Annotated in this window: 97 protein-coding genes, 4 tRNA genes and 1 pseudogene (1 of these 102 only partly in view); 36 read left to right on the top strand and 66 right to left on the bottom strand. The window is 57.0% G+C overall.

The window, feature by feature from the left end; genetic code table 11:
* Positions 1-1,089 carry the 3' portion of an LTA synthase family protein gene (locus HMPREF9452_RS01805; protein WP_009140380.1) on the top strand. The gene continues 1,017 nt to the left of window position 1, outside the view, so only the last 1,089 of its 2,106 coding nucleotides appear in the window; its start codon lies off the left edge, out of view; it ends in the stop codon at positions 1,087-1,089.
* A 64-nt stretch (positions 1,090-1,153) separates the two neighbouring features.
* Here HMPREF9452_RS01805 and HMPREF9452_RS01800 read toward each other — a convergent pair whose 3' ends face one another.
* The gene (locus tag HMPREF9452_RS01800; protein WP_009140379.1) at positions 1,154-2,104 is read right to left on the bottom strand and encodes a glycosyltransferase family 2 protein; all 951 of its coding nucleotides are present in this window, start codon (positions 2,102-2,104) and stop codon (positions 1,154-1,156) included.
* A gap of 107 nt (positions 2,105-2,211) precedes the next feature.
* Between HMPREF9452_RS01800 and HMPREF9452_RS01795 the strand changes: the two genes are divergently transcribed.
* From HMPREF9452_RS01795 to HMPREF9452_RS01730, 14 genes are all read left to right on the top strand, one after another.
* Positions 2,212-2,285 (top strand) — tRNA-Arg (locus tag HMPREF9452_RS01795).
* Between the two features lie 251 nt (positions 2,286-2,536).
* A complete protein-coding gene (locus HMPREF9452_RS01790) occupies positions 2,537-2,800 on the top strand; it encodes an HPr family phosphocarrier protein (protein ID WP_009140378.1) in 264 nt (87 codons plus the stop codon).
* Positions 2,801-2,921: 121 nt separating this feature from the next.
* Positions 2,922-4,625, top strand: a complete 1,704-nt coding sequence (gene ptsP, locus HMPREF9452_RS01785; RefSeq protein ID WP_040362103.1) for a phosphoenolpyruvate--protein phosphotransferase — start codon at positions 2,922-2,924, stop codon at positions 4,623-4,625.
* 84 nt (positions 4,626-4,709) lie between these two features.
* On the top strand, positions 4,710-5,639 hold the full coding sequence (locus HMPREF9452_RS01780) for a 1-phosphofructokinase family hexose kinase (RefSeq protein WP_009140376.1): 930 nt from the start codon (positions 4,710-4,712) through the stop codon (positions 5,637-5,639).
* Positions 5,640-5,868: 229 nt separating this feature from the next.
* Positions 5,869-7,329, top strand: coding sequence for a CCA tRNA nucleotidyltransferase (locus tag HMPREF9452_RS01775; protein ID WP_009140375.1), 1,461 nt, complete (start codon positions 5,869-5,871; stop codon positions 7,327-7,329).
* A gap of 165 nt (positions 7,330-7,494) precedes the next feature.
* Entirely contained in the window at positions 7,495-9,156 is a 1,662-nt protein-coding gene (locus HMPREF9452_RS01770) for an ABC transporter substrate-binding protein (RefSeq protein ID WP_050797604.1), read from the top strand.
* 75 nt (positions 9,157-9,231) lie between these two features.
* Positions 9,232-10,269, top strand: a complete 1,038-nt coding sequence (locus HMPREF9452_RS01765; protein ID WP_009140373.1) for an ABC transporter permease — start codon at positions 9,232-9,234, stop codon at positions 10,267-10,269.
* Positions 10,253-11,140, top strand: a complete 888-nt coding sequence (locus tag HMPREF9452_RS01760; RefSeq protein ID WP_009140372.1) for an ABC transporter permease — start codon at positions 10,253-10,255, stop codon at positions 11,138-11,140. The genes HMPREF9452_RS01765 and HMPREF9452_RS01760 overlap by 17 nt, the downstream gene beginning before the upstream one ends.
* Positions 11,137-12,075, top strand: coding sequence for an ATP-binding cassette domain-containing protein (locus HMPREF9452_RS01755; RefSeq protein ID WP_009140371.1), 939 nt, complete (start codon positions 11,137-11,139; stop codon positions 12,073-12,075). The genes HMPREF9452_RS01760 and HMPREF9452_RS01755 overlap by 4 nt, the downstream gene beginning before the upstream one ends.
* Positions 12,075-12,704, top strand: a complete 630-nt coding sequence (locus HMPREF9452_RS01750) for an ABC transporter ATP-binding protein (protein WP_147568195.1) — start codon at positions 12,075-12,077, stop codon at positions 12,702-12,704. The genes HMPREF9452_RS01755 and HMPREF9452_RS01750 overlap by 1 nt, the downstream gene beginning before the upstream one ends.
* A gap of 117 nt (positions 12,705-12,821) precedes the next feature.
* Positions 12,822-12,895: transfer RNA gene (locus tag HMPREF9452_RS01745), tRNA-Gln, on the top strand.
* A 21-nt stretch (positions 12,896-12,916) separates the two neighbouring features.
* Positions 12,917-12,993 (top strand) — tRNA-Glu (locus HMPREF9452_RS01740).
* A 39-nt stretch (positions 12,994-13,032) separates the two neighbouring features.
* A tRNA-Glu gene (locus HMPREF9452_RS01735) sits at positions 13,033-13,109 on the top strand.
* Between the two features lie 193 nt (positions 13,110-13,302).
* Complete coding sequence (locus HMPREF9452_RS01730) at positions 13,303-14,694, top strand: lysylphosphatidylglycerol synthase transmembrane domain-containing protein (RefSeq protein ID WP_009140369.1); 1,392 nt, start codon at positions 13,303-13,305, stop codon at positions 14,692-14,694.
* Between the two features lie 178 nt (positions 14,695-14,872).
* Here the strand turns inward: HMPREF9452_RS01730 and HMPREF9452_RS01725 are convergent, their stop codons facing one another.
* The 6 genes from HMPREF9452_RS01725 to HMPREF9452_RS01700 form a co-directional block, all read right to left on the bottom strand.
* Positions 14,873-16,090 carry an ABC transporter permease gene (locus tag HMPREF9452_RS01725; RefSeq protein ID WP_009140368.1) on the bottom strand — a complete coding sequence of 406 codons (1,218 nt, stop codon included), beginning with the start codon at positions 16,088-16,090 and terminating at the stop codon, positions 14,873-14,875.
* Positions 16,087-16,806 (bottom strand): ABC transporter ATP-binding protein, encoded by a 720-nt coding sequence (locus HMPREF9452_RS01720; RefSeq protein ID WP_009140367.1) that lies wholly within the window; start codon positions 16,804-16,806, stop codon positions 16,087-16,089. The genes HMPREF9452_RS01725 and HMPREF9452_RS01720 overlap by 4 nt, the downstream gene beginning before the upstream one ends.
* Positions 16,806-18,233: an efflux RND transporter periplasmic adaptor subunit gene (locus HMPREF9452_RS11175; RefSeq protein WP_009140366.1), complete on the bottom strand. Its 1,428-nt coding sequence runs from the start codon at positions 18,231-18,233 to the stop codon at positions 16,806-16,808. The genes HMPREF9452_RS01720 and HMPREF9452_RS11175 overlap by 1 nt, the downstream gene beginning before the upstream one ends.
* 135 nt (positions 18,234-18,368) lie before the next feature.
* Positions 18,369-21,407, bottom strand: a complete 3,039-nt coding sequence (locus HMPREF9452_RS01710; protein ID WP_009140365.1) for an ABC transporter permease — start codon at positions 21,405-21,407, stop codon at positions 18,369-18,371.
* A gap of 4 nt (positions 21,408-21,411) precedes the next feature.
* Positions 21,412-22,092, bottom strand: coding sequence for an ABC transporter ATP-binding protein (locus HMPREF9452_RS01705; RefSeq protein WP_009140364.1), 681 nt, complete (start codon positions 22,090-22,092; stop codon positions 21,412-21,414).
* Between the two features lie 142 nt (positions 22,093-22,234).
* Positions 22,235-23,638 carry a radical SAM protein gene (locus HMPREF9452_RS01700; protein WP_009140363.1) on the bottom strand — a complete coding sequence of 468 codons (1,404 nt, stop codon included), beginning with the start codon at positions 23,636-23,638 and terminating at the stop codon, positions 22,235-22,237.
* A gap of 144 nt (positions 23,639-23,782) precedes the next feature.
* Here HMPREF9452_RS01700 and HMPREF9452_RS01695 point away from each other — a divergent pair, with 144 nt between their 5' ends.
* Genes HMPREF9452_RS01695 through HMPREF9452_RS01685 form a run of 3 tightly spaced genes read left to right on the top strand, consistent with a single transcriptional unit; the run spans position 23,783 to position 26,257 of the window.
* Entirely contained in the window at positions 23,783-24,433 is a 651-nt protein-coding gene (locus HMPREF9452_RS01695; protein WP_009140362.1) for a TetR/AcrR family transcriptional regulator, read from the top strand.
* Between the two features lie 54 nt (positions 24,434-24,487).
* Positions 24,488-25,189 carry a response regulator transcription factor gene (locus HMPREF9452_RS01690; protein ID WP_009140361.1) on the top strand — a complete coding sequence of 234 codons (702 nt, stop codon included), beginning with the start codon at positions 24,488-24,490 and terminating at the stop codon, positions 25,187-25,189.
* A gap of 6 nt (positions 25,190-25,195) precedes the next feature.
* Positions 25,196-26,257: a sensor histidine kinase gene (locus HMPREF9452_RS01685; RefSeq protein WP_009140360.1), complete on the top strand. Its 1,062-nt coding sequence runs from the start codon at positions 25,196-25,198 to the stop codon at positions 26,255-26,257.
* A gap of 60 nt (positions 26,258-26,317) precedes the next feature.
* Here HMPREF9452_RS01685 and HMPREF9452_RS12365 read toward each other — a convergent pair.
* From HMPREF9452_RS12365 to gltX, 3 genes and pseudogenes are all read right to left on the bottom strand, one after another.
* Positions 26,318-27,052, bottom strand: a pseudogene (locus HMPREF9452_RS12365) (L,D-transpeptidase family protein).
* A gap of 1,011 nt (positions 27,053-28,063) precedes the next feature.
* Complete coding sequence (gene sdaAA, locus HMPREF9452_RS01675; protein ID WP_009140357.1) at positions 28,064-29,671, bottom strand: L-serine ammonia-lyase, iron-sulfur-dependent, subunit alpha; 1,608 nt, start codon at positions 29,669-29,671, stop codon at positions 28,064-28,066.
* Between the two features lie 132 nt (positions 29,672-29,803).
* Complete coding sequence (gene gltX, locus HMPREF9452_RS01670) at positions 29,804-31,285, bottom strand: glutamate--tRNA ligase (RefSeq protein ID WP_009140356.1); 1,482 nt, start codon at positions 31,283-31,285, stop codon at positions 29,804-29,806.
* 229 nt (positions 31,286-31,514) lie between these two features.
* On the opposite strand from gltX, the gene metK reads away from it, so the two are divergent.
* From metK to HMPREF9452_RS01645, 5 genes are read left to right on the top strand one after another with little or no spacing between them, the layout of a single operon-like run.
* Positions 31,515-32,804, top strand: a complete 1,290-nt coding sequence (gene metK / locus HMPREF9452_RS01665) for a methionine adenosyltransferase (RefSeq protein ID WP_009140355.1) — start codon at positions 31,515-31,517, stop codon at positions 32,802-32,804.
* Between the two features lie 33 nt (positions 32,805-32,837).
* On the top strand, positions 32,838-35,303 hold the full coding sequence (gene priA, locus HMPREF9452_RS01660) for a replication restart helicase PriA (RefSeq protein ID WP_147568194.1): 2,466 nt from the start codon (positions 32,838-32,840) through the stop codon (positions 35,301-35,303).
* Positions 35,304-35,318: 15 nt separating this feature from the next.
* On the top strand, positions 35,319-35,855 hold the full coding sequence (gene def, locus HMPREF9452_RS01655; protein ID WP_009140353.1) for a peptide deformylase: 537 nt from the start codon (positions 35,319-35,321) through the stop codon (positions 35,853-35,855).
* A gap of 45 nt (positions 35,856-35,900) precedes the next feature.
* Complete coding sequence (fmt, locus tag HMPREF9452_RS01650) at positions 35,901-36,836, top strand: methionyl-tRNA formyltransferase (RefSeq protein ID WP_009140352.1); 936 nt, start codon at positions 35,901-35,903, stop codon at positions 36,834-36,836.
* Complete coding sequence (locus tag HMPREF9452_RS01645) at positions 36,836-38,242, top strand: transcription antitermination factor NusB (RefSeq protein ID WP_009140351.1); 1,407 nt, start codon at positions 36,836-36,838, stop codon at positions 38,240-38,242. Before fmt ends, HMPREF9452_RS01645 begins: the two co-directional genes overlap by 1 nt.
* Positions 38,243-38,402: 160 nt before the next feature.
* Here HMPREF9452_RS01645 and HMPREF9452_RS01640 read toward each other — a convergent pair whose 3' ends face one another.
* From HMPREF9452_RS01640 to glgB, 7 genes are all read right to left on the bottom strand, one after another.
* On the bottom strand, positions 38,403-38,645 hold the full coding sequence (locus HMPREF9452_RS01640) for an FmdB family zinc ribbon protein (protein ID WP_009140350.1): 243 nt from the start codon (positions 38,643-38,645) through the stop codon (positions 38,403-38,405).
* A 108-nt stretch (positions 38,646-38,753) separates the two neighbouring features.
* Positions 38,754-42,059, bottom strand: coding sequence for a 4-alpha-glucanotransferase (locus HMPREF9452_RS01635; protein ID WP_009140349.1), 3,306 nt, complete (start codon positions 42,057-42,059; stop codon positions 38,754-38,756).
* Positions 42,060-42,242: 183 nt separating this feature from the next.
* Entirely contained in the window at positions 42,243-44,432 is a 2,190-nt protein-coding gene (glgA, locus tag HMPREF9452_RS01630) for a glycogen synthase GlgA (protein WP_009140348.1), read from the bottom strand.
* A 122-nt stretch (positions 44,433-44,554) separates the two neighbouring features.
* Positions 44,555-45,658, bottom strand: a complete 1,104-nt coding sequence (glgD, locus tag HMPREF9452_RS01625; protein WP_009140347.1) for a glucose-1-phosphate adenylyltransferase subunit GlgD — start codon at positions 45,656-45,658, stop codon at positions 44,555-44,557.
* A 4-nt stretch (positions 45,659-45,662) separates the two neighbouring features.
* Positions 45,663-46,811 (bottom strand): glucose-1-phosphate adenylyltransferase, encoded by a 1,149-nt coding sequence (locus HMPREF9452_RS01620; protein WP_009140346.1) that lies wholly within the window; start codon positions 46,809-46,811, stop codon positions 45,663-45,665.
* Between the two features lie 61 nt (positions 46,812-46,872).
* Entirely contained in the window at positions 46,873-49,299 is a 2,427-nt protein-coding gene (locus HMPREF9452_RS01615) for a glycogen/starch/alpha-glucan phosphorylase (RefSeq protein WP_009140345.1), read from the bottom strand.
* Positions 49,300-49,401: 102 nt separating this feature from the next.
* Entirely contained in the window at positions 49,402-51,696 is a 2,295-nt protein-coding gene (glgB, locus tag HMPREF9452_RS01610; RefSeq protein ID WP_009140344.1) for a 1,4-alpha-glucan branching protein GlgB, read from the bottom strand.
* 316 nt (positions 51,697-52,012) lie between these two features.
* Between glgB and HMPREF9452_RS01605 the strand changes: the two genes are divergently transcribed.
* Positions 52,013-52,753 carry an HAD family hydrolase gene (locus tag HMPREF9452_RS01605; protein ID WP_009140343.1) on the top strand — a complete coding sequence of 247 codons (741 nt, stop codon included), beginning with the start codon at positions 52,013-52,015 and terminating at the stop codon, positions 52,751-52,753.
* A gap of 5 nt (positions 52,754-52,758) precedes the next feature.
* Entirely contained in the window at positions 52,759-53,418 is a 660-nt protein-coding gene (locus tag HMPREF9452_RS01600; protein ID WP_040362101.1) for a thiamine diphosphokinase, read from the top strand.
* A gap of 101 nt (positions 53,419-53,519) precedes the next feature.
* On the opposite strand, the gene HMPREF9452_RS01595 is transcribed toward HMPREF9452_RS01600, so the two are convergent.
* Both HMPREF9452_RS01595 and adhE read right to left on the bottom strand, forming a co-directional pair.
* A complete protein-coding gene (locus HMPREF9452_RS01595; RefSeq protein ID WP_009140341.1) occupies positions 53,520-54,284 on the bottom strand; it encodes a phosphotransferase family protein in 765 nt (254 codons plus the stop codon).
* A gap of 82 nt (positions 54,285-54,366) precedes the next feature.
* Complete coding sequence (adhE, locus tag HMPREF9452_RS01590) at positions 54,367-57,012, bottom strand: bifunctional acetaldehyde-CoA/alcohol dehydrogenase (RefSeq protein ID WP_009140340.1); 2,646 nt, start codon at positions 57,010-57,012, stop codon at positions 54,367-54,369.
* 475 nt (positions 57,013-57,487) lie between these two features.
* On the opposite strand from adhE, the gene HMPREF9452_RS01585 reads away from it, so the two are divergent.
* Genes HMPREF9452_RS01585 through HMPREF9452_RS01570 form a run of 4 tightly spaced genes read left to right on the top strand, consistent with a single transcriptional unit; the run spans position 57,488 to position 60,160 of the window.
* The gene (locus tag HMPREF9452_RS01585; protein WP_009140339.1) at positions 57,488-58,219 is read left to right on the top strand and encodes a CDP-alcohol phosphatidyltransferase family protein; all 732 of its coding nucleotides are present in this window, start codon (positions 57,488-57,490) and stop codon (positions 58,217-58,219) included.
* A gap of 59 nt (positions 58,220-58,278) precedes the next feature.
* Positions 58,279-58,713: an FHA domain-containing protein gene (locus HMPREF9452_RS01580; protein ID WP_009140338.1), complete on the top strand. Its 435-nt coding sequence runs from the start codon at positions 58,279-58,281 to the stop codon at positions 58,711-58,713.
* Between the two features lies 1 nt (position 58,714).
* Complete coding sequence (gene ftsR / locus HMPREF9452_RS01575; RefSeq protein WP_050797602.1) at positions 58,715-59,587, top strand: transcriptional regulator FtsR; 873 nt, start codon at positions 58,715-58,717, stop codon at positions 59,585-59,587.
* A 39-nt stretch (positions 59,588-59,626) separates the two neighbouring features.
* The gene (locus HMPREF9452_RS01570; RefSeq protein ID WP_009140336.1) at positions 59,627-60,160 is read left to right on the top strand and encodes an adenine phosphoribosyltransferase; all 534 of its coding nucleotides are present in this window, start codon (positions 59,627-59,629) and stop codon (positions 60,158-60,160) included.
* A gap of 93 nt (positions 60,161-60,253) precedes the next feature.
* Here the strand turns inward: HMPREF9452_RS01570 and HMPREF9452_RS01565 are convergent, their stop codons facing one another.
* Positions 60,254-60,874, bottom strand: a complete 621-nt coding sequence (locus HMPREF9452_RS01565) for a DUF1836 domain-containing protein (RefSeq protein ID WP_009140335.1) — start codon at positions 60,872-60,874, stop codon at positions 60,254-60,256.
* A gap of 140 nt (positions 60,875-61,014) precedes the next feature.
* Here HMPREF9452_RS01565 and HMPREF9452_RS01560 point away from each other — a divergent pair, with 140 nt between their 5' ends.
* The gene (locus HMPREF9452_RS01560; protein WP_009140334.1) at positions 61,015-61,884 is read left to right on the top strand and encodes a DegV family protein; all 870 of its coding nucleotides are present in this window, start codon (positions 61,015-61,017) and stop codon (positions 61,882-61,884) included.
* 179 nt (positions 61,885-62,063) lie between these two features.
* On the opposite strand, the gene HMPREF9452_RS01555 is transcribed toward HMPREF9452_RS01560, so the two are convergent.
* Positions 62,064-63,005: an NAD(P)/FAD-dependent oxidoreductase gene (locus tag HMPREF9452_RS01555; RefSeq protein WP_009140333.1), complete on the bottom strand. Its 942-nt coding sequence runs from the start codon at positions 63,003-63,005 to the stop codon at positions 62,064-62,066.
* A gap of 104 nt (positions 63,006-63,109) precedes the next feature.
* Between HMPREF9452_RS01555 and HMPREF9452_RS01550 the strand changes: the two genes are divergently transcribed.
* Entirely contained in the window at positions 63,110-64,375 is a 1,266-nt protein-coding gene (locus tag HMPREF9452_RS01550; RefSeq protein WP_009140332.1) for an MGDG synthase family glycosyltransferase, read from the top strand.
* Positions 64,376-64,419: 44 nt separating this feature from the next.
* Here HMPREF9452_RS01550 and dut read toward each other — a convergent pair whose 3' ends face one another.
* The 3 genes from dut to HMPREF9452_RS01535 form a co-directional block, all read right to left on the bottom strand.
* Positions 64,420-64,863 carry a dUTP diphosphatase gene (gene dut / locus HMPREF9452_RS01545; protein ID WP_009140331.1) on the bottom strand — a complete coding sequence of 148 codons (444 nt, stop codon included), beginning with the start codon at positions 64,861-64,863 and terminating at the stop codon, positions 64,420-64,422.
* A gap of 4 nt (positions 64,864-64,867) precedes the next feature.
* Entirely contained in the window at positions 64,868-65,311 is a 444-nt protein-coding gene (nrdR, locus tag HMPREF9452_RS01540) for a transcriptional regulator NrdR (protein WP_009140330.1), read from the bottom strand.
* 72 nt (positions 65,312-65,383) lie between these two features.
* Positions 65,384-65,824: a LysM peptidoglycan-binding domain-containing protein gene (locus tag HMPREF9452_RS01535; RefSeq protein ID WP_009140329.1), complete on the bottom strand. Its 441-nt coding sequence runs from the start codon at positions 65,822-65,824 to the stop codon at positions 65,384-65,386.
* Positions 65,825-65,982: 158 nt separating this feature from the next.
* Here HMPREF9452_RS01535 and lexA point away from each other — a divergent pair, with 158 nt between their 5' ends.
* Both lexA and HMPREF9452_RS01525 read left to right on the top strand, forming a co-directional pair.
* Entirely contained in the window at positions 65,983-66,621 is a 639-nt protein-coding gene (gene lexA, locus HMPREF9452_RS01530) for a transcriptional repressor LexA (RefSeq protein ID WP_009140328.1), read from the top strand.
* Entirely contained in the window at positions 66,622-67,362 is a 741-nt protein-coding gene (locus HMPREF9452_RS01525) for a heparan-alpha-glucosaminide N-acetyltransferase (protein ID WP_009140327.1), read from the top strand.
* 14 nt (positions 67,363-67,376) lie between these two features.
* On the opposite strand, the gene hflX is transcribed toward HMPREF9452_RS01525, so the two are convergent.
* The 28 genes from hflX to lepA form a co-directional block, all read right to left on the bottom strand.
* Positions 67,377-68,666 carry a GTPase HflX gene (hflX, locus tag HMPREF9452_RS01520; RefSeq protein WP_040362097.1) on the bottom strand — a complete coding sequence of 430 codons (1,290 nt, stop codon included), beginning with the start codon at positions 68,664-68,666 and terminating at the stop codon, positions 67,377-67,379.
* Positions 68,667-69,587, bottom strand: a complete 921-nt coding sequence (gene miaA / locus HMPREF9452_RS01515) for a tRNA (adenosine(37)-N6)-dimethylallyltransferase MiaA (RefSeq protein WP_009140325.1) — start codon at positions 69,585-69,587, stop codon at positions 68,667-68,669.
* Positions 69,584-70,942 carry a tRNA (N6-isopentenyl adenosine(37)-C2)-methylthiotransferase MiaB gene (gene miaB, locus HMPREF9452_RS01510; RefSeq protein WP_009140324.1) on the bottom strand — a complete coding sequence of 453 codons (1,359 nt, stop codon included), beginning with the start codon at positions 70,940-70,942 and terminating at the stop codon, positions 69,584-69,586. Before miaB ends, miaA begins: the two co-directional genes overlap by 4 nt.
* Positions 70,943-70,944: 2 nt before the next feature.
* A complete protein-coding gene (locus tag HMPREF9452_RS01505; RefSeq protein WP_009140323.1) occupies positions 70,945-71,265 on the bottom strand; it encodes a stage V sporulation protein S in 321 nt (106 codons plus the stop codon).
* Positions 71,266-71,343: 78 nt separating this feature from the next.
* Positions 71,344-72,432, bottom strand: a complete 1,089-nt coding sequence (locus tag HMPREF9452_RS01500; protein ID WP_009140322.1) for an ATP-binding protein — start codon at positions 72,430-72,432, stop codon at positions 71,344-71,346.
* A gap of 1 nt (position 72,433) precedes the next feature.
* Positions 72,434-73,984: a ribonuclease Y gene (gene rny, locus HMPREF9452_RS01495; protein ID WP_009140321.1), complete on the bottom strand. Its 1,551-nt coding sequence runs from the start codon at positions 73,982-73,984 to the stop codon at positions 72,434-72,436.
* 294 nt (positions 73,985-74,278) lie between these two features.
* Entirely contained in the window at positions 74,279-74,947 is a 669-nt protein-coding gene (locus HMPREF9452_RS01490) for a regulatory protein RecX (protein ID WP_009140320.1), read from the bottom strand.
* A gap of 43 nt (positions 74,948-74,990) precedes the next feature.
* Positions 74,991-76,073, bottom strand: a complete 1,083-nt coding sequence (gene recA, locus HMPREF9452_RS01485; RefSeq protein ID WP_009140319.1) for a recombinase RecA — start codon at positions 76,071-76,073, stop codon at positions 74,991-74,993.
* A 206-nt stretch (positions 76,074-76,279) separates the two neighbouring features.
* Positions 76,280-76,777, bottom strand: coding sequence for a CinA family protein (locus HMPREF9452_RS01480; RefSeq protein ID WP_009140318.1), 498 nt, complete (start codon positions 76,775-76,777; stop codon positions 76,280-76,282).
* A 3-nt stretch (positions 76,778-76,780) separates the two neighbouring features.
* Entirely contained in the window at positions 76,781-77,392 is a 612-nt protein-coding gene (gene pgsA / locus HMPREF9452_RS01475; protein ID WP_009140317.1) for a CDP-diacylglycerol--glycerol-3-phosphate 3-phosphatidyltransferase, read from the bottom strand.
* A gap of 2 nt (positions 77,393-77,394) precedes the next feature.
* Positions 77,395-78,735 carry a 30S ribosomal protein S12 methylthiotransferase RimO gene (gene rimO, locus HMPREF9452_RS01470; protein WP_009140316.1) on the bottom strand — a complete coding sequence of 447 codons (1,341 nt, stop codon included), beginning with the start codon at positions 78,733-78,735 and terminating at the stop codon, positions 77,395-77,397.
* Positions 78,736-78,744: 9 nt separating this feature from the next.
* The gene (locus HMPREF9452_RS01465; RefSeq protein ID WP_009140315.1) at positions 78,745-79,242 is read right to left on the bottom strand and encodes a YajQ family cyclic di-GMP-binding protein; all 498 of its coding nucleotides are present in this window, start codon (positions 79,240-79,242) and stop codon (positions 78,745-78,747) included.
* A gap of 38 nt (positions 79,243-79,280) precedes the next feature.
* The gene (locus HMPREF9452_RS01460) at positions 79,281-80,681 is read right to left on the bottom strand and encodes a helix-turn-helix domain-containing protein (RefSeq protein WP_009140314.1); all 1,401 of its coding nucleotides are present in this window, start codon (positions 80,679-80,681) and stop codon (positions 79,281-79,283) included.
* On the bottom strand, positions 80,681-83,467 hold the full coding sequence (locus HMPREF9452_RS01455) for an FtsK/SpoIIIE family DNA translocase (protein ID WP_009140313.1): 2,787 nt from the start codon (positions 83,465-83,467) through the stop codon (positions 80,681-80,683). Before HMPREF9452_RS01455 ends, HMPREF9452_RS01460 begins: the two co-directional genes overlap by 1 nt.
* A 1-nt stretch (position 83,468) precedes the next feature.
* Positions 83,469-85,145 carry a ribonuclease J gene (locus HMPREF9452_RS01450; protein WP_009140312.1) on the bottom strand — a complete coding sequence of 559 codons (1,677 nt, stop codon included), beginning with the start codon at positions 85,143-85,145 and terminating at the stop codon, positions 83,469-83,471.
* Positions 85,146-85,413: 268 nt separating this feature from the next.
* On the bottom strand, positions 85,414-87,657 hold the full coding sequence (locus tag HMPREF9452_RS01445) for a polyribonucleotide nucleotidyltransferase (protein ID WP_009140311.1): 2,244 nt from the start codon (positions 87,655-87,657) through the stop codon (positions 85,414-85,416).
* Between the two features lie 137 nt (positions 87,658-87,794).
* Positions 87,795-88,073, bottom strand: a complete 279-nt coding sequence (rpsO, locus tag HMPREF9452_RS01440; protein WP_009140310.1) for a 30S ribosomal protein S15 — start codon at positions 88,071-88,073, stop codon at positions 87,795-87,797.
* Between the two features lie 149 nt (positions 88,074-88,222).
* Positions 88,223-88,975 carry a DNA repair protein RecO gene (recO, locus tag HMPREF9452_RS01435; protein WP_040362095.1) on the bottom strand — a complete coding sequence of 251 codons (753 nt, stop codon included), beginning with the start codon at positions 88,973-88,975 and terminating at the stop codon, positions 88,223-88,225.
* A gap of 18 nt (positions 88,976-88,993) precedes the next feature.
* Entirely contained in the window at positions 88,994-90,079 is a 1,086-nt protein-coding gene (gene era / locus HMPREF9452_RS01430) for a GTPase Era (RefSeq protein WP_009140308.1), read from the bottom strand.
* Positions 90,080-90,091: 12 nt separating this feature from the next.
* Positions 90,092-90,469 (bottom strand): diacylglycerol kinase family protein, encoded by a 378-nt coding sequence (locus tag HMPREF9452_RS01425; protein ID WP_009140307.1) that lies wholly within the window; start codon positions 90,467-90,469, stop codon positions 90,092-90,094.
* Between the two features lie 8 nt (positions 90,470-90,477).
* Positions 90,478-90,987 carry an rRNA maturation RNase YbeY gene (gene ybeY, locus HMPREF9452_RS01420; RefSeq protein ID WP_009140306.1) on the bottom strand — a complete coding sequence of 170 codons (510 nt, stop codon included), beginning with the start codon at positions 90,985-90,987 and terminating at the stop codon, positions 90,478-90,480.
* Positions 90,971-91,972 carry a PhoH family protein gene (locus HMPREF9452_RS01415; RefSeq protein ID WP_009140305.1) on the bottom strand — a complete coding sequence of 334 codons (1,002 nt, stop codon included), beginning with the start codon at positions 91,970-91,972 and terminating at the stop codon, positions 90,971-90,973. The genes ybeY and HMPREF9452_RS01415 overlap by 17 nt, the downstream gene beginning before the upstream one ends.
* Before the next feature lie 10 nt (positions 91,973-91,982).
* On the bottom strand, positions 91,983-93,332 hold the full coding sequence (locus tag HMPREF9452_RS01410; RefSeq protein ID WP_009140304.1) for a MiaB/RimO family radical SAM methylthiotransferase: 1,350 nt from the start codon (positions 93,330-93,332) through the stop codon (positions 91,983-91,985).
* A 9-nt stretch (positions 93,333-93,341) separates the two neighbouring features.
* Complete coding sequence (gene dnaJ / locus HMPREF9452_RS01405; RefSeq protein WP_009140303.1) at positions 93,342-94,493, bottom strand: molecular chaperone DnaJ; 1,152 nt, start codon at positions 94,491-94,493, stop codon at positions 93,342-93,344.
* An 85-nt stretch (positions 94,494-94,578) separates the two neighbouring features.
* Positions 94,579-95,679, bottom strand: coding sequence for a DnaJ domain-containing protein (locus HMPREF9452_RS01400; protein WP_009140302.1), 1,101 nt, complete (start codon positions 95,677-95,679; stop codon positions 94,579-94,581).
* A 114-nt stretch (positions 95,680-95,793) separates the two neighbouring features.
* Complete coding sequence (hemW, locus tag HMPREF9452_RS01395) at positions 95,794-97,032, bottom strand: radical SAM family heme chaperone HemW (RefSeq protein ID WP_009140301.1); 1,239 nt, start codon at positions 97,030-97,032, stop codon at positions 95,794-95,796.
* 2 nt (positions 97,033-97,034) lie between these two features.
* Entirely contained in the window at positions 97,035-98,063 is a 1,029-nt protein-coding gene (gene dusB, locus HMPREF9452_RS01390; RefSeq protein ID WP_009140300.1) for a tRNA dihydrouridine synthase DusB, read from the bottom strand.
* A gap of 12 nt (positions 98,064-98,075) precedes the next feature.
* Complete coding sequence (lepA, locus tag HMPREF9452_RS01385; RefSeq protein WP_009140299.1) at positions 98,076-99,884, bottom strand: translation elongation factor 4; 1,809 nt, start codon at positions 99,882-99,884, stop codon at positions 98,076-98,078.
* Positions 99,885-100,086: 202 nt separating this feature from the next.
* Between lepA and rpsT the strand changes: the two genes are divergently transcribed.
* Positions 100,087-100,350, top strand: a complete 264-nt coding sequence (gene rpsT / locus HMPREF9452_RS01380; RefSeq protein ID WP_009140298.1) for a 30S ribosomal protein S20 — start codon at positions 100,087-100,089, stop codon at positions 100,348-100,350.
* Between the two features lie 76 nt (positions 100,351-100,426).
* On the opposite strand, the gene HMPREF9452_RS01375 is transcribed toward rpsT, so the two are convergent.
* The 14 genes from HMPREF9452_RS01375 to pyrR all read right to left on the bottom strand — a co-directional run bounded on the left by HMPREF9452_RS01375 (position 100,427) and on the right by pyrR (position 114,038).
* A complete protein-coding gene (locus HMPREF9452_RS01375) occupies positions 100,427-101,566 on the bottom strand; it encodes a hypothetical protein (protein WP_009140297.1) in 1,140 nt (379 codons plus the stop codon).
* A 218-nt stretch (positions 101,567-101,784) separates the two neighbouring features.
* Positions 101,785-102,741 carry a DNA polymerase III subunit delta gene (gene holA / locus HMPREF9452_RS01370; RefSeq protein ID WP_009140296.1) on the bottom strand — a complete coding sequence of 319 codons (957 nt, stop codon included), beginning with the start codon at positions 102,739-102,741 and terminating at the stop codon, positions 101,785-101,787.
* A gap of 44 nt (positions 102,742-102,785) precedes the next feature.
* Positions 102,786-104,777: a DNA internalization-related competence protein ComEC/Rec2 gene (locus tag HMPREF9452_RS01365; RefSeq protein WP_187116484.1), complete on the bottom strand. Its 1,992-nt coding sequence runs from the start codon at positions 104,775-104,777 to the stop codon at positions 102,786-102,788.
* A 347-nt stretch (positions 104,778-105,124) separates the two neighbouring features.
* Positions 105,125-105,814, bottom strand: a complete 690-nt coding sequence (locus tag HMPREF9452_RS01360) for a helix-hairpin-helix domain-containing protein (protein ID WP_009140294.1) — start codon at positions 105,812-105,814, stop codon at positions 105,125-105,127.
* 219 nt (positions 105,815-106,033) lie between these two features.
* Positions 106,034-107,302 (bottom strand): tRNA uracil 4-sulfurtransferase ThiI, encoded by a 1,269-nt coding sequence (gene thiI / locus HMPREF9452_RS01355; protein ID WP_009140293.1) that lies wholly within the window; start codon positions 107,300-107,302, stop codon positions 106,034-106,036.
* 5 nt (positions 107,303-107,307) lie between these two features.
* Entirely contained in the window at positions 107,308-107,589 is a 282-nt protein-coding gene (locus HMPREF9452_RS01350; RefSeq protein WP_009140292.1) for a DNA-directed RNA polymerase subunit omega, read from the bottom strand.
* A gap of 5 nt (positions 107,590-107,594) precedes the next feature.
* Entirely contained in the window at positions 107,595-108,164 is a 570-nt protein-coding gene (gmk, locus tag HMPREF9452_RS01345) for a guanylate kinase (RefSeq protein WP_040362091.1), read from the bottom strand.
* Positions 108,165-108,473: an integration host factor, actinobacterial type gene (mihF, locus tag HMPREF9452_RS01340; RefSeq protein WP_009140290.1), complete on the bottom strand. Its 309-nt coding sequence runs from the start codon at positions 108,471-108,473 to the stop codon at positions 108,165-108,167. It lies immediately after the preceding gene.
* 193 nt (positions 108,474-108,666) lie between these two features.
* On the bottom strand, positions 108,667-109,392 hold the full coding sequence (pyrF, locus tag HMPREF9452_RS01335) for an orotidine-5'-phosphate decarboxylase (RefSeq protein WP_009140289.1): 726 nt from the start codon (positions 109,390-109,392) through the stop codon (positions 108,667-108,669).
* Positions 109,386-110,312, bottom strand: coding sequence for a dihydroorotate dehydrogenase (locus HMPREF9452_RS01330; RefSeq protein WP_009140288.1), 927 nt, complete (start codon positions 110,310-110,312; stop codon positions 109,386-109,388). The genes pyrF and HMPREF9452_RS01330 overlap by 7 nt, the downstream gene beginning before the upstream one ends.
* Positions 110,306-111,100, bottom strand: a complete 795-nt coding sequence (locus tag HMPREF9452_RS01325) for a dihydroorotate dehydrogenase electron transfer subunit (protein ID WP_009140287.1) — start codon at positions 111,098-111,100, stop codon at positions 110,306-110,308. The genes HMPREF9452_RS01330 and HMPREF9452_RS01325 overlap by 7 nt, the downstream gene beginning before the upstream one ends.
* A gap of 131 nt (positions 111,101-111,231) precedes the next feature.
* The gene (locus HMPREF9452_RS01320; protein ID WP_009140286.1) at positions 111,232-112,521 is read right to left on the bottom strand and encodes a dihydroorotase; all 1,290 of its coding nucleotides are present in this window, start codon (positions 112,519-112,521) and stop codon (positions 111,232-111,234) included.
* A complete protein-coding gene (locus HMPREF9452_RS01315; RefSeq protein ID WP_009140285.1) occupies positions 112,505-113,449 on the bottom strand; it encodes an aspartate carbamoyltransferase catalytic subunit in 945 nt (314 codons plus the stop codon). The genes HMPREF9452_RS01320 and HMPREF9452_RS01315 overlap by 17 nt, the downstream gene beginning before the upstream one ends.
* 4 nt (positions 113,450-113,453) lie before the next feature.
* Complete coding sequence (gene pyrR, locus HMPREF9452_RS01310; RefSeq protein WP_009140284.1) at positions 113,454-114,038, bottom strand: bifunctional pyr operon transcriptional regulator/uracil phosphoribosyltransferase PyrR; 585 nt, start codon at positions 114,036-114,038, stop codon at positions 113,454-113,456.
* Positions 114,039-114,565: 527 nt separating this feature from the next.
* Between pyrR and rpmB the strand changes: the two genes are divergently transcribed.
* Positions 114,566-114,754 (top strand): 50S ribosomal protein L28, encoded by a 189-nt coding sequence (gene rpmB, locus HMPREF9452_RS01305; protein WP_009140283.1) that lies wholly within the window; start codon positions 114,566-114,568, stop codon positions 114,752-114,754.
* 391 nt (positions 114,755-115,145) lie between these two features.
* Positions 115,146-115,343 (top strand): hypothetical protein (locus HMPREF9452_RS12100; RefSeq protein WP_009140282.1); only part of this gene is annotated, 198 nt, incomplete at its 3' end.

Genomic DNA, 115,343 nt, shown 5'->3' with positions numbered 1-115,343 from the left:
TTTGCAGGGCAAAAGCCCGCCATCGTTGCGATCATGAACGAGTCGTATGCCGACCTGTCCGTATTCAACGGTCTTGATGGCGGCTATGAGGGCGCTGCGTATCCCAGAACGCTGCAGGACGGCATCGTCGGGGGTAAAGTTCTCTCCTCTGTGTTTGGCGGCGGAACGTGCAACTCTGAATTCGAGTTCCTTACCGGCGTGTCGATGGCGCACGTGGGATTTGGCACCTACCCCTTCACGTCCTATAACCTTTCCAATATCGCTAGCCTACCCAAGCAATTGAGCTCTTACGGCTATAGTTCCACGGCAATCCATCCCTATATTGCGACCAATTGGAATCGCGACGTTATCTACGGGCAGATCGGTTTCGATGAGTTTATCGCCAGGGATGATTTCGATGGGGGAGAGTGGTACCACGCCGGCCTGTCCGATGCGTGCAGCTACGCTAAGATCCTCGACATCCTTCGGGATGATTCCTCGCCCCAGTTCATCTTCGATGTGACCATTCAAAACCATGGCGGATACGACTGGGGCAATATCCCGGCAGACCAGCTTCCTTCCTATTCTCCCCAAGGTGTCTCGGATACCGTGAGGAACGCGTTGAACGAATATGTGGCCTGCATCAATAAGTCGGACGCCGACCTCGCATGGTTTTTAAACGAGCTAAGGGTGATTGGCAGGCCGGTTGTCGTTGTCTTCTTCGGCGATCATCAGCCGGCTTTCACCAACGAGCTCAACGATGCCGCATTTGGAGATACCGATAGCATCGCGGGGCAGGCAAGGATTTACGAAACCCCTTATTTCATGTGGGCCAACTACGACCTTCCCAGCAGCGACCAGGTTTCTCAGTACATGGATACCAACATCTGCAATCTTGCAGGGCTCCTTTTGGAGTACGTTGGCGTTCCGCTCACGGAGTATCAAAAGTCTTCTCTTGCGCTGCAAGAAACGCTTTCGTATCTCAATGCGTTTGGATATCGATCGCCTGACGGTCAGTGGTATTCCCTCGATGACGATGGATCCCCCTATATCGACCTGGTGAACGATAGGGCCGCTATCCAATATCGAAACTTTGCAGAGTTGATCTAGAAAAGAGCGGAACCCTTATATGAGGGCCCCGCTCTTTTGCAACGTGATCGCGAATCTTTATGCGCTATTTATCGTTCTCTGAGATCTTGTAGACTTCCAGCTCCCATTGCTTGCGCTCCGTCTTCGCAAGATTGTCCAGCACAAGGCCGGTTGCGAAGGACAGGCCGCATAAAAACATGAACGCTGTTGCCAGCAGAGCGGTTGGAAGCCTGGGCACCAAGCCTGTCTCAAAGAACTCGACAATGACGGGAATGCCTAAAAGCAGTCCGATGACTGCAAGTACGAGGGCTGCTAGCGAGAAAAATTTTAGGGGACGATAATTTTTGAACAGGGATGCGATGGCGATCATCACCTTCATGCCATCACCAATGGTGTTCAGCTTGGAAACACTGCCTTCAGGGCGATCGCGATAGATAATGGGTACGTCCTTTATGCGCCAACGCCTATCCACAGCGTGTATGGATATCTCTGTTTCGATCTGGAAGCCCTCAGACATTACGGGGAACGTCTTTACAAAAGGACGGGAGAACGCGCGGTACCCGGTCATGACGTCATCAAAACTGTATCCATAGATCCATTTGATCATGGCGCGAACCAGGTCGTTTCCAAAACCGTGGAAAGCGCGCTTGTTTTCCTCGGCGTACGTTCCGTTTGAAAGTCGGTCGCCAACCGTCATATCGGCCTCGCCGTTCAGAATGGGCTCGCAAAGCTCTCTAGCGGATTCTGCGGGATACGTGTCGTCTCCATCTACCATGAGGTAGCAGTCGGCATCGATATCTCGGAACATCTGGCGAACCACATTGCCCTTGCCCTGACGAGGCTCGAACCTAACGATGGCGCCAGCGTCTTTTGCGAGCTTGGAGGTATCGTCGGACGAATTGTTGTCATAAACGTAGATATCAGCTTCGGGAAGCTCGCGCTTAAAATCGCTCACAACCTTATGAATGGTGGCCTCTTCGTTGTAGCAGGGAATTAGAACTGCGATCTTATTGTTCCGGTGTTCTAGTGAGCTCATGTGTCTCCTCAACGACTTGATTCTTCCGCATGAAATCATAGTTCATCACAAGGGCCATGGTATACCTATTGGCCAGAACGGTCGGCTCGTTTATAATTTGTCTACATGCGCCATTAGCTCAGTTGGATAGAGCAGGGGACTTCTAATCCCAAGGTCGTAGGTTCGAATCCTATATGGCGCACCCTAGAGGTGTTTTGGCCGTGCTCCGCGCGGCCATTTTTTGTGCGAATTACTATCCTATTCCATAATTGGGTTAACGATTAGCATCCACGATATTCCACATTTAGAATCATATGTCTCCGTAATCATGTATTTACATCTACCAATTCATCTTTGTTGTGAATGGAATTTATTACATGATGCGTTAAACTAGATGCGTCTTATATCGTGCTTCTTGGCTTTTCGCCATGGCATGTTGAAAAGGAGTCAGTTATGGTTTCTGAGAAGGCTACCCTCGTTAATCCCCAGGGTCTCCACATGCGTCCTGCAGGCCTCTTCGCCTCCACCATGGGCAAGTTTGCATGCGACGTCACCGTCGTTACCCCCGACAAGGAAGTTAACGGCAAGAGCCCCATGGCTCTGATGGCCGCTGGCATCCCTTGCGGCACCGAGGTCGAGGTCAAGTGCGACGGCGCTGACGAGGCCGAGGCTCTCGCTGCAGCCATCGAGCTCATCAAGAGCGGTCTTGGCGAGTAGCTCGCCCGCGGGCTTAGCCTTGAACAATTGAGTTCATAGCAATGTCGCAGGCGTCTACACTTGTGTGGGCGCCTGCATTTTGTATGCTTGCAACTTGCAAGCTACGGAGAGAGGAATGGGAATGTACCAGGGAGTCAATGCGTCTGAGGGCATCGGTATCGGTACCGTCATGATCGCTGTGGATCCGGACCTTACGTTCGAGCCGCATGAGGTCGCCGACGCCGCTGCTGAAAAGGAGCGTTACCAGTCCGCGCTTGCGGTTTTCTGCGAGAAGACCCAGGCACAGGCTGATCATATGAAGACCGCCGTGGGCGAGGCAGAGGCCGAGATCATGCTGGGGCACATCGTTCTTGCCCAGGATCCCGGCATGACTGATGCCATCAACGGCGCCATCGATGGCGGCACCTGCGCTGAGCAGGCGCTTGTCGACGCTAGCACCATGTTCGAGAACATGTTCCTGTCTATGGACGACGAGATGTTCCGTCTTCGTGCCGCCGACATCGCAGATATCCGCACCGGTATTCTCGCCGAGCTTCTGGGCGTCGAGGTCGTCGACCTTTCCGTCCTGCCCGAGAACACCGTCGTCGTCGTTCATGACCTTACCCCGTCCATGACGGCGACTATCGATAAGAAGAACGTTGCCGGTATCGTTACCGAAACCGGTGGCCGTACATCTCACTCCGCGATCATCGCTCGCGCACTCGAGATTCCCGCGGTTCTTTCCGTTGCCAACAGCTGCTCTGCGCTTCGCAACGGCATGACTGCAATCGTTGATGGCTCTGACGGCGTCGTTATTTCCGAGCCCGACGCAGACGTTCTTGCCAAGTACACCGCTATGGCTGAGGAGTTCGCTGCGGAGAAGGCCGCGCTCGAGGCTTTCCGCGGCAAAGAGACTGTTACCGCTGACGGCATCAAGAAGATTCTTGCTTGCAACATCGGCAGCCCGGACGATGTTGCCAACGCGCTCGACCACGATGCAGAGGCGATCGGTCTGTTCCGCTCCGAGTTCCTGTTTATGGATGCTACTGAGCTTCCGTCTGAGGAGGAGCAGTTCCAGGCATATCGTAAGGTTGCCACCGCTCTCAAGGGCGCTCCCGTCATTATCCGCACGCTTGATGTGGGCGGCGACAAAGAAATCCCCTATCTCCATATGGAGAAGGAGGAGAATCCCTTTATGGGCTATCGCGCCGTTCGCTACTGCCTTGATAACGCCGACCAGTACAAGGTGCAGCTTCGCGCTTTGTTGCGCGCCAGCGCCTTTGGTGACATCAAGATTATGATCCCGCTGGTAACTTGCGTCGAGGAGGTTCGCGCCGTCAAGGAGCTCGTCGAGGTCTGCAAGGCGGAGCTCGATCAGGAGGGATTCAAGTTCAATCCTGATACCGAGGTCGGCGTCATGATGGAGACCCCGGCCGCCTCCCTTATCGCTGATAAGCTCGCCGAGGAGGCTGACTTCTTCTCCATCGGCACCAACGACCTTATCGGTTACACCATGTGCGCCGATCGTGGCAACGATCGCATCTCCAACCTGTACAACGTGTACTATCCTGCGGTCCTGCGCTCGATTAAGAACATCATCGAATGCGGTGTCAAGGCGGGCATCATGGTCGGCATGTGCGGCGAGGCAGCTGCCGATCCGCTGCTCGAGCCGCTTCTGATCTCCTTCGGCTTGGAGGAGTTCTCCATGTCCGCGCCCAGCATCCTTCGCGCTCGCAAGACCATTTCCCAGTGGTCTAAGCAGGAGTGCGACGAGCTCGCCGAGCGCGCGCTTTCGCTTTCCACCTCCGCTGAGGTTAAGGCTCTTCTGGAGGAGGCCGCCCGCTAGGGCTTGCGACCGACTACGGTTTTGTAATCGAGGGGCCGCTTCGCAACGCGGCGAGGCGACCCCTCATTGAATAAAGGGGGCAATATGTTCTATACACTCACGGCTAATCCAGCTGTCGATATGACTGTTTCCTGCAACGGTCTTGTTCCTAACGAGAACGTCCGCTCTGGCTCCGCTAGCTATACGCCCAACGGTAAGGGCCTGGATGTTTCCTACGCCTTCAAGAAGTTCGGCGTCGATTCCGTAGCTCTTGGCTTTTTTGCCGGTTTTACCGGTAAGTTCATCGTCGAGGAGACCATGAACATGGGCTGCCTTTGCCGCCCCGTTTGGGTTGACGGCATCACCCGTATCTGCGCATACATCAACGATGGCGAGAACGAGTACGGCGTCCTTAATCCCGGCGCTCCTATCACCCCTCAGAACGAGCAAGAGCTCTACAAGATTCTGGACACCGCCGGCAACCTCGATTGTCTGGTCGTTTCCGGTTCCGTTCCTCCTCGCGCCTCCAAGGATTTTCTGGATAAGGTCGTTGACCATGCCCAGGCCCGCGGTGCCGATGTCGTCCTCGACCTCTCCAGCTCTAAGCTGAAGGATCTTGCAGCCAAGAAACCGCTGCTCATCAAGCCCAACCATCATGAGATGCGCGAGATCTTCGGCGTCCAGATCGATACCGATGATGATGCCCGTCGTGCCCTCGCCATGGCTCATGAGATCGGTATTCAGAACGTTCTCCTTACCATGGGTAGCCGTGGCTCCGCCTACTTCTCCAACGGCGAGGACATCTGGTACGCCCAACGTCAGTTCAACATCAAGCTCGTTTCCTCCGTTTGTGCCGGCGATTCCACGCTCGCTGCTTTCCTGCATAAGTGGTATGACGACCGCGACAACGTCGAGGACGCCCTCAAGCTCGCCCTCGCAACGGGCGCCAACGTTGCCGAGAGCGTTGGCCTTGGTGACTTCGGTCACGTCGAGGAGTACAGCAAGCGCATCGCCGTTCGCAAGTTGCCTCGCTAACAATCGATTGTTACCGCTGTCTTTCGATGGCGACCAAGTTAATCGATTTGAGCCCCTCTTCAAGAGGGGCTTTTCGTTTTGGTTTGGTTGGACATGTCTGTGGGGGGGTTTCAAGCTGGACCCGCTCGCCCGAGCCTTCGAAGAAACCTCGCTGTGCCATTTCGGATCTTTAGGTACGGCCGCTTTATCAATCGCGAGTATACTATCCACACTATGAAAGGTGGAAGCTATGCCTCAGCTTGAAAACGCTAGCATCGATTCATATTTGGACGATTCGTATAAGGGTGCTTCGTTGTGCGGTGCGGTCCCATCGGACGCGTCCGTTCGCGTTGTTCGCGCACTGGAGGATGCCGGTCTTGAAGCGTGGTTTGTTGGCGGATGGGTTCGCGACGCCTTGCTGGAAGCGCCTTCCCATGATGTAGATCTTTGTTGTTCCGGTACGTGGCGGCAAAGTGAAGATGCCTTGCTGTCCGCTGGAGTGGACGTTGTCCGTAGCGGCATTCGCTTCGGTGGCATCACCGCCATCGCGGACGGTGAGCGCATAGAGGTCACGGCGTATCGAAAAGACGGCTTTTATACCGATGGCAGGCATCCGGAAGATGTCGTTATGGCGTCTTCAATCCTGGATGACCTTGCTCGCAGGGATTTCACTATCAATGCCATGGCGTGGCATCCAGCGCGCGGTCTTCTTGATATGTACAACGGCGTCTCTGACCTTTCTCAGGGCCTTGTTCGCGCGGTTGGCGTAGCCCGCACTCGCTTCGAGGAAGACGCCCTTCGAATGCTGAGGGCCGTTCGTTTCGCTTGCCGTCTCGATTTTGCCATGGAGGCTCAGACCGCGTCGGCTCTTTCCGAGTGCGCTCATCTTCTTGTTTCGGTTGCCCGGGAGCGCGTGGGGATCGAGCTTTCGGGCATTTTGGCTACAAGAAGGGGAGGGGACGCGATGGTCCGCTACCCCGATCTTATGTGCGCCGCCATTCCAGAGCTTCAGACATGCCGCGGTTTTGACCAATGTACGCGTTACCATGCCTTTGATGTGTACGACCATATTGCTCGCGTCCTCACCGTTGCCGGCGAGCTGTCGGCATTTCGCATCGATGGCGGGGATCCATCTTGCGAGGTTTCCCCGACACTTATGTGGTCGGCGTTGCTTCACGATATCGCCAAACCCGATTGCTTCACTGTTGATGAGGCGGGCCGTGGTCATTTCTATGGTCATCCCGAAGCCGGAGCAAAAAAGGCACGCGTAATCATGAAGCGGCTCGGACTATGCGACAACCTGGTCCGCGACGTCTGCCTCCTTATCTCCTATCACGATCTTCCCCTCTACCCTGAGCGGTCTAGCCTTCTTAAGGGCATGTCGCTTTTTGCAGGCGAGGGCAGGGACGTTCCCCGCCTTATCGGCGAGCTGTTCGACCTTAAGCGCGCGGATACATTGGGTAAGGCGACATGCTGTTTTAGCTACGTGGAAGAGATAGAGCGGATGCGCGAGATGGTTCGTGAGCTTGTGGCCAATGGCGATGCCTACAGCATAGCCACGCTCAATCTAACTGGTCGGGACCTTATTCAAGCCGGGGTCGAGCCCGGCCCCAGAATAGGGCAGTTGCTTGACAGGGCACTCGACGCCACTATCGCTGGGACGGCTCCCAATTCAAAGAATGACTTGCTCGCGTATCTTCGTCTTGCCTAGGCGGGCGTCTCGCTGCTATTGGTCCGGCGCTTCGCAACGTGGGGCACTACCAATCACTGCGTGTGTGTACAAATGTAATTGTCCCATCGTGTTATCTAGAGTAGGATTATTCACACTACTGGTAACACGATGTGACAACATCGTAACACTCATTGGGGTCAGCTCATGAATCACGCCGTTTCATCTCGTCCAATCAATAGAAGGACATTGGTTGGAGGGTCGCTTGCGTCTGCAATTTCACTTGCAGCATCTACTGGTCTTGCGGGCTGCTCCGGCTCTGGTAGCGTTGATCCCGCCGGGTCTTCCCCTGTCGATCGCGATCACACCGTCACCATTGCGATGAACGCCGGCAGCGAGCCTGCCGCGGGCTTCGACCCCTTGGTCGCGTGGGGGTGCGGCGAGCACGTGCATGAGCCCCTCATCCAATCCACGTTGGTCACAACCAACGACCAGATGGAGATCGTCGGCGACCTCGCGACGAATTATTATTGCTCGGAAGACGGGTTGGTGTGGACGTTTGAGCTGCGCGACGACGTCAAGTTTACGGACGGCGAGCCTCTGACGGCTCAAGATGTCGCCTTCACTATCAACTCGGTCGCCCAGGGCGATACGTCCGAAGCGGATTTGTCCATGGTCGATACCGCCGTCGCCACCGACGACCATGTCCTTGAGGTCCGCCTCAACAAACCCTACAACGCCCTTCTGTTCACCCTTGCGGTGCTAGGTATCGTCCCGGAGCACGCCTACGGGGAGGATTACGGGTCCGCCCCCATTGGATCGGGCCGCTACATGCTCGAGCAGTGGGATAAGGGCCAGCAGGTCATCTTTACCGCCAACCCGGATTACTACGGCGACAAGCCAAATATGGAGCGCGTGGTGGTTGTGTTCATGGCCGAGGACGCCGCTTTTGCTGCCGCCAAATCCGGTCAGGTCGATATCGCGTTCACCTATCCCACGTATTCGGAGCAAACCATCGATGGCTTTGAGCTCGCGAACTACAAGACGGTGGACTCGCGCGGCATCTCGCTGCCAACCCTCGCCGCCGGCGCCACCAAGGTTCTCGAGGGCGACATCGCCTACAATGCAGGCAACGATGTCACCTGCGATATCGCGATCAGACGCGCCATCAACTGCGGAATCGACCGCTCCAGCATGGTTGAGCACGTGTTGAACGGATATGGGCACGTCGCATATAGCGTGGGGGACGGGATGCCTTGGTCCAGCGATGATATGGTTGTTGATTACAACCTTGATCGCGCCAAGCAGCTTTTGGACGAGGCGGGGTGGAGCGCGGGCTCTGACGGAATCCGCGAGCGCGATGGCGTTCGCGCCGCATTCGACGTCTGGTACTCTTCTGACGACTCGGCTCGCCAGGCCCTTGCAAACGAGTTTTGCAATCAAGTACTCGAGCTGGGTATCGAGGCCACGCCGCGAGGCGCTAGCTGGGATGAGATCTACCTGCATCAGTTTGAATCACCCGTGCTGTGGGGCTGGGGCTCCAATGCGCCGGTTGAGGTGTACGAGCTGCACTATTCCACGGGCTGGGGCAACTATCCCTGCTACGAGAGCGAGATGGTCGACGCTTATCTTGACCAGGCGCTGGCTCAAACCACCCTTGAGGAATCCTATTCGTTTTGGAAGAAGGCCATGTGGGATGGTGAAGAGGGTGTGGCCCCGCAGGGCGCCTCGACCTGGTGCTGGATCGCCAACGTGGACCATCTGTATTGGAAACGCAGCGGCCTGGATGTGGCGAAGCAAAAGCCGCACCCCCACGGCCACGGTTGGTCTTTGGTGAACAACGTCGACACCTGGTCTTGGTCCCGGTAGTCATTTCTCGTCCGCTTTGTCCATACGGCCCGCGCCCGTTCGTGGCGACGGGCCTTGTCCTTGTTGGGAAGTCTTTTGAGACCTCGTTCATCTTCGTTATCCCCGCGCGTCGACGGCTCAAAACTCCGTTGGCTGTTGGCAACGGGGGCCCGCTTCGCGCTGCTGCTTATCGCCGTGAGCTTCATTACATTTCTACTTGTTGGCATGTCGCCCATCGATCCCGTGCAGGCAAATGTCGGGCAAGCGGCATACCTTACCATGAGTGCTGAAAAGAGGGCTGCGCTCGCGGAGCGCTGGGGCGTTGGCCAAAGCGTTCTCGCGCGCTATGCTGCATGGGTTTCCGACGCGCTGGCCGGAGACTTGGGGTACAGCCTTAGGTACAACGCTCCCGTTATACAGGTTGTTGCCGAAAAGCTTTCCTGTTCCATCGTTTTGCTCGCCGTCGCGTGGTGCATATCGGGCATTGCGGGCTTTTGCCTTGGGGTCGCCGCCGGTGCAAAGCGCGGGACCGCGGTCGATACCGTTATCAAGGGATACTGCTACGTGCTGTCGACGTCCCCTACATTTTGGCTGGGCCTTATCGCCCTCATGGTGTTTTCCGTCCAGTTGGGCTGGTTTCCGCTGGGCTTCTCCATACCTATAGGTGAATCGTCCGCATCCGTGTCGCTTGCGACCAAGTTCTATCACGCGGCGCTGCCCGCGCTGGTCTTGTCGCTGACCGGCGTCGCCAGTATCGCCTTGCATACGCGCGAGAAGACCATCGACTTCCTTGCGTCTGATTACGCGCGGTTCGCTTCTTCGCGCGGCGAGTCGTCTTGGTCCGTCCTCGTCCACCACGGGTTGAGGAATTTGGCCATGCCGGCCATTACGCTGCAGTTCGCGTCGATTGGCGAGATCATCGGTGGGTCGGTCTTGGTGGAGCAGGTCTTTTCCTACCCCGGGCTTGGGCAGGCGGCTGTCACCGCCGGTCTTGGTGGGGACGCACCCTTACTCGTTGGCATCGCGCTTGCCACGTCATGCATAGTCTTTGCGGGAAACCTCATCTCCAACCTCATTCAAGAGGTGCTCGACCCCCGCGTGAAGGGGGGATTGTTCCATGCAGGACAACTGTAGCGCCTGGCCCGAGCGCTCGGGCCACCTTTTGCATGACGGCCGTCACGCAAGTGCGCTGACAGGGCGGCGCGCATTGCTCGTCTCCATCATCTTATGTTGTGCCGCGCTCGTCATCATTGTGGCTCTAGGGCCCATGCTGCACGATACCGCGGTCCGCGCCGACTTCACGCTCAAAGGCCTGGGGCCAAGCCTCGTCCATCTTTTTGGCACAGACTGGATGGGACGAGATATGCTTGCGCGAACCGTGTGCGGTCTTTCCACCTCTATATACATCGGCCTCATCGCCGCGCTCGCTTCCTCTGTTATTGCCTTTCTTCTGGCTTCGATCGCGTCATTTGGTGGGCGCTTCGCGGACGCCGTGGTGTGCTGGCTTATCGACCTGGTTATGGGCATCCCCCATATCGTGCTTTTGGTCCTCATAAGCTACGCCCTGGGTCGCGGTGCGTTGGGCGTCTTCGTTGGCGTCTCCGTCACGCACTGGCCCAGCCTTGCCCGCGTCCTACGTGCGGAAATGCTGCAGGTCCGCAGCGAACCCCATATCCAGTGCGCGCGTTCCCTTGGTTCAAGCTGGCCCGCTATCGCGTTTCGCCATATCTTGCCCGCGGTGCTTCCGCAGTTTGTCGTTGGATTGGTGCTGCTGTTTCCCCACGCCATCTTGCACGAGGCGTCCATCACGTTTCTGGGTTTCGGGCTTTCTCCGGAGGAGCCGGCGATCGGTGTGATCCTATCCGAAGCCATGGGTTACCTGTCGTCCGGCTCTTGGTGGTTGGCGGTCTTTCCCGGGCTCGCGCTGCTGTTCACCGTGCTGTTGTTCGAGAAGGTGGGCTCGTCGCTTCGAACGTTGATTTCTAAGGAGGGGGTGCAGCTATGAACAAGGAACCATTGAGGCATGGACCGCATCATGATAGCGAGTTCCACCATCACCATTCCCACGCTGCGACGTCAGCGCATCCCGGCGAACACCACCTGCTGGCTATCGAAGACCTTTCGGTTGGCTTTGAGATGTACGAACCTGATGCGTCGTATTTCTCCGCTGGCAAAATTATCGCTCCGGTGGTTCATGACCTGAACCTGTCCGTGCATAAGGGCGAAGTTCTGGCGCTTGTAGGCGCGAGCGGGTCGGGCAAAACCGTGCTGGCCGACGCTATCATGGGTTTTTGGCAGCCAAATGAAATCGTGTCTGGAACTATCTGGTTCGATGGCGAGCGGCTTGATGCGGGCCGTATCCAAGCGCTTCGCGGCAACGGGCTCTCCATGGTTCCGCAAAGCGTCTCCAACCTCGACCCTCTCATGCCCATCGGCCGACAGGTGATCGGTGCACCACGGGGGGCGACGCGCCGTGAGCGTCGCGCTTCGCTTGAAGAGCGACGGCCCCGTATGAGGTCGCTATTCGCCCAATACGGGCTTGGAGCCGACGTGGAGTGCATGTATCCGCACGAGCTGTCTGGAGGCATGCTCAGGCGCGTTCTGTTGCTTTGTGCGCTGATGGACGATCCTCGCCTCATTATTGCCGATGAGCCCACGCCGGGATTGGATTTGGATTTGGCCCTGCGCGCCATCGGTGACTTGCGCCGTTTTGCCGATGCTGGCGGGGGAGTGCTGCTGATCACGCATGATATCGAGCTTGCGCTGCGATGTGCGGACAGGGTCGCTATCTTCCACGCTGGAACCGTTGTCGAGGAAACCTCGACCGCCTCGTTTGCCTCTCCCGATCGTCTCGACCATTCATTTTCGAAAGCGCTGTGGCATGCGCTTCCCGAGCACGACTTTTTCAACTCGCCTGATATCAGTAGCAAAAGGCGGTGATGCCTGTGACACTCATAGCATCTGGAGTAGCATATCGGCACCCTTGCGGTGACATACTGTTCTCTAACATTGACCTTACCGTGAGACCGGGCGAGCGGGTTGCCATTTCAGCCCCTTCTGGTACGGGCAAGACCACGCTCTGCCGCATTTTGGCCGGATATCTTAGGCTATCGCAGGGAACAGTTGAGATTGACGGTGCCAACATAGAAAGCTTCGCTGGGCGTCCCATGCCTGTGCAGCTGCTGTGGCAGCAACCAGAGCTCGCCTTCGATCCTCGTGCCAGGGTGTCCAGGTCGCTTGAGGATGCCGGGGCGGTGTCCAAGCAGTCCCTAGAGCGACTCCTTGACAGATTCGACGCGAAGGCATCCTGGCTCAATCGATATCCGCATGAGCTATCGGGCGGTGAGCTCATGCGCCTTAGCATGGTGCGGGCCCTTTTGGTCGATCCCGCCTACCTTATCGCCGATGAGGCTACGGCCATGCTCGATGCTGTGACTCAGGCGCAGCTGATGGGGGAGATGGTGCGGCTGACGGAGGAGGGCCTGGGTCTCATCTTCGTCTCGCACTCGCCTTCCTTGGTACGTCGTGTCTCCACCCGCGTGTTCAGCCTTATCGATACACCTCTCTGACCTGCGTACTCCATAAGGTGAACACAAATACAAACTTTTTTGAGGTTCACGCTTGCGTCTGGGGGAGACCTCCCGTATTATGTTTTCTCGCGCTGAGGGGCGCAGACAACAACCGATTGGGATGTCGTCTAATGGCAGGACAGCGGATTCTGGTTCCGTCAATGGGGGTTCGACTCCCTCCATCCCAGCCAAGTTGTTTGCTCCTTCTAGTTGGCCCGTTCGTCTAGCGGTTCAGGACGCCGCCCTCTCAAGGCGGAGATCACCGGTTCGAATCCGGTACGGGCTACCATGAGTTTTCGGGACACTCAGATAGTCCCATTACATATTTGGCCCGTTCGTCTAGCGGTTCAGGACGCCGCCCTCTCAAGGCGGAGATCACCGGTTCGAATCCGGTACGGGCTACCAACAGTTTACAGGCCGGGTATCCGGCCTGTTTATTTATCTAAACTCGCAATCTCCGCTTCTATAAGTATGTCGACAATTCTTTGATGGTTGCGGGGATGCTTTGAATTCGTCTTTGCGGTACAACCACGCGCCCGTTGCGCATCATCAAACGTACAATAGGGATGTAACTCTCTAGGGACCTTGTAGGAGCACTATGGTTGACTCGACCAACACAGCCGCCCCCAAGCCTCGCGTTGACGCGCAGCCCGCAGGCGGCGACGACCATAAGAGCGCGCGCCGTGGAGCAATCTTCATCGGCTTTGCGCTTCTCTGCTTTGTCGTGTATCTGGTTGCAACCGGCCAGGTTGCTCAGTTCATGGATGCCATGAAGAACGTTCAGGCTCCTTGGCTTGTTGCCGCCTGCGTCTGCATGCTTCTCTATCTCATCTTCGGTATCGCCGCGTATGCGATCGCCGTCTGGCTCGATCCCAACTCTCCCGTGGGAATTCGCGACCTTATCTCGGTCGAGGCGAGCGGCATCTTCTTTGGTAACCTGACGCCCATGATGATGGGCTCCACGCCCGCGCAGATCTACCGCCTCACCAAAGCCGGCCAGAACGTGGGTGAGGCTGGAGCCACTCAGTTCACGCGCTTCATCGTCTACCAGTTCGGTTTGGTTGTTTGGGGAGCGATACTGCTCGCCGCCCGCATGCCGTTCTTTTTGGAGCGCTATTCGGACGTCCAGGCGCTAACCATCCTGTGCTTCTTCAGCTTTGGCGGGCACGTCATGATCCTGCTCATGATTTTCGCCATCGCCCTTATGCCCAAGACGGTTATACGCGTGGCCCATTGGGGCCTTACCATCCTTGCACGCGTTGGCGTCTCCACGGCCAAGGTAGAGCGCTGGCGCGCCTTTGTTGACGGCGAGGTGTATTCCTTCTCCGAGAAGTTCAAGCTCTCGGCCGGCCACTTCAGCTCCATGGCGCTCACCGTGGTCATCACCTTGCTGCAGCTTGCTTTCTTCTACTTGGTCCCGTATTTCATCATGCTGGCGTTTGGCAAGCACGATGTCGATTTCCTCTCCGTCATGGCGGCCTCGGCGTTTGTTCAACTCTTGAGCTCCGCTGTCCCGCTTCCCGGCGGCACAGGTGGAGCCGAAGGCGGATTTGCGCTGTTCTTGGGACACTTCTATGGCGAGGCGGCCACGGCCGGCTATCTGCTATGGCGTCTGATCACCTTTATCGCGCCCACCATCCTGGCGGCGCCCCTTTTGGGTCTTAAGAGCGCGCACAATGAAAGCATCCACGCGCGTTGGGATCGGCTTGTCGGTAAGCCCAAGCAGAAGCGTTCGGGCAAAAGGGGTGCGTCCCACGGCGCCACACCGCATCATCATGCAAACACTGTTTCCGTCGCGCTGCATGAGGTCGAAGGCGCCAGAGCGGCCCAAAGCGCCGCGGAATCTCCCGCTGCCGCTCCTGAGTCCAGTGCGACCACGGTAAGGCCTTCTAGGGCCTCTCACGCACGCGTCCTTGTTCGCAGGACGTCTGAGGGCATCACCGTATCTCCGACGATGATGAAGAAAAAGCGCACCGCCAGCAAGCGCTAGGATTAGTCAGAACATAGATAGGGAAGAGCCCCGTCCACCTGAGCGCCCGTTATGAGGGCTGGATGGACGGGGCGTTTATTCGTTTCGCAATAAACGAGTTCGGTAAAAAACGGGAGCGCCCTAAACGCGCGTATGCGCGCAAGGGTGCTCCCGCCTCATGGTTGCTCTAATGCAAGGCTTACTGGTAACGGAGACATTCCACCGGATCGAGCTTTGCCGCACGGCGCGCGGGATAGTAGCCAAAGACAAGGCCGATTCCAATGGAGAGGCCAACGGCGAGCAGGATTGTCTGCGGGGAGATGAGGGGCGTGATGACTCCCGAGGTACCCATGCTCGACGTAAGGTCCATCGAGCTTGCCACCGTGGCCAGCCCCCATGCGATGGCGAAGCCCGCGATGGTTCCAATGATGCCGCCGGTCACGCACAGCGCTGCCGACTCGGTAAGGAACTGGGCGGTGATGTCTCGCCTGGTGGCTCCAAGCGCGCGCCTGATGCCGATCTCGCGGATGCGCTCGGTCACGTTGGTGAGCATCATGTTCATGATGCCTATGCCGCCCACCAAAAGGGAGATGCCGGCGACGGCGCCCATGATGAGCTGGAAGGACATCATGAAGCTGTTGAGCGAATCGATGGAGGACTTCATCGAGTAGCAGTAGATCATATCCTGCGCCTCGTCCTCTGAATAGCCCATGATGGTCGCGAGCTTGGTGATGGTCTCGCTCATCACGGCGTCTACGTCCTCGCCCTCGCGAACAAGGCCGATGACTTGCGATAGATACTCGTCCCCCTGGTTGAAGTCATTTAGGACCGTGCCCATGGGAAAGTACGCTTGCATGTAGTCCTCGCTGGGGTATTGCGATTCAGAGACGCCCACAATGAGGTAATCGCGGCCGTCGAGCTCGACGGTTCTACCCACAACAGAAGCTTGCGGGTCTCCAAAGAGCATCTTGATGCCATTGCGCTCGATAATGCATACGCGAGCATCGGCAGACTCCTCTTGTTGGGAGAACAGACGACCTTCAACTAGCTTGAGCTGGCCCGTCATCTCATAGTATTGGTTAGAGGCGCCGGTGATGCTTATGCTGATGTCCTTGTCGTTCACCTTTTTTTGGGTATAGGACATGGCCGTGCCCTCGATGGCCTCGTATGACGGCATGACGGCTTTGAGGTCGTCGACGGTGTCTTGATTCATGGTGCTCGCAGCGGAGATGTAAACAAGGCGCGCGGCGTTGAGGCCAAGGCCGCTTACCAGGTTGTTTCTCACGCCACCGATGAGCGAAGTCATAGCGATCACCGAAGCGATGCCTATGACTATGCCCAAGATGGTGAGCAGGCTGCGTCCCTTGTTGGCTTCGAGGGCTCGAACCGCTTCGCGGAGCAAGTCGCGCGCGTTCATCGTCCACCTCCCGTTGTACTGATGATGCCGCTGGTGTCTTCGTGGTAGAGCCTGCCGTCACGTATGGATACGATGCGGTCCGCCTCGGCTGCCACGTGTGAGTCATGGGTGATGAGGACGATTGTCTTGCCGGTGTCCTTCAGCTTATGGAAGGTCTCAAGCACCATGCGGCCGGTGTGCGAATCCAAGTTGCCGGTGGGCTCGTCTGCCAGGATGATGGCTGGGTCGTTGACCAGGGCGCGGGCGATAGCGACGCGTTGCATCTGACCGCCCGAGAGCTCGTTGGTGCGGTGGTCGTAGTGGTCGACCGGCAGGCCAACCGCCTGCAGGGCGTGAACGGCCATCATCTCGCGTTGGAAGCGCGGGGCTTGCGTGTAAGCCAGGGGCAACATGACATTGTCGAGCACGCTCATGCGGGGCAGGAGGTTGAAGCTTTGGAATACGAAGCCAATACGGGTGGCGCGCACCTCTGCAAGCTCGTCATCGACCAGCTCCGCGACGTTGAGCCCTTCCAGAAGGTATGTTCCCGATGTGGGCGTATCGAGGCATCCCAAGATGTTCATGAGCGTTGACTTACCGGATCCGGACGGGCCGGTAATGGCGACGAACTCACCGGGCCGCACGCTAAACGTGATGTTGTGCAGCACGTGGGCAAAGCCGGCGTCAGACTCGAAGATGCGATGGATGCCCCGTATATCGATGACGGGTCTGGCCATTAGAGCATCACTCCGGAGGAGTCAGCGGACATGCCGCCGTCGATGCCCGTATCGCCGGTGGCGCCAATCAGCAGGATCTCGCCGTCGGTGACAGCGGACTCGGGCAGCGATGCGTTGGGATCGGTCTGGTTAGGGTCGCCCTGCGGTTCCTCGCCATCGGGCGCCGGTTTGCCTATGACGGCGAAGTCATCGTTTTTTGTCACAACGGTCACGTCGCGGCGCTCGGATGCCTGCGTCTCGGCATCGGTTTGCACCATTACGTAGTAGTTCTGCCCGTCGTCGGTCATAAGCGCCATCGAGGGCACCATGATGACGTCATCGAGCTGCTCGGTGACAAGGGATACCTTTGCGGTCATGCCGGGCTTGAGGCGGTAATCGGGCTTCGCGATCAAGATGTCGACGTCGAAGCCCACGGAGCTGGAACCGTCATAGCTCATCGTACCGCCGTCCGCGGATGCGATCGAGGCGATGCCGGTCACGCTGCCCTGCAGGGTGAGGTCGGGAAACGCCGGGAAGGTGACGTTTGCGGTTTGCCCCACGGCGACCTTCGCGATGTCCTCCTCGCTCACCTGGACGGTGACCTTCATCTGGGACAGGTCCGCGATCTGCATAAGGGACTTTCCGGATTCAACGCCGGTTGCAGAGGCGCCCACCTGAGCGTTCATCTCCACGATGTTGCCGTTGCACGGCGCGGTTACTGTGCGCTCCGCCGCCTTGGCGACGGCCTGGTCGTATCCCTCTTGCGCGGCGGCGAGGGCGCGCTTCGCCGCATCGACGTTGTCCTGGGAAACCTCGTAGGTGGTGTTGCCCCCTTCATCGACTACGTCGGTGCCGCGCTTTGCGGTCGCGAGATCCGCCTTGGCGGCCTCGACGGAGCGCGCGGCCTCGGCGATCGCGCGGTCGAGCTCGTCGTTCTTGATGGTCATCAGCACATCGCCTTTGGCGACCGCCTGCCCGGCGCTCACGTTGACCGTGGCGATGGTACCGTCGATGGTGGGGGAGACCACGGTGGAGGAGAGCGGCTCCAGGGTGCCCTTGGCGTCCACCTCGTTTGAGTAGGTGCCGCGGAACGCGGCGTCTGTAATGGGCACGTATGCATTTTCAGCGGGAGGCTGGTTGAGTGCGCTATAAGCTACGCCGCCGATAGCGACGATGCCGATGGTGATGCCGGCGATGATGGCGCGGTGCACAAGCTTCTTCTTGCGGCGCTCGGCGCGGCGGGCCTTCAGCTTCGCATACGCCTCGGCATCCGAAGCGTCCATGCCCATCTCGCCCTGCGTTGTCTTGTCGCTTTCCGCCGTCATAACCGGCATGGTTACGGTTGCGCTGGCGTCGGGATCGTCAGCGGGCTTGCCCGGTTTGATAACAGGAATAAGATTGGCCAGTTTCGAGGGTTTCTCGGAATCTGGAATCGGCTTGTCGCCCATGGTGGATCCTATCTAAAAGGTCGATTGCGTCGCAAAATCGATAGAGTCTATACCAGTATGTTCGATGATACCTATAGACGTGCTGGGTGCGTTCACGATTTAGGTGACAGTACCATCATAAAGGCTGAGGCGCTCTTAGGCTAGGTCCTCGCGCAGCGATTCCACCACGTTTCCAGCACTGCTTTTGCGCAGCGCGTAGACGGTGCTGATTGCGAGCACAAAAAGGACCTCCAGCGCCGCCAGGGCGATCCATGCCGGCGGCAGGGCAAACGCGGCATCCACAAGAACGCCCCCTGCGATAAACAGCAGCCCGCCTATAGCTGCAAAGGCAAGTATGAGACCCAGCGCCAAACCGCGAACTGCGTAGCTGGCACATTCGCGGACGATCATCTTGCGAAACATCTTGTTGTCCATGCCTATCGAGCGCAGCACCGCGAAATCGCGCCTGCGTAGCACAAACGAGGTCGAGATGGTGTTGAACACATTCGCGACGGCGATAAGCGTGGTAATGCCTGCAAAGCACCCCGTGAAGATCTTGACGGACAGAATGATGGCGCGTTGTGTCCGCGTGGATTCGGTGGCATCGTTGGCGGAGCCATACGGATAGACGGCGCGGTTGTTGAGCATGGTGTTGAGCTCGCGCGACAGTTGCTCGGTTGTCTGGCGGGGGTTTGCGGAGGCAAACGAATACGTGATGGAAAGGGGGAACATGTGATAAGCGCCGTTGCCTTCTCCACTGGGATAGAAGGAGAAGGGGTTGTTCTCGCTCCATCTCGATTCAAGCGAGATGCCCGCCGCCTGCTCTTGAGCGCGAACGCTGTCCACCGTGGGTGTCGCGGCGTTAGAAATGGTTGCAAGCGCGCTTATCGGCAGGATGATCATGGGGGAATATACGCCCGTGTCCTCGGCGCATGCGGGGGCGGTGTCGGCGATGGTGCCTATGGGCACCTTGTAAGTTCCTTGCACAGCGTCTTCTATGGGGCGGCGTATCACCGTCGCGTCTTCGTCGTAGAGATAGTATTCCATTTCCGGTTGGCCGTCTTTTGCAGCTTTGATGGCATTGGGCGATGACTGGTCGATAGCCTGGATACACGTGTAGAGCGTCGCCGTGCCGGTGTTGGAAAAGCTTTTCACCACGTAGCGCTTGCCATCCCATTGTTGATATGCCCCGTTAAATCCCACGGCAACGGGATTGCCTGCGTCGCAATACTGGTCCGCATCTAGCCCTAGCGATTCTATGTACGCACGCCAGGATTCATCGTCCACAAACTGTATGTGGATGATGCCGTAATATGAATCATCGATAACGGTGGGAGCGTCATCAGAAAGGATGTCTGTCTCTTTTTGGATGGTGTCGAGCGCCTGCGGATTATAGGTCCCGCTTGAAAGGCTGCCGTAGCTGGATATAAAGGATGAGTAGCCAACCAGGGTCGCGTCGCTTGCGTTCACAAGTTTATCTCCGACCGTGTGGACGTCTGCGAGTAGGTCCGCAACCGTTTCATCCTGTTGGATCTCGCGGTCGAGATACGCCGTTATGTCCACGCCCTGGGTTCCCACAATGTCGACAACCTGTTCCAGGTATTGGATCAGAGCGCCGCTAAGGACTAGCAATGCGACCGAGATAGCAAGTGAGAGCACCGCGATGCGGCCCTTGGGGTTGGGTCGGTTGAGGTTTCTGCGCGCCAGGAGGTGCGCCACGCCGCCGAGAGCCAGATAGGCCCTATCGATTCGCTGCGCAACGGCCTGCCTGATTCCTTTGGCCCATATTGGCAGGATCCGGGCGGTGCGCTTGCGGAGCCCCGCCTGCGTACTCCGCGAATCCCGAGGCTGGCGCAGAGCATCGATGGCAGAGGCCTTGCTGGCACGTATGGCGGGCACTGCGGTTGACGCCAGCAGCGTCACGGCCTCGACGGCGACGATGCCAAGGAGGATGGGGGCTGTCACCACGATGTTGACGCTTGCATTGGTGGTTTCGATGGCGCCGTTGCCGTAGAGCAAGGCGAGCAGGCCGTCTTGAGAGAGCGCGAACGCGGCGCGCGTGCTGGCTATGCCAAGCAGGATGCCCGCAGGGATTCCCACCAGGCCCAGCACCGCCGCTTCGGTGAAGATGGCGACCCGTAGCTGTTTCTTGGATGCGCCTATGGACGAGAGCAGGCCAAGCTGCCGGGTACGCTCCGCGATAGATATGGCGAACGAGTTGTAGACCAGCGTCACCGACGCCGCGAGCACGATGCCCGAGAGTAGGCATCCTATAGCCCAAAAAGCGGCCGACGCGGGCGTGTCTTCGGTGAGGCCCTGATAGGTGAGCAAGCTGTTGTGCAGCGTTGCCGAAACCGTTCCGTTGTCCGCATCGAACCTATGCGCCAAACCCTCTATCTCCTGATAGGTCTTGAGGCCGTCCGCGCGCACGTAGAGCGTTGAATATATAGGCTCTATGCCGCCATCGTCATACGTGATGAATGAATATCCAGCCGGACTGTTCCAAAACTCATTCTGGGTGCCCTCCATGGAGTACATGCCCACAATGGTGAAGGTGCGCATAGGGGCGATGTCGACCAGCTCTTCGGTTACGTTGCCCTGTTCATCGATCTGCACCGAGTAGTTCTCGTCCAAATATATAAGCTGGCCATCTGACGTCATCTGTCGCTTTCCCAGGGCCATACCAACGGTAGCGCCAACCATAAAGCTGTTTGATTGCTCGAAGCCGTCCGTATCGAAGCCCTCATCATAGGTGTAGCCGCGAAGGGACTCCGGGATGATGATCTCATGGGAGTTTTGGGGCAGGCGCCCCTCTGCCAAAGCGATGCTTGGAAGCACCTGGTCATCCTGGTTTTTCTTGGAAAGCGACGAGAGCGAGAAGTACGTGAAGTAGCCGTCATCCTCTTCTGCGGAATCGGCGAGCGCGTAACCGTAGCGCTCGACCTGGGCCGAGGCGGTAACGCGGGTGTCTGCGAGGGTGTCTTGCACATCGTTTTGCGAAGCGTCGGTATACGCGACCTGCCAGGAACCAGAAGCGGCAATGGTGGAGGTGATCAGTAGGTTGCTAAGCGTTTCCACCGAGGTGAAGATGGCCGTGAGCAGCAAACTTGAAAGCACTATGCCGCATAGCGACACCAGCGTGCGCACGTAGTTGACCTTTAGGGTGCGGGCGGCAAGGCGGTAGAAGATGTTCATAGCATCAGCCCTGATGGCTATCGCTGACAAGGCGGCCGTCTTCAATCGCGATCACGCGGTCTGCCATAAGGGCGATGTCCTCGTCATGGGTGATGACGATCAGCGTTTGCTTGAGGCGCTTGTTGGAGTCGCGCAGCAGGTGCATGACCTCGGCGGAGTTTTTGCCATCGAGGTTGCCCGTGGGCTCGTCAGCAAGCACGATGGCGGGGGAGTTCATAAGCGCACGACCCACCGCGACGCGCTGCTGCTGGCCGCCGGATAGCTGCGAGGGCATATAGTGCTCGCGGCCCGAAAGCCCAAGCGCGCGTATCAATTGTTCCAGGTGATCCTGGTTGACCTGCCGGCCATCCATAAGGACGGGCAGTGTCATGTTCTCGACGACGTCGAGAATGGGGATGAGGTTGTAGAACTGGTAGATAAGGCCGACTTCCCTGCGTCGAAAGACGGCGATCTGCTCGTCGCTGCGCTGGTAGATGTCCTGCCCCTGGACGTAGACGGATCCAGAGGTTGGACGGTCGACGCCGCCGATGATGTGGAGCAGCGTGGACTTTCCGGAGCCGGACGACCCTACGATGGCGATGAATTCGCCCGCTTCAACCGTAAACGATACATCGTCCAGCGCGCGCACAGCGGTGTCGCCGTCGCCGTAGATCTTGGTGAGATGTTCGACCGAAAGTATGCTCATTCTCGTCCTTAGTATGGTGTGGGGCCGTGCCGAGTCTTGCTTAGGCTCCCCCGTTATATGACACCTACCATACTGTATGGACGGGCTTTCGGCCATATGACCGCCACATGACTATTCTGTCACGCTTGGTCCTGACACATTGCTAGTTGATCTGCTTCGAGAGGTCGGTCGCGGCCATTCCCTGCGTGGGGTCTTGGCGCTTTTCAAGCAGCGGGCTTTCGGGATCGCTCCACAGGTCCTCGGCAACGCTCTTCCAAGCTTGGGCGTACTCGCGCGTTTTATCGCGCAGCTGTTCGGGAGACTCCTTTTCGACTAGGTCGGTCGATACGGCGCCGGACTCTTCCACCATCTTGGGCAGCATGTCGGGGTTTTCCAGCATGGGGCAGGGCATAAGGTGGTTCGCGTTGAACGGCTGCTGGCGGTAGTACTCCATAAAGAGGGGAGAGCGCAGCGCATCGAGCAAGGATACGTTATGGATGTTGACGTTGGAGTAATGGATGAACACGCAGGGCTCCACGTCGCCCGCGGCGTTGATGTGCAGGTACCTGCGTCCGCCGGCGATGCATCCGCCAACGTACTCGCCATCGTTTTGGAAGTCGAGGGTGAACAGCGGCTTGACCTCGCGCATCTTGCGGACAAACTGGTACATGTGGGTGCGCTGCTCCATGGTGGGCATAAGCTCTTTGGGCGCGCCGGCGCCAACGGGCATGTAGTGGAACAGCCAGCAGAACAGGGCTCCCTTGTCGATCATCCAATCAAAGTATTCCTCGCTGGCGATGGCGTCTGCGTTCTGGCTGGTCCAACATGCGGAGATGCCAAACGGAATGCCGCGGCTGTGCAGCAGGTCCATGGCGTGGTCTATCTTGTCATACGTGCCCTCGCCGCGGCGCGCGTCGGTGGTCTCACGGGTTCCCTCGGCGGAAATCGCCGGTACAAAGTTGGCGACGCGGATGATGTCGTCGCAGAACGCCTCGTCGATGAGCGTGGCGTTGGTGAAGCGCAAAAACACGCAGTCCTGATGCTTCTCGCACAGACGGATGACGTCTGCCTTGCGCACCAGCGGCTCGCCACCGGTGTAGATATAGATGTGGCAACCAAGCTCCTTGCCCTGCTGGATAATCGAATCGATATCATCAAACGTCAAATTAAGCGCATGACCGTACTCGGCGGCCCAGCATCCGGTGCACCTAAGGTTGCACGCGCTGGTGGGATCGAGAAGGATGGCCCACGGGATATTGCAACGATATTTCTCGCGCATCTTTTCCTGTTTTGGCCAGGCAAGGATGTTGGCGTCCGCGATGAGGGTTTTAAGAAGGCGCGAGCGCATCTGCGGATTGAGGTTGAAGACCTTCATCATCAGCTCGTACCAGTTGGTCTTGGCGTCGATCGCATGGGAGAACGCAGCACGCTGCGTGGGGAACACGTCGTCTGGCGTGAACTTGTTGACCAGCCCCATGATCTTTTCAATATGGTTCGCCGGGTCCTCGTCCAAATACTCGATGACCTTGTACAGTGCAAGACGTTCCGCAGCTTCGGTAATAGCCATAAGTACTCCTTCCAAGTGCGCAACAACTGTGGAAATAGTACTCACAAGTTGACTAAACCACAACTGAGGAATAGTCTAATATGTGTAAGCAACGAAAGTGAATGCGCTGTGGTGTATTCCACATCGCCCGTCTTGAGGTGGACCATGGGTAGAAACGCAAAGCATATCGATCGTCGCGTCCTGCGCAGCCGCAAGGCCATCATCGAGGCCTTTGATAGGCTCCTTGAGGAGAAGGAGCTCGACCAAATCACCGTCTCCGCGATTGCTCGCGAGGCCAATATCGATCGCAAAACGTTCTACGTGCATTTTGGCACCATCGACGGCCTTTTGGACGCGTTGGCAGAAGAGCGTGTGGACGAGATCTTGGACGTTATGGAGAACGCGCTTTCCACGGCGTCGCCCGACATGGAGATCGACGTTGCCATCGCCAAGTTCTTCGACATCGCCAACCAGGTGGTGTGCACCAAACTTGTCGATTCGGTGTGCCGTCGCAAGTCCTTCCCGGCGGACGAGCTGCTTACGCGCGTGCTCAAATCGTTTAAGGTCAAGCTGGTTGAGCGCGACATGCTGTTTGCGCAGATTCCGGACGCCCTGCTGGAGTTCCACCTTTCCTACATTATGGGCGGCATCATATCCATTTATAAGAGCTGGGTGAATTCCGATAGGTCGGTCTCTGTGGAGCAGGTTTCCCAGATAGCGCACGAGTTGATCATGCATGGATTGGACTCGCTCAAAATCAGCCTGGCTGATATGAAAGAGCGCAGGGATCATGGAGCGCCCGCGGCTTCGTGGTAGCATTGATGCGACCTGATCTATAAGCATTGCCCGCACGGTGCGGTAGGGGGCATCATGGCTGACAAGATTCTTCTGGTTGAGGATGATCCGCTTATCATCTCCTCGCTTACGGAGCTTCTGCATGCGGAAGGGTATGCGGTCGATACCGCGGATTCCCAGCAAGAGGCGATTTCCAAAGCCCTGGCTTCTTCTGCCGGCGTTGCGGGGGCATCCATCTACGCGCTGGTGTTGTTGGACGTCACGCTGTCATCCGGCAACGGGTTTGCCGTCTGCAGCGCAATCAAGCAGGCGGTTCCCAGCTTACCGGTCATCTTTCTCACCGCTTCCGACGACGAGTTCAACACGGTGACGGGCATCCAGATGGGTGCGGATGATTATATCGCCAAGCCCTTTAGGCCGCGCGAGCTCCTTGCTCGTATCGCGTCGGTCATTCGGCGCGCGCAGCCACAGCGCCGCGCGATCGCGCTGGGCCCCTTGGTTATCGATGCCGATAGGGCACATGTTGAGCGCGATGGCAAAGAGGTGCCGCTTTCCGCGCTGGAATACCGTCTTTTGCTGCTGTTCGCGCTCAACGCGGGCAAGCTGGTTTCACGCGACATGATCCGCGACGCCCTTTGGGACGATGCAGGCACCTATATCGAGGAAAATACGCTTTCAGTCTACATCAAGCGCCTGCGCGACAAGATCGAGGACGACCCCACGCATCCGCGGCTTATCGTCACCGTGCGCGGCCTTGGCTACAAGGCGCAAGGGTAGCGTGCGATGCTGCGGAACAGGGAAATCGCCCGCTTTGTGGCGTGCGTGCTTTTGGTCGCCATCTTCGCCGTTGCCGCAACCTACTGGTATGCAGGTGGCCTTGCGGCCGGGTGCGTGGCGGCGACCGCGTTGTTGCTCATGGGCGTGTTCGCGGTGTTCACCCGTGCGCGCTATCGCGAACTCTCGTCGCTCTCATCCAAAATCGATGCGATCCTCAACGGCAACCGCGATCTGTTCTTTGAGGGCATGCAAGAAGGCGAGCTGTCCATTTTGGCCAGCGAGCTCGATAAGATGGTGTCGCGCCTTCACGTAACGGCCGACCGGCTTGAGCGCGAGAGCAGCTCGCTTGCGGATTCGCTTGCGGATATCTCCCATCAGCTTAAGACACCCATGACATCGATGTCGATTATGTGCGAGCTCATGAAGACGCGCGTTCGAGAATCGTCCAATATCGGTGAGGACGATGTTCGCTACCTGCTCGACAAGCTTCGTTCCGTGCAGCTTCTGCAAGAGCGGGTGCGCTGGCTGGTATCGGTCCTTCTCAAGCTCGCGCGCATCGATGCGGGCGTGGTCAAGCTGGCGAGTCAGCGGGTCGACGCCGCCGCGGTTGTGAGGGAGGCCGCCGATTCGCTTGCCATTCCATTCGATTTGGCCAACGTTGAGCTGGTCTTGCATCTTGAAGATGGGTGCAGCTATACCGGCGACGCCGCTTGGAGCCGCGAGGCGGTCCTGAACGTGATGAAAAACTGCATGGAGCATGCGGGCGAGGGCGGCCGCGTGGAAGTGAGCGTGTCGTATGATGCGCTAGCATGCAGGATCTGCATCCAGGATACGGGTCCCGGGATCGCTCCAGAAGATCTTCCCCATGTGTTCGAGCGCTTCTATCGCGGCGAGGATTCTTCCGAGGCGACCGCGACCGACCCCTCTGGCGTGGGCATAGGGCTGTCGCTTGCCCAAAGCCTTGTCTCCGCGCAGGGCGGCGCTATCAAGGCGTCCAATGCGCGTGGGCGCGACGGAGCGGTTTTGGGAGCGCGCTTCGATATCGTCTTCTTTTCGGTAACCGTGTAGGCGCTCGCCGCATCGAAAAGCGCCGGAACCTCTGTAGCTAGAAGTTCCGGCGCCTTTGCATTACCAATGGACGATGACGCAGATGCCCTGTTTGACCAGATTGTAGAGCTCGCCCGCTTTATCGGGGGGCAGGTTTACGCAACCATGGCTTCCCACATACGTGTAGGCGTTGGGGTTGGAGAAACTAGCCGAAGACTGCCAGTCGGCATCGTGCAAGCCCACCGCACCGCCAATAAAGGGCATCCAATACTACACCGGGGTCTCGTACTCGCGCTCGCCGGTTTCCGGGTCGATCGCGCCGCGCAGCGTGATGTTGGTGCCGCACTGGTTCATACGGTACACGCCGGTGGGCGTGGCGTTGCCCTTGTTGGGGTTGCCCGTAATGCAGCCGGATTCCCATTGTAGGGTACCCGAGGCATCGTAATAGCGAGCGTGCTGCTCGGCGAGGTCGATGTCGACGTACTCCGCCCAGTCCTTCTCGCCCTGCTTGGTAAACACGGCGCCGGTGCTGGTGCAAGGGATCTCAAGGTCGCCGGTGGTCTTGTTGGCAACCGCGTCTTGAATCGCGCTGATCAGCTGGTCCTCGTCCACTTCCCAGCCGTACGTGCCGCCGTCGATCTGCACGGCCTTGCCGTCGGGGCGGGTGTAGGTGCGCGCCGTGCCCACGGTATCAAGGGTAGATGCCAGGGTGCGGGTCCACTCCTCAAGCTTCACGCTGTCAAGCGTTGGGGTAAGGGTGTCGTCAAAGGTGATGTACTGGGCAAGCGTCGAGCCGTCCAGCGTGCCCACGTCCATCCCGCCAAGCTTGAGGGAAAGGTCGGTCCCAATGAGCTCGTTGGCCTGCGCGCACGCCTGCGAAAGCTGCTCGTCGGTGGCGCCGGTGGCGAACTGCTCAAAATCATCCTGAGTAAGCTCAAGGTCGGTGTCAAGCATCGCGATAGCGCGAAGCGCATCCTGGTAGATACCATCGTCTTTAATCTTGACGTTCTTCTTTGCCTGCTCAAGCGTGAACGTTCCGGTCGAGGCGTCATAGGCGCTCGCCGCATCAAAGACGCCGCTGCGTCCCTGGTTGTAGGAGTCCACCGCCTCTTGCAGCTGGGCTTTGAACTGGGCCTGGTCAAACGTATCCGGCAAATCCGGGGCGTAGCCGTCGGTTTGGGATAATGTGGACGATGACGCGCTTGAGGAACTCAAGGATTCAAAGAGCTTTACCGGCCACATAAAGCTTTCGGCATGCTCCAGCATGTCTCGCGTCCGCTGGTCCGCATCGATGAGCGTTGTGGCGTCCGCCGGCTTATAGGTCCACGCGAAATCATTGCCCGTAACCGTAAGCGAATAGGAGCTCGCGGCTTTCTGCAGGCGCGTCGCGGCGTCTGCCTGCGGCAACCAGGAAACGTCGATGCCGGCGATCTGCGTGCCCGGGTAATAGCGGTTGGCGAAGATGTAGGCGCCCGCGCCATAACCGGCGACCAGCAAGGTGAGCCCTATGGCAAGGGTCACCTTGGGTGCGCGGTGCTTGCGGTGCGGCTTCTCGTCCGCATTCTTAGGTCCATTATCTTTGGGGGCAAAGTGGTTGCCGCCCTTATTCTCGTTGTTTTGGACAATGTCCGGCAGGCGGTCCCTGCGGGCGGGGTCCAGCGGGTTTGGTCCGGTTAGGGTCTCGAAAGGTGATGTGTTGTTCTGATAAGAGTTCATTTGATCACTTTTGAGGTTGGGCGCCCCTTTTGATGGATTGGCGCTAACGAATGTTGTCGCAAGTACAGCATTATAGTCGCCGTCAAGCACTCGACCGCTTGTTACCAAAAATTACGCGCAAGTCCCGCATCGCGCGCAGGCGGCAAGCGCCGAGGGCGCGGTGGCGATGCCGCCTTTCGCGGTTTCCCGCAAGCTCGAGGGCATGGCGTGGCCAACGGCAAGCATGACCTTGGCCATCTCGTCAAACGGAACCAGGCTCTCGATGCCGGATAGCGCGAGCTGCGCGGACGAGAACGCGCAGGCGACGCCGATGGCGTTGCGGTTTTGGCAGGGCACCTCAACCAGGCCGCCCACGGGGTCGCACACCAGGCCAAGCAGGTTCGACAGCGCGATCGCCGCGGCGTCAAGCGCCTGCTTGGGCGTGCCTTTTAGCATCTGCACCAACGCGGCGGCGGCCATGGCGGCGGCGCTGCCCACCTCTGCCTGGCAGCCGCCCTCTGCCCCGGCGACGCACGCGGATGTGGTGAGGCTTAAGCCAACGGCTGCGGAGCAGTACAGGGCCTCCATAATCTGTTGGTCCCCAAGCCCCAGGTTCTCGGCCAACGCCAAAACGCAGCCGGGGACCACGCCCGCAGATCCCGCCGTGGGCGCCGCCACTATAACGCCCATGGCGGCGCTTCGCTCCAGCACCGCCATGGCGCGCGCGACCGCCTGCGTCTGGACGCTGCCCATAAGGGGCGCGGCGTAACGGGCGACGCCCTCTTCTGCAACCAGCTTAGCCTCGCCGCCAATGAACCCTCCAAGAGAGCGCTGCGGGGTGGCTATGGGCGAGGTGGTCTCGCTTTTCATGACTTCGAGCACGCGGGTCATGGAGGCTAAGGATTGCTCGGCTCCCAGCAGGCGGCGCTCGCGCTCCGCCATCACGCCGCCAATGGTGAGCCCCATGTTCTCGCATGCCTGCAAAAGCTGCTGGCCGTCATCAAAGAGTTCCCTGGTCGACACGCCGGGGGACAGCGTGGAGGCCGACCCCGGCAGCTTGATGTAGGTGGCGTGGTCGACCACGTCGAGCTCTTGCACAAGGGGCAGGACGGACTCCGCCGGTGCGCCGTCCGTTTCGAACACGGTGTAGGCGCGGCCGCCTTGCTCGGTTCTATAGGTGCGGCAAAAGGCGATGTTGGCGTTGGCGTTGGCCAGCAGGGCCGTAAGCGAGGCGAGCGCTCCGGGGGCGTCCCGGTGAGAGACAAACAACGTTGAATACATGCCCGAGATGTCGACGCCCACGCCGTTGATACGCGTGATGCGCATCTTGCCGCCGCCCAGGCTCTCGCCGCGTACCTGCGCCTTGGATCCAAACTCATCGACCATGTCGATGTCGACTGTGTTGGGGTGGATCGATCCGTCGTCGCCGGCGATGGTGAAGCTGTACGCCAGGCAACGGCTGTCTGCCAGCTCGAAGGCGTCCTTGATGCGCTCGTCATCGGTGTCGAGCCCTAGTATGCCGGCGACCAGTGCGCGGTCGGTGCCGTGTCCGCGATACGTGTGGGCAAAGCTATTCCACAGCGTAAAGCGCACCTGGACCACGCGCCCTTCAAGTAGCGAGGCCGCTACCTGCGCACATCTAAGCGCCCCGGCGGTATGAGAGGAGGAAGGACCCACCATAACGGGGCCCAAGATCTCAAAGGCGGATGTGGTGGCAAGGGTTTGCGGCGTGGAAGCCATGGGCGTTCTCCTATCGGGGCGCGCGGACGTTTGATGTAAGGCGTGGACGAGGATTAGGGTTGGACGAGAATAATCGAAAGGCCCGAACAACCTTATGTGTCGTTCGGGCCTATTGTAACGTGAGCTATGCGTCTACAGCGCGAGCGCGCGGGCGCGGTCGATCCTTGCCAGGCAATCGTCCTTGCCCACCAGGGCCATGGTCTCGCCAAGCGGGGGAGACACCATGTTGCCGCACACGGCTACGCGAACGGCCTGGAATACGATGCGCTTCTTTGCATCGAGCGCATCGGGAAGGGGCTCCAGCGCGCCGTCGATCGCCTCGGGAGTCCACGCGTCGCCCGCGACGGCATCGAGCGCTTCGCGCGCGGCGTCGAGAACGGCACCCATGCCATCCTTGGCAAGGCCCTTGGCAACGGACTTCTCGTCATACTCAAGCGTTTGAGCGGTTGCGAACACCGGAGCCGCGACAACCGCGGCGTCCGCAGGCATCTTGGTGCGCGGCTTGACGATGGCTGCCAGGGCGTCGACCCATGCCTCGTCCGCCTCGAAGCCGTCATCGATCAGGCCGGCCTCATGCAGCTGGGGCAGCATGATCTGGTCGGCGAAATTGGCGTCGCTCATCGCGTTGATGTACTCCGCGTTCATCCAGTCGAGTTTCTTGGGGTCGAAGGTCGCGGGGTTCTTGGAGATGCGATCGAGCGAGAACTGGGACGCCAGGACGTCGCGGGGGATGACGGTGGTCTCGCCGTCGAGCGACCAGCCCAGAAGCGCGAGGTAGTTCACAAAGGCATCGGACAGGTAGCCGGCGTCGCGATACTCTTCTACGGACGTGGCGCCGTGGCGCTTTGAGAGCTTCTTGCCGTCTGCGCCCAAGATCATGGATATGTGGGCAAAGGTGGGAACGGGCGCCTCTAGCGCTTCGTACACCATGACCTGACGGGGGGTGTTGGAAAGATGGTCGTCACCGCGGATGACGTGGGTGATGCCCATCATGGCATCGTCTACAACGGTCGCGAAGTTATACGTTGGCGTACCGTCGGAGCGGAAGATGACAAAGTCATCGAGCTCCTTGGCATCGAAGACCACGTCGCCGTGGACCGCGTCATGGATCACCACGTCGCCGCGGTCGGCGGGAACCTTGATGCGCAGGACGTAGGGCTCGCCGGTGTCGATGCGGGCCTGGGCCTCCTCGCGGGAAAGGTCGCGGCAGCGGCGCTGGTAGCCCTGGAACGGGTCCTTGCGGGCCTGTGCTGCGGCGCGATCCGCTGCCAGCTGCTCGGTGGTGCAGAAGCAGGGGTAGGCACGGCCGGCGTCCCACAGCTTCTGAGCGGCCTCTTTATACATATCGAGTCGCTCGGTTTGGGCGTACGGTCCAAAGTCGCCGCCCACCTCGGGGCCCTCGTCCCAATCAAGGCCCAGCCAACGCATGGCGCGCAGGATGATCTGGGTGTTTTCGTCCGTGGAGCGGGTGGGGTCCGTGTCATCGATGCGTAGGATGAAGGTGCCGCCGTTCGCGCGGGCGAATGCCCAGTTGTAAATAGCCGTGCGGGCGCCGCCGATATGCAGCTTGCCCGTAGGGGAGGGCGCGAAGCGGACTCGAACGCTAGAAGTCATGTAAGCTCCCAATATTTGTTGGTGTTTGTTGCCACACGCATTATAGAGCAGTCAAGGGTTAAACGACTGCGTTGGTACGGCTCGAGTGCCAACTGCGCACAAGATGTGAGTCGATATTGGACAGTTGTGGAAGATACATTCTACATCCCATCCTAGTTGTATAATGTGCGGGCATTGACCGGGGGAATGGTAACGGCCCCCGGCTGTTTTTTCGAAAGGGGCAGGTTATATGCCAGATTTCAATCGTTCCACCCAGGAACACGCTACCGTTAGTCGATCCTTTGTATTCACCTCTGAATCGGTGACCGAGGGGCATCCGGACAAGATCGCCGACCAAATCTCCGACGCCATCCTCGATGCGATCCTCGAAAAGGAGGCGACCCTGCAGTCGCAGGGCTACATTTCCCCCAGCGGCGTGCCTGCTAACGTCGATAACGTGCGCTGCGCGTGCGAGACGTTGGTCACCACCGGCTCCATCATCGTCTCCGGCGAGATCCGCACCCAGGCCTACGTCGACGTGCAGCAGATCGCCCGCGACGTTGTTCGCCGCATTGGTTACGACCGAGCTAAGTTTGGTTTTGACTGCGAGACCTGCGGCGTCATCAATATGATCCACGAGCAGAGCCCCGATATCGCGCAGGGCGTGGACGAGAGCTACGATGCGCAGGCTGGACGCACCACCGACCCCCTCGACCTGATCGGCGCCGGCGACCAGGGCATGATGTTTGGCTACGCCTCCAATGAGACGCCCACCTTGATGCCCATGCCCCACTATCTCGCCAGCAGGCTTGCGGAGCGTTTGGCCTCTGTTCGCCACGACGGCACGCTGCCCTATCTTCGTCCAGACGGAAAGACGCAGGTCACCGTGCGCTATGAGGACGGCAAGCCCGTCGCGGTCGAGACCATCGTTATCTCTACACAGCACGCGCCCGAGATCGAGTCCATGGACTTTATCAAGGGAGACCTCAAGACGCATGTCATCGCGCCCGTTATGCATGCGGCTGGCATCGATTGGGATAACGCCGAGCTCTACGTCAACCCCACGGGTCGATTTGTAGTTGGCGGCCCCATGGGAGACACCGGCCTCACCGGCCGCAAGATCATCGTCGACACCTACGGCGGCTATGGTCGCCACGGCGGCGGCGCGTTCTCCGGCAAGGACTGCACCAAGGTCGACCGCTCTGCGGCGTACGCGGCGCGCTGGGTTGCCAAAAACGTGGTAGCAGCCGGGTTGGCGGACCGATGCGAGGTCGAGCTGGCGTATGCCATTGGCGTCGCTCATCCGCTGTCGATCATGGTCGATACGTTCGGCACCGCGCATGTGGACGAATCCGTCATCGAGCGCGCCGTGACCACCGTCTTCGACCTGCGCCCGGGCGCCATCATTCGCGATCTCGACCTGCGTCGCCCCATCTATGAGAAGACGGCAGCCTACGGCCACTTTGGTCGCGAGGACGCCGACTTCACGTGGGAGTGCACCGACCGCGTTGCCCAGCTTCGCGCGGCCTGCGGCATGTAAAATAGCCGTATGGTGCACCGTGATGTAGAACAGATGAGTTTATTTGGAGCGCCCGCCACCGCGGGCGTTTCCTCATCTGCGGGCAAAACCCCTCTTACGGAAATCCAGGCGCCCACGGGTCCCGCCGGTACGTCGTATCCGCTCTACGCCTCCGTGGTCATCGACATTCCTTCCAGGGCGCTTTCCGACCCCTTTGCTTACGGTGTCGAGGCGGCTTATGCGGACGATATCGATGAGGGGTCTGTTGTCCTCGTCTCCTTTGGACGCCGCATGGTTATGGGCTACGTCGTCGCCTTGTCGCCCATCCTCAGCGAGCTTCCCGCCGCCGCCGATCTTGACCCATCCAAGGTAAAACCCATTCGAGATCTTCTCGCCCCCTCCTCATGCAGCGAGCTGTTTGCTTCAGTTTCTTTTTGGATGAGCCGCGAGTACGTCGCTGCGCTCTCCGAGTGCCTACGGCTCTTTCTTCCTCCAGGCGGCACGCCGCGCCTTGACAAAGCGGACGATGGCACCTATCGCCTCAAAGAGCCCGCCGTGCACGCCGTCAGCGAACGCGTGGTGTCCATCACGCCGGAGGGCGCGGATTACGCCCCGCCCGCGAATGCGCACCGCCAGCGCCAACTGATCGAGGCGCTCTCCTGCGGCCCCGTCAGCACAAGGGAGCTCAATCTCCTGTATACGGATATGTCCTCTACCATTCGCACGCTCTCAAAAAAGGGCGTGGTAAGGGTGGACGAGCGACGCGCGTGGCGTGGCCTGGGCGATGAGACCACGCTCTCCTCCGCCCGCGTCGCTGCACCAAAAACGCTTACCGACGGGCAGCAGCGCGCGCTTCAGGAAATCTATTCTTGTCTGCAAGCGGGGCGCGGTGACGTCATCTTGATCGACGGCGTTACCGGATCCGGTAAGACGGAGGTCTATCTTTCAGCCATCGAGCGCGTCCTCAAACAGGGGAAGACGGCGTGCGTCCTGGTTCCGGAGATCTCGCTTACCGCTCAGACCGTCGGCAGGTTTCGCTCTCGTTTTGGTGGTCTGGTCGCGGTGTTCCACTCGCGCTTGTCCGCCGGCGAGCGCCTGGACCAATGGGATATGGTGAAAAGCGGCGCGGCCCGCGTGGTCGTTGGGGCTCGCTCCGCGCTGTTTTGCCCCTTAAGGGATTTGGGCCTCATCGTTATCGACGAGGAGCACGAACAATCATACAAGCAGGGCTCGTCCCCTCGCTATCACGCCAGGGACGTCGCCGCGTTCATGGCTAAGCTCGGAGGCTTTCCGCTGGTGCTCGGCTCGGCGACTCCTTCCGCAGAGGCGCTTGCCCGCGTTGCGGCGGGCGAGCATCTGGGGCAGAGGTGGACCCGTGTCGAGATGCCGGAACGTCCCGGCTCGTCCGTGCTTCCAAGAGTAGTTATATCCGACCTGCGCCGCGAATTCGCGGCGGGCAGCCGCTCCATTTTCTCCAAACCGCTCTACGATGGCCTTATAAGGGTCGCCGAGCGCCGCGAGAAAGCCGTGCTGCTTCATAATAGGCGAGGGTTCGCGCCGTTTTTGCTGTGCCGCGAGTGCGGATGCGTGCCCACCTGCAAGCACTGTTCCACGTCTCTAACCTATCATGAGCGCACGCACGCGCTTGAGTGCCATACGTGCGGCGCCGTCTACCACATCAACCCGTATCCCGCGCCCGGCTCGGCCTGTCCCCAATGCGGCAGCAGATATCTCGCGAAGATGGGGCTGGGCACGCAGCAGGTTGAAGACGCCTTACGCCAGATCATGCCCGCACATGTGGACATCATTCGCATGGACGCGGACTCCACCAAGGGCAAGGACGCGCACAAAGAGCTGCTCGAGGCGTTCGACGCATCGGAGTGCGCCGTGTTGGTGGGTACCCAGATGATCGCCAAGGGTCTGGACTTTCCCGAAGTCACGCTGGTTGGCGTTATCAATGCGGACTACGCCCTCAAGATGCCGGACTTCCGCGCCCAGGAGCGCGCCTATGACTTGCTCGAGCAGGTTGCGGGACGAGCTGGCAGGGGAGCGTCTGCGGGCGAGGTGGTTATCCAAACCTATTTGCCGCACGATCCCGTAATCCGCGCGGTCGCCACCCATGATCGCTCGATCTTCACCGCGCATGACCTCGCCCAGCGCCAAGAGGCCTTCTATCCTCCGTACGTTCGCCTAACCAACGTGTTGGTGTGGGGGACAAATCAGGCTGCGACAAAGCGGTATATTGACAAGCTCGCCGCGGCGGTGCGCCAGTGCTTCGATTCCCTGCGAGGGACGGACCAGGCGTGGTCGCTTGCCGGCGACCCAACGGCAGCCCCTATCGTTCTAGGGCCTACTCCTTGTGTGCTTGAGCGGGCGAAAGACCGCTATAGGTTCCACTTTGTTGTAAAGTCCCCTGTGGGGTACCATGTTTCAGAGGCCATCGACGGCGCGTTGTCGCAGATTGGGCCCCAGCCAGGTATTAACGTCAGCGTCGACGTCGACGCCTACGATTTGATGTAGCAAAAGGAGAGCGTGATGAAGCTTAACGGCATCGTCCTTTCACCCGACCCCCGTCTTCGCCAGGAGTGCGCGCCCATCGAGGAGATTACGCCCGAGATCGAGCACCTTGTTGAGAAGATGAAAGACGACATGTTCGAGAACGGCGGCTGTGGCCTTGCGGCGCCCCAGGTGGGTGAGCTCATTCAGCTCGCCATCGTCGATACCGATTATTCGGACGAGTCAGATTACGACCCCTACATCCTCATCAACCCCGTTATCGTCGAACAGTCCGACAACCTGGTGCCCTATAACGAGGGCTGTCTGTCTATTCCCGGTATCAACTGCGAGATCAAGCGCCCAGATCATGTTGTTGTAGAGGCGTACAACCTTGATGGCGACCTTATGCGCTACGAGGCCTCCGGCGACTTGATGTGCGTATGCCTGCAGCATGAGATCGACCACCTCCATGGCATGACTATGTTCGAGCGCCTCTCTCCCATGCAGCGGGTGCATGCGCTAAGGGCCTATCAAGAAGCGCTGGACCGCGGCGCCAAGCCCGGCGACACCGAGTAGCTCCCTCATCGTCCAAAGATTGGAACCAAAAGATTGGAACCACCTATGCGCGTAGTTTTCATGGGTACGCCGGCGTTTGCCGTGCCATCTCTTACACGCCTTGCTCAAGAGCACGACGTCGCCCTGGTGCTTACCAGGCCCGATGCCGTCCGTTCGCGCGGCAAGAAGCTCGAGCCGTCTCCCGTCAAGGTTGCCGCCCATGAACTGGGGCTCCCCGTACTCGAGGCAACCCGCATCGATGCAGACGTGCTCAAGGCCCTTCGCGATGCGGAGGCCGACGTGTTCTGCGTCGCCGCATATGGTTGCATCCTTCCCGATGAAGTGCTCACGATCGCGCCTTTGGGCTGCGTCAACGTCCACGCGTCGCTGTTGCCGCGCTGGCGCGGTGCGGCGCCCATCCAGCGCTGCATCCTAGAGGGTGACGACGTCACGGGCGTCTCCATCATGCGCATTGGCCACGGCGTCGACACCGGCGACTATTGCGCGCAGGCCACCTGCTCGGTTCCCGGTAAAAATGCCGACCAGCTTACGCAAGAGCTCGCCAAGCTTGGCGGAGACCTACTTGTCGACACGTTGCCCAGACTCGCTTCCCATGAGGTTGTCTGGGCCGTTCAGGACGAGGCGCTGGTAACGCATGCGGCGAAGATCTCCAAAGCCGAGCTCAAGCTCGACCCGGCTGCATCCGCCCTCGATAACGTGCGCCGCGTGCTTGCGTCTTCTGATACCGCACCCGCGCGCTGCGAGTTTGCCGGCAAGGGCGCCCGCATTGTAGGCGCCTCTCTCATCGATATGGCTGATGGTGCGGCGCCATCCGTCCAGCAAGGCGTTCTATCGGTTCACGGTGGCCGCGTTTTCGCCGGCTGCGCGGACGGCGCGTTCGAGGTCCTGTCCGTCAAGCCCGATGGCAAGCGCCTTATGGATGCACGTTCCTGGTCCGCCGGCCTGCGCGGGCAAGATGCTAGCTGGGATTCGATTTCCTGATGAGCGACCACGCCACAACCTTGTCTCCCGCCCGCCGTCTAGCGCTCGACATCCTTCTCGACGTTGGGCGGCGCGATGCGTTCGCACGCGATGTGCTGAATGCTAATACCTCTCTTAAAAATCTGGACGAGCGCGATGCGGGTTTAACGCGGCGCCTTGTACTGGGCGTTACCGCAACGTCCGGGTGCCTGGACGATTTCCTTCAGCAGTGTAGCGATCCTAAAACCCGCTTCAGCCCCCGCGTTCGCTGCGCGCTGCGCATAGCGCTCTTTGAGCTGCTCTATCTTGACGCCCCCGCAAACGTAGCCGTTAGCCAGGGTGTTGAACTTGCGCGCTCTCAATCTCGCGGCGCCGCGGGCCTTGCCAACGCGGTGCTCCACCGCGCCGCATCAAATCGATCCTCTTTCCGTGAGGCGGAAGGGGTCGATCCGGTTCATGCGCGCATCGTCTCGCTTGCTCGCACGTCGGGCACGCCCGTATGGCTTGCAAGGATCATTGAGGACTCCTTAGGGCAAGATGCCGCCCGCGACGTCTTCGCGTCTGAGCTCACGCCCGCGCCCGTCACCTTCCACCTCAATCCGCTTACGGGAGATTGCGCCCAAGGCGACGGCGTGGGGAAGGGCTCTCTTCCCGGTTGCATCGAACCCGTGGATTCCGCTGCTTATATCCGCTCCGGTGCGCTAGGCGCCTACAAGGCGGTCGCCAGCGATGCAAGCGCCCAGCTTATCGCTACATCTGCGACGCGTCCCGGATCCTGCCTTGAGATTGGCTCTGGACGAGGAACCAAGACGTTCATCATGGCTTGCCAGGCATATAGGGCTGGATGGAACCGCGACCACGTGGCGGTCGATCTCTACCAAGAGAAATGCCACATGAATGCCGCTAGGCTTATCGACGCCGGTTTACCGCCGGCACGCTTTGCGCACGGCGATGCTCGCGACCTCGATGCCGTTCTTAACGAAATCGATGGCGAGACGGGCGCGCACGTGATGTTCGACACCGTTCTTCTCGATGCGCCGTGCTCTGGTACGGGAACCATGAGGCGTCATCCGGAGATTCCCTGGCGCCTCGCGAAACAAGATATAGTGCGCGAGTTGCCTGCATTGCAGTTCGACTTGCTGTGCGCTGCCGCCTCGAGGGTCGCTTCCGCGGGAGAGCTCTATTACGCGACGTGCTCTATCATATATGACGAGAACATGGCCGTTGTCCAGCGGTTTTTATTTTCGCCTTTAGGGTCCCAGTTCACGCTCGCCCCGGTTAGCAGCTCTGACATCTTCGATCTGCCGGCGTTTGCTCAAGCGTCTACAACCATTAGGGATTCCGAGAATGAGATCGGATGCTATGCGAGCCATCCTGCTCCGGGTAAACCGGACGGCCATTTCTGCGCACGCCTTGTTCGCGCTTAGCCCTTGAGCAGCGCTTGAAAACGCTCCACTCGCCTCTTACCCACGTGATTCTCGTCCAAAAAGAACGGCCCCGCCACGGTCATATAAGCCGTCGGCGGGGCCGTATGCCTTCTTAGGCGCTATTGGCCGAGTAGTTGGCTACCGAATAATTGTTGGTTACCTAGTTGGCGTGTGGGCAGTCGGCGCATCCACACGAACCGGTGGTAGCGCTGGTGCTAGACGATCCGCCTCGCATGTCCGTGTTGTAGAATCCACTGCCCTCGAACTTGATTCCGCTGGCAGAGAACACCTTATCCGCAGGCTGTCCGCACTGGGGGCAAACGACGGCGGGATGCTCCTGCATGCCGTGCTCTACCTCGAATACGTGTCCGCAGCTGCCGCAGCGATAGTCGTAGCGTGCCATTTCAAATCCTTCTGCTTCTCATAAATCGCCCGCCATGTCATTTTGAACATGGCGGGCGCCTCACGTTTACGGTTGATACTTTACCCAATTACGGGAGGCGCGGGACGATTATTGCTCGCTAGCGTCGTGAAAGCGTCCCGATTCCACGAGCAGCGTCGCCATCTTGCTGCAAGACGCGTTGAGCTGCGTCTCATCGGCCTGCCAACCCCAGTTACCCTCAGCAATACCAGGCTTGTTCATACGGGCGTCATCATCCAGGAACATGCAGTCTTGCAACTGCATCATGACCACGCGCGCGGGGCTTCTGAGCGAACGTGTGAGGATCTCACCCGCAAGGTACTTGGCGCCTTGCTTGTCGTTGTCCGAGCAGAATGCGCGGCCCACAAAACCCGTGAGCGTAGACGTGTCATGGGTTGAGATGTACAGGATCTTGTCCAGATGGGGGCAGATCTCCTGGCGAACATCGTTATCGGCGAACTCGAGAACGTCCATACCGGGGAAGCCGCACGAAGCGACCAGTGCGCGAACGGCGGGGGTAAGCAAGCCCAGGTCCTCCGCGATAAACGGCAGGGGACCAAATTCCTCATACGCGCGCCGGAAGAAGTCGAAGCCCGGGCCGTTGAGCCAGCGCCCGTCCGCACCCGTCTTGCCCGCGGGAATACCAAAGTAGTTTTGGAAACCCAAGAAGTGATCCAGACGCACGCGGTCATACAGCTTGAAGGAGCGGCGCAGGCGCGCCATCCACCAAACGTATCCATCCTTCTTCATGCTGTCCCAGTTGTACGTGGGGTTGCCCCAAACCTGGCCGGTTGCAGAGAAGCGATCGGGCGGAACGCCAGCGATCTCGTAGGGCATACCGTCCTTTCCCAGGGAGAACATGCTGGGCTCCGACCACGCATCTGCCGAATCATCGGAGACGTACATGGGGATGTCTCCGATGATCTGGATGCCGCGGCTATGGGCGTACTCCAGCATCTCCTTCCATTCGCGATCAAAGCGATATTGGGCGTATGCATGGTATTCAGCGCTGGGCGAGAATGTCTCATCGGAGAGGATACCAACGGTGTAGCGCTGCAAAATCTTGGGCCACTTATGACGAGAAGCGCCGGCGTGGAACTCTTTGACCGCCATAAAGGCGCAATAGGAGTCGAGCCATTGCTCGTTTTCGCGCGCAAATTCCAGGTAAGAGGCGCTCTTGAAGCCGCCGGCCTTCTTGAATTGCGAGAACGCCTGCCTCATCTCGCTCGCGCTCTCTTCCAAAAGCGACTCGTTGCCCGCGAATGCGGACGGTCCGGCATAGGGGGACCCAAAACTATCGGTGGGGTTGACGGGAAGTACCTGCCAGTATCTCATGCCCATCTCGGCGAGATGGTCGATGAAGCGACGCGCGGGGGCGCCCAGGGTGCCGGGCTCTCCCTTGGTGTTGGGGAGGGACGTGATATGGCAGATAACGCCCGCACCGGGCTCCATGTCTTTTTGCAGGCGCTGCTGCTTGTTCGCGTAGATGACCGAGGATCCCAAGGGCCAAAGCTTGACCTCGGCGCAACCGTCTGCCGCGCGAACTAGATTGTTGCCGTTCAGCAGGTCGATTGCCATGTCGTTTTCAACCGGAACGCGAACAACGCGCGTATTCGACAGGCTGCGGTTGATTAAGATGGTGGCGACCTGGCCATCGGCGCTGCGGCGCTTGAAGCACAACACGTCGTCGTTCAGAGCGCGCGCCTGCAGCGTGCCGTCGATAAGGAACGGAAGCGTTTTGCGCAGGCCCGAGGCGTTCCTGATCATGGTTAGCATGTCACGGTCGTGGATGTCGTCCTCTTCAGGAAGTGTGCGGCGGTTGCCGGGGTCAGAGAGGCCCTCGAGCGCGAACTCATCGCCGTAATAGATCGAAGGGACGCCGGGCAGCGTCATCTGCATCAGCGTGGCAAGCCAAAAACGGCCCTTGGCGCGGCCCATGGAGTTCTCGTCCAACCTAAAGCGACCGCGTTCGCTCTCGGGAATCTGCGACTCATCCGGACCGTCGCCCAGCACAGAGGCGACGCGCGGTTTATCATGGCTGCCCAGCAGGTTGAGGGCGCACATCAGGGCCTCGGGCGGATAGTTCTCCCTAATCGATTCGATGCGCTCGGCAGCCTGGTACGCGGTCTCCTTATCGAGCAGGAAGTTGAGCATCATGTCACGGAAGGGGTAGTTCATCGCGGAATCGAGCTCGTCGCCCTGCAGGTAGGTTCGAAGCTTGCTGTAGCTAATTTTGTTCGAGGCGTCTTCCCATACCTCGCCTAGAAGCAGACCGTCGGGACGCTCCTTGAGCAGCGCCGTTTTAATATCGCGAATGAATTCATCTGAAAGCTCGTCCGCGACGTCCAGTCGCCAACCGCTCGCGCCGGCGCGGATCCACTTGCGAATCACGCCGTCCTCGCCCAAGATAAGATCGCGAACAAGCGGGGAGTCCTCATTAAGCGCGGGCATGTTGCCGATGCCCCACCAAGAGGCATAGCTACCGTCCTCCTTAAAGTGGTAGGCGTCGCGCCAGGGGGAGTCTTCGCTTTGCCAGGCACCTTCCGTTGGATAGTTGCCGTAGCGGTTGAAATAAAGCGAGTCATCGCCCGTATGATTGAATACACCGTCGAGGATCAAGCTTATTCCCAGCTCTTTGGCGTCTTTTGCCAGCGCCTTGAAATCGTCCTCCGTGCCAAGCATGGGGTCGATGGTGAGGTAATCGCCGGTGTCATAGCGGTGGTTGCTCAGAGCTTTAAATATGGGGTTGAGGTAGATGGCGGTGATGCCCATCTCGTGCAAACGGGGAAGATCCTCGCGGATTCCCTCAAGCGAGCCTCCGTAGAAATCCCAATTCTGGATCGAATTATCGGTAGCCCTATCGTAGACAGGCGGGGTATTCCAATCCCAGACGATCTTCTTTCCAGGACCCTTGCGGGGCTTTTCAACCTCTTTTACAGCGCGCTCGCGCCAATTGGCATCACGGCGGTACCTATCGGGAAAGATCTGGTAAACCATGCCCTTTTCATACCAAGCCGGCCTGGTTGCACGGTGCTTGTAGACGGTAATTTGAAATGAGGGGACATCGGCGTAGTCGTAGGTGACCGCCTCTCCGCCCGTTACGCCCACGGGCGCTCCCACGTGGCAGGTATAGCCATCTTGCGTGGAAACTATAAAGCTGTACCACTTAAGCTGGGGTTTGTCGCACTCAATTGAAGCGCTGAAACAACCATCGCCCTTGTGATCCATATCGATTATGGTCTCACCGACTCCGTCCACCCAAATGCGGGTTTTGGCGGTAACCGCTTTGGGATCGATATCGTCCACGCGAATGGAAAGCTCCACGGTGGTTCCGATGACGACGGCGCCAAAGGGGGAGCGGTACTCTGCCAAACGGCTGTTGTGTCGAATGTTCATATACGTGACTCCTTGCGCATTTACGGGTACTATCCAGCGCGAATGCCAGGTTCATGAGAATCTCAGCGTTACTATTATATGCAATCTATGTGGACGAGACCAAATATCGAAACATGAAAACGGCCCCGTTCCCACCGATGCGATGAGAACGGGGCCCTGCGCGTTAAGACGGTTCAGCAGGTCTTAACGGCGCTTTTGAGTTTTACGGGCGGAGGAAACCGTCTTTGCAGCAGGCTTCTTCTCAGCCGCGGGCGTAGCTGCGGACTGGGGCTCGGGTTTGGCGGCAGCTTTGGTCGCTGCGGCAGCGGTCTTTACGGACGAGGAAGGAGCCTTGGGCTCTTCGGCCTTCATCCCTGCCTTAGCGGAAGGCTTTACTGCGGGCGCTGTCTCTTCTGCAGCAGGCTTGGCTGCGATGGTCTTGGCAGCAGCGGTCTTGGTGGCAGTTGCAGCCTTGGTCGCAGTGGTTTTTGCCGCCGTGGACTTAGCGGCGGTCGCCTTAGTTGCCGCCTTCGTTGTAGTAGCGGCCTTCGACGCCGTAGCCTTAGCTGCAGTGGTCTTGGAAGTAGCAGCCTTTGCAGTAGCAGGCTTCGCAGGAGTTTCTGCTGCGGTCGCGGCCGCGGCGCACTTTTTCGATGCGGACTTGGCGGCCTTGGTCGCGGGCTTCTTTGCTGCAGGGGCCTCTTCCTTAGTGGGCTCTACAGCTTCTGCAGCGGGCTTAGCAGCCGGCTTCTTGGCAGCGGTCTTACGAGGAGCCGCCTTCTTTGCCGGACCGGGCTTAGCGGCGGGCGCCTCTGCTTCGGGAGCCTTTGCCTCTTCAGCCTTGGGCTGTTCGGCAGTGGCTTCCTCTGTCTTAGGCTCTACAGCTATCTCCTCGGTCTTTTCTTCCAACTCGGGAACCCACACGGGAACCTCGGGGTGCATCCAGCGATACAGATCCATATACTTGCTCGCGGAACGGGTCCAGCTGAAGTCCTGGTTCATCGCCTGCGTGACAACGTTGTTCCATGCGTCGTGGTTATCCCAGAAAAGACGTGCGCCGCGGAAGACGGCATCGCCCATCTCATCGCCGTTGAAGTTGGCGAAGGAGAATCCGGTGCCCTCACCAGTCTCATAGTTGTAAGGGATGACGGTATCCTTCAGACCGCCGGTCTCGCGAACGACGGGAAGGGTACCGTAACGCATGGCGATCATTTGGGACAGACCACAGGGCTCGAAGAGCGACGGCATCAAGAACATATCCGAGCCGGCGTACATGCGCTGGGACAGGGCGGGATCGAACTGGATGCGAGCCGCCATCTGGCCGGGGTATTTGGAAGCGAAGTAGCGAAGCGCGTTCTCGTACTCGTAATCACCGGTTCCGAGAACGGCGACCTGAACGCCGTTAGACAGGACGCGGTCGAGCGCATAGGTGACAAGGTCCATGCCCTTTTGGCGGGTGAGGCGCGTGACCATGGTCATAAGCGGTTGGTCGTCGCGAACCGTAAGGCCCAGCTCCTCCTGAAGCTTCGCCTTGCAGATGGCCTTGCCGGAGCGATCGGAAACGCTGAAGTTCTGGGCGATCGCGGGGTCGGTCTCGGGGTTGAAGTGGTCGGTGTCGATACCGTTGACGATGCCCTGAAGGGCCTCGCGGCGGCGGCGGAGCACGCCATCAAGGTGCTCGCCGTAGGCAGGCGTCTGGATCTCGCCGGCGTAGGTGGGGGAGACCGTGGTGATGGCGTCGCTGTAGTTCAAAGCACCCTGCATGAAGTTGACGGCGTCGTGGCCGCAGGTGAGTTGGAACGCGGCGGCGGGGATGTGCGCCAAGCCGCAGATGTCCTCGAGCACCTTAGCGCTGAACTGGCCCTGGAAGGCGATGTTGTGGATGGAGAAGATGGTTGAGACGTTCTCGTAGAGCGGCATGCCCTGGTAGAACTCGCGCAGGAATACCGGTGCGAGAGCGGTATGCCAGTCGTTGCAGTGCAAGATGTCCGGCCTAAAGCCATCGGGCAAATACTGCAGGCTCTCGGTGATCGCCTTGGAGAAGAATGCAAAGCGCTCGCCATCATCGAAGAATCCATACGGATAATCGCGATCGAAGTAGCGCTTGTTGTCGACAAAGAGATACGTCACGTCATTATGGATAAGGCGCTCGAGGCCGCAATACTCGTTGCGCCAGCCAAGGCTGACGTAGAACTCTGCAACGTGCTCCATCTTGTTTTTGTACTCATCGGAGATAGTCCCATAGAGCGGGACCATGACGATAACGTTTGCGCCGGCCTTTTGCAGCGCGGCGGGCAAGGAGCCCGCAACGTCGCCCAGACCGCCGGTCTTGACGAACGGAGCCGCCTCAGCCGAAGCAAAGACGACGTTCATCTTCCTATGATTGTCAGACATGCTCTCTCCCAAAGAATAGATTCCTTTAAGAATCGCCGCCCAGAGTCTGTTCTGGACGGCGATTCAATCATACCAGCATCATGTGAAGCGCTGGTTACATACCACGCCTCAAGGCGAAACCGTTACAGTGGCGCCTTGGGAAGAACAAGGATGGCCTCGGGCGTGCCGCGCAGCTCGGTGTTGGCGGGAACGACATTGTTCTTGTCAACGATCGCGTTCTCGACGCGCGCACCGCTCTTGATGACGCAGTCCTGCATGATGATGCTGTTGGTTACAGATGCGCCGTTCTCGACGATAACGCCACGGGACAGGATGGAGTTGCGCACCGTACCGTTGATGTTGCAGCCGGACGAGATGAGCGAGTTGCACGCATGGCAAGTCGCGGCATACTTTGCGGGCGGCACGTCGTGAGCCTTGGTCATGATGGGCCGATCGGGCATAAACAACTTGTCGGCGACGTCCGGATTTAAGAGCTCCATGCTGCGCTTATAGAAGCTGGTTTCATCAAAGATGCCAACTGCCATGCCCTTGAACTCGTAGCTGCAGACGTCGACGCGAGCAAAGTCGCCGGCAATTGCCTCGAAGAAGTCCATGTAGTCGGCGCTGGCGTACTGGTCGATGATCTCGAGCAGAAGCTGGCGGTCAATGATGAAGCAGTCCAGGAACTTGTTGTCGCCGAACTGGCAGCCGGATTTGACAGACTGGACGCGGCCGGCTTCGCCGATAACGAGGGAAGTTACGTCCTCGTGTGCGCGTTCGGCCTTGCAGTAGACCATGGTGATGCCGGCCCCGCTGGATGCATGGGCATCAATGATCTGGTTGAGATCGATGTTGAACACTACGTTGCTTCCGCACATAACGACATAGGGCTTGTCGGAACGCTGGAAGAGCACCTTGTTGGAAATGATGTCGCGAAGCAAGAAGCGCATGCCGCGGCGAGACGTGCCATAGGGGTTGCCGGGGACCAGGAACAGGCCGCCCTTCTTGCGGTCGAGCATCCAGTCTTTACCGGAGCCGATGTGGTCTATAAGAGAACGGTAGTTTCCGGGCATCACGACGCCAACGGTCTTGATGCCCGCGTTCATCATGTTGGAGAGCGGAAAATCGATGAGGCGATAACGTCCGATAAAAGGCAGCGATGCAAAAGGACGATCCTCAAGAAGAACGCTCTGCTCCCTGCAGGTGTAATTAGCGGTGATATAGCCGATGGCCTTACGGTTAATCATCGGTTCATTCCCCCTTCCCGATCACGACGTCGTTTCCGACGACGGCGGTATCCTTCGTGCTGTCAACACTGCCAAGCTTCACATCTTCCTCAACAACCGCGTTCTCTCCCAGAATTGCGCGGACAACGTGAGCTCCTGCCTTAACGACGGCGCCGGGCAGCAAGATGGAGTCTTCAACGATAGCGCGCTCGCCGACCACTGAATCAGTTGAAAGAATGGAATGACGGGCGGTGCCAAAAATCTTGCATCCGTTAGATACCAAGCAGTCCTCGACACGGCCGTCGGGGCCGATGTAATGCGGCGGACGCGTGGTGACGTTGCTCATGATTGGGAAGCTCTTGTCATACAGATCAAACTCGGGATTGGGTCCGAGCAAATCCATAGAGGTCTCATGGAAGCTAGCGATGGTGCCCACGTCTTTCCAGAAACCATTGAACTCATAGGTGTAGAGACGCTTACCATCGCCGAGCAGCTTCGGGATGATATCGTTTCCAAAGTCATGGCTGGAACGCTGGTCAAGGACGTCGGCTTCGAGCGCATCGATCAGCACGTCGGCGCTAAAGATGTAGATGCCCATAGATGCGAGGTTCGAATCCGGCTTCTCGGGCTTCTCGGTAAACTTGACGATGTGCCCATCGTTCTCATCTGCAGTGATGATACCGAAGCGGCTCGCCTCTTCCCAGGGCACGGGCATAACGGAGACCGTAAGGTCGGCATTGTTCTCGATGTGCGTCTTCAACATCTTGCGGTAATCCATACGATAGAGATGGTCACCGGAAAGGATGAGGACGTACTTGGGGTCATGAAGCTTGATGTAATCAAGATTCTGGGTGACCGCGTCGGCGGTGCCAGCATACCAAGCGCCGCCTTCCTGGGTGGCATAGGGCGGCAAGATGGAAACGCCCGCGCCGCGCTCGTCCAAATCCCAAGCTTCGCCGGAGCCGACATAGGAATGGAGCAGATACGGACGATACTGCGTCAAAACGCCAACGGTATCGATGCCCGAATTTGCGCAATTGGAAAGCGAGAAATCGATAATCCTGAACTTTCCGCCAAAGGAGACTGCAGGCTTAGCTATCTTGGATGTGAGCGCCCCCAACCTGCTGCCCTGTCCTCCCGCGAGGAGCATCGCGATGCATTCTTTCTTACTCATCGAACCTTTCCTCTCAATACGTGCTGAACCTATATTTCCTTCCCCGAACCTGCGCGCTAGATCACGCGTGCCAGATCTCGTCGCGATACTCGCGAATGGTGCGATCACTAGAGAACCAGCCCGACATCGCCGTGTTGTGAAGCGCGCGGCGGTTCCAGTCCCGCGTGTCAGCATAGGAACTAGTCAGCTCTTCCCATGCATCGACGTAGGAACGGAAATCCTTAAGAACTAGGTCGTAGTCGTTGTTGGACATGACCTCATTGTGGATGCTATCGAAGTTTCCAGAAAGACCGGCGAAGGTATTATCGGTGAGCTCGCTCATAACGCGGCCCAAGCGGTCGCGGTCTGCGTTCACAACATCCCATGCGAAGTAGTTGCCGCTCGCGCGAAGTTCCTCCACCTCGGGCGTGGTGAGACCGAAGATCTTTTCATTTTCCTCGCCAGCGAGCTGGGCGATCTCGATATTGGCGCCGTCCATAGTGCCGAGGGTAATCGCACCGTTCATCATCAGTTTCATATTCGAAGTGCCCGAGGCCTCCTTGCCAGCAGTGGAAATTTGCTCAGAGATTTCAGCTGCTGGATAGATGAGCTGGGCGTTAGAGACGCGGAAGTTAGGGATGAAGCAGACTTTCATAAGGTCGTTGACGCGAGAGTCGTTGTTGACGACGTCTGCAACGGAATTGATGAGCCTGATGACCTCTTTGGCGAAGGTGTAGCTGGAAGCGGCTTTACCGGAGAAGATGAAGGTGGTGGGCTGGATGCTAAAGGACGAATCATCGAGCAGACGATTGTAAAGATCCATAACCTTCATGATGTTCATAAGCTGGCGCTTGTAGGCATGGAAACGCTTAACCTGAACATCAAAGATGGAATCGGGGTCGATTACCAGGCCGGTCTCGCGACGAACGTAGCGGGCAAGGCGAACCTTGTTCTGACGCTTAGAATCTCCTACGCGAACGAGGAAGGACGGGTCCTTCTCGAACTCTACGAGTTTTTTAAGCTCATCGGCATCGTCCATCCACTTGGGGCCAATAGCCTCGGTGATGAGCTTTGAATAAGAGGGATTTGCCTCCGCGAGAAAACGACGCGGTGTGATGCCGTTGGTCTTGTTATTGAACTTCTCGGGCGTAAGCGCATAGAAATCGTTCAGAACGGAACGCTTCAGGATGTCGGTATGAATCTTGGCGACACCGTTGACCGAATGGCTGCAGATAACGGACAGGTTTGCCATACGGACCTCGCCGTCCCATAGAACGGAGGTCTTCCGCAGGCGCTCCTGCCAACCTTCCTGGGAAGTGTCAAAAGAGTCGCGCCAGCGGCGGTTGATTTCATCGATGATGTCGTAGATGCGGGGGAGAAGCTTGCTGAAGGTAGCGATGGGCCATTTCTCGAGCGCCTCGGGAAGAATGGTGTGGTTGGTATAGGAAATCGTTTTGGTGACGATGTCCCATGCCTCTTCCCACGTGAGCTTTTCCTCATCCATAAGAATGCGCATGAGCTCCGGACCGCACATGGCGGGATGCGTGTCATTGGTGTGGATGGCAACGTAATCGGGCAGAAGCTCCCACTTAGCGCCGTGCTCGCGGCGGAATACGTCAAGGGCGGTACGGATACCGGCCGCAACAAACAGATACTCCTGCTTGAGACGCAGCAGGCGACCGTGCTCGCCGGCGTCATTGGGGTACAAGATGGCGGATATCGCTTCTGCATCGGCTCGGGAGGCATCAGCCATAGCGTACTCGCCGCGATTGAACGCTTCGAGATCGAAATGCTCGTCAATGGGCTCGGCGCTCCAAACGCGAAGCTTGTTCACAGTCTTTCCGCCAAAGCCGACAACGGGGATGTCATAGGGAACGGCCAAGACGTCCTCTGTACCCTCGACGGAATAGAAGATGCGATCGCCCTCGGTATGACCGACGACATGGCCGCCGAAGCCGATGCGGACCGCCTTATCCGGGCGGCGAACCTCCCACGGATAGCCGCGGGAGAGCCATTCATCGGCGACTTCGACCTGACGGCCGTCTACAATCTCCTGCTTGAAAAGACCGTAACGATAGCGCATGCCGTTACCATAGCCGGCGATATCCTCATGAGCCATGGAATCAAGGAAGCAGGCTGCAAGGCGGCCAAGACCACCGTTGCCAAGGGCAGCGTCGGGCTCCATGCGGCAGAGGTCGTCCAAATTGCAACCCATCTCGCGAAGCGCTTCGTCAACCATGTCACGAATGCCAAAGTTGATTAGATAGTTATCGAGAAGCCTGCCGATAAGGAACTCGATGGAGAAGTAGTAGACGCGCTTCTTTCCTTCTTTCTTGAAGCGGTCATCGGTGCGCGCGGATACGGAGCGAGCTTTGGATGCGATAAGGCCCGCCAGCGCATTGAAGCGATCGATATCGCTGGTGATTTCGAACTTCTTTCCGGAAAGCTCTCGAACCGCCTCGCGGTACTCCTCGATGAACTCCTGCTTGCTGTTGAAGATAGTATCCATTGTTTCCTTTCCCAAGCTATTCCGCGATGTCAATGACGCAGCGAGTGCGGGCAGCTTGCGAGATTGGAGGCATGTGCCCCGACTCGAATTGATAGAACGAACTTACTTTGCTTTCTGGCTAGACTTAAGAGCGCTAGCGCCCCTGGTCGATGCCTTGGTAGCTGACTTTGAGGCCGCCTTTGGCTTTGCAGCAGGCGCTTTGGGAGATACTGGCTCCGCAGCGACTTCGGATTCATTCACCACACGGGTTGCCGGAGTTTTGGGCTTAGGTGCCGTATCCTTAGCGCTTGTCGCGGGGGTCTTTTGCGTCGGTTTGGTTTGCGCCCCTTGCTTGACGGCAGCAGGCTTGGCCGTAGGGGCTTTGCGAGTGCGGACCGTCTTCTTGACGGCAGGCTTAGGGGGTACGTAGCTGGATTTGCCAATACGCTTGTATACCAAGCCGGAAAGACCGGGCAGAGCTATCTCGATTGAATCTTTGCAGCCGTTCCATGCAGCGGGTTGGCTGCTTGCGACGTCGACACCAAGGTCTCCGCTTCCGCCAAACGCAGGGCTATCGGAATTGAAGACCAGCTTCCAGTCACCCTCGCGTGAGACTCCCATGCGGAAGGTCTCGTATGAAGCGGGGTCGAAGTTGATGATGACCACAAGGTCGTCTTTTTCCTTCTTGCCATGACGAACAAAAGAGATAATCGACTGTGTGTCATTGTTGGCGTCGATCCACTCGAATCCGTCCGCATCGTAGGCATTCTCCCACATAGCGGGTTCATCGAGGTAGAAGTGATTCAGGGCTTCAATAAAGGACTGTTGCTTGGCATGAGCCTCGAAATCCTTGGCGAGGAACCACTGAAGGGCCTCGTAATAGCGCCACTCGATATACATTCCAAGCTCATTGCCCATGAAGTTGAGCTTGGCGCCAGGATGAGTCATCTGATACAGGGCCAGCGTACGCAAGCCGGCGAACTGACGCCATTGGTCTCCGGGCATTCGACCGATAAGAGAGCATTTCCCATTAACGACCTCGTCATGAGACAAGGGCAGTACGAAGTTCTCGTTGAACGAGTACATGATCGAGAACGTCAGCATGCGGTGGTTACCGGGACGCCATGGAAAGTCCGTCTGCATGTAGTGCAGCGTATCATTCATCCAGCCCATATCCCATTTGAAATGGAATCCTAGACCACCGTCTGCAGGGGGATAGGTGACCAAGGGCCATGCGGTGGATTCCTCTGCAATCATCATAACGTCGGGATGGGTCTCACCTATAACGGTATTGACCTTACGGATGAATGCGGATGCATCCAAATCTTCTTCTGTCCCGTACTTATTGAACTTCTTATCGGCAGGATTGTCGACACCAAAGTTTAGGTACAGCATGCTAGATACGCCATCCATGCGAATGCCGTCTGCATGGAAACATTCGACCCAGAACAATGCGTTGGAAATCAAGAAGCTGACAACCTCAGGTCGACCGAAATCGAATTTGTGGGTTCCCCAGTTGGGATGGATCTCGCGCTCGTAGAGCATCTTGCCATTAAATGTGGAGAGACCCTGAGCATCCGCGCAGAATCCCCCCGGAACCCAGTCGAGAATGACACCGATTCCAGCTTTATGGCAGCTTTCAACAAAATGCATGAACTGCTGGGGGGTGCCATATCGCGAGGTCGCGGCGAAGTAGCCGGTGGGCTGATAGCCCCATGAACCATCGAAGGGGTGCTCGAGCACGGGCATAACCTCGATGTGGGTGTATCCCATGGTTTTGACGTAATCTACAAGCTCCTCAGAGAGGTCATCGTAGCTGTAGAATTCGCCGCGCTGCGCGGGGAACGGGTCTCCGGGACCCGGATAGGTGCCGTCTTCGCGCGGTTCGCCCTGAGGCTCGTCACCATGGCGCTTCCAAGAACCAAGGTGAACCTCATAGATATTAAGCGGACTATGCATATGGTCACGCTTTTTGCGCGAGTTCATCCAGCGGCCATCTTTCCACGCATAGCCATCGATGGTCCAAAGTCTGGACGCCGTACCCGGAGGGCACTCAGAATAGAAGGCATAAGGATCAGCTTTGTATAGCTTCTCGCCATCCTTTGTTTCGATTAGATACTTATACAGCTGGCCCTTCTCGGCGCCAGCAACAAAGCACTGCCAAAGACCGCTCTTCTCGATAGGGAACATGGCGTGAGCTTCTGGATTCCACTCATTGAATTCGCCGATTACGTGCACGCTCGTAACATCGGGAGCCCAAACGCAGAATCGCCATCCCTCTACTCCGTTCTGCACATCCGGATGAGCGCCCATCTTCTCCCAGCCGCGCTGCCAAGCGCCTTCGCTGAAAAGATGGATGTCGTCGGGAGTAATCATGAGACAGGGAGAGGATGCCGCAGGCGAGGCTTTCTGTGCCATTGATGAACCATCCCATCTATCGACGGTATTAAACCGCTTGCCCGTACCTTTTTTGTCGCTGGCTCTACAGGCATGCTTTAGAAGTGATAGATGGCTATCGGCCCACAATATCCATGCATGTATGTGGAACCTGTGACGAACATTAATGTAGCACTCCAAGGTTCGATAAATCCTGGGAAGACACGGGATTGGCAGGTTTTTATCAGTGAACGAAAAGGTTGGATTCGCATTTGACAAATGTATATATTCTCCTTAAGTACTCATGACGCTACCTGCATAAATACAGACTGTTGTTTTGCTAACATGGATTAACTATATGATGCTTATCTATCTGCCGAATGAAAGGACGGGCCGCGTGAACTCAGGCTCATGTACGCCGCAGGCTTTTATCTTTGACTGCGACGGGACCATTCTAGACTCTATGGATATGTGGCTCGATCTTGGCCCTGAGTTTCTCAGGAGATACGGAATCCAAGTCACCGCCAAAGACCTCGCTCAATTTGAACACCTCGCTCTGGAGGAGGAATGCGAGGCGTACCATAGAAAGTGGGGGATTGGACGTTCCGGTAAAGCTTTATTCGAAGAAATGAGTTTGATGCTGCAGGAGCGGTACCAGAAAATGATTGCACCGCGCAAAAACGTCCGCGCATTCCTCGACGCCGCAAAAGCGGCCGACATTCCTATGTCGATAGCGACCTCGACTCCTTCTGATCTTGTAAGGCTTGGGCTGGAGGCGAATGGTCTTGAGCGGTATTTTTCAAATATCACAACCACAGGCGAGGCGGGAGCCTCAAAGAAACATGCCGACGTCTACGACCTGTCACTCAAAACGCTCATGGAGCACTCGGGAGAGACCGTTCCTCCGCGATCCAGTGTGTGGGTTTTCGAAGATGCTGTATTCGGGCTGATGAGCTCCGGGGCTGCAGGCTATAAGCGCGTCGGCATCCATGATCCCGCGGGGCGATGCGACAGAAACGACGTCATTGAAAACTCGGAGATCTTTATCGATGATTTCAGCGATGAGTTACTTGACCGCATTTTAACGTTTGGCATGTGATTCGCATGAAGGTTTTGCTTGTTGGGGGATCTCCCGAGCAGTGCTCGGCCGACCTTCTATGTCGAATCGCCGATCAAGTTGATAAAGTCGTCGCTGTGGATCGGGGGCTCGACATGCTGCTAGCCTCCGGAATCGCGGTTGACCTGTTTTGCGGTGATGCGGATTCTGTTGGAGAGGAAGGCCGACGCCTGGTGAACGGAATCGGTTCTTCCTCTGGCCCACTCGCCCTTATAGAGGTCGAGCGCTATAACCCTCATAAGGACTTTACTGATTTGGACCTTGCTCTCAAGGCCATCGAGACCAGATGGGGATTTGCCCATATAATCGCAACGTGTCTTGAAGGCGGCCTACCAGATCATTTTCTAGCCGTTATGGGCAGATTGATGAATTGGAAAGGATCAGTTGAGCTTATTCACGATGGAAGGAGGGGCCGCATTCTCAAGGCCGGGGAGGCGTGGAGCCTTGGAGGTCACCAGGGTGATCGCTTTTCCTTCATCCCCTTGTCAGACACGTGCGAGGTCTCTGAGCATCGGATGAGGTGGGAGCTCGACCACAAACAGGCGACCCTGTTATCGGACCTTGGCATTTCCAACGAGCTCGACTATCCAGACGGTTCGATAACCTGCCACAAAGGAACCATAGTCGCCTGGGTTTTCCTACGCTGAGCTTGACGGAGCCATCTTCAAATAGAAACAATAATCCCCCGGCTGCTGCTTGAATATAGCTGCCGGGGGATTTATTAGCTAGAGGCTAGGCCTTGTATTTCCTACTGATAATCGACGACGTCGATCCAGCTCAGCAGGAAGTCGGCATCCTGGTCAGCGCGGCCGCGAGCAAGCTCGGAGGCAGCGACGATGGACATCCAGCGACGAACAATCTGCATGGGCACATCGGCGCGATCGCAGTAGAGCTCGAGATAGGCCTCTGCCTGCTGCTTATCCTGAAGCGCAAAAAGCAGGTAGGTCATAGCTGCGTCGGCAGCGGGAGAGCCCTGGGTGGCGTGGGCCCAGTCGCAGACGTAGAGGTTGCCGTCCTCGCCAACAATAACGTTGGAGGGGTTGAAGTCACCATGGCACACCTGGAACTCCTTCTTCATGCCGTCAAGGCGCTCAAGAAGGTTGTAGCGGGTGGTCGCGTTGATCTGGGCCAGGCTGTTGATCATACGAGCATACTTGTCGCGCTGGCGGTTAAGAAGCGGGGCACGGAAGCCGTGAATCTCAATCTGGAGGTCGACAAACTGCTCAAGATACTCATAGAAACGGCTGGGGTCCTCTGCCATCTTCTCGGCAAGAGTGACACCCGGAACCTTCTCGGTCATAACGGCCCAACCGTCGCCCTCGACCTCTGAAACCTCGAGAACCTTGGGGGAACGGATACCGGCCTCATTGATGCGGGCGAGGTTCAGGGCCTCGTTGAAAACATCCGATACGGGCTTGGCGGCATTGGCGACCTTGACGATCTTGTCGCCCAGGTCATAGACCTTCTTGTTACCGCGCTCGACGATCTGGGTCTTGGAATCGGAGAGAATCATATCTGCGCATCCTTTCTGGTATAGCGCCGACAGGTGGGAGCGGGAACATCAGCGTCCCCGCTCTAAACAACGGTTAAGTCCCTTAGACCTCGTAGGACTGCGGCTCACGGCCGTAGTAGGCGTCGAGGAAGAGCTCCTTGATCTCGCTCATGAGCGGGTAGCGCGGGTTGGCACCGGTGCACTGATCGTTGAACGCCTGCTCGACCATGTCGTCAAGGGTGTCGAGGAAGTACTGCTCGTCCACGCCGTAGTCGGCGATGGTCTTCTTTACGCCGATGGTCTCCTTGAGCTCCTCAAGGGCGACGACGAAGTTCTCAAAGACCTCCTTGTCGTCCTTGCCCTGGATGCCCGCGTAGCGAGCGAGATCGGCATAGTTGTGCAGAGCGTTGGGGTAGGGATACTGGGAGAAGGTGCCCATCTTGACAGGAGCCTCGGCGGCGTTGTAGCGCATGACGCGGGTCAGGATGATGGCGTTCGCGATACCGTGGGGCAGATGATGGAAGGCGCCGAGCTTGTGGGCCATAGAGTGGTTGAGGCCCAAGAAGGCGTTGGCGAATGCCATGCCTGCCATGCAAGAGGCATTGTGCATCTCCTCGCGAGCGTGCGGATCCTTGGCGCCGTTCTCGTAAGCGGAAGGCAGGTTCTCGAAGACCAGCTTGACTGCCTTCATGGAAAGGCCCTGGGTGTAGTCGGAAGCCATGATGGAGACGTAGGACTCGATGGCGTGGGTCATAACGTCGATGCCAGAAGCAGCGGTAAGACCGCGCGGGGCCGTCATTGCGTTATCGACGTCGACGATCGCCATGTTAGGCAGCAGCGCGTAGTCGGCGAGCGGCCACTTGATGCCGGTGTCCTTATCGGTGATGATCGCGAACGGCGTTACCTCGGAGCCGGTACCCGAGGAGGTCGGGACGGCGACGAAGTAAGCCTTCTTGCCCATCTCGGGGAAGGTGAAGATACGCTTGCGGATGTCCATGAAGTCCATGGCCATGTCTTCGAAGTTGCACTCGGGGTGCTCGTACATCATCCACATGATCTTGCCGGCGTCCATAGCGGATCCGCCACCGACCGCGATGATGACGTCGGGCTCGAAGAGGGCCATCTGGGCGGCACCACGGCGCGCGCACTGCAGCGAGGGGTCGGGCTCGACATCGTAGAAGCAGTCGTGAGCGATGCCCATCTCGTCCAGCTTAGCCTCGATAGCACGGGTATTGCCGTTCTTGAAGAGGAACTGGTCGGTAACGATGAAGGCGCGCTTCTTGCCCATGACGGTGCCAAGCTCGTCGAGTGCGACGGGGGTGGAACCCTTCTTGAAGTAGACCTTCTCAGGAGCCCTGAACCAGAGCATGTTCTCGCGGCGCTCAGCCACGGTCTTTACGTTCAGCAAGTGCTTCACCCCAACGTTCTCGGAGACGGAGTTGCCACCCCAGGAACCGCAGCCCAGGGTAAGGGAGGGCTTCATACCGAAGTTGTACAGGTCGCCGATGCCGCCCTGAGAGGAGGGGGTGTTGACGACGATGCGGCAAGCCTTCATCGTGTCCTCAAACAGGGCGATCTTCTCGGCCTGGGCGGGATGCACGTAGAGGGACGCAGTGTGGCCAGGGCCGCCGGCGAGGACCAGGTGCTCCGCCTTGTCCACTGCCTCCTGGAAGTTGGCGGCGTGATACATCGCCAGCACGGGGGAGAGCTTCTCGTGCGAGAACTCTTCCTTCTCGGGATCAGTGGACTCCACCTCGGCGATCAGGATCTTGGTCTTTGCGGGAACCTCGATACCGGCGAGTTCGGCAATTTTGGCGGCGGGCATACCGGGGATGCGATGGTCCAGGGCTCCGTTCTTGAACATGGCCTCGCGCAGGGCCTCCATCTCGGCGCCCTTCTTCACGAAATAGCAGCCGCGGCGAGCGAACTCGGACTTGACCTGGTCGTAGATGGTATCGATAACGGTAACGGACTGCTCGGAAGCGCAAATCATACCGTTGTCAAAGGTCTTGGAGTGGATGATGGAGTTGACGGCGAGCTTGACGTCCGCGGTGTCATCGATGACAACGGGGGTGTTGCCAGCGCCGACGCCCAGGGCGGGCTTGCCGGAGCTGTAGGCAGCCTTGACCATGCCCGGGCCGCCGGTCGCGAGGATGATATCGACGTCGCGCATAACCATATTAGTAAGGTCGATGGAGGGAACGTCGACCCAGCCGATGATCTCCTCGGGTGCGCCAGCCTTGACGGCAGCATCCAGAACCAGCTTGGCAGCGGCGATAGTGCACTTAGCAGCTGCGGGATGCGGGCTGATAATGATCGCGTTGCGAGTCTTCAAGCAGATAAGGCACTTGAAAATAGCGGTGGAGGTGGGGTTGGTGGTGGGGATGACCGCGCCAACAAGACCGATGGGCTCGGCTATCTTGGTGATGCCGTACGCCTCGTCGCGCTCGATAACTCCGCATGTCTTTGTGTTCTTGTACGCGTTGTAGATGTACTCGGCGGCGTAGTGATTCTTGATCACCTTGTCCTCGAGGACTCCACGACCGGTCTCTTCTACGGCCATACGGGCCAAGGGGATGCGAGCCTTATTAGCGGCCATCGCAGCCTCATAGAAGATCTTGTCGACCTGCTCCTGCGTAAACTTAGCAAAAATCCCCTGGGCCTCGCGCATGCGCGCGAGCTTCGCCTCAAGGGATTCAACTGAGTCTACGATTTGGGGTGCAGGGTTTGCGATAGGTTTCTTTGCCATACTGCTCTCCTTAAGCGGCGGCCTTACCCAACAACTTGAATGATAGCAATTAGGAATAGGGAAGTGAACAGACTTTTGGCAATTCTCTCTAATTGAAGCGCTCCAATGTCTATATATTTTTTAAAAGCAAGATGGTGAACGGGTTGATTAGTGAGCTGTCACCCTATAAAAATCGGCAATTCTCCTAGTAATCTTTATTCTCATTATAGATAAGTTCTGGTTAAAGCAAATGTAAGCATATAGAAAGTTGGAGCGCTTCAATATTTTATTTTCTATAGCTAGTTTATTCAGAGCAGGATTATCTAGAATCATTTTTCGCCGAACGAAGAAGGGGTAACGATTAGCTGCTTTTTGGTTATATTCGGGTACTTTTTTGAAAACCTATTCAGAACGTATGTGGGGATAGCGTTCAAAGTATGGTTAGCGGGTATAGTAATGAAACGTTGTGTACTCTCGAGGAAACCGGGGACCGCCAGTGGGCCTTAGGAAAAAGATTAAAAAAGAGCTAATCGGTACATCCGATTACCCCTCAAATAAAATTTTTACGATCTCTAACTTCATTACCTTTATAAGGTTGATCTTAACGTTTGTATTTCTCTACTTATTTGTCACGGATTACAACCGTTATGTAGCGCTTGTAATCTATGCGGTCGCCGCATCTACCGATTGGCTTGACGGCCAGATAGCTAGAGCTACCAAAACTGTCAGCTGGCTGGGCAAGATGATGGATCCCATCGTTGATCGTGCCCTTCTGTTCACTGGTGTCGTCGGGCTTGTTGCGAGAGCGGAGCTTCCCTTATGGGTTTGCGCGCTCATTATCGGTCGCGATGTATATCTCGGTTTAGGCAACCTCATCGTTCGCCGATATCATAGGCGACCCATCGACGTCGTCTACACCGGCAAAGCGGCCACTGCCTTCCTTATGGCCGGCTTTTCGCTGATGCTATTTGGTCTCCCTGTTTTGGATGGCCTGAGCTTTCTGCCCGCGTCCTTTTCCAGTTTTCCGGGTCTTAACGGTACCCCGGCGCCTATGGGAATTTTCTTCGTATACCTTGGAGTTGTCTTCTCCATGATCACGGGCGTTATATACACCTACAAGGGTGTCAAGGCGATTAGGCACGCGCTTGATCACCCGGAAGATGAGAAAGCGGATTTTCTCAATCCGGAAATAATTGAGTCCGATGAGCAGGTTTCCCCTGAGCACTAATCATTCTCAGTGGGGTAGAATATCGAGTATGTAATTTCAATTTTTACTAGGGGTTTGCCATGGTAGAGACTTATAACAACATGTCCGGCATGGGCGAGGGCACCGATGCCACCTGCGTTTTTCGTATGCCTTTGGACGATGCGACCGCACCCGATCTTATGAGAAAAGTCCAAGTTAGCACTCCCGTTCTCACCATCATTAAGGGCCCCCAGACTGGCAACACCTTCGAGCTCGACGAGGTTGAAACAACCGTTGGTCGCGATCCGGCTAACAGCATCTTCCTTAACGACATGACCGTTTCTCGCGCTCATGCGAAGATTAAGCGTGGGCCCATGGGAGTCCTCATCGAGGACCTGGGCTCCCTTAACGGCACATGGGTCGATGGCGCTATCGTAAACTCCGCGCCCCTCCATGACGGTTCTTCCGTTCAGATCGGTACGTTCACGCTCATCTATCACGAGAGCACGCCGGAGCGCATTGAGACTGGTGAGTAATTTGGCTGAGCGCAGCTACCTCAGCATCGGTCAGGTCGTCAACTTGTTGCGCGGTGCCTATCCAGACCTCTCGAACTCCAAGATTCGCTTCTTGGAGGACGAGGGGCTGATAACGCCGCATCGCACTCCAAAAGGCTACCGTCAATACTCAAAAGAGGACGTTGATCGACTCGAAGTCATTTTGCATCTACAAAAAACGCGATACATGCCGTTGAACGTAATCAAGCAGAAGCTCGAGAGCGCTACCGATTTATCCACTCTCGCCTTTGAGATCGGATTGCTTTCCGATCTCCCCATGAAGGCGCAGCCTAAGGAGAGCAAGCAGAAACTGCATCCTATAGAGGACATGCCGGATCTGCTCGGGGTTGAGATATCATTCGTTCGCTCCCTTGCTGAGAATGACCTCATACGCATCATCAAAAGTCCGCAGAATCGCGAACTCATCGATGGTCGTGACTTCGAGATCATCCGCTACTGCGCTGAGCTTTCTCGTTTTCATATCGAGCCGCGCAACCTTCGCCAGTACGTTTCCGCAGCCAACCGCGAGTCGACCATGTTCGAGCAAGTTTTGATTGGCATGCTCGGCATGGACGATTCGGACGATGACCGCGCCGCAAAGTTGGAACGAGCTTTCAACAAGCTTCACGATCTCACTGACGGCGTTCGCACCGCTCTGCTCAAAAACAGAGTTTTCGAGTCGCTTAATGCTGTTGTAGAGGACGCTGATGTCGACACGATCGACGAGCAGCTTTCTCGCGCAGACCAGGCCGCTAAGACCCGGGCAGCTCAAAGCAATGTCGATTCCGCGAAGATAAAGCCCATCGAGGTTCCGTCTCTTAAGAACCGTGCTTCGGTTTCAAGCTCTCGTCGTTAGACGATGCTATAGGCCAGCCACAGGAAAGGTGTCCGTTCAATGTCCGATTTCAACTTCGAGTCCCTTATCGTCGATATTCCCGACTATCCCGAGCCCGGCGTCGTTTTCAAAGACATCACGCCTCTTTTCGCCGATCCGGATGGTCTCCGAGAGACCGTTGTAACCATTGCCGACCATTTTCGCGATGCTGGAATCACCAAGGTTGTCGGACCTGAAGCGCGCGGCTTCATCGTCGGCGTGCCTGTAGCCATGGAACTGGGTGCGGGCTTCATTCCTGCTCGCAAGCCCGGAAAGCTTCCTCGTGATACCTATTCAGTTAGCTATGAACTCGAATACGGTACCGACTCGCTTGAGATTCACAAGGATGCAATCAAACCCGGCGATAAGGTTCTCATAGTCGACGATCTCATCGCAACGGGTGGCACTGCTGCAGCGACCGGTAAGCTCGTCCAACAAATCGGTGCCGAACTTGTCGGGTTTGCTTGCATTCTTGAGCTGCAGTTCCTTAATCCTCGTACGACGCTTGCTGAGTCTGGCAATCACGACGTATTCAGCCTTATCAAGGTAAGCTAGACATATTTTTAAAACCATGTATTGATTAGAAAGGCGTCCGATAATCGGACGCCTTGTTTTTTAGCGATTTAATTATCTGCCACTTGCTGACCATTATTTATAAGACTTATCTAGACCTGTGTATCTCAGATAGCCCATAAGGTAGCACCTAGAAGCAAACGCAATGGCCGCACTTCTAACTAAAAGTGATTCGCGTGTCACCAACTTGGCGGAATCTTCCGATGTCTCGAACGTGGAAGTGAATGCAGCTGAAAGGGAATTGGTAACCTCAGTAACGGTGTAGTTATACGCGACATCATTGTGATAGGTAATGCGTTGAATTTTAAAGAGGTGCTCTATCGCAGACATAGATAGAACCTGCTTAAAGATGCAGATAGCAACAAGCAGCGCAAGCTGATCTTTACCATATAGCTTTTTCACCGGTGGGGGAACAAGACCAGCTTTTACATAGTTGTTGACCATAGAGGGCGTTATCCAAGGACCTTCTACGCAATAAGACAGCGGCTCAAATGCCTTTTCTATATAAGAGATGACTTGTTCACGGTATAAAGGGATTTCTGGGAGATCGTCATAACGGGGCAATTTGAAGCGCTGCATATTAATAGCCGCTTCTGATCTAAGAAATGCGTCAGGAAGAAATGTGGGAATAAGATCATCTGGAGAAATCTGCTCAGATGAATCTGCCATAGGAATAACCTGGGGAGACGGCTTCATGAACAACCCCTCGTCCTTCTCTTCTAAGAATTAAGGTTACATTAAACAAGATACTGTAAATTACTAGACCTAGTATACAAAACTACATGGAGAGCAGGAGTATAATAACTTGAACTTCATCATCTTAGAAGGGAACTGCTATGTCATGGTGCATTGCAGCAGATTCAAGCTGTAATCTTCGCGGGTACACCCCCGAGACTCCTCATTTGTCATTCCGTCTGGCGCCGCTTAAGGTAAATGTTGGCAGTATCGAGTATGTCGATGACGAGCACCTCGATGTAGACGCGCTTAACCAGGCTGTAGCTATCGAGGCATCCGCAAGTTCGAGTTCTTGTCCAAGTGTAGGGGAGTGGACTGAGATCTTTAAGTCGGCAGACAACGTTATCGCCGTAACCATAAGTTCGAATCTATCTGGTAGCTATGATGCCGCCATGATGGCTCGTAATATTGTATTAGACGAATATGCTCGAGATCGCAACGGCGTTATCGCTGGTAAGAATATCTATGTTCTAAATTCACGCGCTGCCGGCGGCAAGCTTGAACTTATCGTTACCCTATTAGATAGGTACCTAAGTAATAATCCTACTTTCGACGAAGCGGTTGAATACGCAAAGAAGCTCGAAGCAACTTCGCAGGTCCTTTTCTCACTTAGCAGTTATGAGAACCTGGTAAAAGCAGGTAGAATGCCTCGCGTTGCCGGCGCCATTGCGAGTCGTTTAAATATCCGCATTCTCGGCACGGCAAATTCGGAGGGAACGATTAAGCTAGTCGGTCCCTCAAGAGGCGAGAAGAAAGCGATTCGCGGTATCATAGATGCAATGGTCTCCGATGGGTATCACGGGGGCTTCATAGCGATTGATCATGTTAATAACGAGCATACGGCTGAACTTCTTAAAAGCACCCTCTTAGAGCAATGGCCAAACGCAGAAATAAAGATATTGCCTTGCGGTGGCCTTTGTTCGTACTACGCTGAAGCGAGCGGTATTATCGTTGGCTATGGATGGGTATAGTCCGCATTCAAAATAACCGTAGACCCGGCCGCCGCTCATGAAGATGCTGATAGCGGCGGCCGGGTCTATTATATAAATAACAACTTTACATAAGATATATTATCGCGAATAGAAAAGGGAAGAAGGACTGCTTTGAGCATAGAAGCCTTCCTTCTCCCAAAGCAAACAATCAAATAGCGTTAATCCAACTGCTCCAGGTATCGGTACGCTGCCGTACCGGCAATGGCGCCGTCCGCGGCAGCAGTAATAACCTGACGAAGCTGTTTAGTGCGCATATCGCCAACGCAGAACAAGCCAGGCGTTTTCGTCATCATGGAATCATCGGTGATGACGCCGCCGTCTGAACCAAGGTCTACGTAATCCTTCACAAGATCGACCACGGGATCGTTGCCTGTAAAGACAAAGATGCCAAATGACCCCTCAGGAAGTTCCTCGACTCTAGATTCGCCGTTTGTCGTATCGATGAACTCTATACGATTAAGAAGCGTGCCGCCGGTAACCTCAGTGATGGATGTGTTAAAGCGAACTGAAACGTTATCATGCTCAAGTAGCCTAGAGACCATGCCCCGAGATGCTCTAAAATGATTTTTTCGCACAACCATCGTAACGTGCTTAGCGATCTTAGCCAGAAACATCGCTTCCTCGACGGCTGAGTTTCCGCCGCCCACAACAAATAAGTCTTTTCCGCGATAAAACATTCCGTCGCATGTTGCGCAATAAGAGATGCCCCTGCCGCGATAGTCATTTTCACCCTTAAAACCCGCGAGTCTGGGCCTTGCACCGGTAGCAACAATCAGCGATCGCGCATGATACGTGGCGGAGACGGTCTCAACATCAAACTCCCCCGTTTCATCAATATGAACATTGTTCACCATCTCATAGATGGTCTGAGCACCAGCTTGTTCAGAATGATCCTGCATTTTCATTCCAAGCTCGGCGCCAGATATCGAAGGAAACGCAGGGTAATTATCAATTGTGTCGGATGTTGCAATCTGTCCACCCGGCATACCTTGTTCGAACACGGCTGTATTGAGGCTGGCGCGGGCGGCGTAGATGCCTGCCGTATATCCAGCGGGTCCACCGCCGATAATGGCGACATCATAAGTCGACTGTTCATTCATTCATGACCTCCAATCAGTCTTTCTTTTCATACCCGTTATTAGAGACAACAAGTAGATAAGTTAATCGTAGAATGGAGAAGATTGATTTTACGCAAGGAGTGAACATGGACGAGAAGCGTGCGATGGCACCTTGGCAAAACACAGCCACGCCTGCGCCGGTCATAACAATCATGCATGCATCCGTCGGATCAGGACATAAGGCTGCAGCCAATGCGGTCGCTCAGGCGATAGACCGAATGCGCGGAACCAATAATGTTCCATCCAACGTAATCGTTGAAGTCCTCGACGTGTTGGACTTTGGACGAATTAAATTTGACGGCAACAAGACCGCAGCCTCGTTCACCGGCGCCACGCGCCCCATTTACGATATCACTTGGCGATACACGTTAACGGGACGCTTGCTTTGGGGCGGTGGCTCCGCCTGGTCACGCATTATGTTCCCAGCCTTTAATGATTATGTTCGTGAAAAGAGACCCCTCGCACTAATATGCACGCATATCACCGCGGCAAACGTAGCGGTTGGTGCTCGAATGATGACCGATATCGATTATCCCATCGTTTGCATCCCCACCGATTACGAGATAGAGGGCTTGTGGCCCCATAAAGAAGCGGATATGTTCTGCGTTGCAACGGAGTTTATGGCAGAGACGCTTCGTCCCCGTAAGGTTCCGGAAGCGAATATAACCATTACCGGCATACCAGTTAGAGGAGGCTTTGAGGATGAGCCCTTCGATAGGAATGCTGTTCTTGAGCAGTTCGGACTCCCTGTAAACAAGAAAATCGTCCTCGTTCTCGCAGGAGCAAGCTTACCGCAGCCGTACGTTCGCTTTAGAATGGCGATCGAGCAGACGCTACCCTATCTGCGACGTTTCGTTGACATGCACTTTGTCTTTCTCCCGGGCAAAGACCATGAATATGCAAGAAACCTAAAAGCTTTGTTCTCTGGAATGAAGCTAGAAAACGCCACCGTCTTGGATTATGTAAGCGATATGGCTTCTCTTATGAGGGCGTCAAACCTAGCGATACTGAAATCTGGCGGCCTCACCGTTACCGAATGCCTGTGCGCGCACCTTCCCATGCTCCTGGTTGGGAAATCATATGGGCAGGAAAAAGCCAATACGGTAATGCTGACGTCTTTTGGCGCAAGCCTCCATGCGACCACAGCACGTGAGCTTGTCCTCACGCTTGAGCGAATCCATAGGCACCCCGAAGCGCTCGATGCGCTGCTCATTGGTGCCAATGCATTGAGAAAACCGAATGCGGCAGAAGATATCGTTCGAGCTACCATGGGGCAAACGAAGATCAAAAGAAGGCGACAGAAGCACTTTCTTGAGTTTTACTGGGGTGAAAAACCCGCTCACACCCGATAGATACTTGGAGGCTCCGCGCAGGGAGCCTCCATTAGAAAAGCCGACTATTTGGATCCACTTGAACCAAAGCCGCCTTCGCCTCGGTCAGTTTCATCGAGCTCATCGACCTCAAGCAACGTCACGCTAGGAACGGCTTGGATAACAAGCTGGGCAATACGGTCACCCTTTTCGATAACGATAGACTCATGGGGATCGAGGTTAATGGCAATGATCTTGAGTTCGCCACGATAATGCGCATCGATAAGACCGGGGGTGTTCAAAATAGAGAGGCCCTTTTTGATTGCCATACCGGAGCGAGGCTGGACGAATCCAGCGTATCCATCCGGCAGTGCGATAGCCAGTCCAGTCGGGATAAGAGCGCGCTCAAAAGGTTGAAGGACAACAGTCTCAATAGAGCGAAGATCAAGTCCTGCGTCTCCTTCATAGGCGTACGAAGGAATCTGGACTTCTGGGGACAACTTTTTAATAGGCACCGTAATAGCAGCCATCAGCTCACCTCAACTTGTCGAGCTCGTTAAAGAATTCTTCAACATCCTTAAAATCACGATAGACGGATGCGAAGCGAATATATGCGACTTTGTCTAGGTTGGCAAGCCTCTTTAGAACCATGTCGCCGATTTCATGAGAAGAGACAGCTCTAACCGTTCTCGATCGGAGCTCTAGCTCAATGTCATCAATAAGATAGTTGAGCTGAGAAAGATCGATATCCCGTTTCGAGGTTGCTCGCATAAGACCAACCATCAGCTTGTTTCTATCAAATGGTTGAGTGGTACCGTTGCTTTTGACAACCTCTATAGGGTCCTCGCAGCGTTCGAACGTCGTAAACCTATGACCGCACGTACGACATTCGCGACGTCGTTTAATTGCGTTGGTTACTTCCTGCATGCGCGAATCAATAACCCTCGTGTTCTCTCCACCGCATTTAGGGCACCGCATAATAGCATCCTTTCAGATATACAATGCATATAGGATAACCCAGAACAGCGAAGATGCGTTGAAGCAGGATGGCTACGAAGGATTGGCGACCAAGATCGTTTGACCCGGTTGGAGCATCGAGGAGTCGAGGTCGTTCCAATCTCTAATGGCGGAGACCATATCCTGAGTCGATATCCCATCGACATGGTACGCCTCAGCAAGCTCCCAGAGCGTCTCTCCCTGCTTTGCCCGTACAGACTGTAAGTCCATGGTCTCGATCAAGTCGTAAGTGGGAGCTAAAGCTGCAACTGAAATCTGATAGGTAGCCATGAACACCGCGACGCTCACAATAACAAAGACGGCAACACGTATTGCAGAAAGCCTACGGGAATGAATCGTACGAGGCGCACGCTTAACCATAGATGTATCGACCGCAGCGCAATCGCGCCCACCGTTGATAACAACAAGACTATTCTCATGTTCCGGATAGACGGAAAGTGCGAGGTTTCCAGAAACGTAAGATTGCGTATTCATCGGTATCTCCCTTCGGCTCATTTAACGATTAAAGATATATATGTTCGTCTGGACAAAAATGACTAGCGCAAGAACGAGTGTTCGTTTATTATTATCTTCGAACAGTTGTTCTTGTCAAGATAAATACGAACAAATGTTTCACTATGAAGGGAGTGTTTATGGCACGCAAGATTACGAAGCGCCAGCAGCAGATCTACGATTTCATCCGCTCGTATCAGCTGGAAAAAGGGTATCCCCCTAGCGTTCGCGAGATGGCAGCCGCCGTGGGCCTGTCTTCGCCCTCAACCGTACACGCCCATCTCAGCGCCCTCGAACAGCATGGCTTGATTCGCCGTGATAAAACAAAGCCGCGCGCTCTTGAAGTATTTAATGAAGACGGAACCAACGCCCAGCTTGCCAATGTCACTGAAACTCCGAATCGTGGGACCATATCGCTGCCTCTCATTGGACGCGTAGCAGCCGGAATTCCAATTCTCGCCGAACAGAACGTTGAAGACACGTTCACGCTACCCACTGAAATAGCAACCGATTCAAGTTCGTTCATACTTGAGGTTCACGGCGACTCTATGATTAACGTGGGAATCTTCAACGGGGATTATATAGTTGTTCGCGAACAGCACAACGCCATGAACGGGGAGATCGTCGTCGCTATGATCGATGGCGAGGCGACCGTTAAGACCTTCTACAAAGAAGCGGGTAGGGTGAGGCTGCAGCCTGAAAACGATTCTATGGAGCCAATCTATGCTGTGAGCCCCACCATTCTTGGCAAGGTTGTAGCTTTGATGCGAAGGTTCTAGATGAATACCGAGTCTGACATCGACCAGCAAAAGCCCGCGGAAAGAATCGTTTTTTTCGATACGATTCGCGGGCTGACCATAATCTCCATGGTCGCTTTCCATACCACATACGACTTGGCATATCTATATGGGATTGATTTGCCTTGGTTTACATCTAGCATATTTCAAGATATTTGGAGAGCTGCGATTAGCTGGACATTCCTTATACTTGCAGGCTGGATGACCCAACACTCGCGGAACAATCTTAAAAGGGGTGCGATGTATGCCATCGCCGCATTGGTGGTGTTTCTCGTTACATCTGTCGCAAGTGTTGACACACCCGTATCCTTCGGAATTCTCTATTGCATGGCTTTTTGTACCTTAGCCTATGGAGCGGGTGCGAGATTCTTCAAGAGGCTCAACCCTTTAATAGGCATAACAATCTGCATGTCATTATTCGCGATCACCTATGGAGTTCCCAGGGGTAGCTATATGTTTGCAGGGCTGTCGTGGCTGGGCTTTCCGGGACCGGGATTTGCTTCCGGAGATTACTATCCCCCAATCCCCTACTTCTTCCTTTATGCCGCAGGCGTGTTTTCAGCGATCGCATACCTGTCTAGAGACGTGAAATCTTATATATATCCAAGTTGGATGAAGAGGGATTACTGCCACCTGTTAACGATTATTGGACGCCATAGCCTATTGGTCTACTTACTCCACCAGCCCATCGTCCTAGCCTTGCTCACAGCTACACTGGGTTAGTGAGATAGCAGGGGCTATTCGGTAATATAGCGTTCGATCCGAGGAGCGATACGGCTGGGAACGCGAGCAATCAGCCGCACGCCCTCGCCTAGAAATTCCTCATGAACAACTTGACCTTGCTCGCGAATCAACGAAATCAGCGCAGCTTCCTTGTACGGAATCGTGGCGCTGAGCACGGTGTCACTTGCGGATGCCTCGTTGGCAATTCGAGAGGTAAGCGAATCAATCCCCTCGCCAGTAAGCGCGGAAAAAAAGATGCTATCGGAATAGCGGGACTTGAGAATGCCAAGCTCAATGGGATCAAGAAGATCAACTTTATTGAAGACCGTAACAGATAACTTATCGCCCGCACCGATTTCAGAAAGAACGGACTCGACTGCATCCATTTGACGAATCCAGTCATCATCTGAAATATCTACAACCTTGAGAATGAGATCGGCGTTAAGAACCTCTGAGAGCGTCGATTTGAAAGCCTCAACCAACCCATGCGGAAGCTTCTGGATGAAACCGACCGTATCGGTGACGGTAATTAACCTGCCGCCCGGAAGGGCATACGCTCGAGTTGTAGGATCAAGGGTTGCAAACAGCTTATCCTGGGTGAAAACATCGGCGCCCGTAAGGCGGTTGAGTAGAGTCGACTTTCCAGCATTGGTATAACCTGCTAGGGCTACTCTGAAAGCACTTGATTCCAGTCGGTCCTTAGACTGCACTCCCCTTCGTTTCTCGACGAGCCTTAATTGCTTTCGAAGCGCGGAGATTTTATTGCGGATCAAGCGCCTGTCCACTTCAAGCTGACTTTCGCCCTGGCCGAAGCGACTTCCGATTCCACCACGAGTCTGCTCTTTTGCAAGATGGCTCCACATACCGCGAAGCCTTGGAAGAAGGTATTGAAGCTGGGCAAGCTGAACTTGAAGGCGACCCTCGCGAGTCTTCGCATGTAAACCGAATATATCGAGAATCAATGCGGTGCGATCGATAATCTTCACTGGTTCGCCTACGGCTTTTTCAAGGTAAGACTGTTGAGATGGCGAAAGTTCATCGTCGAAGATGACGACATCTATATCAAGGCTGTGAACCATTCGAACAAGTTCCTCAACCTTGCCAGACCCAATAAATGACTTGGGGATTGGCTTGTCTAGTCGCTGCGTAAGTCTTGCAACAGCTTCAGCACCTGCTGTATGAGCAAGGCGCTCGAGCTCATCAAGAGACCGATCGATAGGACATGAGTTGACCCTCCAGTCTACGCCAACGAGAAGGGCTCGCTCCGGGACGGGAGTCGTAGAGATGAAGCCCGGTTTTGCCATTTAGTACCCCGTTTTCTCCATTATGAAATCAGCAGCTTGATTGGTTGACAGCTGGTCCATATCCAACCAAATGGTCCTATCATCCTTCCTGCACCAAGACAGCTGCCTTTTTGCATATCGCCTTGACCTCTGCTTGATTAAAGAGACCGCATCTGCAAGCGAGCAGGTCCCCTCGAGATAATCGATGATCTCCTTATAGCCAATGGCCTGCCTGCTTGTGATCGCATCAGCGGCACCAGAAGCGACGAGACCTTTTACCTCATCAAGAAGGCCCTGATGCATCATGATATCAACGCGATCATCGATTCTCTTATACAGACGATCTCTATCCATAGTGAGAGCGAAGCTAACGTAATCATAGTGAGCGCGGGGCGTGGAGAATCCGGCCTTTTGATCGGCGTAGCTAATACCCTCATCGATCATTTCGAGCGCCCGGACAACCCGTCGAACATTATTGGGATGAATCTGATCGGCGCTAGCAGGATCCTTTTCACGAAGCAGGGCGTGAAGCCCTTCCGGGCCAAGCTCCTCAGCTATATGCTGATACCGCGAGCGGCGCTCGCCCTCAACCTCGCCTTTCGGAAATTCCATTTCGTCCAAAGCAGCACGAAGGTACAAACCAGTGCCACCGCAGAGAATGGCCGGCTTGCCTGCAGAAAGGAGCGAGTCAATTATCGCCCGTGCATCATGCTGATACAGGGCTGCAGAATAGCTCTCTGAAGGAGAAACGATATCCACGAGACGGAGCGGTACCCTACGCTCTGGCTCTGGTGTTTTTGCAGTACCGATATCCATGCCAACATAGACCTGCATAGCATCAGCAGAGATGACATCTGTATGCAGTCGAGAGGCGACCTCATCGGCAAGAGAACTCTTACCGGACGCAGTGGGACCCGTAATAGAGATAACGGGGATTGTCATCGAGGCCCGCCAACCAAGGAGCCGGAAAGATACCAGGTTTTAGCAACATCAACATCGACATCGACGATCTTACCGATGTAGGAATCGATGTCGGCGCCTTCGGGCAGTGGAGCATGAACGGTTTGATTCCAAGGGCTTTTACCTTGGAGCATGCAATCATCCTTCTTGGACGTGCCCTCGATGAGCGCAGGAACCGTGGTATGCAGCTGCCCTTGGTTGAATTCATGTGCCGTGGTCTCGATAACGGAGACCAAACGGTTGAAACGGTCGAGAATGACATCATGCGGCGTGGGATCATCGATCATTGCAGCGGGCGTGCCCTCGCGCTTAGAATAGATGAACGTAAAGGCCTGGGCGTAGCGAACCTCTTCAGCAAGTGAAAGGGTCTGCAAAAAGTCCTCTTCAGTTTCACCAGGGAAGCCGACGATAATATCGGTGGTCAGTGCTATGCCAGGTATCTTTTCACGGATGCTGCGAACAAGATCGATGTACTGCTCACGCGTATAGCGCCTATTCATCTCTTTAAGCACACGGGTGGAACCGGACTGAACCGCAAGATGAAGGTGAGGCATAACGGCGGGAACATCGGCCATCGCATTAATGGTCTCAGGCAAGAGATCTTTAGGATGAGAGGATGTAAAGCGTATACGCTCAATGCCGGTCTCTCCCACTGCACGGAGCAGGTCGGCAAAGCGCGGCTTGCCAAAAATGTCTCGTCCATAGGAATTAACGTTTTGGCCGAGCAGCGTGATTTCACGAACGTCGGAGCGCACAAGTCCGGCGACCTCGTCAACGATCTGCTCAAACGGACGGCTCTTTTCGCGGCCGCGAACATAAGGAACGATACAGTAGCTACAGAAATTATTGCAACCAGTCATGATGGGGACCCAAGAATGGAACGTGGTGGCGCGATGCCACGGCATGCTTGTGGCCCCCTTATCTTCGATCTCCTCGCACCTAACGTGATGGTCGCCATCTTCGAAGGCCTGGGCGATAAGCTCGCCCACGTGAGCGATGGAATGGGTGCCAAAGATAACGTCAACGTTGTCGAGGTTGGTGAGAAGTCCCTCGCCATCACGCTGAGCGATGCAGCCGCCAACTGCGATAACGCGGCGACCGCTAGGAGACTTAGGCAGGCTCTTACAGGAGGAGCACTGTCCGTACAAACGTGTATCAGCCGCCTCGCGAACGCAGCACGTCATAAAGATAACGATATCGGCATCCGAGGGCTCGCCGACCTCCAAGCACCCAAGGGAGTCGAGCAAGCCGCTCACACGCTCGGAATCATGAAGGTTCATCTGGCAACCGAACGTACGGATGAAATAGGTTTTACCTGAAAGGATAGAGGAGTTCATTCTTAGCAGACCTCTTGAAAATCTTTAAGCAGCTCGGCAGCGTCCGAGCTTTGAATAGAGAGATGGTGAACGTACACAGAAAGCCTGATAGCCGTGCGCGATTCACCGTTAATGAGAATGTCGGAGAAGATGGGGGCGCAGGAGATATCGAATCCCGTAGGAATAAGGAAGCCGCGAGCTATGGCTACCGCCTTGATCGCTTGGTTGACGGCACCGGCGCCAACGCACTGCATATTGACGGGCACACCGTCTTTAACCATACCGGCGATGGCACCCGCCACGGAAGCAGGTGAAGACTTGCTCGATACCTTGAGGAATTCCATCTATGTTTCTCCAGCGTGTGTGGTGCGTTTATGCATATTATTTTAAGTATACCGCAAGCGAGCGACCTGGAAAACCGTTTACTCTTCTTTACCAAGGTCAAAGGTAACCGTGATCTTATCCTTGAGGACTCGCACCTTTGGTTCACCCAAGAGGTTGATGTAATACCGTGAAGCAAGGTCGTTAAAGTCCTTCTCCACGGCCCGAGAAAAGCTGGCGATATCATCCTTGGAAATCTTTAGCCCCCTGCGATCGCGTTCAAGATCAACTTGACGCATCAACCTCTCGCTAGGCGTGGTTCGCTCCCTTAAAAGACGAGCGGATACGCTTCTCAACGGTGCGATAGACCCCGCAAGAATGCGATGAGCCGTCCTCTCGGAAATCTCGATGCCCAAAGTGGAAGCAATTTGGATGAAATCTGACGCATCAGCGGCAAAGCCTAGGCGAGATATCACCGGAAGGCCCGATTCATCGTCCATAAATAAAAGGCTTGAAGCATCCAACTCGCGGCGAGCCTGGTTATAGAGCGTAGAGGCGATCTCTGTAGGCGTTCCCAAGAACACATCGCAACCACGAAGCTCTTCCAAAGCGAACTCGCAGGCGGTACGAACGATATTGTGAGGCCCGCGCGTGCAAACGAAGACGCCCTCATCGTTCTTTTCAGCCTGGGGCCAAGTCGATTGGTCGACTCGCTCTTTAAGCGAGGAGCAATCGACTATAACGCGAAAAACGGATCCGAGACCCGGACCGGACGTGAGGACCTCTGCGGATTGAGCATTCTGCTTAATGGAGAACAGGGCCATACCGCGACCGTGAACGCCCCACTTGTCCATCTTCATGGTCTCGAGCTTGGAGGTGACGCGGGCGTCGAATATGCGCTCCCTCATGCCCATCGGGACACCGGAACCGTTGTCAAGGAAGAGGAGAGTGCGAACACCCTCCTCTTTCGATGTTGCGATATAGACCCGATCGGCTCCAGCGTCACGAGCGTTTCTGAGCATCTCGATAACGATATCCTCGACACTTTGAATGTCGTGCTTAGCTTGACGGCGCTCAGCTTCGGAAACTCGAAGCTTTACGTAGCCGTCGCCTAGGTTCTCTTCAACACGAAGATTGCCTTCTCCGGACATGGAGGCGATGAAAGCGATGAGGTCGTTAGAGTCGCTCATGTTACTTAGCGATATCCACAGCGCGGCTCTCGCGGATCACGACGACGCGAACCTGGCCGGGATACTCCATCTCTTCCTCGATCTGCTGAGCGATGTTGTGAGCCAGAACGGTCGATTCAGCATCGGAAATCTTATCAGGCTGCACCATGACATGGACCTCGCGACCAGCCTGCATAGCATATGTCCTCTCGACGCCGTCGTGGGAGTTGGCGATCTCCTCAAGCTTCTCAAGGCGCTTGATGTAGTTCTCGGCAGACTCGCGGCGAGCACCGGGACGCGACGCGGAAATTGCATCTGCAGCCTGAACAAGCACGGCAAGAACGGTGTTGGGGTCGACATCGCCGTGATGAGCCTCGATCGCGTGGACAATAACGGGCTTCTCGCCGTAGCGGCGAGCGAGATCGGCGCCGATAACGGCGTGGGGACCCTCTACGTCATGATCGATTGCCTTGCCGAGATCATGCAGCAGGCCTGCGCGCTTGGCCACGCGAACGTCCACACCAAGCTCGGAAGCCATGATTGCGCAGAGCTCAGACACCTCGATAGAGTGCTGAAGAACGTTCTGGCCAAACGAGGTACGGTAGCGAAGGGCGCCAAGGGTCTTGACAATCTCAGGATGAAGATCGTGAATGCCGGTATCGAAGCATGCCTGCTCGCCCGCTTCGCGAACGCGCTGCTGAACCAAATCGGCAGCTTTCTGATACATCTCCTCGATGCGCGCAGGATGGATGCGACCGTCTGCGATAAGGTTCTCGAGAGCGACGCGAGCCGTCTCACGACGAACCGGATCGAAGCTGGAGAGAACAACCGTTTCAGGGGTGTCGTCGATAACCAGGTTCACACCGGAAACCTGCTCGAAGGTGCGGATATTGCGGCCCTCGCGACCGATGATCCTGCCCTTAAGATCATCGGACGGAATATGCACCGAGGTGACGGTGACCTCAGCGGTATGGTCGGCAGCGCAGCGCTGGATGGCAAGAGAGATGATCTCCTGAGCGGTCTTATGGCACTCGGCCTTAACCTTCTGCTCGCTATCGCGGATGATCGTTGCCGCCTCATGGGTGACCTCGCCGCGAACCTTGTCGAGAAGCTCCCTATGGGCGTCCTCGCGAGTGAGTTCAGCGATTCGCTCAAGCTCATCGGTCTGCTTCTCATACAGTTCGTTCAACTCACGAGACTTCTTCTCAATCTGGCCCTGCTGGCTGGAAAGCTGATGATCGCGTTTATCGAGTGCCTCGTTGCGGCGATCCAGGGATTCCTCGCGCTGCATAACGCGATTCTCAAGGACGCGAAGTTCCTTCTTGCGAAGCTTCTCCTCGGCCTCTGCTGCCTGCTTATTCTGGATGATCTCTTCCTTCGCCTCGAGAAGAGCCTCTTTCTTCAACGTCTCAGCCGCTCGACGCGCATCACCCATGACCTGCTCAGCCTCTGCATGTGCAGACTGAATCTTATTTTCAGCCTCGCGAATGCTACCGGTCTTGGCGTTGCGCATGACGAGCACGGCGATACCTGCTCCTATAAGAAGGCAGACAATGCCAATGCCAATCTCCATGCTTGTACGCTCCTTTTTAGAATTTTGAATGCATCAAACTGCACGAGGCCAATGACCGCGCGCGGGACATTTGCATGGATTGAGTCCACCGCATGAAAATGAATATGAGAAATATATCAATCTCATCCTAGATGAGCGCATATCACATAACAAATGACCTAATCATCGTACGTTGATAATATACGTATGTCAATGAAGCATGGGCAGACGGTAAAGACTTCGGTGAATGAGCTGGACGAAAAACCAAAATGAAATGAATAGCAGGCAAAACTAAAGAATCACGGACTGCAAAGATCAGGAATCCCGACAAAGTCGCTGCTGAACGGCGTCTCGCGCTATTGAATACGAAAAGCCCTTAGACATAAGATGCCTTACAAGCTTTTCAAACGGTTTGTTCTCGGGTATGGACTTTCGCGCCAAGAGGGCCGCGGCTCTCTCTACATCGCTCTGTTCATCAAAAAACTCTTCCGGATACCCGGGTATCTCGGCGGGATCCACGCCCCTTCTTTGCAGCTCTTGCTCGATCTTAATCCTTCCCCATCCACGCCGCACCCGCTCATCCACAAAGTAGCTGGCAAACCTCGCATCATCGAGGTACCGGGATTGCCGGGCCTTCTCGACGGCGCTTTCAATAGAAGACGGCGAAAAGCCTTGGCCTTTAAGCTTGTCCTGGATCTCCTTTGTAGAGTGGTCACGTCTGGAAAGCACGTCTACCAAATAGGAGAATGCGACTCGCCTCTGAAGGGAATCGATGTAATCGACAGCCTCGGAGGCGGACTGGGGCAGCGCATCGAGGTCGGCTTGAAGAATTCGCCCCACCCGCATGGGGACGCGAAAAGTCCTCTCAGACCCATCCATAAGGGTTAGGACGAGGCGGGAGGTAGGCTTGACCTGCTGAAAGGATGATTGGTAAACCGCCGCCTTCTCCGGAAAGAAGACGGCGGCCGAAGCGATATCGCTCAAGGGGAGCCTCACTTAGGATGGAAAACTATGCAAGCGGGCGACATTACGCCGTGGTCTGATCCACGACCTCGCCAACGGGGTCGTCTTCAAAATCAAGTCCGCACGCAACGCGTACGCGGTGCTCGATCTCATCCCGTAGATCAGGGTTGGTGCGAAGACACTCCTTCGCAGCCTCCCTACCCTGCCCCAAGCGCTCTTGTTCGTAGGTGTACCAAGAGCCCGACTTGGTTACGATATCGTACTCAACGCCCATGTCGAGAATAGAGCCCTCTTTAGATATACCCGTGCCGTACATGATGTCGAATTCAGCAGTTTTAAACGGAGCCGCAACCTTGTTCTTGACAACCTTGCAGCGAACCCTGTTGCCGATGATATCGGCGCCGTTTTTGATGCTGTCGATACGCCTGATATCGATGCGGACGGAAGAGAAGAACTTGAGCGCGCGGCCGCCGGTCGTTGTCTCGGGGTTACCGAACATGACGCCGATCTTCTCGCGAAGCTGGTTGATGAAGATGCAAGTAGTCTTTGATTTTGCGAGGGAACCGGCGAGCTTGCGCAGCGCCTGGCTCATAAGGCGTGCCTGAAGACCCACGGAGCTATCGCCGATTTCACCTTCGATTTCAGCGCGAGGAACAAGCGCTGCTACGGAGTCGATAACGATCACGTCGATAGCGCCCGAGCGAACGAGCATGTCGCAGATTTCAAGCGCCTGCTCACCCGTATCCGGCTGGGAGATAAGGACCTCATCGATGTCGACGCCGATGCGAGCGGCATACGTGGGGTCGAGCGCGTGCTCGGCGTCGATGAAGGCGACAACGCCGCCCATCGCCTGCGCTTCAGCGAGAATCTCAAGGGAGAGCGTGGTTTTACCAGAGGATTCAGGACCGTAGATCTCGATGATACGTCCGCGCGGCACTCCACCGATACCAAGAGCGGCATCGAGGGCGAGCGCTCCCGTAGGGATGGCTTCAACCTCCAGCTCCGGTCCGCCATCGCCGAATTTCATGATCGAGCCGGTTCCAAACTTCTTTTCGATTTCCTTAGTGGTCGCCTCGATCATCTTATCGCGCTCGGCGCCGGTAGTGCGCTCGTGAATTTGACGGGCAGGGCCTGTGCTCTTTGCCATCTTGACTCCTAACGAATGATTTCCTTGATAATCCTACTACGAACAGCTGTTCGTTGCAAGAAAATATCTTTATGCTAAGCAGGAGCATCTGTACAGAATCGTTATCGTTAATTGCAAAAAGGAGTCTCGAAAAACGGTTAAATCTAAGCGCCGCACGTAAAACAGCCCATTCAAGTCGTAACATGCGACGCTGTAGAGGGTTTACATCACGAAAGCTCCATGGATTCGCATAGAAGCTGATCGAGCGCGAATCGGACCGCCTCGAGACGGACCTGCTGCCTGTCACCGGCAAATGAGCAGCACCAAGCCTGATGGCCGCGCTTGGAGGCGATGCCGATGTAAACCGTGCCCGCCGGATCTTCTTCGGTGCCACCGCCGGGACCTGCGTACCCAGTGGTGCTAACCGCTATATCCGAAGCATATACCTGGCGAGAACCGGTTGCCATCTCCAAAGCGGTCTGTCGAGACACCGCGGTAAAAGAATGCAAGGTTGAAGGCGAGACCCCTAGAAGCGCTTGCTTCGCCTCATCGCAATATGTAACGGCGCCGCCTTTGAGACAAGCGGATGCCCCGGAAACATCGGCGATGTGAGCAGCGACCAGACCTGCGGTGCAAGACTCCGCCGTAGATACGGTCAAGCCCTTAGCCGCGCACGTCTCGACCAACTTTTGGCAAAGCGCGTAAATATCTTGTTCAAGCTCCATGCACTACACCCTAAACACAATCTTGCGGCAGTTCCAAAAGTACTGCGCACCGGAAACCACCGTGAGCACAACGGCGGCAGCCATGAAAACATGGCATACGGTCAGCAGAATGGATGCTGCATCAACGGAATACAGCGCTATAACATCAACAAGCAAGTATCCGCAGATGGCAACCATGGTAACCGCGGTCTTCCACTTGCCCAGTTTATCTGCAGCGATCACCTCGCCGTTAGCGCTGGCGACCATGCGAAGAGCGCTGACCAGAAATTCGCGGAAGAGGATGATGAATACGATCCAGGAAGCGAGCACCCCTTGTTCGATAAAGATAAGAAGCGCGGAAAAGACGAGCAGCTTATCGGCGATGGGATCGAGGAATTTTCCAAAATCGGTAATCTCGCCACGAGAACGAGCCAAATGCCCATCGACCTTATCGGTCAAGCTCAGCACCATGTAGATCACGAATGCCGCGATCGCCTGGAACTCATAGGAGATGCCCACAATGGTAAAGGCGCCGAGGGCAAAAGCCATATACACAGGGATAAACAGGATGCGAACGCAGGTGACGATGTTCGCCGGAGTCCAAATGCTTTGCAGTTCTTTATGCTGGGATGCCATTACTATTCGCTTTCAACAACATGACCGACCAGCTCATAGCAGAAGCTGTCGGTGAACTCGACCGTTACGATGTCGCCAATGCAGGCCTCTTCGATATCAAGGTGGACAGCGCCGTCGCTGTCGGGAGCCTGGAACCAAGCGTGACCGATGAACTCGGAGAAACCGTCGTTCTCCTCTATACCATCGATGATGACCTCGGCGGTCTCTCCCACATGCGAGGCGGTAGCGGCGAAGCCCAGGGCCTCGGCAAGGTCCAGGGCCTTCTGGGCGCGCTCGAGCTTGACGTCCTCGTCCACCTGATCGTCCATCTCGGCGGCCCTGGTACCTTCTTCGCGAGAGTAAGCGAACACGCTGGTGTAATCAAAGGAGTTGCGATCCATGAACGCGAGCATCTGCTCCGCTTCCTCGTCGGTTTCGCCGGGGAACCCTACAAGGCTGGTAGTGCGAATGACCATGCCCGGAATCTCGGAACGCAGGCGAGCGAACAACTCGTCGAGCTGCTGCTCGGAGCCACTGCGATGCATGGACTTCAAGACGCGCTCGTTGCAGTGCTGAACCGGGATATCGATATAGGGAAGCACTTCGGGCGTGTCGCGAATCGCCGCGATAAGCTCGCCGGACATACCTTCCGGCTGAAGATAGAGAACGCGGATCCATACGTGCTGGGGACGCAGCTCCTCAGCCAGCGCAACAAGGAGCTGGGCGAGGTTTGCGGGACCATCGACCTGGTCCTTGAAATCCTTACCCCAGATACCGGTATCCTGGCCAATAAGGACGATTTCCTTAACGCCGCCGGCGACAAGCTCGCGCGCCTCCGCGATGATGCGGTCGGCAGGGCGAGAGTGATACCTACCGCGGATATACGGAATAGCGCAGAAGCTGCAAAAACGGTCGCATCCATCAGAGATCTTCACATAAGCGACGGAGCCCTCGACGGTGCGCTTGATGTTGGGAATAAAGGAGGGCATATCGCGCTCAACGCCCAGCAACTCGTCCACAACCGCAACGATACCGTCCTCTTCATCCGCACGGACAAACGCGGAGACCTCGGGCAGCTCCTGAGGCAGCTGGTCGCCGTAACGAGAGGGCACGCAACCGCACATGATGATGCGCGCAGCGCGAACACCCTCCTTGACCTCCTCGGCCAAAGCGAGCGTAGTCTCGATGCTCTCCGAGGTTGCGGAGGCAAGGAACGAGCACGTGTTGATGATGACGGCGTCGGCGTCTTGTGCGGAATCGACTTCCTGGTAATCCGCGGCGTCAAGCAGCGCCCTCATGCGGTCGGTATCGACCTCGTTCTTGGCGCAACCAAGCGTGATGTAGAGTAGAGAACCTTTAGCCATGCTGATGCCTTATCGATAGTTGGTGAACTGAAGGGGCTGACCGTAATCCTGGTCGCGCAAAAAGCCGATAACCTGCTGCAGCGCGTCCTTGGAAGCAGAGCTCACGCGAAGCTTGTCGGCCTCGATGGTGACCTTGACTTTAAGCTTGATGTCTTTGACGTCCTTGTTGATCTTCTTAGCGGTGGGCTGGTCGATGCCCTCGATAATGCGGCCGATCACGCGCACGGTGCCGCCGGAAGCGGCCTGGGGGGCATCCCACTTGACGGACTTGATGTCAACGCCGCGCTTGATGAGCTTGCTATTGAGAACGTCGATGATCTGCCTCGAGACAAAATCCGCAGGGGCGCTGATGGTGAACGTCTTGTCCGTTTTAGACAGATCGATGGTGGCGCCGGAATCCTTAAGGTCGTAGCGCTGCGTGAGTTCGCGCGCGGTCTGCTGGTAGGCGTTGTCGACCTCCTGCATATCGACCTGAGACACTACATCAAAGCTTGAATCTTTAGCCATGTTGGGCTCCTTTCGTACGTAGAACCAATCGAAACGCCCTAGTCGCCGTTTGATTGGGTGGTTTGCTGGCCGGTAGCGGTATTTTGATCCGTCGCCGCCTGGGTTGCATCTTGCGTGCCGTCCGCATCCTGCGCGGTGCCATCGGCGTCCGTACCGTCCTGTGTGGAGTCGGTCTGGGGAGCAGTGATGGTAACGCGCGCGACGCCTGCGCTCTTGCTGTCATAGCGCACCTTCTCACCATTCTTGGTGATGGTGACGTCGGCGGGCTTATCGACGGTGATCTCCATCGACTGCGTGACCGTATATTCTTGCTCAAAAGGCCCAACAACGGTATCGCCGTAGACAGACTTGCCATCAAGCTTGATCTCGAGCCAAGACGTCTTGCCCTTGGCGATGCTGATCTTAACCTTGGTCTCAGTAGGCTCGTTCTGCTGGCTGGTCGTGTTGGAAGCAGCGGTAGATGAGCCATCCTGCGAGGAGGTAGTCGCGGCGTCATCGCTTCCATCGTCAGCAGAGTCATCGTCCAAATCATCATCCTTATTGGAAGAAGATGTGGAGGATTGAGACTGCGAGGTCTGCGTACTGCCCTGAGCGGACGCGTCAGACGAAGGCGCACAACCCCTGAAGAACAGCAGGAGCAAAAGCAGCAAGATGATGATTACGGCTGCACCCAGCAGCATAAGGACCCTATTATCGGAAAACGGCGAGGGAGGCTGAGAGGACCTACCGCGCGACTGCTGGTATCGACCGGGGTTCTGCTGGCCGGGGCGCCCGGAAGCGGAGCGATAACCGTTTTGCATGGAACCTTGGGGACGAGGTCTGCCTGCAGAGGGCGCCGACCCCCTGTAGCGGGAATCCGTAGAACGGCCGCCGCGGGACGGAAACTGGTCGCCGCGAGCAGGACGCGGGCCCTGCCCATAGCGAGACTGACCGGAAGGACCGTATCCACCACCTTGCGGCAACGCGCGCTGCCTGCCGCCGCGGTTTGCCTGCCCGTACCGAAGAGTGCTGGTAGACATGGGCTCATGCGGAGACACCGATTCGGAAACGTAGCCCGCCTGGGGAGGCCTCTGCCCATACCGAGAGTTGGGCACGGGTCCGTTGACCATGAGGAAGCGGCCCTCAGGATTCACGTTGTGCGGACTTGCCTCGGCAACGGAATCCTGGAACCTGCCGGCTCCGGTATTGTTGACGCGCTCATACGTATGAAGCTCGTCGAAATACGCGTCGACAACGGTGCGAGGGTTCAACCCCAAAAAACGCGCGTAGCTCGAAATCATGCCCTGCGCATAGCCGCGCGGCGGCATGGAGGCAAAGTTACCGGTCTCGAAGTACTCGATAATCTGGGGACGGATCTTTATAGCGTTCGATACCTGCTGGATAGACATACCGCGCTCGCGACGGCGAGTGAGCAGCATCTCTCCAAATCGGGCGGACATCAGAACCCTCCAAACTCATCTTCGGCAGCGAGCTGCGCCTCTACGGCTTCCAGCTCGGCAAGACCCTCTGCGTCGAGCAGGACCTCACGCGGCTTAGAGCCGTCGGGCGGTCCCACAACACCTTTTTCCTCGAGCATATCCATAATACGACCAGCACGAGCATAACCCACCTTAAGGCGGCGCTGCAGGCCGGACGTGGAACCAAGCTGGGAATCAACAACTATGCGCGCGGCATCCCACAGCAAGGGATCGTCCTCAGAAGGCTCGGACGAACCCATGCCGGCGGGCCCAGCGCCAGCCCCTCCAACAAGAGCCGGCGTGACGGCGGACAAGATCTCCTCATGGTAGTCGGCGGCGCTTTGCTCCTTAACAAAGCCCACGACGTCGACGATCTCCTCGTCAGAAACATAACAACCCTGGATGCGCTTGGGCTTGCCCCAATCGACGCGGCTAAAAAGCATATCACCCTGGCCCAGGAGCTTCTCGGCACCCGTTTGGTCCAAAATGACGCGCGAGTCGATACCGGTAGCGACCGTAAGGCCAATGCGGTTGGTGATATTCGCCTTGATGAGACCGGTAACAACGTTAGAGGAAGGACGCTGCGTAGCCACGATCATATGGATACCGCCGGCGCGACCAAGCTGCGCGATTCGGACGATGGAGGCCTCGACGTCCTTGCCCGCGACCATCATGAGGTCGGAGAGCTCGTCGATAACGATGACCAGATAGGGCATCTTGGTTGGAGGGTTGTCGTAATGGTCGAATTCGCCGGCGGCCTGCTTCTCGTTGAAGGTCGCGATCTTACGAACGCCAATGCGCTCGAAGATCTTAAGGCGACGCTCCATCTCGGAAACCGCCCACTGCAGCGCGCTCGCGGCCTGCTTAGGCTCGGTCACCACGGGCACGTACAGGTGCGGCAGCCCGTCATAGGGTGCGAACTCGACGCGCTTGGGATCGATCATGATCAGGCGCACGTCTTCGGGGAACGTCCTCATGAGCAGCGACATAAGGATGGAGCTGATGACCACGGACTTACCCGAACCGGTGGTGCCGGCAATAAGCAGGTGCGGCATCTTGGCCAGGTCCGCGACCATGGGCGTACCCTCGGCATCGCGACCAAGGGCGAACTCCAAAGGACCGCCCTTGACGTAGGGCAAAATGTCGCCAAAGGAAACGTTTTGCCTGCTTCTATTGGGAATCTCGATACCAACCAGCGACGTCCCCGGAATGGGGGCGAAGATACGCACCGAATCGGTAGCAAGCGACAGGGCGATATCGTCTTCAAGGTTGGAGATACGGCTCACGCGCTCGCCCTCGCCGGGCTGCACCTTAAAGGTGGTGACCGTGGGGCCGGAGATCCATCCAACCACGCGCGAGTGAAGGCCAAACTCCTGCAGGGTGGACTGAAGAGCCGCAGCCGTCTGCTCAAGCTCTTTTTCGGAATATGAGGAGGCAGCGGCCTTGGGGCTGTGCTTAAGCATGGACGAGGGCGGCAGCTGGCGCTCATCATCAGAATCGTCGACACCGCTCGCGGGCTTCACCTTGATATCTTCGGGCCTAGGCTCTGCCTTGGCTCTCCCCTGCTGCGACGACGCCTGGGCGTGCTCATCGGCATACGCATCGGCATCGCGATCGGCGGAAGTCTGCTGGGCACGGGCGGGCGAGGACTGCAGGAAATCCGGAAGCGGTCGCTTCTCGACAGACGCAGCGTCATTTGCGGCGATCCAGGGCGGCGTATCCATAGCGGGCTCGGCTGCAGAGGTTGCCTCGAGCGAATCCGTTGCGTCCGCGATGACGTCCAGGGCCTTGCCGCGCTTAGGTTTGGAAGCGGCAGCGGTTACTGCCTTAGCAAAGCGCTCTTTAACGGGAATAAGCGTGGTCTTAGCGCTCTCGCCCTCATACTCGTCCTTCACATCGACAAAGGGATCACCATCGTCCTCATCATCATCTGGACGAGGAAGAACGGTGGTCTCGCGGTTGCCCAAAAACGTGGTCTCGGGCTCAGGGATGTCATCGAAGAGCGACTGCTGCTTGCCGGCTGCGGCAACAGGCGCTTCCCGGCGGTGCTGGAGAGCGGCGGCGGGAACGGCTTCGCCCCAAGGATTATCGTTAAGATCGACTTTGCGCTTCTGTGCAATCTGCGCTGCACGAGCTGCGGCGCCCTGCACAAACTGGCTCACAGAGAAGCCGATGATGACCATGCCGAGGATGACGCCGCCTACACAAAGCACCATTGCAATGGACTTACCAAGCGCATTTTGCAAAGCGGACGCTACGAAAGCGCCCAGATAGCCACCGCTAGAAGCGAGGTTATGGGGCTCGAACATGGCAACGGTGGAAAGCTCGGTGTTGGGGACCATCAAAGACAGCGCGCTGCAGATGAAAACAAAAATAACGGCTATGCCGACGGTGGTTCGAGCGTTGACAGGAGCGCGGTCGCGCAAGAACAGCAACGCGGCCACCGCGAGCATCGCGACGGGCAGCACATATGCTCCCAAGCCGAACCCGAGATGATAGAAGGAAGAGACCGCGCTGGTAACCGGTGCAGAAGCAGGGGCAACCACCGCGATCATAGAGGCGACGGCGATAACGGCGAGCACGACCCCTGCGATATCGCGATTAACGGACTCCCCCATCAAAGGAGGGACGTCCTGATACAGCTCCTCTTCATGCTTAGCGTTAGCGCGCAAGGGGCGCGGAGCCGCCGAAGCACTCCGCGCCTTTTTAGATTGATCTGACTTAGTCGTCGCAGTCCCCTTTTTGGCCTGTCCCCCGCTTCTAGCCACGCTAGACCTCCATGACGACCGGGATGATCATGGGTCGAGTATGCGTACGGTTCCAAATAAAGTTGGAAAGCGAATCGCGGACGGCCTTGCGAAGAGCGTCCGTACCGCTGCTGGTAAAGTTGAAGGAACCCTTCTCGATCATCTTCATGATCGAGTCGGAGGCATCGGAAGTGAACTCATCATCGATGGTGAACGAAACGCCGCGACCGGACACCTCGATAGCCTCGATTTTCTTGCGCTTGGTCGACATGGTGGCTACGACGGTCACCATGCCGTCGTTGGCGAGCTTTTGACGGTCGCGCAAAACGATGGGGTCGGTATCACCGATGCGAAGGCCGTCAACGTAGACCACGCCGCTCTCGACGGCTCGGCCGCGCTTGACCTTACCGGCGCGCATCTCAAGGGAATCACCGTTGTCGATGACAAAGATATTGTCACGTGGAATGCCCATCTTTTCACCCAGCTTTGCGTGGGCGCGCAGATGGACCGCCTCGCCGTGAACGGGCATGAAGTAGGTGGGGCGAGCCATGGCGAGCATGAGCTTGAGCTCCTCTTGGCTGCCGTGACCGGACACATGAACCAGGCAGCGATGTTTGTCATACACGTCGCAACCAAGCTTAGCAAGGCTGTTGACAACCTGCTGAACGGCCTTCTCGTTGCCGGGAACGGGAGTGGCGGAGATAATGACGGTATCGCCATCGTGAATCGAAAGCGTCTTATGCTCACCGTTGGCCATACGGGAAAGCGCGGAGAGGGGCTCGCCCTGTGAGCCGGTGCACATGACGACAACCTTGTTCTCGGGAATGCCGTTGAGCTCGTAAGCATCGACCAGATCGTTTTCATCGATCTTAAGGTAGCCAAGCTCGCGCGCAACGCGCGTATTGGTGAGCATTGAGCGACCAGTGACTACGATTTTACGGCCACATGCCTTAGCAGCATCGCAGATCTGCTGAAGACGATGGATGTGACTGGAGAAGGACGCGACAAAAACGCGGCCCTCGGCGTTCTTGATGGCATCGTACAGCGAGTGACCGACTTCGGCCTCGGACTTGGTGAAGCCAGGGACGGTGGCATTAGTGGAGTCCGACAAAAGAAGGTCGACGCCGGACTTGCCAAACCGGGTGATCGCGGCATAGTCAGGGGTGACGCCGTCGATAGGAGTCTGATCGAGCTTGAAGTCTCCTGTATGCATAACGGTACCCTGCGGAGACTTGACAAAGATGCCGAGCGCTCCGGGGATAGAGTGCGTCATGGAAAAGAAGTCAACGGAAAGGCAGCCCAGATTTACATGGCTACCACCCTTTACCTCACGGAACTTGGGTGCGCGAATGCGGAATTCGGAAAGCTTGCCCTCGATAAAGCCTAAAGTGAGCTTGCTGGAGAAGATGGGTACCTTGTTGTTGAGGTCCTGCAGCAGGTACGGAAGAGCACCGGTATGGTCTTCATGACCATGCGTGATAATAATGCCGCGAAGCTTGTCCTCGTTCTCGAGCACGTACGTGTAATCCGGAAGCACCAAATCGATACCGGGCTGGGAGTCATCCGGAAACATAAGGCCAGCATCGACCAGCATCATATCGGGACCGCACTCGATAACGGTCATGTTCTTGCCAATGCCATCAAGGCCACCGAGAGGGATGACCTTCAGCGGCGCGGTTTTACCTTTAGTTGTTGCCATAAACGGAATGCAATCCTTTCAGATAGTCGTACAGATATATGCACGGCGAACAATCGCCGCATCAATTCATATGGATATTATCTCTACCCAAACACAGGTTTTTAAATGATAGCAGGGAAAAGACTGCAGCGATTCACCATAACTCTTCCCTACCGAATAAACAATTGAAATCACCCAATGCAAAAGTAGAAAAAAAATGGCCCCGCCGAAACCAACGGGGCCACGTACTTAAAGCAAGCTGTCAGTCGAACGATTTGGCAATCGAGGATTAACCCTCATGATGGCGGCGCGGGGTGCGGCCACCATTATCGCCGGGTGCGCGACGGGGACGATCGGAGCGCTCAGAGCGGTTGCGACGGGGACGATCGGAGCGCTCGCGACGCTCGCCCTCTCCACCGCCGTTACCAGATCCGGCGGGAGCCTCGGGCTTATCGATGCGGTCGAGGGAGATCTTGCCGCGTTCATCGACCTCGAGAACACGCACCTTGACCTCGTCGCCTACGTTGAGGACGTCTTCGACCTTATCGACGCGACCCTGGGCGACGCGGGAGATGTGAAGCAAACCGTCCTTACCGGGAAGCAGGGAAACGAAGGCGCCGAAGGGCTGGATGGAAACGACGCGACCGGTATACTCCTCGCCCGGCTCGGGAACCTTGATGATAAGCTGGATGCGCTCGACGGCCTGCTCGACGGACTCGCCGGTGCCGCCGACGTAAACGGTACCGTCTTCCTGGATGTCCACGGAAGCACCGGTCTCGTCCTGGATACCGCGGATAACCTTTCCGCCGGTGCCGATGACGTCGCGAATCTTGTCGACCGGAACGGAGATGGAGACGATGCGCGGAGCGGAGGGGCGGGTCTCGGGTCGGGTCTGCGGAATGACCTGAAGCATCTTGTCCAGGATGAAGGCACGTCCAACCTTTGCCTGCTCGAGAGCGGTGCGAAGGATATCGAACGTAAGGCCCGTGGCCTTGTTGTCCATCTGCAGGGCGGTGATGCCGCGCTCGGTACCGGTAACCTTGAAGTCCATGTCGCCCAGGAAGTCCTCAAGGCCCTGGATATCGGACAGGACAACGGTCTTGCCCTCCTCCTGGATCAGGCCCATGGCGATGCCGGAAACGGGGCGCTTAATGGGTACGCCGCCGTCCATAAGCGCCAAGGTGCTCGCGCAGGTGGAAGCCATGGACGAGGAACCATTGGACTCCATAACCTCGGAAACCACGCGGATGGCGTAGGGGAACTCGTCCTCAGAGGGAAGCATGGGAAGGAGCGCGCGCTCGGCAAGGTTGCCGTGGCCGATTTCGCGACGCTTAGGAGAGCCCATGCGGCCAACTTCTCCAGTGCAGTAGGGCGGGAAGTTGTACTGGTGCATGTAGCGCTTGCCCTCGACGGGCTCGATGGTATCGAGACGCTGCCCCTCGTTGAGCATGCCCAGGGAAAGCACGGAGAGTACCTGGGTCTGACCGCGCTGGAACAGGCCGGAGCCATGAACCAGGGGCAGGTAGTTGTCTTTCACCATGATGGGGCGGATCTCGTCGGCAGCACGACCGTCGACGCGCTCACCGGTCTCGACAACCATGGTGCGCATTGCCTGCTTCTCGAGCTTCTTGAGGTTGACGGGGATCTCGCGCTCCCACAGCAGCTGCTCGTCCTCGCTGAATTCGGCCTTGATGGCTTCCTTCAGAGCCTCGACCTTGCCGATGCGAGAGAGCTTGTCGGCGTCGCGAAGAGCGGCGGACATCTCGTCGTAGTGAGCGAAGATGCGATCGTGGACTTCCTCGTTGGGCTGATCGAGCGGATACTCCTTCACCATGATCTCGCCGTTGACGCGCTCCCACTCCTCAACGAAGTCGAGCTGGGCATCGCAGAAGGCGCCGATGGCCTCCTGGCCAAACTGCATGGCGGCGAGCATGTCCTCTTCGGAGATCTCATCCGCGCCGGCCTCGACCATGGAGATGAAGTCGCGAGTGCCCGCGAGTTCCAGGTCCAGATCGGAGTTGTCGCGCTCCTCGTAGGTGGGATTGACGATAAACTCGCCGGTCTCGCGATCGCGACCGATGCGGACGCAAGCCAGCGGGCCCTCGAACGGAACGCCGCCCAAGGTCATGGCAAGCGAGGCGCCCATGGTGCAGATGACATCGATGGGATTCACCTGATCGGCAACGAGAGAGGTAGCGACGACGTGAACCTCGTTACGGAAACCGTCGGGGAAGCTGGGGCGGATGGGGCGGTCGATCATGCGGGCGGTAAGAGTGGCCTTGTCGCTGGGACGACCTTCGCGCTTGAGATATCCGCCGGGGATGCGGCCCACGGCATACATCTTCTCGATGAAGTCGACCGTCAGGGGGAAGAAGTCGTAGTTTTTACGCTCCTTGGAAACGACGACGGTCACGTTGGCGGTGGTGTCGCCCTGCTTCACCAGCACGGAGCCGGTAGCCTGCTTGGCGAGCTCGCCGGACTCAAGCGTGTAGGTCTTGCCGTAGAGTTCGAAGGTCTTGGATACGAGAGTCATTTTTCCTCTTTCATCTCCGTACGCCACATTGCGCACGGGCGTCTTCATGTCCGAAAAACCGTTTCGGACGGGTGTCGGGGCCGCGGTCGCGGTGCCCTCACACAAGAAGGAGCGCCGTAGCGCTCCCAAATGCCATATTACTGGATGTTGTCGCGGATACCGAGCTGAGCGATAAGCTCACGGTACTCGTTGATGTCGTTCTTCTTGATGTAGGAAAGAAGACGACGACGCTTACCAACGAGCATGAGCAGGCCGCGGCGGGTGTGGAAGTCCTTCTGGTGAGACTTCATGTGCTCGGTGAGCTCGCGGATGCGCTCGGTCAGGATGGCGACCTGGACCTTGGAGTTACCGGTGTCCTGTGCGTTCTTGCCGAACTGAGCGGTGAGCTCGGCCTTGCGCTCCTTGGAGATCGTCATGTTGATCACCTTTCTTCTATGGTCTATAAGGACTCTATTCGCCCCGTACTGGGAAGCCGCCGGTGAAAGCGCGCATCCAAGGTCGGGGTACCAACAGCTCGATATAGTACCACAACCAACGCATCAACGCAGGATGAACACAAGACACCCTATCTGCCCAGTAGGAACTCCATCGCCCGCAGCCTCGCATCAAGATGGGTGGCGGCCCAGGCATGGGACAGGGCGAGCAATAGGTTGGACGTACCCGTATCGACATGCTGAAGCACCAGCTCGTCAAAGGTGAGCGGCAGCAACGCCCTCAGCCAGTTAACGGCCTCCGCATCCACCGCCTCGGCCCCCGCGACGCTGGACGCGCACGAGGAACATAGAAGGCCTCCAGCGGAGGCGGAGAAAAACGCCAACGCCGGATCCCCGCAGGCAACGCAGGACGATAAATCCGGGCGATAACCAACGTGGCTCAAAAGCTTGAAAACGTACGCGGCGACCAAAAGGTCCATATGCGGACAATCACCCTGTAAAGAGCCCAAAACACGAAGAGCTTTCGCACTGATGCTGAAGACGAAGGGATCCGTGGCATCCTCAAAACAACATAGCGAGGCCACCTCCGCGATAACAGAGGCGCGCTGCATGGCCTCATATGTGGGGGCGGCGCCCAGCGGGGCTCCCACAAGGTCTGCCTGCGAGACCACGTCGAGCGACCGCCCCTTAGCAAGCAGCAGGTCGACCGTGCAGAACAACTCGCAACGAGCAGCCAGGCGGCTTCCCGGCTTTCTCGCGCCTTTCGCAACCGCCCTGATCTCGCGTCCATCTCGCGCTAGCAGCGTAAGGATAAGATCGGTCTCCTTGAGCTTGGTCTTATCCAAAACGATGGCGCAGGTTCTATAAGTTCTCGAGCCCGCCATACCGCGCACGCGCCCCTGCTACTCGTCCGCGGAATAGCCAAATCGCCTAATCTGGCCCTGGTCCTCACGCCAGCCCTGCTTAACCTTAACATCAAGCTCAAGGTAGACGCGGGTGTCGAAAATGCGCTCTAAGTCGCGTCGCGCCTCGATACCTATCCTCTTGATCATCTCGCCGCGCTTGCCAATGAGAATGCCCTTCTGGCCCTCGCGCTCAACGTAGATGGTGGCATGAAGCTTCAACAGGTCGCGCTTGTACTCAAAGCCGTCGCATAGAACGCCCACGGCATGGGGAATCTCCTCGCGCGTGTGAAGGAGGACCTTTTCGCGCACAAATTCGGAAACAAGCGTCTCATCGGAAGCATCGACGCCCATGTCGTCGGGGAACCATTTGGGTCCCTCGGGAAGATAGCTAGCCACAACGGAGACAAACGCCTCCACGTTGAACCCTTCGGTGGACGAGACAACGAGCTCCTCGTCGAAATCGACAAGCTTCCTCGCCTCTTCAAGCTGAGAGGTCACCTGTTGGGGATTGGCGATATCGGCTTTGGTAAGGACGAGAATCTTTGTAGCCCTGGACGCCGCAACATGCTCTGCGACCCAGGCGTCTCCCCTGCCGATGGGCTTGGTGGCGTCGACTAGAAATGCCACGACGTCCACGTCGCCAATCTCGGAAAGCGCGCTCTTGTTAAGCTCGGAGCCAAGCGAGTCCTTAGGCTTGTGCAGGCCCGGTGTATCGACGATGACGATCTGGCAGCCCTCGCGATTGATCACGGCCCTCATGCGGCGACGCGTAGTCTGCGCGACGGGTGATGTGATGGCGACCTTCTGGCCGAAGCATGCGTTGAGCAAAGTGGATTTACCAGCGTTGGGACGCCCCACAAGAGCCACGAAGCCGCTGCGGAACCCCTCCGGTACGCCGGAAGCAGTAGCATCGAAGCCGCCTTCAGCCTTGGCGAGCATCGCATCGAGCTCATCATCGTCCAGCTCTGCAAAGGGATCGAAATCCTGCTCGACATCGAAAAGGTCGCCGTCCGCGTCCTCTAGCAGGCTGCGGTCATCGACGTCATTGAGAGCGCTATGTGAATTGATAGATTGGTCGCTCATGGCAACTCCTTCTTAAATAACACCGAGGGCGTGGGAAAAGACGATGACGCCCACAACCGCAGCCGTGAGCGAGAGAACGTAAACGCTGGCCGCAGCGATATCCTTCGCACGCTTTGCCAGGGGATGAAGTTCTTGCGTAGCGAGATCGACGATCGCTTCCATTGCGGTGTTGCAAAGCTCAGCAAAGATGACAAGTCCGCAGCAAATAACGATGAGGCACCAAGAGACGGGGTCGAGCCCCACCGCAATGCCGGCAACAACGGTGACCACCCCCAGGACAAGCATCACGTTGATGTTTCTCTCGGTTCTGATCGCCGTGAAGAGACCTTCGATGGCATAGCGAAATGACTGGACAAAAGTGGGATGGTCCCTATCCGAACCGGGTATCATGGCGGCTCCTAATCATCCAGATGGCTGGTGGTTGGACCGATTACAATCGATTGGGGGTCGATGCCGCGCACTTGAGCAAGACTGCGCAGAATCACAAGCTCTCGATCCTCCATACGCGTCGCATCATCGGGGTCGATGTGGTCGTACCCAAGCAGATGCAGCATGCCATGGACCAGCATAAGGCGGAACTCATCGGCAGGCGTGGTGTTGAAGTCGGGCGCCTGCGCGGCGATGACGGCGGGGCATAAAATGACATCGCCCAGCTCGACCACTTCACCATCGGGAACCTCGTCGCCAAACGGCGAGTCGCACTCAAAAGAAAGCACGTCGGTGGGGGCGTCGATCTGGCGCCACATGGCGTTCAGGGACTGGATCTCATCCTCGTCCACAATGGAGACGGAAACGCTGCATTCACGCTCCACCGCCTCAGCAGACAGGACCGCCTGGATGACCTGGACTATTTCATCTGCGTCGATAGGAACCTGGATGCCCCCGTCGTTACTAATGAGCACGCTCATGGCGCTCCCCTTTCTTCGCGCGCGCCCGCGCGTCGCGAGCGGTCTCGAATGCGTCATACGCCTCGACGATCCGACCAACCAGCTGGTGACGGACGACATCGGACCTTCCCAAATGGATAAAGCTGACGTCTGCGACGTCCGCCAGAATATCCTCGATGTCGGTGAGCCCGCCACGCTTGATGGGAAGGTCTCGCTGGGTGGCATCACCGGTGATAATAAACTTCGAATTAAAGCCCAGGCGCGTCAGGAACATCTTCATCTGCTCGGGCGTGGTGTTTTGGGCCTCGTCAAGTAAAACGAAGGCGTCGTTCAAGGTGCGCCCCCTCATATACGCAAGCGGCGCAATCTCGATGGTTCCGCGCTCGATGTATTCATTTGCGCGCTCCATATCAGTAAGGTCGAACAACGCATCGAATAACGGACGAATATAGGGGTCGATCTTCTCCTGCAGCGTACCGGGAAGAAAGCCAAGGCTCTCTCCAGCCTCGACGACCGGCCTGGTGAGGACGATACGGCTGACCTCGCGACGCTTGAGCGCGGCGATCGCCATAGCCATGGCAAGATAGGTTTTACCCGTACCCGCAGGCCCCAGGCAAAACGTGACCGTATTGGACCGGATGGCGTCTATATACGCTTTCTGGCCGGCGGTTTTAGGACGAATGGCGCGACCGCGATACGTAAGGATGATATCGTCAGCAAAACCCGCACCGGCGAGATCTTGATGACGAGGGGCCTCCATGATGCGATCGGCGTCATCGCTAGATGGCACCTGACCGGCAGATGCCATCTTGATGAGCTGGGTAAACAGGCGCGTAAGCTTTTCGACCTCATCTGGAGAGCCTGAAAGCTGGATGGAGTCACCCCTCACCAACGCCTCGCCGCACTTCATAGCGTCTACCGCGCGCAGGATGCAATCCCCCGCGCCGGTAACCAAAGCAGGGTCGATACCCTGGGGAATGGTAAGGCGAACCTTTGCGGCATCCATATTGGTGCTCCTAGCTCTGATAATCTACAAGACGGGCATGTAGGTATCCGTCATCATCGAGGCTCACGATGCGGACAGGGGCGATTGCTCCTCGCATACCCGCCGGAGCGTCCTCGATAATAACCTTGTGAAACGAACCCAGCGTTCCCTTGTCCTCGTACTCGAAGACGGCGTTTTCAACCGAACCGATGCGCGACGCGGCATCTTGCCGCGCCATCTGCTCGGCCAGGCGCCTCACCCGGGCGGAACGCGCGGCCATAACCTTGGGGTCGACCTGGTTGGGCGCCGCGGCGGCCGGGGTACCGGGCCGTTTGCTGTATCGAAAGACATGCATCCTCGAGAACCCTATCTTGCGACATGCCTCCAGCGTGCGAGCGAACTCCTCGTCCGTCTCACCTGGGAAGCCAACGATGAGGTCGCAGGAAATCGAGACAGAGGGCAAGATGTCGCGAATAGCATTCACGTTCGCAAGCAACGTCTCAGCAGAATAGGGCCGTCCCATACGCCTCAAGGTTTGCATGCAGCCAGACTGAATGGGAAGGTGTAAAAAGGGCGCCACACGGTCCTGATTGCAAGACATAACGCGCACTAGGTCCAAATCGACGTCCATAGGCTCTATGGACGAGAGGCGGACCTGGGGAATTGCGGTTTGGTCGAGAATCTCTTGGAGCAGGCGCGCGATACCGACAACCGTACCGTCAGCCAGTTCATAACGATAGGCGCCAAGGTTGACACCGGTAAGGACCACTTCGGGCACCCCGGCGAGCTCAGCGGAGCGAACATCGCGTATCACGCTGTCTAGGGGAACGGAACGCTCGGGCCCTCTCGCTTTCCACACAATACAATACGTGCAACGGTGGTTGCATCCGTCCTGTATCTTGATTCCATAGCGAGAGCGTCCCAATAGATCAGAGATGGCATGGGGGTCCTCGTCCACATGGGCCTCACCAGAGGAGACCGAAAGCATGGTCGAAGACTCGCGGTCATCGAGGTGCCGGCCCTCTGATGAATCCGTCATGTCTCCGATAGCATGCAGGGCTCGCGAAACCACATCCACCTTTGAAGGCTCGGCGATCACGCGATCAGAAATAGAAGTGAGCTCCCCGGGGTTGAGGTTAACAACGCATCCGGTGACGATAACGATGGGCTCCAAAGGACGTCCGGCCGCCTTGCGAACGGCTTTACGCGTCTTGGCCTCCGCTTCGCCGGTGACGGCGCAGGTGTTGATCACGATCAGCTGCGCTTCTTCCTCATCCACAAGCTCGAAACCGTGCGAGATGAGACCGACGGCGATTTTATCGGATTCCACCCGGTTGACGCGGCATCCAAGATTGATAACGGAAGCAGTGGTTTTACGCACGTTGCCCGCCTAATCAAGGATGTCATCGATGGCGTCGCGAATTCGATCGCCCACCGTTTTGTGCTGCTTCTCGTAATCCTCGCCCACCGCGTCCTCGTAGCGCTCCAGCGCCTGGCGCGCCTCAGAAGAAAGGTGCTCGGGAATATGGACGAGGACGCGCACCACCAGCCTGCCGCGACCAGACCTGCCCATACGGGGCATGCCGTAGCCCTCGACGGGGATAGCGGTGCCATACTGCGTGCCGGCGGGAACCTTGACCTCGATCTTCTCGTCCGGAAGAATGCCGTCTACGGTGACCGAGCAACCAAGCGCGGCCTGAACCATGGAGACGGTCACATCGGTATAGAGGTCGTCTCCACCTCGCTGGAAACGCTCATTGTCAGAAACCTGAACCGTGACGATGAGATTGCCGGACTCCGCGCCGCGATAGCCCGCCTCGCCGTACCCGGAGACGCGCAACTGCCTGCCCGTTGCCACGCCAGCAGGAATCTGCACGTCAAGCTTCTCATGAGTGGGCGTACGACCTTGGCCGTTGCACATCTCGCAGGGATGATCGATAACGGTGCCCTCTCCCTGGCAATCCGGACAGGGTGCCGTAGACTGAACATCGCCAAAAATGGAGCGTTGGTAAGTTGTTACATAGCCCGTTCCATGACAATGGTCGCACTGCTTCTCCTGGGCGCCCTCGGACAGGCCGGAACCGTTGCAGTCCTCACACGGAGCCAGACGATCGTAGCTGATGGTCTTGGTGCAACCAGTCGCCGCCTCTTCAAGAGAGATAGTGAGGTTGATGGCCATGTCACGGCCCTGGCGACGAGCCTGACGATTGCGCGCGGACCCACCGGAGCGCCCGCCGCCAAAGAAAGACGAGAAGATGTCATCGACGCCCATACCGCCAAAGATGTCGGAGAAGTCGACGTAACCGCTTCCCATACCCGGACCGTCAGCCGTGCCAAAACGATCGTAGTTGGCGCGCTTCTGTTCATCGGACAAAACGGAATATGCCTCGTTTACCTCTTTAAAAAGCTCCTCGGCATTAGGGTCATCTGAAACATCAGGATGCACCTCACGCGCTTTCTTCAGGAATGCCCGCTTAATAGCGCGCTGATCAGCATCGCGATCGACGCCAAGAACCTCGTAATAATCTCTCTTCTCCGCCACGAGAAAGAACCTCCCGATCTAAGCGGGTGCGACCCGCCGTCATTTTCCGCTTGTCATTATGCCCCGTACATCAGCGGGCTAACCATCACATCATTCTATAAGGGCTGAGAAATAACCCGTTGGTGCAGCTGGTAAACCAAACCATGATGAGGGCGAAGAACAGGCCGTTGACCGCGCCGTTAAGAAGCTGGGAAAGACCGCGCTTCCACCACAGGGAGGGCCTATGCAGAGCATCGTCCGACGCGATCATGCCTATGCCCATAACAAGCGGAACCAGACAAATGAGCGCAAACAACGAAAAGATGCCCGTAAACGCGGAGAGCAGCAGGAACGGCAGCATCACTCCAACCGTGTAGAACCCGTTGGCCGCGCGCCCCTCAAGGCGCTCCGAAGAGACGCGCGCTCTACCAACCAAGTCGCCGCCCGCGGCACCGTTGGTTCCCGCATGGCCCATACCCTTGATGCGCACCACGTCGCCGTCATGCGTTCCCGCCGGAAACTCGATAACGGCCTCGGAAGTCACCGCGGTGCGGCCCGAACCCCCGCACTGCGGACAGGGATCGGCGACAACTCGACCCGAACCCGCGCATTCGGGGCAGACCATCTTGAGTACGCCCATACCAAAAAGGGATGCCATATCCACGTCGATCGAGCCGGTTCCGCCACACGTGGGGCACGTTTTAGCATGGTCGGTCGAGACCGAGCCGGAGCCATGGCAATGCGAGCAGCTCTCGTACCTGCGATAGGTAGCGGCCCTTTTAGCCCCCTCTTTAGCCTGAGCCGCAGTAAGGTCGACCTCGACCACCACGTTAGCGCCTTCCTCGGGGTTATAGGCAGAGGCAGCCCGTCTAGACTGGCTAAAGCCGGCGTCAAAGGGAAATCCACCAAACGGAAAGCCGCCAAAACCCCCGCCATATGAACCGGCGGATGAACCGGGCTGCGACGGGGCCCCGGCAAAGGGAGAGCCGGAACGCATGGCATCGTAGCGTGCGCGCTTGGCGTCATCGGATAGCACGGCATACGCCTCTGACACCTCTTTGAAGCGCTCCTCGGCATCGGGCGCCTTATTAATGTCAGGATGAAGCTTGCGGGCCTTTTGCTGGAAAGCCTTTTGGATATCTTTCGCCGAAGCATCCTTGGGGACGCCCAAAATAGCGTAGTAATCTTTTTCGTTCATTGTCGCCATATGGGGCAACGACCTCCTGTGCGAAAGCGAATAGGTTTTTGTAAGTATATGTGATGGTGCTGACAAGATTATTTGATGCACCGCAAACCCATCAATGGGCTATAAGACGCACCGTCAACAGAAGCGAGCGTCCTTGTGCAGGTCCCACAGCATGCCGTACAACTGGTTGCCCATAAGCCAGCCCAGCCTGGTTGGCATAGCGCATGGCCCCGACCGCGAAACATCGCAAGACAGCGCCGCCTCAAGCGAATCCCAAGAATCGCTCAAGCTCAGTAAACCCAAGTCTACGGCCTCTTTCAAAGTTCCCAAGAGGCGCGAAGGGGGGATCACCGCGGCCGCACGGTGCAGCAAGTCATACGAGATGCCCCGACTCATCCGAGCGCCCAGCATAAGGTCTTCGGCAAGCGCCTCGCGAGAGGAGAGCGTCTCGACGTCAAAAGCGGTACCCTCATCATCAAGCTGGACTATGCGGATCCTCGAAGCGCCGCTGGGAACGTCGAGCGCATCGAACAGCTTGGCACACGCCCCGTAATCTTTGGACGAGAACATCGAGGCGGCAGACCTCCCCAATCCCAGATAGCTCTTCCCCGTCCAGTAGGCGATGTTATGGCGGCATTCTTTACCGGCGCGCGCATAGCTCGCAACCTCATATCGCTCAAGCCCGCGGCCCGTCAACACGGACCTCGCCACGTCCATCATCTCCGCTTGAAGGTCCTCATCGGGTTCAGCAACCCTACCGGCTTCGATCGCCCGGCTCAGCGGCGTGCCGTCCTCGATCATAAGGGGATAGACGGAGACGTGGTCGGTCTCGAGCGCGCACGCTCGATCAAGCGTCTTTTCCCACGACGCCATGGCCTGTCCCGAAAGACCGCAGATAAGGTCGACAGACGTGGAGAACCCGCATGACCGGGCGAGACCTACGGCGCGCTCCGCCTGGGAAGATGAATGAATTCTGCCAAGCAGCGCGAGCTCATCATCGTCCAAAGACTGCACGCCAAGAGAAACCCTGGTAACGCCGGCATGAGCCAGAGCGAATGCGAGCTCGGGAGTAAAGGACTCGGGATTAGCCTCACAGGTAAACTCAACAGGATTGCAATAGCCGCGGATTTCGCGGACGATGTCCACCAGACGCTCGCCCAAAACGGTGGGGGTGCCGCCGCCTATATAGACCGTCTCCACTCGCTCTAGGACTCCTGCCCGATCCGCATCACGCAGCCGGCGCAAGAGCTTTTGGACATATGCGTCGCCTTGGGAGAGCAACTGGCTGCCGCACGCCGCCTTGGTATCGAAGTCGCAATACGTGCAGCGGGCATGGCAAAACGGGATATGGATGTAGAGGGACTCGACGGACATGGCTAGATAAAGGGGTCGTGCGGAATGGGGAGGCCCTTGCCTGCCAGCTCCTCGCAGCATGCGAGGTCGCGCTCGATGGCGTCCGCAAGGTCGAGAAACTCTTCAGTAGTGGAACAGCGAACCGACCTTCCGCGCCAGAACGCCGCATGGGGAATCCCCTTGAGATACCACGTGGCAAACGTACGCGCCTTAGCCATGTGGCCGCCCAACGAGTCAAGAAGCTCTACATGCTCACGAAGAGCGGCAAGGCGCTCGTAAGCATCATGGACTGGCAGCGGCGATCCAGCGCTCAGGGCGGCGGCGTCTTGGAAGATCCACGGGTTGCCATAGGTGCCGCGGGCGATAAACACTGCGCTGGCAGCCGTCTGGGCGAGCATGTTCGCTGCGTCCTGAGCGCAAAAGACGTCCCCCGTTCCAATAACGGGGATGGAGACGCGGTCTGCCACGGCATCGATTACCGACCAGTCTGCAGATCCAGAGTAAAGCTGTCCCGCCGACCTTCCATGCACGGCCACTGCGGAGGCGCCGGCTTGCTCCATACGGGCAGCAAAATCTGGCGCCAAAAGCTTTCCGGACTTAAAATCCTTACGGATCTTCACCGTCACCGGCACGCTGCAGTTGGAGACGCAGGCGGCAACGATTTTCTCGGCGAGCTCAGGTTGCTCGAGAAGCGCCGAGCCCTCGCCCTTTGTAATCACCTTTCGCGCGGGGCACGCCATGTTGATGTCTATGGCGTCGAGCTTAGACCCCACGCGCTCGCTCACCGCACGAGCGGCGCCAGCGAACTGCTCCGGTTTGGAGCCAAACAGCTGTACGCAAATCTGGGACTCCTCGTCTTGAGGAAGAACCAGGTCCCATGTCTTTTCGCTAGCATATGCCAACCCCGCGACGCTCACCATCTCGCTATATGCCATAGAGGCGCCACGGCGCCTGCACATGATTCTATAAGCGGCATCGGTCACGCCAGCCATGGGAGCCAGCAGATATGGATGAGCGCTAAACCGCTTCTTCAAAACGTCGGCATTGTCCATGAGGCAGATAACCTACTCGTCAACCTTGAGAATAGCCATGAAGGCCTCTTGCGGAACCTCGACGGAACCAATCGCCTTCATGCGCTTCTTTCCCTCTTTCTGCTTTTCCAAAAGCTTGCGCTTACGCGAGATATCGCCGCCGTAGCACTTGGCGAGCACGTCTTTACGGCGCGCCTTCACCGTCGAGCGGGAGATGATCTTGTTACCGATAGCGCCCTGGATGGGAACTTCGAAGAGCTGCCTGGGGATGATCTCCTTCAGCTTATCGCACAAGCCACGCGCCAGCGCATACGCCTTGTCTTTGTGGACGATGAAGGACAATGCGTCCACCTCGTCACCGGAAAGCAGGATATCGAGTTTCACCAGATCGCTCGCACGATAGTCGGAGAACTCGTAATCAAGCGACGCATAGCCCTTTGTACGGCTCTTGAGCTGGTCGAAGAAATCGAGGATGAGCTCAGCCAAGGGCATGTCGAACCGCATCTCAACGGATTTCTGAGAGAGATGGATCATGTCGGTGGTGATACCGCGATGCTCGATAGCGAGCTGCATGACCGCTCCCGTATACTCCGGAGGAACGATAATCTTGGCTTTGAGGTAGGGCTCCTCGATGCGATCGATGCGCGTTGCGTCGGGAAGGTCCTGCGGACTGCGAACCTCGACCATGGTGCCATCGGTCTTATACACGTGGTAGTCCACCGAAGGGCTGGTGGCTATCAAGGCAAGTCCGAACTCGCGCTCAAGGCGCTCCTTGACGACCTCCATATGGAGCAGTCCCAAAAATCCCACGCGGAAACCGAAGCCCAACGCTACGGATGTCTCAGGGGTCCACGTAAGCGACGGATCGTTGACGTGGAGCTTTTCGAGAGCGTCGCGCAGATTCTCGTAATCCTTGTTATCGATGGGGAATATGCCGGTATAGACCATGGGCTTGGCCTCGCGGTAGCCGGGTAGGGGCGCATCGCATGGCTCATCGCGCATGGTAAGGGTATCGCCCACATGGACGGCCTCGGGATCTTTCAGGCCGGTGACTACGAAACCGACCTCGCCGACGCCGATAGATTCAACAAGGGCCTCAGCAGGATGCTTGACGCCAACGCCATCGACGAGGAAGTCCTCGCCGCCCTGCATCATGCGCAAGATATCGCCTTTTTTGATAGAACCGTCGAACACGCGAACCGTTGCCACCACGCCGCGATACTCGTCGAAATACGAATCGAGAATGAGCGCCTTCAAGGGAGCCGACGGATCGCCCTTGGGAGGAGAGACGAGAAATACGATTGCCTCGAGTAGGTCATGGATGCCCTCGCCCGTCTTGCCGGAAACGCATACCGCGCCATCCGCCGGAATGGCGAGCTCGTCTTCGATCTCCGTCTTGACCTCGTCCGGGTGCGCTGAGGGAAGGTCGATCTTGTTGATGGCAGGAACGATATCCAGATCGGCGTTCATCGCCAGGTTGGCATTCGATACGGTCTGCGCCTCGACGCCCTGCGTCGCGTCCACGACCAGAACGGCGCCCTCGCAGGCGGCAAGGGAACGCGAGACCTCGTAGGTGAAGTCTACGTGGCCGGGGGTGTCGATAAGGTTAAACTGGTAGGTCTCGCCATCATCGGCGTCATACATGACGCGCACGGCGTTGCTTTTAATGGTGATGCCGCGCTCGCGTTCGATATCCATGGTATCGAGCAGCTGCGATGCCATATCGCGATCGTCTACGGTTCGGGTGAGTTCAAGAATTCGGTCGCTGATAGTCGACTTGCCGTGGTCGATATGAGCGATAATCGAGAAATTCCTGATATGTGAGGTATCTATAGTATTCATGCGAGTTATGATACAGCATGATTCGCCCCTAGCGCGAGAGCCAAAACGTGCAGAAACAGCGGAGATTCACGTGTATTCCACAGGGTTACCCCTTCACCTCTGCATGGGCGAGTGCTATACTCACCTGACTGTATGACCTCAACCGTGTCTCAGAGGCCGGATAGTCAGGCTTTTTTAGAAGAACTCGAAAGGAAAACTACAAGTGGCAAACATCAAGTCTCAGAAGAAGCGCATCCGCACCAATGAGATCGCTCGCGTTCGTAACAAGGCGATTCGCTCCGAGCTCAAGACCCTCGTCAAGCATGTCCACGCCGCCGTCGAGGCTGGTGACAAGGAGGCCGCTTCCGCAGCTGCCACCCGCGTTTACCGCGCGCTGGACAAGGCTGCCGCCAAGGGCGTTATCCACAAGAACCAGGCTTCTAACCGTAAGTCCGGCGTTCAGAACCTGGTTAACACCATCGCTTAACCATTACTTGGATCTTCCAAGCATATTTACGCGTTAAGGCCCCGTGATTCACGGGGCCTTTTGTTGTATCTATTCGCTATGAAGCTATTGAGACGGACTCAAACAGATCGCTGCGCATCGATTCGTTGCGCAAGTCGTAATCGCCCACCGGCTTTGGCCTTTTACCGCCAACGACCCCCCTTATCATCTTGGCAACCGAATTGCAGGTAGCGCGCGACTGCAGATCGGAAGCGCTGAGACAGACAAGAGCAATGTTCCTGCTGTTGGGCACCGACTCGTGAAGCTCTATGATCCGCTTACTCGACTTCATTCCCCCGTCGCAGACTATCACGCCGATGCTCTGACCACAGGACCAATCCATATCCGGCCTATCGGGCCATTTAGTCCACAGCAAGTCAATGAGTATTCTGCAGGGTATCCCATCATCGATTTCCTCGGAAGCAAGCCGATGCAGCACGCCTGCACGCGGCGTTGGAAGCGCGTATCCGCCGCTGCCCGCAGGCGCGCAGAACAAAGAGCAGAGCGCGGCGGCAGACGGACAACGGATGCCATCAATCAGCCTATCGGAAACTATTTTGAGTGCGCCCGAGCCCCTTACCGGGCCTGTCTTCACAAATTGGTCGATAGCTGCCGACACGCTTGAGCTGTCGGTAAGGGGCAAGCGCTCTATATAGCCTTTTGGGTTCAGGACATCAACTGAAAACATGCCGCAAAACTCGTAGGCGAGTTGCATCAACGAAGGCAGCGGCAGGCTCCCAGCGCATTGCAGAAGCGCAAGCGTTGGAGATGCGACGTAAACGTCTGGAGCCACGAAGCAATACGATCCGACACTCGAGTCCGTCGACAGCCTATGCGCGACCATCTTCGCGGTAACGGTTTCATAACGATACGAATCAAGATCGCCGCACATCGCGGCACCCGAACCATGGTGAGCGAATCTGGGGTCTGGGAGCTTAACGTTAAATGGCACCCCAAGCCTGCCATTGGGAACGCAACCAGTATTTGACACGTAGACATGCAGCATCCCTCGAAGGTTTGCCATTGCTCGAACGTTATATGACGACTCGGCGAGATGCTTCAGGTCTGGAGCGCTCTTAAGCGTGACGCCCGTAACGGGCTTGGGCCTCACTCCCCGCCTACTGGCTCGCCGCCAGTACTCGACTGCGGTCTCCCCTCCAAAAAACAGTGGATCTCTGCCTGCATACACGTTGTCCATATGTTCCTCCAGACCTCGAAAAGGGAACCACATCGTATGGCTGAGAAGGAACGTTGAAGCAGCGGTTAATCTCGCGAAACTATCGCCTCGCTATCGAATAAATCTTCCAAGGTTTATATCGGCACTGGAAAAGCGCATCGTAATAAATGGGCAAGACCAAATGAGCCCCTCGATACACGAAGAGCGCACGGAAAATGAACACAAATGGCGACGGCGCGCTAACGTTCGATGAAATCGACCAGCCAAAGGCGAAGCGCGAGAGCGGAATCACGGGACCCCTTAAGGGCAAGCTCGAGATCTTCCACGCGCGCAAGAGCGCGAAGCAGCTCTTCCATAGAGTAGTTGCGGGCCCAGTTGAGATGATTTTTTACCTGCCAAGACTGGACGCCGAGCTTGGCCGCCAGCTCCCTGCCCTGACCACGACGATCAAGCGCCTTGGCCATAATGAGCTCACGCAGACGACCCACGAGAAGCATATAGAGCCTCACTTCGCTCTTATCGGGCTGCAAAGCCAGAAGCTGCAACGTCTTCTCCATATTTCGGGCGGACATGGCATTCAACAGATCCCATGGTTTCGCCTCGGCCGTTCTCGCGATGTGACGCTCGATGTCCGGAAGATCGATAGAGGTACCAACCATTTCGACGAGCTTTTTCAACTCGTTATCGAGCATGCGTGAATTCTCACCGGCCCTGCTAACCAGCTCCTCGGCAGCGCGCAGCGTAATGGTGGCTCCATGGGCTTTCGCCATCACAACAACCTGCTTGGGCATTTCCCAAGCCTTTTTAGGAGCGCAATCGATAACCGCCTTAGCGCCAAACTTGCTAATCGCTTTATGGAGACGAGTGCTTTTTGCAAGTTTCTCCGCAACCACCAAACAGACGGTAGAAGGAGACGGGTTATCAAAATACGCTACAAGCGGCTCGCTGACGGCCTTGTTAAGCCTGTCGCAGCCCTCGAGGATGACCAAACGAAAATCCGAACCCATGGGAAGCGTATTGAGCGAGGCGATTATGTCGTCGATTTGCGGATCCTTCGTCATATCGCGCTCGTCCAAATTGAAATCAGCCATGCCGGTGGCATCCAAGCGCGCTTTCATCTTCGCAACCACTTTAGAACGCTTGAATTCATCGGCGCCGACAACCAGATAGCCGGGAAGCAACTCTGTACTCGACATAATGGCCCCTTCCACTAACTTGAACGAGGCGCGACGACGCGCGCTCAAAGGTTTCTAGAGCATCTTATCTTAACAGCACCTTGCAATGGCTCGATGCAGACGTCCCCATAGTCTATGGTGCAATAGAACTGCGAGCCGTAGCCGCGCACGCAGTCAACGCATTCCTGAGAGGGATGCCCGTATGAGTTTCCCCTCCCCGCGCTTGCAATCGAAACCTCTGGATCTATCGCCTTGAGAAGATCGCCGTCAACCGATAATCCCGACCCGTGATGGCCAAGCTTAAGAACGTCGATGTTCCCAACGTCACGTTGATAGGCGCGCTCTTGATCGAGCTCGGTATCTCCCGTGAGCAGACAGCGAAGGCTTCTCCCCCCGTGGTCGTAAGTGACAACCAGACACGTGGAATCTCCATTCTCCTCTCCCGAAACGTCTTCTTGGGGCCATACGACATCACAGGTAAAACTGCCAATTGCTATAGAGTCTCCCAACCCCAATTCAACGATATCTTCGAATGAAGACGCATCGATGTCCTTTGGCATGGCGTCAACCGCTCCCTTTGCGACAAAGAGCCGCCTAACGGGAATACGCTGCAATATAGCCGGCAAACCGCCCCAATGATCTTTATCCCAATGCGTTATAACCACCCCGTCGAGCGCGACCACGTTGTTTCGGACGAGCGCCTCGAGCGCGGCCTCGTCCACCCCCGCATCGACCAAGAGCGATGAAGAGCCCTCTCTGATGATGATAGAGTCGCCCTGACCCACATCCATAACCGTGATGGAAGGAGGCACAAAATATGACCAGAAGATAACGTGGCAGGTAAAGGCAACGCCGGCAAGCATGAAGGCGATCACAGTCCCCAGCCTAGGAATAACCGGCCATAGCGCGTATACCGCAAGGGCGACAAGATATAGCAGCGGAAGGTATGGGGCGGCACCGTCTGCCATAATGGTTGCAAAGGGTATCTTAGAGAGCGCATCTGCGAAGAATATCGAGGCGTTCGCGAGTCCATCCAATGGAATCATAGCGACGGCACGAAGGGGCGCGAGGGCGGAAATGGGGACTAGAACCAGTCCCGCGGCGAGCAACGCCGTCATCAACGGACCAACCACCAGGTTCGCTGCAAGGGATACTATTGAGATGGAACCAAATACAGGAACCGTTAACGGTAGGGTGGCCCATTGCGCGGTAAGCGTCATGGAAAGCTGCTGGGAAACCATCCTTGGCGCGCCTGCGCGCTCTATAGTCCAGGCTACATACGTGCAAAACAGGTTAAGGAACAATACACTCGCTACGGATAGCTGAAACCCCAGATCCCAAGCCGATTTTGGATTGAAGGCGCACAGAAGCATACACGACAGGGCCAGACCGGACAGGGCATGGGGTCGCCTACGCACCGCGAGCGTCAAAGAGCTGCATCCAACCATGAGGAAGCTGCGCATCGCAGATGCCGCACAACCGGTAAATACAACGTAAGCTCCCATGATGCAGGCCACGACTACCGAACGGGTCCGCACCGGGCACCCCAGCGCGAGCAGCAAAGATTCAATCAACATCGCTATATACGCCAGATGGCTACCGGAAACGGCGACAAGATGGGTGAGTCCGGTAAGGCTGAACGCCGTCTGCGCTTGAGTTTGAGAAAGCTCGGTGGTTCTACCGCAGATCACGCCCGCGATAAGCGCTCTTGAGGGACTTGATGACGGTGATATCGCATCCAGCAGCCATGTCCTTACCATGCGAACAGGGTTAGCGGGTTTAGGTGAACTGGAGATAACGGCATGCGTGGTAACGATCGCGACGCATCCCTTCATATAAAGATATCGATGCCATGAGCTATCGTCCAAAGGCTCGAGAGAGCCTGCAACTTGATAGAGCCTGCCGGGATCGAGAACGTCATCGGTTTGAACAAGGACCTTCCCCAAAACGGCGCCATCAACACGGCGCACGTTACAGATGGTGGATATCGATGAAGCGCCGATCTTTGGGTCCTCAACGGGATCGAGGCGACAAGATGAAACGGTGACGTTAGCCACCCTGAACGAAGCCGCAATGAATCGCGCACTCGACACAAAGCAGCACAAAACGGCGACAAGAATGCCTACCGAGGTCCGATATAGCAGTCTCCTGGCTCGCATGGATGCATGGCGCCCTGCAATGCAAAGAGCAAAACCAAGGACTGCGATGACAACCATGAGGACGATCGGCAGCCCCTTGGGAATAACATCTATCTGGGCAAGCCAGCCTACCTGGGTGAGTGGCAAGCATGTTGCCAGGAGAGCGACAGCTGCGCACCAGAAATCAGGCAGCAATGGTCGAATGGGCTTGGCGTCTTCAGCGCCCGCCCCGGAGGCGACGACAGAACGCTCTTGAACGTCGCCCCCTAGACGCATATAAGGTCACGAAGCTTCTCAAACTTCTTCTCCCCTATCCCAGACACGCGCATAAGGTCCTCAATCGAGGCGAACGCACCATTTGCCTCCCTATCGTCTACGATAGCTTGCGCCGTCGCATCGCCTACACCCGGAAGCCCGTCCAGGTCTTCAACCGTAGCGGTATTGATGTTGACGAGCGTTCCTCCCGTTGCGGCCGTACCCGTTGCGGATCCGGACGTCTGCGGCGCTTCGCCCACCTTGGGAACGTAGACCTTTTGCCCGTCTTGAAGAATGGAGGCTCTGTTTATGCCGCTCACGTCAGCGTCGGCAGCAAGCCCGCCGCATGCTTCTATAGCGTCTTGGACACGCGATCCTTCTGGCAGCTCGATAACATTGGGATTCACAACCGCACCATCGACATCGACTGTCACAGCAATTGCCTTCCCATTTTCGACATCGTCCTCGTATGCGCGGGAATCGCCGTCGCCACCCTTGCGAGATGTACCCTCGTCCTGATTGGCATCATCAGTTGAAACGACGATGTCGCTGCTGCTCGTATTCGCGTTGACGATTCCGGCAAGAGCTGTCCCCAAAATCAGCATGACCGAAGCGATTACGGCAATGACCCTCCAAGGATGCGACCGCAAAAGGGATGCCAGCCTCCATGCCGCCGGCGTAATGTCATCGTGTTCTTGCATACCTCATCACTCCCCATATCTAATTGTCTAAAGAGGATGCTGCCAGGTGTTCGACAAAATGAAGAAGTGAAAGGCCGTCTTCCAAAAATATCGTCCTAATTTAGATTGGGCAGGTAGCAGGGTGCAAATGAAATGAGCCGATCTCCCACAGCAGGAAACCGGCTCAATAGATATCAATATGTTTGCATAAACTGAGATTGTTATACGTTATAAAGGATATCAAAAGAGGCTGCGGAGCTTACCTTCAGCGCTCTTCCGCTGATAACGAATCTCAAGCTCGTCATGGCGCTCGCGCATACAACGCGGCGGCTTATACGTGGGAGCGCTGAAATCGATGTACTCGGCAGCATCAACAAGCTGCTGAATCATGGCTTCGTGATCGAACATCTCCCATGCCGCATGAACCTCATCGAGCTTCGCATGAGTCTCGGGACGACGAGGCATGAACAACGTGCAGCAATCCGGAGCGGTCTGGGTCGAAATGTCATAGGTGCCGATTTGCTCGGCGCGAGCGATAATCTCTTGCTTATCGGAACCGATAAGCGGTCTGAAGACTGGAATATCAACGACTTCGTTAACCGCCATGATATTCTCAAGCGTCTGTGAGGCAACCTGACCCAGGGACTCACCGGTTACAAGCGCCTTGGCGCCCTCGAGCTGCGCGATTCGCTCCGCAACGGCGTACATGACGCGACGATACATGATGACCCTAAGATCACTGGGGCACGCGATGGAGATTTCACGCTGGCAATCACCAAAGGGGATGACATATAGACGTCCCACTTGAACGCACGGCGCCAACGCCTGGATGATGTCCTGGCAAAGATACTCGCTGGTATCCGCCGTTTGAGGACGACCTGAGAAGTGGACGGGAACAGGCACGGCGCCTCGACGTGCAAGCAGCCACGTCGCAACGGGAGAATCGATACCCGAAGATAGCAAGGTAACGACCTTGCCGGCACTCCCCTGCGGCAGGCCGCCAACACCGCGCTCGGAGCGCGCGTACACATAGACACTGCCCTGAACGACAAGAACATGCACCTGCGCGTCGCAACCCTTCATAAGGACCTTTTTGTCGGGAAACGCGTTGCACAGGACCTCGCCAACCTGTTTGTTGAGATCCATGGAAGTCAGTTCATAATCGGTGTTGGAACGCCTGGCAACAACTTTAAAGGAGTTGAATTCGCCAAACTCTTCCAACGCCTTAATGGCCGCAGCGCAATATTCTCCCGGCTCTCTGTTTGTATGAAACGCAAGAGAGACGCGAGCGACCCCGGGAACTTTGGCAATGAGCGGGAATGCACGCTCGGCCTCGCCGGAGACCGAGAACGTCACTAGAATGTGACCGGAGATGCGGGTAATTGTGGCAACGGAAAAGGCGGCCAAAGCCGCCTTGATGTTATCCATAAGGATGCGTTCGAAACGCGCTCTATTGTTGCCTTTAAGCCCGATCTCATGATAATGAACGAGACACACACGGCTGGCCATAAGAGCTACTCCTCGGCAGCCTTGTGACCAAGAGCAGCCTCGTACTTATCATGCTCAAAGGAAATGTTGCCATCGACGATCTCCTCCATGGCCATCGAAATAGTATCCTTGCCGGACATAGCGATGGTGATATCGTCGATATCCTGAACAGCGAGAACGCGGCTGTGCTGCTCGCGAAGCATGCTGTTGATATCGCAAGCGCGCTTGGAAGCTAAGGAAGCGAGCAGAAAGCGGTTGTTATCGGTCTTATCGAGCAGGTCGTCGATCTTAGGCTTAATGACTGACATACGGTTCAGTTCCTTTCATATTCCCGCAGAACCCTGGAAAGCTCATCGGTAGCGGCGTCAAGATCGTCGTTAACCAAGCGAACATCGTAGCGGTCTGCGAGGCTCATCTCATGACGGGCGTTGGCGAGTCGAAGACGAAGAGATTCCTCGGTTTCGGAACCCCTGCCAACGAGCCTTTGTTCAAGCACCTCCATAGAAGGCGGCTCGATGAAGATGAGAATCGAATCCGGAAAACGCTCTTTAACGTTTAGGGCACCCTGAACGTCGATCTCTAGGATGAGCGAAGATCCACTAGATAACTTCTGCTCGACTTCTTGAACCAGGGTTCCGTAGCGATGGTCGTGAACCTGGGCCCACTCGACAAAGTCGCCGTTTGCGATACGCCGGGAAAATTCATCCTCAGAGAGGAAGTGGTAGTTGACGCCGTCTACCTCGCCGGCACGGGGCGCTCTTGTAGTAGCCGAAACCGTCAGGCCCAGGTTAGGCATGGCCTCCCTCACGCGGGATACCAACGTGCCCTTACCTGCACCCGACGGTCCAGAAATCACAAAGAGCTTTGGCTCGATGGAGCTCACTTACTTGTTGAGCTGCTCGAGGAGCTGCTCACGCTGGCGAACGCCAAGGCCCTGAACGCGACGGGTCGCAGAGATACCCAGCTCGTCCATAATCTTAGCGGCCTTGGCCTTGCCATAGCCGGGAAGGGACTCGATGAGGGTGGAAACCTTCATACGGGAAGCGATGGGATCCTCGGAGTTGAGGACGGACTCGAGTGTCACCTCACCCTTCTTGATCTTCTCGCGAAGCTCTGCGCGAGCGTGACGAGCGGCAGCAGCCTTCTCCAGGGCAGCCTTGCGCTGCTCATCGGTGAGCTGAGGAAGAGCCATGTGTACCTCCAAATGAGTAGTTACAATCTAAAAAACTTGGTTTTACCTGCTAATTCAGCAAATCGAACCTTGAACAGCCATATAGATTAGACGAACAAACTCCAAAGTTCAAGCATACACATGCCTTTACTTGCAGTTTTGTTGCTAATCCATATAACTACCGCGAAGATTCCGCAGGAAAATGCAGGGGCCGTTAATCGTCCATCGCGCAAAGTTCAGCGATAATCGCCTCATATGCATCGACGGGATTTTCGGCACCGGTGATGGGACGACCGACGACGATATGGCTGGAACCAGCTTTGAATGCCGAGGAAGGAGTGGCGACGCGCGTCTGATCTCCCAGGGCGGCGCCGGCTGGGCGCACACCGGGCGTGACGACGAGTCCATCCTCGCCAACCACCGACCTCATCGCCCCCGCCTCCTGCGGCGAGCACACAACGCCATCGATGCCGTTCTCACGCGCAAGCCTCGCCAAGCGATCAGCCTCGACGGGGATGGGGCTATCGATGCCGATCTCGGTCAGCGAGTCCTGGCTCATGCTCGTAAGCACCGTGATGGCAACGAGCTGGGGACGGGAGCCCGTAACCTCCGCAGCCTCCTCGGCGCCCTCACGGCATGCGGCAAGCATGGCACCCGAACCCATCCCGTGCACGGACATGAGGTCCGCGCCGGCCAAAGCCGCCGAGCGGGCGGCGCCGCGAACCTGATGAGGTATATCGTAGAACTTAAGGTCGAGAAATACCTTGAAGCCGCGCTCTTTGAATTCGCGGACGATGGAGGGGCCCTCGGCGTAGTACAGGGTCATACCCACCTTGAGCCACCGTGCGTGACCCTTGAGCTCATCAGCAAGCTCGATAGCGCGATCCCTACCGCAGTCGATGGCGACGATAACCCGATCGCGAGCGAGCGACTCTAGCATTCCAAGGCTCCAATCAGCTCGTTGATATCGTTAACACCTTGGCTCTCAGCCCAGGCCTCAAGCTCCGCAAGGATGCGAACGGAGGCAGTCGGGTCAACAAGATTAGCCATGCCAACGGAAACACACGTAGCGCCTGCAAGGATGAACTCGGCCGCGTCCTCGCCCGTCATGACGCCACCCACACCGTTGATGGGAATATCGACGGCATTGGCAGCCTCCCAAACCATGCGGACCGCGATGGGATGGCAAAGCGGGCCGGAAAGTCCGCCGGTAGGCTTGCTCAGCTTTGAACGACGCGTGTGGACGTCGATCGCCATGCCGGGGATGGAGTTGATGACAGACAGGCCATCTGCACCCTCCGCCTCAAGGGCGCGGGCGATCTCGGGAATACGGACGGGGGCCATCTTGACGAAAAGCGGCTTGTCGGTCACTTTGCGGCATGCGCGCATCACGTCGCCGGCACCCTCCGGGGTTGAACCGCAAGCGATGCCGCCGGCAGCGATGTTGGGGCAGGAGACGTTAATCTCAAAGCCCGCTGCCCACGGGCACAGCTCGCAGAACATCTCGAGGGCGCTGACGTACTCCTCGGTGGAATGGCCTGCGACCTGGCAGATGACCTGAGTGCCCTTTTGGGAAAGCTCGTCCAGCCAAGGACCGGACTGAGCGGCGAATGCGGCCACGCCGGGGTTCTGAAGACCGACGGAGTTCATCATTCCGCCGCGAACCTCCGCCATTCGCGGAGCGGGGTTGCCGGGCCACGGCTCGGCCGCGCAACCCTTAGTGGTGATGGCGCCCAGTTGGGACACATCCATAAGCTCAGAGAACTGCCAGCCGTAACCGAACGTGCCGGAAGCCGTGTTGATGGGGTTCTTCATCTTGACGCCGCCAAAATCGACGGCCATATTCACCTTGATCACCATGCCACCACCTTTGAAGCGTCAAAAACAGGACCGCACATGCAGGCGCCCTTCATGCCGTCGACGGTCTCGACGGCGCACGTAGCGCAAGCGCCGAAGCCGCAGCTCATCATGCGTTCGAGAGACGCCTCGCAAAACGCGCCGGCGTCGGCTGCAGAAGCGGCGACCTTCTTCATCATGGGGCTGGGACCGCACGTGGCAACGTAGTCATAGCCGCCAGCCGCCAGAAGCTCAGCGGCGGGATCCGTGCAGAACCCATGGTAGCCGGCGGAGCCGTCATCGGTAGCGACGAGAACCTTTCCCGCGGCGGCGGCATTGAATTCCTCAACACCAACCATGGAATCCGCGCTCGCGGCGCCAACGCAGACATCGAAGGCGATGCCGCTGGAAGCAAGGTCGCGGGCCAGGCAAAGCACCGGCGGAACGCCGATGCCGCCACCGACGAGCAAAGCCTTCTTGCATCCCTCCGGAACGGTCCATCCATGACCGCCGGGGCCGAGCAACGTAGAGGTGGAACCGGGCTGCATCTGCGAGAGACGCTCGGTCCCCTCGCCCACCACGGCATACCAGATCTCAACGGTTCCCTTATCGGCATCCGCGGAGGCGAAGCTCAGCGGAATGCGCAGAAGAGACATTGCGTTGCCGGGAACCGCAAGGTTAACAAACTGACCGGGTTTCAGCGAGCCTGCGAGGCGAGGTGCCGAGATTACGAGAGAAAAAACGCCATCGGCGATCTTCTCGTTCGACACAACCGTGAAGTCGTGCAGGCGGGCGGGTGAAGGCGTAGGCATATATGCTCCTTACCTGTTGCGGATTTAAATCGAGCGCATGCTCGAAAACCCTTGCCCTTGTTACAAAGTGTAAAGAGGCCGCGAGCGCGGGCGCGCACCACGGCCTCTCATGAAAGCTATATTAACTAAAACTAGCAGATAGCACCATTCTTAAGAGTCTGCTTGCCGCCCACGAAGACGTCGGTGGCGCGACCGGTCACCTTGGTGCCGGCAAAACCGCAGTTCTTCGCATGGGAGACGTAACCGTCCTCGCCAACGGTCCACTCGACATCGGCGTCAAAGACCGTGATGTCGGCAAGGGAACCCGCCTCGATGCTCACAGGCTCGACACCCAGAATCTTGCGGGGGTTGATGGACATGAGCTCGACCAGCTTGCCATAGCCCATCTTGCCGGTCTTGACCAGATTGGTGTTGATAAGGGCGAGCGAAGCCTCGATACCGATCATGCCGAAGGGGGCGAGCTCGAACTCGCGAGCCTTCTCCCAATCCGCGTGAGGAGCGTGGTCGGTCACGATGGCGTCGACGCTGCCGTCCAAAACGCCCTCGATAATCGCCTGCGCGTCCTCAGCGGTGCGCAGCGGCGGGTTGACCTTGAAGCAGGTCTCGTAAGCGCCGGTGATGGCATCCTCGGTGAGGAACATGTGGTGCGGGGCGGCCTCGCAGGTAACGGGCAGACCCTTGGCCTTAGCGGCGCGAACCATATCGAGGCCGCGTGCGGTGGAGATGTGCTGGATGTGCAGCTTGGCGCCGGTGAGTTCCGCGAGCATGATATCGCGGGAGATCTGCAGCTCCTCGCCCTCCGCAGGCCAGCCGAGAAGACCCAGGCGCGTAGAGGCGACGCCCTCGTTCACCTGGCCCTCGCCAACAAGGTCTTCGTCCTGGCAATGGCTCATGAACACCTTGTCAAACATCTTGCCGTAGTCCATGCAGCGGCGCATCATGCCGGCACCCTGGATTCCACGGCCGTCATCGGTGAAGGCGACGGCTCCGCGCGCGACCATATCACCCATCTCGGAGATGATCTCGCCCTTAAGACCCTTGCTCATGGCGCCCGCAGGGTAAACGCGGCAATGGCCGGCTTCGGCGGCGCGAGCTTTGATATAGGTGATAACGGTGCCGTTATCGGCAACGGGGTTGGTGTTGGGCATGGAGCAGACGCCGGTGAAACCGCCCGCGGCCGCAGCAGCCGTCTCGGACTCGATGTCGCCCTTGTGCTCAAAGCCGGGCTCGCGAAGGTGCACGTGCATATCGACGAGACCGGGGACTAGGTACTTACCGGTAAGGTCGATAACCTCCGCGCCATCGAAGTCGAGACCTTCACCCACCGCGGAGATGCGGTCGCCATCGATAAGGACGTCGAGAACGCCGTCAAGGTTGGCAGCGGGATCGACAACGTGGGCATTCTTAAGAAGCAAGGCCATTATCGGCACCTCCAAGCAGCAGATACAGGGCGGCCATGCGGACGCAGATGCCGGCATAGACCTGATCGAGGATGACCGAGCGCTCGGGATGGTCGGCCATGTAGGAATCGAACTCAACGCCGCGGTTGATCGGGCCGGGGTGGCAGATGATCGCGTCGGGCTTCATAAGGCGCTCGCGCTTCTGCGTAAGGCCAAAGAGCTGGTGATACTCGCGCAAGCTCGGGAACGGAGCACCCTCGAGGCGCTCGCGCTGGATACGAAGCATGTAGACCACGTCGAGCTCGGGAAGAACATCGTCCAGACAATAGCTTACATGGTCGGCGCCGAGGACATCGGGACGAGGGGGCATGAGCGTTCCGGGGGCAACGACGGTGACCTCGGCGCCCATGATCTTCAAGGCGGGGATCAAAGAGCCGCAGACGCGAGAATGGCCGATATCGCCAACGATACCAACCTTAAGGCCATCGAAGCTCTCCTTGCGCTCCCAAATTGAGTACAGGTCGAGCAGTGCCTGGGTGGGGTGGCCGTGCTTGCCGTCGCCGGCGTCGATGACCACGGCGGGGCTCGCCTGGCTAACGATATGAGGGGCGCCGGCGTGCTTATCGCGGACAACGATGCAGTCGATCTTATAAGCATCGAGCGTCATGACGGTATCGATGAGGCTCTCGCCCTTGACGGTAGACGTGGAGGAGCCGCCGAAGTTAAGAGTGTCGGCGGAAAGGCGCTTCTCGGCAAGCTCAAAGGAGCTACGGGTGCGCGTAGAAGGCTCGTTGAACATGTTGACGATAGTCTTACCCTTAAGAGTGGGGACCTTCTTGATCGCGCGCTCGTTGACCTCGGAGAACGCCTTGGCGGTCTGCAGGATCGTCATGAGCTCGGTATCGGAGTACTCCGAGATGTCGATAAGGTGCTTATGGTTGTTGAACACGGCTCTACTCGCCTCCCAGCGGCGCGGAGCCCACACGGGCGCCCGGCGCGACTTCGGTGATCTCGACGGACGTACGGCCGTCTACTTCCTTGCAATACAGACGGACGTTCTCGTCGCGGGACGAGGGAACGTTCTTTCCAACGAAATCAGGGCTGATGGGAAGCTCGCGATGTCCGCGGTCAACAAGGACGGCGAGCTCGATGCTCTTGGGGCGGCCAAGGTCCATAACGGCGTCCAGGGCGGCGCGGATGGTGCGGCCGGTATAAAGGACGTCGTCGACCAGAACAATGCGCTTTCCGTCAACATTGAACGGAATCTTGGTCTCGTGAACCTCGGGGGAAATATGGGTAAGGAAGTCGTCGCGATAGAAGCTGATATCAAGGCTTCCCAGCGGAACCTCCGCACCTTCGATTTGGTTGATCTGCTCTGTGAGCTGGCGCGCCAGGATATCTCCCCTGGTCACGATGCCGACAATGGCAAGGTCGTTGCAGCCCTCGTTGCGCTCGATGATCTCGTGCGCAATACGCGTGATCGCGCGCTGCACAGCAGTCTCGTCCATGATGACTGCCTTGGGTGAAGACGTGCCCATCGATCTCCTTCCCTGCTCCTCGCGGCGCCATCGCACTGATGAGACACCGCAAAAAAATAGATGCCCGACCGCTAGCGCGGTTGAGACATCGGCAAGAGTGATCTCGAGGGCAACAACAGTTGCGAAGAGGTATGTATCCTTGCGGTATCTCGTACGCGCTTAAAGGTCTTTTGTAAGTATACACATGTTTCCACCTTGTTTCGAGCACGAATACGGAAACTTGTAGAACGCTTGCTTTTCCACATACGAGTGCCCAAAGGCATCTTCCGGTCCCTGCAAATTAATAATGTGATGAGAATACGCACGGAATGATTATTTATTAGGCGCCATAGCAAATGAGTCTTGCATGAGCATCTTGAGCAGGCGATAATATGACTCCCACGAAACCGAGCCCAAGCTCGAATCAAGTGCAGAAAAAAGTAACATGTGCAATATGTAGATTACGCACATGTTGCCCATGCTGTGCTATAGTTCATTGCTGTTTGTTCACGCGGCACCGAATCTAGCCGCCCAAGGAGGGTCAAGAAATGTCCAAAGTTTGCGAAATCTGCGGTAAGCACCCCGTTGCTGGTCGCTCCATCAGCCACTCTCACCGCGTCACCAACCGTACGTTCCGTCCGAACATCCAGCGCGTGTACGTTGTTGTCAACGGTCATCGTCGCAAGATGAACGTGTGCACCAGCTGCCTCAAGGCCGCCAAGGTGGCTCGTTCCTAAGGTCTCCCCTTTTTGGACAAACGTTTGCTTGCAAGCAAAGGCTCCCTGTTGATTTCAGGGAGCCTTTTTTAATATGAGTTGAACATTGTCAAGTGGCAAAACGTCCCCGCCCCCGGGGAGCTACCGCGGGGGGCGGGGACGACCTATCTTCACCCGGGGGACGCGCCGCTTGAGGGCGTGTCTGCTCGACGCACGTTCGGCACTCTAATATCCGCGGGTCGGAACCGCATTTCGTTGCTACGGCTGGGGGCCTCCGGCTTCATCGCAGTCTCGTGGCGGGCGTGGCGGTCCCCCGCTGCCCAGAAAAAGGAACTGGAATGGCCTCCCAACGGCCTCGAGCGCGGCGCGCCCCGGGGTCGGACTCCTATCTCGCCGCGGGCGCTACCGGACCATGAGCGCTATCGCCCAGACCCAGCAGGCCATCTCGCGGGCCGTCGCGCAGTTCGCCACGCAGGGCCTCTTTCCCGCCTGCGACATGGCGTCGCGCCTGTCCTGCAGGCGGCGGTTGCACTTCGCGGCGTGCCTCGACGCCGCCGGCGCGACCCCGTGGCCCGGCCTCGGCTTCTTGGGGTGGCGCGTCGACATCGGG

The sequence above is a fragment of the Collinsella tanakaei YIT 12063 genome, assembly GCF_000225705.1.
In the GTDB taxonomy this organism is placed as follows: domain Bacteria; phylum Actinomycetota; class Coriobacteriia; order Coriobacteriales; family Coriobacteriaceae; genus Collinsella; species Collinsella tanakaei.
The sequence above is the reverse complement of the archived record's forward strand: the minus strand, read 5'-3'. Positions and strand labels throughout refer to the sequence as shown.

Excerpts from the sequence above, each read along its gene's own strand:
- HMPREF9452_RS01565 (WP_009140335.1), bottom strand. The coding sequence starts at position 60,874 with ATGAAGCCGTCTCCCCAGGTTATTCCTATGGCAGATTCATCTGAGCAG.
- gltX (WP_009140356.1), bottom strand. The coding sequence starts at position 31,285 with ATGACTTCTAGCGTTCGAGTCCGCTTCGCGCCCTCCCCTACGGGCAAG.
- HMPREF9452_RS01460 (WP_009140314.1), bottom strand. The coding sequence starts at position 80,681 with ATGTCCGCCCGATTTGGAGAGATGCTGCTCACTCGCCGTCGCGAGCGC.
- HMPREF9452_RS01480 (WP_009140318.1), bottom strand. The coding sequence starts at position 76,777 with ATGGAGCTTGAACAAGATATTTACGCGCTTTGCCAAAAGTTGGTCGAG.
- HMPREF9452_RS01330 (WP_009140288.1), bottom strand. The coding sequence starts at position 110,312 with ATGGTGATCAAGGTGAATATGGCCGTCGATTTTGGCGGCGTCAAGATG.
- HMPREF9452_RS01700 (WP_009140363.1), bottom strand. The coding sequence starts at position 23,638 with ATGGCTATTACCGAAGCTGCGGAACGTCTTGCACTGTACAAGGTCATC.
- ybeY (WP_009140306.1), bottom strand. The coding sequence starts at position 90,987 with ATGAGCGTGCTCATTAGTAACGACGGGGGCATCCAGGTTCCTATCGAC.
- HMPREF9452_RS01445 (WP_009140311.1), bottom strand. The coding sequence starts at position 87,657 with ATGACTCTCGTATCCAAGACCTTCGAACTCTACGGCAAGACCTACACG.
- rny (WP_009140321.1), bottom strand. The coding sequence starts at position 73,984 with ATGGAGATTGGCATTGGCATTGTCTGCCTTCTTATAGGAGCAGGTATC.
- thiI (WP_009140293.1), bottom strand. The coding sequence starts at position 107,302 with ATGGCCAGCCGTGTGTGTCTCGTTCATTATCATGAGATCGGGCTTAAA.
- metK (WP_009140355.1), top strand. The coding sequence starts at position 31,515 with ATGCCAGATTTCAATCGTTCCACCCAGGAACACGCTACCGTTAGTCGA.
- pyrR (WP_009140284.1), bottom strand. The coding sequence starts at position 114,038 with ATGGGCACGTCTTCACCCAAGGCAGTCATCATGGACGAGACTGCTGTG.
- miaB (WP_009140324.1), bottom strand. The coding sequence starts at position 70,942 with ATGAACTCCTCTATCCTTTCAGGTAAAACCTATTTCATCCGTACGTTC.
- HMPREF9452_RS01770 (WP_050797604.1), top strand. The coding sequence starts at position 7,495 with ATGAATCACGCCGTTTCATCTCGTCCAATCAATAGAAGGACATTGGTT.
- pyrF (WP_009140289.1), bottom strand. The coding sequence starts at position 109,392 with ATGCTAGAGTCGCTCGCTCGCGATCGGGTTATCGTCGCCATCGACTGC.
- mihF (WP_009140290.1), bottom strand. The coding sequence starts at position 108,473 with ATGGCTCTTCCTCAGCTCACCGATGAGCAGCGCAAGGCTGCCCTGGAG.
- HMPREF9452_RS01425 (WP_009140307.1), bottom strand. The coding sequence starts at position 90,469 with ATGATACCCGGTTCGGATAGGGACCATCCCACTTTTGTCCAGTCATTT.
- rpmB (WP_009140283.1), top strand. The coding sequence starts at position 114,566 with ATGTCCAAAGTTTGCGAAATCTGCGGTAAGCACCCCGTTGCTGGTCGC.
- HMPREF9452_RS01350 (WP_009140292.1), bottom strand. The coding sequence starts at position 107,589 with ATGTCAGTCATTAAGCCTAAGATCGACGACCTGCTCGATAAGACCGAT.
- HMPREF9452_RS01605 (WP_009140343.1), top strand. The coding sequence starts at position 52,013 with ATGATGCTTATCTATCTGCCGAATGAAAGGACGGGCCGCGTGAACTCA.
- HMPREF9452_RS01500 (WP_009140322.1), bottom strand. The coding sequence starts at position 72,432 with ATGAGCGACTCTAACGACCTCATCGCTTTCATCGCCTCCATGTCCGGA.
- glgD (WP_009140347.1), bottom strand. The coding sequence starts at position 45,658 with ATGATTAACCGTAAGGCCATCGGCTATATCACCGCTAATTACACCTGC.
- adhE (WP_009140340.1), bottom strand. The coding sequence starts at position 57,012 with ATGGCAAAGAAACCTATCGCAAACCCTGCACCCCAAATCGTAGACTCA.
- HMPREF9452_RS01595 (WP_009140341.1), bottom strand. The coding sequence starts at position 54,284 with ATGATTCTCTCCGATTCCAAGACCCAGATCGTCGAGCGCGGTAACAAG.
- HMPREF9452_RS01720 (WP_009140367.1), bottom strand. The coding sequence starts at position 16,806 with ATGGCCAGACCCGTCATCGATATACGGGGCATCCATCGCATCTTCGAG.
- HMPREF9452_RS01790 (WP_009140378.1), top strand. The coding sequence starts at position 2,537 with ATGGTTTCTGAGAAGGCTACCCTCGTTAATCCCCAGGGTCTCCACATG.
- holA (WP_009140296.1), bottom strand. The coding sequence starts at position 102,741 with ATGTCGAGTACAGAGTTGCTTCCCGGCTATCTGGTTGTCGGCGCCGAT.
- HMPREF9452_RS01710 (WP_009140365.1), bottom strand. The coding sequence starts at position 21,407 with ATGAACATCTTCTACCGCCTTGCCGCCCGCACCCTAAAGGTCAACTAC.
- glgB (WP_009140344.1), bottom strand. The coding sequence starts at position 51,696 with ATGGCACAGAAAGCCTCGCCTGCGGCATCCTCTCCCTGTCTCATGATT.
- HMPREF9452_RS01705 (WP_009140364.1), bottom strand. The coding sequence starts at position 22,092 with ATGAGCATACTTTCGGTCGAACATCTCACCAAGATCTACGGCGACGGC.
- HMPREF9452_RS01725 (WP_009140368.1), bottom strand. The coding sequence starts at position 16,090 with ATGAACGCGCGCGACTTGCTCCGCGAAGCGGTTCGAGCCCTCGAAGCC.
- HMPREF9452_RS01685 (WP_009140360.1), top strand. The coding sequence starts at position 25,196 with ATGCTGCGGAACAGGGAAATCGCCCGCTTTGTGGCGTGCGTGCTTTTG.
- miaA (WP_009140325.1), bottom strand. The coding sequence starts at position 69,587 with ATGACAATCCCCGTTATCTCTATTACGGGTCCCACTGCGTCCGGTAAG.
- HMPREF9452_RS01760 (WP_009140372.1), top strand. The coding sequence starts at position 10,253 with ATGCAGGACAACTGTAGCGCCTGGCCCGAGCGCTCGGGCCACCTTTTG.
- HMPREF9452_RS01320 (WP_009140286.1), bottom strand. The coding sequence starts at position 112,521 with ATGGCCTTGCTTCTTAAGAATGCCCACGTTGTCGATCCCGCTGCCAAC.
- rpsO (WP_009140310.1), bottom strand. The coding sequence starts at position 88,073 with ATGACGATCTCCAAGGAGCGCAAGGCCGAGCTCACCGCTCAGTTCGGC.
- HMPREF9452_RS01550 (WP_009140332.1), top strand. The coding sequence starts at position 63,110 with ATGGACGAGAAGCGTGCGATGGCACCTTGGCAAAACACAGCCACGCCT.
- hflX (WP_040362097.1), bottom strand. The coding sequence starts at position 68,666 with ATGGCAAAACCGGGCTTCATCTCTACGACTCCCGTCCCGGAGCGAGCC.
- HMPREF9452_RS01600 (WP_040362101.1), top strand. The coding sequence starts at position 52,759 with ATGAAGGTTTTGCTTGTTGGGGGATCTCCCGAGCAGTGCTCGGCCGAC.
- HMPREF9452_RS01615 (WP_009140345.1), bottom strand. The coding sequence starts at position 49,299 with ATGGATACTATCTTCAACAGCAAGCAGGAGTTCATCGAGGAGTACCGC.
- HMPREF9452_RS01360 (WP_009140294.1), bottom strand. The coding sequence starts at position 105,814 with ATGCAAGAACACGATGACATTACGCCGGCGGCATGGAGGCTGGCATCC.
- rimO (WP_009140316.1), bottom strand. The coding sequence starts at position 78,735 with ATGGCTAAAGGTTCTCTACTCTACATCACGCTTGGTTGCGCCAAGAAC.
- dut (WP_009140331.1), bottom strand. The coding sequence starts at position 64,863 with ATGGCTGCTATTACGGTGCCTATTAAAAAGTTGTCCCCAGAAGTCCAG.
- HMPREF9452_RS01800 (WP_009140379.1), bottom strand. The coding sequence starts at position 2,104 with ATGAGCTCACTAGAACACCGGAACAATAAGATCGCAGTTCTAATTCCC.
- def (WP_009140353.1), top strand. The coding sequence starts at position 35,319 with ATGAAGCTTAACGGCATCGTCCTTTCACCCGACCCCCGTCTTCGCCAG.
- HMPREF9452_RS01325 (WP_009140287.1), bottom strand. The coding sequence starts at position 111,100 with ATGCCTACGCCTTCACCCGCCCGCCTGCACGACTTCACGGTTGTGTCG.
- lexA (WP_009140328.1), top strand. The coding sequence starts at position 65,983 with ATGGCACGCAAGATTACGAAGCGCCAGCAGCAGATCTACGATTTCATC.
- glgA (WP_009140348.1), bottom strand. The coding sequence starts at position 44,432 with ATGTCTGACAATCATAGGAAGATGAACGTCGTCTTTGCTTCGGCTGAG.
- priA (WP_147568194.1), top strand. The coding sequence starts at position 32,838 with ATGAGTTTATTTGGAGCGCCCGCCACCGCGGGCGTTTCCTCATCTGCG.
- HMPREF9452_RS01450 (WP_009140312.1), bottom strand. The coding sequence starts at position 85,145 with ATGGCAACAACTAAAGGTAAAACCGCGCCGCTGAAGGTCATCCCTCTC.
- fmt (WP_009140352.1), top strand. The coding sequence starts at position 35,901 with ATGCGCGTAGTTTTCATGGGTACGCCGGCGTTTGCCGTGCCATCTCTT.
- nrdR (WP_009140330.1), bottom strand. The coding sequence starts at position 65,311 with ATGCGGTGCCCTAAATGCGGTGGAGAGAACACGAGGGTTATTGATTCG.
- HMPREF9452_RS01690 (WP_009140361.1), top strand. The coding sequence starts at position 24,488 with ATGGCTGACAAGATTCTTCTGGTTGAGGATGATCCGCTTATCATCTCC.
- dusB (WP_009140300.1), bottom strand. The coding sequence starts at position 98,063 with ATGGACAATGCCGACGTTTTGAAGAAGCGGTTTAGCGCTCATCCATAT.
- HMPREF9452_RS01400 (WP_009140302.1), bottom strand. The coding sequence starts at position 95,679 with ATGGCGACAATGAACGAAAAAGATTACTACGCTATTTTGGGCGTCCCC.
- HMPREF9452_RS01780 (WP_009140376.1), top strand. The coding sequence starts at position 4,710 with ATGTTCTATACACTCACGGCTAATCCAGCTGTCGATATGACTGTTTCC.
- recA (WP_009140319.1), bottom strand. The coding sequence starts at position 76,073 with ATGGCAAAGAGCACAGGCCCTGCCCGTCAAATTCACGAGCGCACTACC.
- HMPREF9452_RS01775 (WP_009140375.1), top strand. The coding sequence starts at position 5,869 with ATGCCTCAGCTTGAAAACGCTAGCATCGATTCATATTTGGACGATTCG.
- ptsP (WP_040362103.1), top strand. The coding sequence starts at position 2,922 with ATGTACCAGGGAGTCAATGCGTCTGAGGGCATCGGTATCGGTACCGTC.
- HMPREF9452_RS01555 (WP_009140333.1), bottom strand. The coding sequence starts at position 63,005 with ATGAATGAACAGTCGACTTATGATGTCGCCATTATCGGCGGTGGACCC.
- era (WP_009140308.1), bottom strand. The coding sequence starts at position 90,079 with ATGAGCGACCAATCTATCAATTCACATAGCGCTCTCAATGACGTCGAT.
- lepA (WP_009140299.1), bottom strand. The coding sequence starts at position 99,884 with ATGAATACTATAGATACCTCACATATCAGGAATTTCTCGATTATCGCT.
- HMPREF9452_RS01560 (WP_009140334.1), top strand. The coding sequence starts at position 61,015 with ATGTCATGGTGCATTGCAGCAGATTCAAGCTGTAATCTTCGCGGGTAC.
- HMPREF9452_RS01695 (WP_009140362.1), top strand. The coding sequence starts at position 23,783 with ATGGGTAGAAACGCAAAGCATATCGATCGTCGCGTCCTGCGCAGCCGC.
- HMPREF9452_RS01415 (WP_009140305.1), bottom strand. The coding sequence starts at position 91,972 with ATGGATGCCGCAAAGGTTCGCCTTACCATTCCCCAGGGTATCGACCCT.
- sdaAA (WP_009140357.1), bottom strand. The coding sequence starts at position 29,671 with ATGGCTTCCACGCCGCAAACCCTTGCCACCACATCCGCCTTTGAGATC.
- pgsA (WP_009140317.1), bottom strand. The coding sequence starts at position 77,392 with ATGGCATCCCAGCATAAAGAACTGCAAAGCATTTGGACTCCGGCGAAC.
- HMPREF9452_RS01535 (WP_009140329.1), bottom strand. The coding sequence starts at position 65,824 with ATGAATACGCAATCTTACGTTTCTGGAAACCTCGCACTTTCCGTCTAT.
- recO (WP_040362095.1), bottom strand. The coding sequence starts at position 88,975 with ATGGCGGGCTCGAGAACTTATAGAACCTGCGCCATCGTTTTGGATAAG.
- HMPREF9452_RS01620 (WP_009140346.1), bottom strand. The coding sequence starts at position 46,811 with ATGAGTAAGAAAGAATGCATCGCGATGCTCCTCGCGGGAGGACAGGGC.
- HMPREF9452_RS01640 (WP_009140350.1), bottom strand. The coding sequence starts at position 38,645 with ATGGCACGCTACGACTATCGCTGCGGCAGCTGCGGACACGTATTCGAG.
- HMPREF9452_RS01645 (WP_009140351.1), top strand. The coding sequence starts at position 36,836 with ATGAGCGACCACGCCACAACCTTGTCTCCCGCCCGCCGTCTAGCGCTC.
- HMPREF9452_RS01750 (WP_147568195.1), top strand. The coding sequence starts at position 12,075 with ATGCCTGTGACACTCATAGCATCTGGAGTAGCATATCGGCACCCTTGC.
- HMPREF9452_RS01465 (WP_009140315.1), bottom strand. The coding sequence starts at position 79,242 with ATGGCTAAAGATTCAAGCTTTGATGTAGTGTCTCAGGTCGATATGCAG.
- hemW (WP_009140301.1), bottom strand. The coding sequence starts at position 97,032 with ATGTCCGTCGAGTCCCTCTACATCCATATCCCGTTTTGCCATGCCCGC.
- HMPREF9452_RS01755 (WP_009140371.1), top strand. The coding sequence starts at position 11,137 with ATGAACAAGGAACCATTGAGGCATGGACCGCATCATGATAGCGAGTTC.
- HMPREF9452_RS11175 (WP_009140366.1), bottom strand. The coding sequence starts at position 18,233 with ATGGGCGACAAGCCGATTCCAGATTCCGAGAAACCCTCGAAACTGGCC.
- HMPREF9452_RS01505 (WP_009140323.1), bottom strand. The coding sequence starts at position 71,265 with ATGGAATTCCTCAAGGTATCGAGCAAGTCTTCACCTGCTTCCGTGGCG.
- HMPREF9452_RS01730 (WP_009140369.1), top strand. The coding sequence starts at position 13,303 with ATGGTTGACTCGACCAACACAGCCGCCCCCAAGCCTCGCGTTGACGCG.
- HMPREF9452_RS01570 (WP_009140336.1), top strand. The coding sequence starts at position 59,627 with ATGTCCGATTTCAACTTCGAGTCCCTTATCGTCGATATTCCCGACTAT.
- HMPREF9452_RS01375 (WP_009140297.1), bottom strand. The coding sequence starts at position 101,566 with ATGGACAACGTGTATGCAGGCAGAGATCCACTGTTTTTTGGAGGGGAG.
- HMPREF9452_RS01580 (WP_009140338.1), top strand. The coding sequence starts at position 58,279 with ATGGTAGAGACTTATAACAACATGTCCGGCATGGGCGAGGGCACCGAT.
- HMPREF9452_RS01635 (WP_009140349.1), bottom strand. The coding sequence starts at position 42,059 with ATGAACATTCGACACAACAGCCGTTTGGCAGAGTACCGCTCCCCCTTT.
- HMPREF9452_RS01525 (WP_009140327.1), top strand. The coding sequence starts at position 66,622 with ATGAATACCGAGTCTGACATCGACCAGCAAAAGCCCGCGGAAAGAATC.